The organism is Nocardioides sp. 616 (genome assembly GCF_002930065.1).
Lineage (GTDB): Bacteria > Actinomycetota > Actinomycetes > Propionibacteriales > Nocardioidaceae > Nocardioides > Nocardioides houyundeii.
The window spans coordinates 25464-138784 of record NZ_POAG01000022.1 but is presented as its reverse complement, the minus strand read 5'-3'; the positions used below and the strand labels follow the sequence as shown (position 1 = coordinate 138784).

Genomic DNA, 113321 nt, shown 5'->3' with positions numbered 1-113321 from the left:
CAGCGCCGCTCCCATGCCGAGCACTGCTCCCGGGCCCACGCTCAGGCCCTCCCGAACGCTGGAGGACATGCCGAGGTACGCCATCGGTCCCACGAGCACCCCACCCCCCAGCCGCACCCCGGCACACAGGGTGGCGAACTCGGCCACGACGTCGTCGTGGGTCAGCGTCACGTGCGGCATCACGACCACGTGGGCCCCCAGCCGGACGTCGGCGGTCATCACCACGCCGCCCAGCACCACGCTGCCGGCGCCGACCTGGCAGCCCTCGGGCACCAGGACCTGGGGATGGATGCAGGTCGCGTAGCGCTCCTGGCCCACCCCGTGCTCGGCGAGGCGCTCCACCAGCGCGTGCCGCACCTGGCCCCGGCCGGCACAGACCAGCACGTCGTGGTCGGCGTACTCGGCGACCAGGTCGAGACCGCCCACCACCGGGTGGCCGCCCAGCTTCGTGCCCCACAGCGCGGGGTCGTCGTCCAGGACCGCGATCCGTCGGTAGCGCCGCAGCTGGCGCTCCACCGCGAGCACCTCGCGGGCCAGCCCGCTGGCCGCGACCACGAGCAGGCCGGTCATCGGCGTCGTCCCGCCGCGCTCAGGGCCTCCACGACCCGGGAGTGCTCGGACTCCGACAGCTGGTGGTGGAGCGGCAGGATGAGGGTGTTGTCGGTGAGCCGCTCGGTCGCCGGCAACGGCACGTCCCCGGTGTCGCGTCCGACGTACGCCGGCTGCCGGTGCGCGGCCATGATGCCGCGCCGGGCCGAGATGTCGGCCTCGGCGAGGTGCGCCATCAGCTCCTCGCGGCTCAGCGGGAACTCCCCGGACACCTCGAGCCAGCAGGACTGGAAGTTCGTGGTGCCGCCGGGCGGGTCGGCGACCAGCCGCAGCCCCTCGATCTCGGTGATCGCCTTGGCGTAGCCGGCCGCGAGCTCACGGCGCCGCGACACCATCGCGTCCAGCTTGCCCAGCTGCACCAGCCCGACTGCGGCCTGCAGGTCCGTCATCCGGTAGTTGAAGCCCACCTCGGCGTACTCCTCCTGCGGGGCCAGCACGCTGGCGTGCCGGTCCGCGGCCGAGACGCTCATCGCGTGCTCGCGCAACCGGCGGGCGTGCTCGGCCCAGTCGGCCCGCGACGTGGTGACCATGCCGCCCTCGCCGGTGGTCAGCAGCTTGCGCGGGTGGAAGGACCAGACCGCGATCTCGGCCCCGGCGCCGACCGGCGCACCGGCGTACGTCGACCCCGCGCCGCACGCGGCGTCCTCGACGACCACGACGCCCAGCGGGTCGCACAGCGCCCGGATCGGTGCCAGGTCCACCGGCACCCCACCCTGGTCCACCACGACCACGGCGGTGGTGGCCGGGGTCAGGGCCGCGGCGACCGTCTCGGCCGTCACGTTGCCGGTCTCCGGGTCCACGTCGCAGAAGACCGGCCGCGCCCCGAGGTAGGTGGCGGCGTTCGCGGTGGCGATGAAGGAGAAGGACGGCACCACCACGTCGTCGCCCGCCTTGACCCCGCAGACCACGAGGGCCAGGTGGAGCCCGGTGGTGCAGCTGGAGACCGCCACCGCGTGCGCGGCCTGCTGCTGCTCGGCGAACGCGGCCTCGAACTCCGCGACCCGGGGGCCCTGGGCCACCCAGCCGGAGGCGATGACGGCGGCCAGCGCCTCGGCCTCGTCCTGCCCCAGCCAGGGCTGCATCACGTTGATCCGGCTCATGAGGACACCACCGTGCGACCCGCGGCGATCTCGGTGCGCAGCGGCCGCCACCACCGGACCAGCTCGGCCAGGCCCTGCTCGACGCCGGTGGAGGCGAGGAACCCGAGGTCGGTCCGGGCGGCGGAGACGTCGGCGAGGCGGCGCACCACGCCGTTGACGGCCCGCTCGGGACCGTGCTCCACCGCGAGGTCCGAGCCCATCACCCGCAGCAGCGCCTCGGCCAGCTCCAGCAGGCTCGTCTCGGTCCCCGAGGCGATGTTGTAGACCCCTTCGCGCACGTCGCTGGCCGCGGCCAGCACGTTGGCCCGGGCGATGTCGACGGTATAGGCGAAGTCCATGGTCTGGCGCCCGTCCCCGAAGATCAGCGGGGGCCGGCCGTCGGCGATCCGCTCCATCCACCGCACCAGCACCTCGGTGTAGAGCCCGTGCACGTCCATCCGCGGTCCGTAGACGTTGAAGTAGCGCAGCAGCACGTAGTCCAGGCCGTGCATGGCCCGGAAGCTGCGGATCATCCCCTCGTTGAAGGACTTCGCGGCGCCGTAGAAGGTGTCGTTGTTGTGGTGGTGGTGCCGCTCGGTGGTGGGGAACTCCTCGGCCATGCCGTAGACGGAGGCGGACGAGGCCGCGACGAGCTTGTCGACCCCGGCTGCCACCGCGGCCTCGACCACGTTGAACGTGCCGTCGACCATCACCTCCAGGGCCAGCCGCGGCTCCTCGGCGCACTGGGTGATCCGGATGGCGGCCTGGTGGAAGACCAGGTCCTGGCCCCGGGTCACGTCGTGGACCAGGTCCCGGTCCCGGATGTCACCCTCCACGAGCCCCACCCGGCCACTGGCCAGGGCCGCCTCCAGGTTGCCCCGCCGGCCCCGGACGAAGTTGTCCAGCACGTCGACGTGGTCGACGCCCGCGGCCAGGAGCTCGTCCACGAGGGTGGAGCCGATGGTGCCGGCGCCACCGGTGACCAGGACCCGGGCGCCCGCCAGCGCGGTCATCGCGCCACCTCCAGCAGCGGCTGGCTCGCGTCTGCGGTGACCAGGGCGCCGCCTGAGGCGAGGCTCCGCGCGGCCGCCTCCAGGACGCGGAGCACGCGCAGCCCGGCCTCGCCGTCGGTGTGCGAGGGTCGCTGCTCCCGGATGCTGGCGGCGAACTCGGCGACCATCGACCCCAGCGCCTCGCGCTCCGGCAGGGCGGGTGCCCAGGTGTCCCCCAGCCGGTAGGAGATCGTCGAGGCGGTCCGGTCGGCTGCGGTGGCGGAGTTGTGCGCCAGATCGACCCCCCGGTCGTAGACGCTGAGCCGCTGCTGCGGGTTGAGGTCGTCCCAGACCAGGGTGCGGCGGGTCCCGCTGATCACCATCTGCCGGATCTTGGTGGGGCTCAGCCAGTTCACGTGGACGTGCGCCATCGCGCCACCGACCAGCGGGAGGCTGAGGTAGCCGACGCAGCTCTTGCCGGCGCCGAGCGGGTCGGCGCCCTGCGCCGCCACCCCGGTGGGCTCGAGTCCGCCGGGGATGACGAAGTCCAGGATGGAGAGGTCGTGGGGTGCGAGGTCCCAGAACACGTCCACGTCGGGCTGCACCAGCCCGAGGTTGATGCGCACCGAGTCGATGAAGAGGATGTCCCCGAGCTCGCCGGCCTCGACCAGCTCGCGGATCTTCAGCACCGCCGGCGTGTAGCAGTAGGTGTGGTCCGCCATCAGCACGAGGCCCTGCTTGCGCGCCAGCTCGACCATGGCGGTGCCGTTCGCCACGCTGTCGGCCAGCGGCTTCTCGACCAGCACGTGCTTTCCCGCGCGCAGGGCCGCCAGCGCGATGCCCTGGTGGGTACGCGCCGGGGTCGCGATCGCGATCGCGTCGACGTCGTCACGCGCCAGCACCTCCTCCAGGGACGCGGTCACCGCGACCCCGCTCCTGGCGCCGAGGACGCTGTGCGCGCGTGCCACGTCGAGGTCGCACACGGCGACCAGGTCCCAGTCCGTGCTGCTCCGGAAGTTCCGGATCAGGTTCGGGCCCCAGTAGCCCGCACCGACGACCGCCACGCCCAAGGGCCTGGTGTGGCCCGGCGCAGCTTCCCCCGTCACCGTCATCTCGTCCTCTTTTCTCTCCTGCCCTCACGGGCGGGTGACTTCTCAGGTCGACGATCGGAAGACCACGTCGACGAAGTAGTTGGCGGCGTTCCACGTGCTCTGCGGGAAGCCCCCGCCGGTGCCGTAGCGGTAGACGCCGTTGGGGTTCGCCGGGGCGGTCAGCGGGCCGACGACGTGGTTGCCGGAGAAGAACTGCTGGGTCACGGAGTAGCGACCCACCGGCGCGTAGTACGAGACCACGTAGATCTGGCCCGCGGTGATCGGTACCGGCGTGCTCAGCACCGCTTCCTGCCAGCCCGAGGCCGTCTCGTTGCGGAACGTGACGGTGCCGAGCCGGGTGCCGGTGGAGGACCAGATCGAACCGGTGTGGGTGCCTGTGTTGCCCGGCCCCTTGTAGAACCGGATCGCGGTCACGGCGCCGTTCACCGAGGAGCGGAACCTGGCGCCCAGCTCGACCGCAGCCTTCTCCGTGTCGGCGGCGACCGCCGGCTGCCGACCGGCGAACAGCGACGTCGTGATCGGCGTCGGTGTCGGCGTCGGTGTCGGCGTCGGCGTGGGCGTGGGCGTCGGCGTGGGCGTCGGCGTGGGCGTCGGCGTGGGCGTCGGCGTGGGCGTCGGCGTGGGCGTGGGCGTCGGGGTCGGGGTCGGTGTCGGGGTCGGCGTCGGCGTCGGCGTGGCGCTCCCCTGGTAGACGACGTCGACGAAGTAGTTCGTCGCCTCGTAGGTGTTGGCCGGGAAGCCCCCGCCGTAGACGAAGCGTCCGTTGTTCGCCGCCGGAGCGGTCAGGTCGCCGCGGGTCCACGCGGTGGTGAAGAACTCACGCGTCCTCGCGTAGCGGCCCTGCGGCGCCAGGTAGGAGACGACGTACATGGTGCCCGCCGTCACCGCGAGAGGCTGGACCAGCGGGGCGGTCTGCCACCCCGACGCGGTCTCGTTGGCGAACGTCACCGTGGCCAGGCGGGAGCCGCTCGCGGACCACACCGAGCCGGTGTGCGTCCCGGTGCTGCCGAGCCCCTTGTAGAAGCGGACAGCCTTGATGAACCCGCTGCGGCTCGGGGTGAAGGCGGTGCCGAGCTCCACGACGGAGGTGTCGTCGGTGGTGGCGTCGACGGGGACCTGGTCCCCGAACAGGGACTGCTCGGCGGTGGTCTCCGCGGTCCTCGTGCGGAAGCTCCAGGTCTGGGTCGCCAGGGCGACCCCGTCGGTGGAGGCGGCGCCGGACAGCGTGACCGTGACGTCCGCTTCCGCTGGGAGCGGCTGACCCGGCGTCCAGGTCAGGGTGGTCCCTGCGGCGTCCAGCGCGGCGGCGCCGGCCAGCGGCGTCGTGCCCTGCTTGACCTCCAGCGACCAGCCGGGCGCCAGCGGGCTGGAGAACCCGACGCGGACCGAGCTCTCGCGCGCCACGTCGCCGGCCTCGGGAGCCGGTTGCCGCGACGTCAGCGTCATGCTCGGGGTGGTCCGGTCGAACACGACGTCGACCAGGTAGCTGGTCGGGGCGCTGATCGCGGGGAAGCCGGTGCCGTAGGTGTAGGCGCCCGCGGTGGAGCCCACCCGCAAGGGGGGCCGGGAGAGGTCGGCGTTGGCGAAGGCGTTCGGGGAGGCGGAGTACCGGCCCTGCGGGGCCCGGTAGGAGACCACGTAGGCGGTGTCCTTGGCGATCGGCACCGGCGTGGCGAAGGTCAGCTGCTGCCAGCCGCTGGCGGTCTCACCCGTGAACGTGCCGGTGGCCAGCTGTGCGCCCGCGGCGCTCCACAGCGTCCCGGTGTGGGTGCCGGTGTTGTTCGGGCCCTTGTAGAACCGGACCCCGGTCACCACCCCGCTGACGTCGGAGCTGAACCGGGTGCCGAGGGTGACGGCCTGCTTGTCGGGGTCCTCGAGCACCGTCGGCATGGTGTCGGGGGTGAACAGCGAGCAGGGGCAGATCCCGGGCGGGCTGGTGGGACTGGCGGTGCGGAAGGTCCAGATCGCATCGGTGCTGACCGTCGCGCCCTGGGTGTCGGTGCCGCGCACCGTGGCCGTGTGCTCGACGGAGCTGGCCAACGGTGCGGCCGGGGTGAAGGTGACCCGCCGGTCGGTCGCGTCGTAGGTGGTGTCGCCGGGCACGGTGGCTCCGTCGGCAGTGCGCAGCGTGAGGCCGGCAGTACCGGCCGCGAGCGGCTTGGAGAACCGGGCGCTCACCGTCGTGGAGACCGGCACGCCGGTGGCCCCCGGCGTCGGCGACTGGTCCACGACGGCCAGGGGCGAGTCGTTGGTGGCGGAGAACGCGACGTCGACGAAGTAGTTGCTGTTGCGGTAGGACTCGGTCGGCAGCGTGCCGGAGGGGCCGAAGACCCCGGGCGGCTGGCTGCCGAACCCGCCGGCCACGCTGAGCACCCCTGCGTCGTACCCCCGGGCGCTGAAGGCGTCGGCCTCGGTGGCGTAGCGCCCGCTGGGCGCGGTGTAGGAGGCGGTGTAGGTCTGGCCGGCGGTGACCGGTACGGCGTTGGCGAAGCTGGCGCTCTGCCATCCGGTCGTCGTCTCGCCGGTGAACGTCACCTGGCCGAGGCGCTGGCCCGCGGGACTCCACAGCGACCCCACGTGGGTGCCGCCGTTGCCGGCTCCCTTGTAGAACCGCACGCCGGTGACGTATCCGTCCACCTTGGGGGTGAAGCGGATCCCGAGCTCGACGGCCGCGGCGTCGTCGGTGGCCGGGAGGTCGGGCGCCGTCTGCCCCCACAGGCTGCAGGGACAGGTGACCTCGAAGGAGCGGCTGGTGGCGGCCCCGATGTTGGCGCTGTCGTCGACCGCCCGCACCTGGACCGGGGCGCTCCCCCGCCCGTGCTGGATGAAGGAGTAGGTCCACGACCCGGTGCCCGCAGCGGGGTGCCAGGAGACCCCGTTGTCGGTCGAGACCTCGACGCCCGCGACCTGTCCTCCCGAGTCGGTCGCGGTGCCGGTGAGGGTGATCCGGTCGCCGTTCCGCTGCGCCGCACCGGCGGCCGGGGCGGTGATCGCCACGGTCGGCTTCGCGGTGTCGGTGCTGCTGCTCGCCGCGACCAGGGTGCTCATCAGCGTGGTCGGCTGGACCCCCATGTCGGCGAAGAGGTTGACCTGCGCCTGCTGCATCCGCTTGTCGGCGGGCTCGGCGGCGTAGCTGGAATCGTGGTCCTCGTCGAGCCCCCACGTCCACTGGATGCTGCCGGCGCTGAACACCAGGGCGCCGCTGGGCGCCCGGTAGAGCGTCAGGTGATGGGTGGTCGAGCCCGGGGCGACCTGGTTGCCGAAGTCCTGGAGGTACTCCGAGACCGCACCGGTGGTGGTGGAGAGGCGGATCAGCCCCTGCGGGCGGAAGCCGTTGTCGAGGTCCTCGTTGGACTCGTAGCCGACCGTGTGCGGAGCCAGCCGCGTGGACCCGGACGTCATCGTGGTCAGGCTGGTGTTGCGCCACAGCCGCAGCTTGCCCTCGGGCGCGCTCACGCTCAGGGCCAGGTCGTCGTGGTTGACCATGTAGGCGGTGCCCGTCAGCTCGTTCTCGGGCCGACCGGCACCCTTCGCGGGAGCCGCGAAGCGCGGGTCGCGCCAGGTCCCCGTCCACTGGTCGCTGGGATCGATCTTGGCATTGCCCCAGGTCTCCTTGTAGGAGACCAGGGTCCGGTACGCCGTCCGGCTGGCGTCGGCCGACGGCTCGTAGCGCGTCTTCCAGTAGGCCTCGTTGCCGCTGAGGAACTGCAGGTGCACCCCGGCGTCCCGGGCCGCCTCCACGTTGGCCCGCTGGGCGCCGCTCCAGTACTCGTCGTGGCCCACCGAGAGGAACACCTTGTGGTTGGTCAGCAGCTGACCACGACGGTCGGTGTCGACGCCGGCGATGTAGCTGGTGTCGTAGCCGTTGCGCTCGAGGAAGCGGACCAGCGGGTACTCGTTGGCGAAGAAGAAGTCGCGGCCGCCGTTGTCCTTGCGGGTCATGACGGGGCGGTTGTAGCTGAGCTTGTAGGCGCGGCCGTTGCCGCCGCCCTGGTAGAAGTCCGAGCCCCCGTAGGTGTTGTAGGCCTGCCAGGTGGTGTCGGAGGTCTGGAAGACGACGTCGGAGCGGCTGGCGTCGTCACGCACCACGAAGGTGATGTGGCTGGCACCGCCGGTGTCGGTGCGGGTCAGCTTGGCGAGGTAGACGCCCGAGACCGCTGTCGAGGGCACGTTCCACGAGGCCGAGACGGCCCAGTTGCCGCAGTCGTAGAGCTCGGTGGTGGAGTCGGTGATGCACTGGGGTTGGCGTTGCGGCAGCGCCGCGCTCGGGTTGACCGAGGCGATCTTGCGCGCCCCGAGACCCTGGTAGTAGCCCACGCGGTAGATGTCGACCCGGTAGGCCCGCGCGTCGGTGTCGACCTTGAAGTCGATGCGCTCACCGACGTTGACCGACACCTCGGTGGAGAAGCCCTGGATGCTGGTGTCCCCCGCACCCCAGATGTCCCAGTCCGAGGATCCGGGCTGCGTGTTCTCGCAGGCGATCTTGTTGCCTGCCGCGCCGCAGGGGTCCGCGGCGTTGGCCGGGGGGGCCAGGACGGGCGGCACCAGCAGCGCCACGGCCACGCCCCAGGCCGCGACCAGCGCTGGCAGGTGGCGGACGACGCGCGAGGTGTCACCGGACATGGGAGATCTCTTCCAGCTCATCCCGAGTGTTGGTGTTGCCTGGATGGCGCCGCAGACGGATCGTCGTGCGGCGCCGGGGAGTCATCTCGACGACTCGTCAGCGACCGGCCGGCGGGTGCTGCGCGCGGTGGCGCTCGCGGACACCCTCACCACGCACCCTTGGGTCGGACCACGGCGTCGACGGTCTTGAGACCGATGACCACGTCGTCGACGAGGCGGTAGTTGTCGGCATAGTCGATGTCCAGCCGGACCGACTCGTCCCGACCCAACGTGGACCGGCCGTTGATCTGCCAGGCACCGGTCATCCCGGGCCGCACCACCAGACGCCGACGTTCGATGGCGGTGTAGCGGGCGACCTCGCTCGGCAGCGCCGGCCGCGGCCCCACGAGCGACATGTCTCCCTTGACCACGTTGATCAGTTGGGGCAGCTCGTCGAGGGAGTACTTGCGCAGCACCCGACCCAGTGGCGTGACCCGGGGGTCGGCACGCTTCTTGAACAGCAGGCCGTTGCCCTCGTCGGAGTCCAGGAGGAACGCCTTGACCGCCTCGGCGTCCTCGGTCATGGTGCGCAGCTTGTACATCGTGAAGCGCCGGCCGTCGCGCCCTACTCGCACCTGTTGGAAGATCCCGGAACCTGCCGAGGTGGCACGCACCGCGACGACGAGCGCGAGGATGAGCGGGGAGGCCAGGACCAGGAGGACCGAGCCCACGACCCGGTCGACCAGCGCCTTGAGGGCCAGCAGGACGGGCGCGGGCCTGCTGGAGCGCAGGTGCACCACGGGCGACCCCGCGAAGAGGGTGTGCTCGATACGGTGCGGCCCGATCCCCTCGAGCTGGGACTGGAGGGCCAGTGCGATCCCCGTGCCCTCCAGGGCCCAGCCGATCCGGCGCAGCCGGTCGGCGTCGAGGCCGCCCCCGGGGGTCACCAGCACCAGGTCCGGGGCGAAGCGCAGCAGTGCGGCGCGCGGATCGTCGGCCTCCTGGACTACGGAGATCCCCACCTCCTCGGCGCCGCGCTGGCGCGGCAGCACCGGCTGCTGAGCGCCCAGCACCAGGCTGCCGACAACATTGATCCGTCGGTCGCCTGCCCACCGGGTGGCCGCCTCGGCCACGTCCACGGCTGAGCCGACGACCACCACCCGCTGCTGCACCGGCAGCAGGTGGCGCAGAAGAGCGCCGCCCGCGGTGACGGCACCGGCGGCCACGCTCAGGCACAGGGCGCTGCGCAGGTCGTCGGTCGAGATGAGGCCCACGGCACTGGCGGCCCCGGCCGCACCGAAGGGAACCGCCAGGTCCCGCAGGACCTTGCCCGGGCGGGGCAGCCCGGGGCGGACGGCCTGGGCGCCGAAGACGTAGCTGGCCAGGAGCACCAGCACGGCGTAGCCGGCAGAGCCGAGAACCGGAGCGTCGAGGGCCGCGACCACAGCGGTCATGGTGAGCACCACGGCCACCAGCTCGATGGGCAGCATCAGCCAGGCCCACGGCACCCGATGGCGGACGCGGGCGGAGCCACGGGTCGCTGCTCGGTGGGAGACCCGGGCCCGGCGTGAGGACTGCGCGAGGTCGGTCATCCCGGAACTCCCCAGCTGTGCGTCGGTCCGTACTGGACCCGGCGACCGCACCGCGTGCGGTCGCCGCGCGCCGGACCGGGCGATGCCGGCCCGCTACGCGGCTGCTGTGGCGTCCCCCCGGACGCACGGAACCAAAGACTCACGATTGCTCCCCCGAGCTCGTCCGCCGCCAATGATGGACGAGCCGTTGCTTGTGCTTGACCGAGACGCTACGAGCCGCGGGGCCCTACCGCATGCCCGATATTGGGTGACTAGGCCGTCCGGGTCACTCCGGGCGACCGATCGGAGGATGGCTCAGCGGTTGAACTTCTGCTGTGCCTTCTCCAGGCCGGAGGTGATCAGGCACTCCACGGCGTCCGCGGCCTCGATGATCTGGAAGGGGAGCTCCTTGCGCTCCACGGTGTTGTAGTTGGACAGCACGAAGTCGGCCACGTCCTGGCGACCGGGGGGCCGCCCGATGCCGGCCCGGACCCGGTAGAAGTCGCCGGTGCCCAGCGAGGCACGCATCGAGCGCAGGCCGTTGTGGCCGTTGTCGCCGCCACCGAGCTTGAGTCGCAGCGCCCCGAACGGGATGTCCAGCTCGTCGTGCACGGCGATGATCCGCGAGGCCGGCACGTCGTAGAACTTGGCCACCGCCGACACCGGCCCGCCGGTCTCGTTCATGTAGGACCTGGGCCGCACCAGGACCACCCGGGGACCCGCCTCCCCCGGGACGCCGAGCCGCCCCTCCACCACCTCGGCACGACCGGTCTTGTGCGCGCGGAACTTCGACGCCATGCGGTCGGCGAGCTCGTCGGTCACCAGGTAGCCGATGTTGTGCCGGTGGCCGGCGTACGTCGGTCCCGGGTTGCCGAGGCCGACGACCAGCCACACGTCCGCAGTCATGGCTCCAGTATCCCTGGAACGCAGACAGCGCCGTGGGGAGCCCCCACGGCGCTGTCGGTGCGTCGAGGTGATCGCATGGCGAACCCTCGGCGCGAGTCACTCGGAGGCGGTGTCCCCGGACTCCTCGGCAGCAGCCGCCTCTTCCTTCTCCTCGTCGGAGGGCTCGCGCTCGATGCCGGCCTCGGCCTCGGCCTCCTCCAGCTCGGCCTCCAGCTCCTCGGCGGTGATCTGACCGGTGATGTTGACGATCAGCAGGTCCGCGTCGGCGACCAGCGTGGTGCCCTTGGGCAGCTTCAGGTCCGAGGCGTGGATCTGGGTGCCGACCCGCTTGCCCGCGATGTCGATCTCGATGAGCTCGGGGATGTGGGTGGCCTCGGCCTCGACCTGGATGGTGTTGTTCTCGAGCACCACGAACGAGTCGGGGACCGCGTTGCCGACGGTCGCCAGCGGGACGTCGACGGTGACCTTCTCGCCACTGCGGACGGCCACGAAGTCGATGTGCTCGATGACGCGGCGGATCGGGTCGACCTGGACCTCGCGAGCCAGGGCCAGCTGCAGGTTCCCGTCGACGTCGAGCTCGAGCACGGAGTTCGTGCCGCCGTGCTTGAGGGCCATCATCGTGGAGTGACCCGGGAGGGTCAGGTGGACGGGCTCGTTGCCGTGTCCGTACAGCACGGCCGGGATCTTGTTGTCCCGGCGGATGCGGCGCGCCGCTCCCTTGCCGAACTCTGCGCGGACCTCGGCGGTGATCTTCTCGCTGGACATGCTCAACTCCGTTGCTGGGTGACTCGTGCTGGGGTGGATCAGGACTCTGGATGCCCGCGAGACGACGAACGCCGCGCTCCCGGCAGGGGGCGCGGCGCAGTGTGGCTGGCCAGCCCTGTCGATCACGGAGCTCCTGGTGTTCGCAGGACTCCCTCGCCGAGGCAACCCGGGCACCTTACTCCGTGATGCCCGGGCTGCACCAATCCAGCGCTCAGGGGCGAGGGCTCAGGCCTGGCCGTCGAACATGGACGTGACGGACCCGTCCTCGAAGACCTCGCGGATCGCCCGGGCGAGCAGCGGTGCGATAGAGAGGGTGGTCAGCTTGTCGAACTGCTTGTCGTCGGGGATCGGCAGCGTGTTGGTGACCACGATCTCGCTGGCCACGCAGTTCTTGAGCCGGTCGATGGCCGGGTCGGAGAGGATCGCGTGGGTCGCGGCGATGATGACCCCGGCCGCGCCGGCGTCCATGCACGCCTCAGCCGCCTTCACGATGGTGCCACCGGTGTCGATCATGTCGTCGGTCAGCACGCAGATGCGGCCCGCCACCTCGCCGACGACCCGGTTGGCGACCGTCTCGTTGGGCCGGTCGGTACGCCGGGTCTTGTGGATGAACGCCAGCGGCACCCCGCCCAGGCGGGCCGACCAGCGCTCGGCGACCTTGATCCGGCCCGCGTCCGGGGAGACCACGGCGAGCTGCTGGGTGCCGTACTTCTCCTTGACGTAGTCGGTCAGGATGGTGAGGGCCATGAGGTGGTCGACCGGGCCGTCGAAGAACCCCTGGATCTGGTCGGAGTGCAGGTCGACGGTGATCAGGCGGTCCGCACCCGCGGTCTTGAACAGGTCGGCCATCAGCCGGGCCGAGATCGGCTCACGGCCGCGGTGCTTCTTGTCCTGGCGGGCGTAGCCGTAGAAGGGCATGACCACGGTGATCCGCTTGGCGGAGGCGCGCTTGAGCGCGTCCACCATGATCAGGTGCTCCATGATCCACTCGTTGATCGGCGAGGTGTGGCTCTGGATCACGAAGGCGTCGCAACCGCGCACGGACTCCTCGTAGCGCACGTAGAGCTCGCCGTTCGCGAACGCGTAGACCGACTGCGGCACCAGTCCGCTGCCGAGCAGGTCGGAGACCTCGCTGGCGAGGTCAGGGTGTGCCCGGCCACTGAAGACCATCAGGTTCTTCTCAGTGGTCCGCTTCATTCCACTCACGGTGGCGCTCCTCGTGGGGGGGTGCGAGGTGACGGCCCCCGGATGAACAGGGCCTACTCAGGATTGTGAACCACGGGAGGGCTCTGCCCCAACCCCGGGGTCCACCTGTCCCGCCACCTGATCGGCCTCCTGGGCGGCCTCGGCCTGCTGGCTCCCGGGGCGCCGGGCGAAGACCCAGCCCTCGATGTTGCGTTGCTCACCTGCGGAGACCGCGAGGGCCCCGGCCGGTACGTCGTCGCGCACCACGGTTCCACCACCGGTGGCCGCTCCGTCGCCGATCGTGACGGGCGCCACGAACGTGTTGTTGGACCCGGTCCGGGCGTGCTTGCCGACGGTGGTGTGGTGCTTGGCGACGCCGTCGTAGTTGGCGAAGATGGTGCCGGCACCGATGTTGGTGCCCTCCCCGATGTCGGCGTCGCCGACGTAGGACAGGTGCGGGACCTTGGCCCCCTCGCCGATGACCGCGTTCTTGGTCTCGACGAAGCCGCCGATCTTGCCTCCCGCCCCGAGCCGGGTGCCGGGGCGCAGGTAGGAGAAGGGGCCGACGTTCGCGCGCTCCCCGATCACGGCCAGCTCGGCGTGGGTGCGCACCACCCGGGCGCCCTCGCCGACCTCGCAGTCCTTCAGCGTGGAGTCGGGGCCGATCACGGCGTCCTCGCCCACCACCGTGGCGCCGAGCAGCTGTACGCCGGGCAGGATGGTGACGTCGGGCGCGAGGACCACGTCGGAGTCGATCCAGGTCGTACGGGGGTCCATCACGGTGACGCCCTCGCGCATCCACCTGGTCACGATGCGGCGGTTCAGCTCCGCGCCGAGCTCGGCGAGCTGGGCGCGGTCGTTGGCGCCCTCGGTCTGCTTGACGTCGCTGATGGCGAACGCCCCCACGCTGAGCCCCTGGGCACGTGCGAGGGCGATCGCGTCGGTGAGGTAGTACTCGCCCTTGGCGTTGTCGTTGTCGATGAGCTCGAGCGCCGAGCGCAGGAAGTCGGCCTGGAAGGCGAGGATCCCGGAGTTGATCTCCCGGATCTGCCGCTCCTCCTCCGAGGCCTCCTTCTCCTCGACGATCCGCTCGACCTCACCGGACTCGTTGCGCACGATCCGGCCATAGCCGAAGGGCCGGTCCACGACTCCTGACAGGATGCTGACCGAGTGGCCCGTCTGCTCGTGCTCGGCGACGAACCGGCGCAGGCTCTCCCCCTCCAGCAGCGGGGTGTCCCCGGCCGCCACCACCACGGTCCCGGTGGTCGGGCCCGCGACGTCCATCGCCACCCGGACCGCGTGCGCGGTGCCCTCCTGGGTCTCCTGCACGGCGAGCACCGCGTCCGGCACCAGCTCGGTGATGTGCTCGGCGACCTGCTCGCGCTGGTGGCCGACGACGGCGACGATCCGCGAGGGCTCCATCGCCTGCACGGCGCGGAGCACGTGCCCGATCATGGACCGGCCCCCCACCGGGTGCAGGACCTTCATGGTCTTGGACTTCATCCGGGTGCCGCCTCCGGCGGCGAGGACGATGACGGTGAGGTTGTCCATCGGTTGCTCCCTGCGCTAGATCTGCGAGCGGGTGGGTCGGCGATCAGTCACGCGGCTTGGCCCGCGGTCGACGAGACTCGACCATGATGGGCGAGAGGTCGACCGTCACGACCTTTCCAGGCTTTGTCGAAGACTTCTTGCCGAGCGAGGTGAACTCCTTCTTGGCCCATTTCGGCGCCGGGACCGTGCGTGTCTTCCCTGAGCGGGTCCAGTAGATGTGGCGCTTGAGCCGACCCTGACGGAACGTGCAGGTGGTCACGCCGCCCTTCACGTTGCACCCGACCGGACGCATCCCGGTGAGCCAGTCCTCAACCTCACGGAATGCCTTGCCAGCGCGAGTCAAGCGGCCCTTGCCGTTGTTGAGGGACGTGTTGACGGTCTCGTGCCTCTCCCAGCGCCACCAGTAGACCCGGTCGGCACCCGAGACGGCCTGGAGCGCATACGTACGGACGACGTAGGCGGCCTGACGCTTCATCGAGATGGGGGCAAGCGTGGTGGCCAGGCCGCTGGCACCGTAGTTGATCTCGGTGGCCCACAACTGCCCGTCGAACCCGTGCCTGTCGAGGGAGCGGCGTGCCCACCTCGTCAGCGCAAGGGCGTCCTCCGGATCCTCGTCCGGCATGGGGTAGGCACTGATGGCGGCCGCGTCGACGAAGTCGGCGGTGGTCTTCCGTCCGATCTTCTGGGACCAGTACGTTCGCCACCAGTGGCGCGTCGGAGTGTTCGCACCACGAAGTGGGAACGACGCCGCCACCACGTAGGCCGTGGGCGCGAGATCCCGCTTGGCCTGCCACAGGATCTTCGTCATCTTGCCCATGCGGGCGGGGCTACCGGTGTAGAACAGCGTAACGCTCGCCTCGCTCCACACCTGGTAGCTGGCACGGCCCCCATAACGTCCAACGAGCGCCTGGACGTAGTTCCGGTATGCGTTCAGACGGGGAGGAGATGCAGACGTTGGTGCCCCCTTGCCGACAGCATGAAACTCAGGCGTTCCTTCAATGATGATGAGCGGCTCGACTCCGTGCTCCTCGGCGGTGGCCACCTGGGCGTCCAACTCGGACCAGTCGTACACCCCCGAGGAACGCTCAATCGAAGACCAGTACTGCACAAGCCGAACCGTGCCCACGCCTAGAGCGGGCCAGGATGTCTGACCCTCGGGACCGAGCCAGATGCCGAGGCCGAAGAACTCGGGCCTGATCTTGTCGCGCACTGCCGCCTGGGAAGGTGCCGCGAGCAACGAGGGCACGAGCAGGGCCGCGAGCAAGAACGGCAGCAGCCGGCGAAGACGACGTCCGGGGAAGATCACGTGAGTTCCTCTCGGCGCAGGCACGGCCGCGTCGGCTGTCTGGATTCGATGCCACAACAAATACTTCGCGCACTCTACGGGCGGATCGCGAGGAGCGTGACTCCTCGGAACGAATTCGGTGCTCACGCACGTGGGCTCGACGGAATCGTCCACGCTGCAATGTCTAGCTCCCCGGGTAGGAGTCGAACCTACGTCGCTAGTCCTGATTCAAAGTCAGGCGGGCCCTGCCGGCAGACCAACCGGGGATCGTGATCAGCCCCGAACTCTAGTGGACCACCTGCGCGGTCACCCGCGTCGGCCGCGACCGGGCAGCCGGTCGAGCAGGCTCCTGCGCTCCGGGTGCGCGGCCCGCTGCTCGGCCTCGCGGAGCTGGCGACGCAGGTCCTGCATGGTGGCCCGCTGCACGTCGCGGGCCTTGCGGGCGGCCAGCACCGCCTCGGCCTTGCTGTGGTCGTAGGTGAGGGCGACGGCCTCGGCGTAGCGGGCGGCGTAGTCGGCCTGGATCTGGTCCAGGCGCTTGGTCGCGACCGTGGAGGTGGGCTCCTCGACCAGCTGGCCGAGCAGGTCCCAGACCTCCTGCGCGGTGTCGCGCAGGTGTGCGGGGAGGTGCAGGTCGTCCCAGGTCAGCTGCGACTTGCGCATCGACGGCTCGATGAACTCGTCCACCGGGTGGGGCGCCGGGTCCGCGAGGTCGGCGTCGTAGGTCAGGTCGAGCTGCTGCCCGACGCGGGCCAGCGCGGTGCGCCAGTCGGCGAGCAGGTCGCCGTACCGGATGAAGGAGCGGGCGGTGCCGCGACCGGCGCGCTCGGTGAGCAGCGCGGCGTTGACCCAGCCGGCGACGTTGGAGGTCTCCTTGACCAGCCGGAGCTCCTCGCTCTGGCTCTGCAGGTAGGCGATGTCGCGCGACCCCACGACCTCGGCCGGGTGACGCAGGGCGGTCAGCCACTTCAGGTCCACGCCCAGATCGGCGCAGACCGTGCCCCACACCTCGGCGAACCAGAACGCGTGCGGGTCCTTGACGACCAGGCGGGGGTGGTCGAGCTGACCCGAGAGCCACTCCTTGAGCCGCCGCTGCGGCTCCCCGGTGGCCGCCAGCTCCGCGACCAGGGCGGGCGCGTCGGGGCGGGAGTCGATGTTGTGCATCGCGAGCTGCTTGAGGTAGCCCTTGTGGAAGTCGATGACCCACTTGGGCTCGTAGAAGCCGCGCGGGTTGGTCTCCGAGGCCTCCACCTCGGGCTGCGGCACGTGCAGGCCCAGCCGCTTGAGGCTGCCGGCCAGGGAGCTGGTGCCGCTGCGGCCGGAACCGGAGACCAGGACCAGGGAGACGCCCGAGGAGTCGGGCGCCGGGTCGGCGGGGCTGGTCGGGCTCGTCATCGACATGGATCCTTCTCGTCAGGGCGGGGCAGCTCCGGGCCACACTATCGCCGGCCGTGTCCCGGTTCAGGCGCGCCGGGCGGTACTAGGGTCTGTGGTGTGCACCTGCCCGTCATGCCACCGGTCCAGCCGATGCTCGCCGCCAGCGCCGCCGCGGTCCCCACCAAGGGCGGCATGAGCTTCGAGCCGAAGTGGGACGGGTTCCGCTGCCTGGTCTTCCGCGACGGCGACGAGGTCGAGCTCGCCAGCCGCAACACCAAGCCGCTGACCCGCTACTTCCCCGAGATCGTCGCCGCGGTGCTGGCCCAGCTGCCCGAGCGGATCGTGCTGGACGGCGAGATCTTCGTGGCCCGCTCCGCGCCGGACGGGAGCACCCGGCTGGAGTTCGAGGTGCTGCAGGAACGGATCCACCCCGCCAAGTCCCGGGTCGCCATGCTCGCCGAGACCACGCCGGCGGGCTTCGTGGCCTTCGACCTGCTCGCCCTGGGCGAGGAGTCCTTCCTGGACCGCCCGTTCGCGGAGCGGCGAGCCGCCCTGGAGCAGGCCCTGGCCGGGCTGGACGGCCCCTGTTTCCTGACCCGCACGACCACCGATCCGGAGCTGGCGCAGGAATGGTTCACCGACTTCGAGGGGGCCGGCCTGGACGGGGTGGTCGCCAAGCCGCTGGACGCGCCGTACACCCCGAACAAGCGGACCATGGTCAAGGTCAAGCACGAGCGCACCGCGGACGTGGTGGTGGCGGGGATGCGCGAGCACAAGACCTCGACACCGCAGCGGCCACTGCTCGGCAGCCTGCTGCTCGGCCTGTACGACGGGGAGCAGCTGCAGCACGTCGGCGTCAGCGCCAGCTTCACCGCCAAGCGTCGCGCCGAGCTGTGGGACGAGCTGCAGCCGCTGGCCTGCGACATCGCCGAGCACCCCTGGGGCGCCTGGGCGGAGCAGCCGGGGAGCGACGGCGGGATCATCGCCAACCCGGACCGGGTGCCCGGGACCCAGAGCCGCTGGAGCGCGGGCAAGGACCTGAGCTTCGTGCCGCTGCACCCGGAGCGGGTGCTGGAGGTGAAGTACGACCACATGGAGGGGCGGCGCTTCCGGCACACCGCCCAGTTCAAGAGGTGGCGCCCCGACCGTGACCCCACCTCGTGCGACTACGGGCAACTGGACGAGGCGACCGGCTACGACCTCGCTAGGATCCTGGCCATCGACCACAAGGAGCCGCCACGATGACGCCCCCGACCGAGAACCCGGACAACCTGACCGAGAACGACCCCATCGACGACGGCATCGGCACCTACGACGTGGTCATCCTGGCCGAGCACGAGGTCAGCGCGACCGACGCGCAGCAGATCCACAGCCTGCACGAGGACATCAAGGACCAGGTCGTCTACCACGTGCTGATCCCCCTGGACGACGCCTCGGCCCGGATCGAGGCGTCCATGGGCGCGCTCGGCGCCGGGGAGATGCTGGCGGCTCCCACCATCCTCTCCGACGCCGACGTCGAGGCGGTGCGCCGGGACTGCCAGGAGCGTGCCGCGGAGGAGCTCTCGGTGAGCCTGGCCTCGTTGGCCGCCACCGGGGCGCAGACCACGGGCACCGTGGTGGACGAGTCCCCGCTGGACGACCTGGAGACCAAGGTCGCCGCGGTCGACGCACGCGAGGCGATCATCCTCACCCGTCCGCACGTGGTGGCGGAGTTCTTCCACGTCGACTGGACCTCCCGGGCCCGCCGCAAGATCGGCGTACCGGTGCTGCACCTGCTCGAGCACGAGCGGTTCGACGAGCAGGCCGGCGGCGGCGAGGGCGTGACCGGGGTCTAGGCGCGGCGGGGACGGGACGAGGACGCCAGGAGTGGCACTGGGCGGTCGGCTGCGCACGGCAGCCGCGGCACTGCGCTCCCGCGACGGCGCACGGCTGCGCATCGGGTTCGTGCTCTACAACGCCGACGGGATGGGCGGCACGGCACGCTCGGCGATCACCCAGGCCAACGCCCTGGCGGCGCTGCCTACCGGACACCAGATCTCGCTGATCAGCGTCACCCGCAGCGGCGAGCACCCGCACTACCGCCTGCACGACGAGGTGGGCGTGGAGTACCTGGTCGACGTCCGCGACCCGAATGCCCCCCGAGCGGTGCAGCCGGGGGTGGTCACCCCCGAGGTCGCGGAGGAGCTGGGACGGCGCGAGTCGGTGCTGGTGCCGCGGCGCTGGGACGCCTCCTTCTCCGCCCTGACCGACGCGGCGCTGCGCGCGCACCTGCCGGGCCTCGAGCTGGACGTCGTCGTGACCACCACCCCCGAGCTGCTCGCGGTGGTCTCCCAGCTCGCCCCGCCCGAGGTGGCACTGGTGCACCAGGAGCACCGGGCCTCCTCGCGGCGGGTCAACGACCTGGAGGCGCTGCTGTCGTTCGCCCCGCGTGCCGACGTGGTGGCGTCGCTGACGGGGTCGATGAACGACTGGCTGGCAGCCGAGCTGCGCGGAGCCGCGCCGGAGATGGTGGTGATGCCCAACCCGCTGCCCACCACCACGCAGCCCCGCTCACCCCTCGACGCGCCGGTGATCGTCTCTGCCGGGCGCCTGGTGCCGGAGAAGCAGTTCGAGCACGTCATCGACGCGTTCGCGCAGGTGTGCGACCAGCTGCCCGGCTGGACGCTGCGCATCTGGGGGGACGGGCCGCGGCGCGCCGCGCTGCAGGGCCTGGTCCGCAAGCGCGGTCTGGAGGGTCGGGTCGAGCTGCCCGGCGCGACCGAGGAGATGGCCGAGGAGTGGGCCAGGTCGAGCGTCGTGGTGCTGGCGTCCCGTTCCGAGGGCTTCCCGCTGGTGGTGCAGGAGGCGATGTCGGCCGGGGTGCCGGTGGTCAGCTACGACTGTCCCTCCGGCCCCCGCGAGATCATCACCCACGACCGGGACGGCCTGCTGGTGCCGCCCGGCTCGAAGGCGGGGCTGGCCGCCGCGATGCTCCGGCTCGCCTCCGACGCCGGCCTGCGCGCTCGTCTGGGCGCGGCCGCCCTGGAGTCCTCCACCGCGTACGAGGCTGGGGCACTGGCTGCGCGCTGGGTGGAGATCTACCACCGCGCGGTCGCTCGGCGCCGCGACCCGGTGGCTCCCCGCCGGGTGCTCCACGGTCGCCGGCCCGGGCCGGTGGGCACCCCGCCCGAGGGGGCACCGGCCACCGGTGTCGTCCCGGCCGCGGCACGTTCCGCCGCCCTGCGCACCGCGGTGGACGCCGCCCGGCCCGCAGGCCCGGGCTGGTTCGTGATCCCCGCCCACGCGCTCGACCCCGGACCGGTGCTGGTGGTGCCGATGGCGCGTCGTACCGCCTTCCTGGAGTCGCTCGCAGCCGAGCCGGGACCGGCCTACCTCAGCCTCCGGGACCCCGCGGAGCGTGGTTGGCCGGAACGCCGCGGCACCGCGTCGGCGATGGCCGAGGCCCTGCTGCGCACCCGGGGGGCACGGATCCACCTGGAACCGTGGCCCGGTCGCGGTGGCCACCACGGGCTGCTCGCCGAGGGCGCCGGCGTCACCGTGGAGTTCTGGGACGCCCAGCCCAGCGGCGACCTGGTCGCCCCCGACCCCACCCGGTACGGCGACCGGCTCCCCGCGGGCGCCACGATGACCGTCGCCGAGGTCGAGGGCGTGGAGGTCGCCACGCTGCCCGAGATGCTGCTGCCGACCACCGACGAGTGCCGCTTCGACATCGACGTGGTCTACACCTGGGTCGACGGCGACGACCCGGACTGGAACGAGCAGCGGATCCGCCGCCAGGAGCAGGTGACCGGAGTGGCGGCCACCCGCGAGGCGAGCGGCGACGCCCGCTACCGCAGTCGCGACGAGCTGCGCTACTCGATGCGCAGCGTTCACCTGTTCGCACCCTGGGTACGGCGGATCCACCTGGTCACCGCCGGTCAGGTGCCCGAGTGGCTGGACGTCTCGGACCCCCGGATCTCGGTGGTCGACCACCGGGACGTTTTCCCGGCCGACGCGCTCCCGACCTTCAGCTCCCACGCCATCGAGACCCGCCTGCACCACGTGCCGGGGCTGGCCGAGCGGTTCGTCTACCTCAACGACGACGTGTTCCTGGGCCGGCCGCGACGACCCGAGCACTTCTTCTCCCCCGCCGGCGCGTTCGCCGCGTTCGTCGCCGAGCGCCCCGTGGGGCTCCCCGGGTCCGCGGACCGGCCCTACCTGGCGGCCGCGGAGAACAACCGGGCGGTGCTGCGCGAGGCGTTCGGCGTCTACCTGACCCACACGATGGTGCACAGTCCCCATCCCCAGGTGCGCTCGGTGCTGAGCGAGATCGAGCAGCGCTTCCCCGCGGAGGTGGAAGGCACCACGCGTGCGCCGTTCCGCTCCGCGACCGACCTCTCGCTGCTCTCCTCGTTCGCCCAGCACTACGGCCTGCTCACCGGACAGGCCTACCCGGGCCAGGCGCACCACGCCTACGTCGACCTGGGACACCAGCAGCTGGAGAAGCAGCTGACCGGCCTGCTGCGCCGGGACCGGGACTTCTTCTGCGTGGCTGACCACCACGACTCCGCTCTCGGCGAGGACCAGGTGCAGGCGCTGCTGACCGGGGTGCTGGAGCAGTACTTCCCGGTCGCCGCCCCCTGGGAGAAGTAGGAGCCTCAGCGACTGGTCACTCGGCCCCCAGCTCGGCGACGATGTCGAGGTGGCCCGCGTGCCGGGCGTACTCGCTGAGCACGTGGAAGCAGATCCACTCCAGGGTGGGCGGGTGGTCCGCGAACCGACCTCCGACCGCTGCCTGCTCGGAGAGGGAGTGCTCCCGCAGGATCCGGTGGGTCCGCTCGGCCACCGCCTCCAGGCGCTCGGCGATCCGCTCCACCGTGACGTCGTCGGGGACGCTCCAGCGCGGGCCCTCCCGGACGTCGTCGACCTCTCGGGAGGCCCACGGGTCGCCGGTATTCCAGTCGCCCCACGGGTCGCGGACCTGCTCACCGAGGAAGCCCCAGATGAACCAGCGCTGCTCCATGTGCATGAGGTGGGACAGCAGCTCGATGGGCGTCCATCCCGATGGCAGGCGCGTCTTGCGGGACTCGCTGGAGTGCATCCCGGTCACCCTCGTGACGATGTCGGTCCGCAGCCAGTCCAGGTAGTCGCTCCAGCGCTCCGCGCCGGCGGCTCCGCGCTTGCCGGGCTCGCGGGGGAAGCGGTCGATTCGCTGGTCCTCGGGCATGTCTACCTCTGTACCACTCCGCGGGCCGACGCAACAGCGTCGTAGCGACCCAACATCGTGCTTACCCGGGCTCGTGCGGGTGACTGCTCAGGTGTCGACACGGTTGCCGTCGGTGTCCCAGTGCTCGGCCACCTTCTTGCTGGGCTGCACCCGAGGCGGCTCGCCGGGCATCTTGGGGTAGTCCGGCGGGTAGTTGAGCTCGACCGGGTGCTGCTCCCACAGGTCCAGGAGGGGGGTGAGGTCGTGCGCCACGTCGTCGATCTCAGCCCACGGGTCCGGCTGCTCGGCCAGACGCTGCGGCACGGTGACGAGGTTGAATCCCCGGGGGTCGTCGAGCTCGGCCAGCTCCTCCCAGGTCACCGGGGTGGAGACCGGCGCACCGGGCAGGGGGCGCAACGAGTACGCCGAGGCCATGGTGCGGTCGCGGCAGTTCTGGTTGTAGTCGACGAAGATCCTGCTCCCCCGTTCCTCCTTCCACCACGCGGTGGTCACGCCGTGGTCACGCTTCTCCAGCTCGCGGCCGAAGGCGATGGCGGCGTGCCGGACGTCGACGAACTCCCAGTCGGGCCGGATCCGGACGAAGACGTGCACGCCGCGGTTGCCGCTGGTCTTGGCGAATCCCCGGATGCCGAGCTCGGCCAGCAGCTCGCGAGCGGCCCCGGCGACGCGCACCGCGTCGGCGAACGACGTACCGGGCTGCGGGTCCAAGTCGATGCGCAGCTCGTCGGGGCGGTCCACGTCTGCCCGGCGGGTCGGCCACGGGTGGAAGGTGAGCGTGCCCATGTGGGCGCACCAGACCGGGACCGCGATCTCGGTTGGGCAGATCTCCGAGGCCTTGCGGCCGGACGGAAAGGTGATCTCCACCGCCTCCACGAAGTCGGGGGCGCCCTTGGCGATCCGCTTCTGGTAGAACGCCTCGGCGTCCTTGTCCTGCGGGCCGGTGGCCAGCTTGAAGCCCTCCCGCACCCCCGAGGGCCACCGCTCCAGGGCGGTGGGCCGGTCGCGCAGGGCCCGCATCAGCGGGTCGCCGACGTCGGCGAAGTACTGCGCCACCATCAGCTTGGTGACCTCCGGGGTGTGCTCGGTGGCCTCGTAGATGACGCGGTCCGGAGAGGAGACGCGAACCTCCCGGTCCCCGGCCTGGACGAAGGCTGCTGGTGTGGCCATGGGGTCACGCTAGCGAGGATCCCGGCACTCCGGCCGCTGGCGCTCCTCTCGACACGCGGACTCCCCTCCGGCAGGCCGCTCCTATCGTCTGCGGTGGAAGCGGTGCTCCCCGGAGGTGTGCTCACGTAGGTCCCAGCCCGGGTCATGGGCTCTGCGGTGGTGATGCCCGCACAACGGCAACCCGTTGCCCAGATCCGTGCCCCCGCCCCGGGACCAGGCCAACCGGTGGTGGTGGACCTCGCACCAGGAGAACGGCCGCTCGCACCCCGCCACCGCACACGAGTCATGGACCAGGGACAACGCCCGACGCTGCCCCACCGAGTGCAACCGGCGTTCCCGGCCCAGGTCCAGCGGCTCCGAGCGACCGCCCAGCACCACCGGGATCAAGCCCGCCTCGCACGCCAACCGACGAGCATCCCCCGCGCTCACCCGCACTCCGGTCTCCAACCGAGCCGCACCCACCCCGTCCAACAACGCCGCCAGGTCCGACGTGACCAGCACCGCCGCAGCCGCTCCGCCATGCCCACTGGTAGGCAGGTGCTCGATCAGCTCACACAACGCCGCACCCTGGACCTCGGGGAACGACACACTCTCCCCCACCCCCGCAGCGGTCTCATCGACCACCGGAGCCCCGGTCCTGTCCCGGCCCACCCGCCGCGGGCTGGTCAACCGGCCCAGCACCGTGTCCAACAGGTTCCCGTGCAGCTCCGGGATCCGGAACCGCCCCGACCACGTCCCGTCCCCGTTGTCGTGCAACGACAGGTACGTCTCCCGGTCAGCACCATGCTTCTCCCGGGTCAACATCGCGTGCTCGTGCTCATCAGCCAGCCCTCGATCCACCGGATCGAACATCCGCCGCGCCGCCTGCCGCAACCGCTTCGCGTTCATCGCACGCCCCGACCGCGTCCCGTCCCCGGTCGCCTTGCCCACCAACAGCTCCTCCGCGGTCGCGAGCTGCTCGGGCGTGGCCCGGGCCGGAGCCTGCTCCGCGGCGTTCACGATCACCCGGACCTGGTCCACCCTGATCCGGCCCGCCGCGAACGCCTCCCGCGTCGCGGCGTACTTGGAGGACAACAGCTCCCCCAACCTCAACCCCGCTGCCTGTGACTCCCGCGTCGCACCCAGCAACCCGGCCAACCACGCATCCGTCCCGGACGCCGCACCACCATGGACCGGATCCTCGGCCACCCGCCGCACCTGCGCCTCGGCGGAGAGCGCCAACCGCAACGCCGTCGCCGCCGACTCCAACCCCGCCAGCTCACCGATCGCCGCCGCCAGCTCCCCCACCTCCAACGACCCCGGCGACACCATCGCCGCGGCACGCAGCCCCAACCGAGCCTCCGCCACCGAGTCCACCAGCACGGATCCTGACGACCCCGAGCCCGACGTGTGCGGCGCGGCAACAGCCACCCCCACCGGGTCCCGCAACTGGCTCGTCGACATGGGACAAGCCAACCGGCAGGCACCGACATTCCAGCTCAGCGATCCCAACAACTGAGACAGTTTTCGAAAGAACATTCGAAAACCCAGGACTACCTCCCGCGGGCGGTCTTGGGAGGCACGATTACGGTGAGCCTCATGGGTTACGACGTGGAGAAGACCGACGAGCAGTGGCGAGCAGAGCTGTCCCCGGAGGAGTACGCCATCCTCCGCCAGGCCGGCACCGAGCGCGCCTTCACCGGTGAGTACAACGACACCGAGACCACCGGGGTCTACTCCTGCAAGGCCTGCGGCTCGGAGCTCTTCGAGTCCGACACCAAGTTCCACTCCGGGTGCGGCTGGCCGAGCTTCTACCAGCCGATGACCGACACGATCGAGTACATCGAGGACACCAGCCACGGCATGAAGCGCGTCGAGGTGCGCTGCGCGACGTGCGGCTCCCACCTGGGTCACGTCTTCCCCGACGGCTACGGCACGCCGACCGGCGACCGCTACTGCATCAACTCGCTGAGCCTCACCTTGCAGCCAAAGCAGGACACCTCTTCTTCTGACTGAGCACGATCCGCCTCAGAAGTGAGAGGGGGATTCCTCGAGAGCCTGGCCGATATGGACTGAAGGCGGGCACGCACGAGCCGCTGCAGTAGCGCTGGGTACAGATGTAGGGGCAGTGCGAGGGCCAGCAGCCAGACAGCGCCTCGCCAGGCCCCTGTCCACAGCACGCCGGAAGCCACGGCCGCAGCAACGAAAAGGCAGATGCTGTGGCCGACCTCGGAGCGACGTGTGTGCTGATCGAGCTCTTTCAGGCCCTCCCGGGTGCCGTTGAACCCACGTTCTCTTGCTATGACCGCGTTCCACCCGACGACGTCGAGCAGCTTCCCGAACAGTCGGACCCCCAGTGCCGGGTAGAGCCGCGCCTCCCAGTGCCTGACCCGGAGCCAACCGTGACTCGGAATGTGTACCCGCGGACCAACGATCGAAGAAACCCACGCCATGAGGATGAAATGAGTGACCCAGGCGAAGGCGAACCCAGTCCGGCCGATGAAAACCCACGCCGCTGCAATACCTCCGGCGGCGAGTGCTGTCGTCAACGACGCGACCAGCATGACGCGTGCTGACGTGAGAGATAACGGCACACGCCAACGCTATAGAGGCTGACCTGCTGCACGGACAGGTGTCCCCTCTCTCGCAGGGCACCGGTTGTTGCGGGCCTGAGCAGGAGGGGGTCTGCTCAACCCTCCTCGGGGGTGAGGGTGGAACGAACCTCCACCCGACCCTCGCCGTAGGTCTGGTCTGCCCAGTCCTGGAGCGAGCCGTCGTCGTGGACGACCACCAGACGCACCACGTCGAGCCAGGCCCAGCTGGTCAGCACTCCGGGCATCCTCTGGAGAGTGTTGCTCAGCTCGGTGAGCTCGGCTGCCGAGTACGCCGCCTGGGCGACGCACAGCGCGCCGCCCCAGGTCTCGCGCAGGGTGACCTCCGCACCGGCCACGTCCTGGACGACCCGCACGTTGACGATGCCCAGATCGGTCTCCGCGGCCGGTGCCGGGTCCAGCCAGGAGTCGGCGTACCCGGGGAGCTGTCCGGCCACCCGCAGGGTCTCGTCCAGCGCGGCGCTGCTCACCTTCGCGGCATCGACGACCTCCCAGCCGTCCGCGGGCTCCGGGCACGGCGTGTCCAGATCGCTCTCCTCGACCGGCAGCTCGTCGTACAGCGCAGCGGGGACCGCCTCGGTGACGGTGAAGGTGGACCCGTCGAAGGTCCCGGTCAGCGCGAAGTCGCCCCAGCGCACCCCGGCACGCCGTTGGTGCTCGGCGTGCTCGGACCAGCTCCAGCCAGCCAGCGCGACGCCCTCGCACTGCGGAGGGAGCGATCGGGCGACCGGCCCCAGGCACAGCCTCGGGCCGCCCTCGGCTTGCCCCTCGTCCAGCACGGTGACCAGCCCGTCGGTGGTGACGGGGCCATCGGCGGCCGGCACCGTCTCCGGCATCGCCTTCGAGCCGCTCAGCGGCTGCTCGCGGGCCTGGTCGCTGGTGCCGCAGGCCGCCAGCCCCAGGACCAGGCCGGCCAGGGCCAGCGCCGCGGTGCTTCGCAGCTGCGATCGCGTCATGGACCCGATCATGGCGCACCATCGCCGGTCAGCAGGGGCAGGAGCACCACGACACCCCGACCCCAGCGCTGATCGACCCACTCCTGGAGCGAGCCGTCGTCGTAGACCACGTCGACCAGCACCTGTCCCTCGACCACGGCCGCCCCGCGCTGGCCGGGCAGCAGCGCCGACTCCTCGGCGACCGCCGCGAGCTCGTCCGGGGACAACGAGGGCCGCACCGTCGTGCCGGGGGTCGAGGTGGCGGTCGGCTCCGCGTCAGGTACGTCGTACCGGGCGGCGGGGATCGCCTCCTGGACGGTGAACCTCTCCCCGTCCCAGGTCCCGGTGACCGCGAAGCTGCCCCACCGGATGCCGTCCTGCTCCTCGTGCTCGGGATGCTCCGACCACCGCCAGCCCGCCAGCGGCAGGCCCCGGCACTGGGGTGGCCAGGACTGCGCCACCGGCCCCAGGCAGAGCTCGGGCCGACCGGTGTCCATGACCAGCCCCAGCTGCGGCGTGCTGACGCGGCCGGTGGCGGCCGGCACGTCCGGCTGCACGGGGCTCGACGGCGCAGCCGTGGCGGGACCCGGATCGCTCGCGGCGCCGTCCCCGTCCCCGGTGCCGCAGGCCAGCAGCAGTGCGGGGCTCAGCAGGGCCGCGACGAGCCTCAGGGTCCTCATGCCCTGTTCGACGCGTGCCACCGGGCGGTGGTTCCCGCTTCAGCCAGGGTTCAGGGCAGGCGGTCGAGCAGCTCGGCGACGCTGGCCCGGGAGCCGGTGTAAAACGGGACCTCCTCGCGCACGTGGCGGCGCGCCTCGGAGCCGCGCAAGTGCCGCATCAGGTCCACGATCCGGTAGAGCTCGTCGGCCTCGAAGGCGAGCATCCACTCGTAGTCGCCGAGCGCGAAGCTGGCCACGGTGTTGGCGCGCACGTCGACGAAGTCGCGCGCCATCTTGCCGTGGTCGGCCAGCATGGTGCGGCGCTCGGAGTCCTCCAGCAGGTACCACTCGTAGGACCGCACGAACGGGTAGACGCACACGTGCGCCCGGGGGGTCTCGTCGGCCAGGAACGCCGGGATGTGGGACTTGTTGAACTCCGCGGGCCGGTGCAGGGCCATCTGCGACCAGACCGGCTCCAGGCGTCGACCGAACGCCGTACGGCGGAACGCGTTGTAGGCCGCCTGCAGCTGCTGGCTGTCCTCGGCGTGCCACCAGACCATCACGTCGGCGTCGGCGCGCAGCCCGCTGACGTCGTAGGTGCCGCGGATCACCACGTCGTCGGCGGCGAGCTTGGCGAAGAGCTCCTCGACCTCGGCCGCCTCCGCGGCGCGGTCGGCGTCGCCGATCAGGTCGCGCAGCTTGAACACCGACCACATCGTGTAGCGGATCGAGTCGTTGAGGTCCTTGATCCGGGAGGCGTTCGTGGGGGTGGTCTCGGTCGGCGCGTCGCTCATGGCCCCCATTGTGCCCCTGTGACGGAGCGCACCCGCACCCGACTAGCCCCGCGGTGCCGCAAGCGCGTCGACGGCCCGGAGCGCGGACCCGATGACCGCCGGGATGCCCACCCCGTCGTACGCCGCACCGGCCACCGCGATGCCCGGCGGCAGCGCCGCGCGGAGCCGCGCCACCCGCTCCAGGTGTCCTGGGGCGTACTGCGGCAGTCCCCCGCCCCAGCGCTGCACGTGCACGTCGACCGGGACCGCGGTGCAGCCGGTGGCCTCGGCGAGGTCGGCGAGCGACCACGCCACCAGCTCCTCGTCGCTGGCCTGCAGCGCCGTCTCCTCGCCGTGGCGGCCCAGGGAGGTCCGCAGGTGCACCACGTCCTGCTCGGCGCCGGCGGCGCGCACCCAGCCCCACTTGGCGAAGGAGAAGGTGGAGGCCTTGATCCGGCGGCCGTCGACCGGCGGCACCAGGAACCCCGAGGACCCGCTGGCCTCGAGCTCGGCGACGTCGGCCAGCCGGAAGGCGAAGGTGACCACGGCCATCGAGGCGTACTCGAGGGGCGCCAGCTCGATCGAGGCCCCGGGGGCGACCTCGGCGAGCAGCCGCGAGGTGGCGGCCGCCGGGGTGGCCAGCAGCACCGCGGTGGCCACGACCCGCTCCGGGGCGGTGGTGGGCCCCACGGTGAGCGCGAACCCGTCGGGGTGCCGGTGCAGCTCCCGCACGGTGGCGCCGGTGCGCACGTCCAGGTTGCGGGCCAGGACCTCGGGCAGCTGGCCCATGCCGCCGGGGATGCCGGCGAATACGGGGAGGTCCTGGGTGGAGGGGACGGCAGGGGCCCGCTCCAGCACCGACCCGCGCTGGGCGAGCGCGACCAGCTGCGGCACCGCCGCGCGGGCCGAGATGCGACGGGCGTTGCCGGCGTACACCCCGCCGAGCAGGGGCTCCACCAACCGGTCCACGACCTCGTCGCCGAAGCGCTCGGCGACCAGGTCGCCGACGGAGATGTCGTCGGCGAGGAGCTGGAGCGGGGGCACCTCGGGCTCCTGCCGGGCCCGGAGCAGGCCGGCGGGCGAGAGCACCCCGGACGCCTCGAGCGCCGCGAGGTCCAGCGGCACCCCCATCAGCGAGCGGGGCAGGGGACGCAGGGCGCCCCGGGTCCAGATCCGGGACGAGGCGGTGGTGGGGTGCTCGATCGGCAGCCCGACCAGCCGGGCCAGGTCCACCCCTTCGGGTCGCCGGTTGAGCATCGCCTCCGCGCCGACGTCGACCCGGACACCGGCGACCGATGCCCGGCGCACCTTGCCCCCCACCTCCGGCGCGCCCTCCAGGACCAGGACCCGGCGCCCGGTGGCCGCGAGCCGATGCGCGGCGGCCAGGCCGGCCACCCCGGCTCCGACCACCACCACGTCGAGCGGCTCCGCTGTCTCCATGGTCCCAATCTGTCAGACCGCGACCGCCTCAAGCCCTGGGGGGAGGTCGCCGTCCTCGTCGGGCCGCACCGGCTCGCCGTTGATCCGGCCGTCCAGGCTGCTGGGGTCGAGGTCGTCGCGGTGCAGCCGCTTGAACCCGCTGCGGTGGAAGACCAGGGGCGCCCGCTCGGGCTCGGCCCGCACCTCGTGCACCGCCAGCAGCACGATGGTGTGGTCCCCGGCCTCGATCTCGGCGTGCAGCGAGCAGGTCAGCGTGGCCACCGCCTCCTCCAGCAGCACCGCGCCGCTGGCGCTGGTGCGCAGCGCCAGGTCGTCGAAGCGCTGGTCCGCCGGACCGGCGAGCTGGCGGCAGAGCACGTCGTGGTGGTCGGCCAGCACGCTGATGCCCAGCTGCCCGGCCTTCCGCAGCGCGGGCCAGGTGTTGCTGGTCCGCGCCACGGAGAAGGAGACCAGCGGCGGGTCGAGGCTGACCGAGGTGAACGAGCTGGCCGCCAGCCCGATCAGCTGGCCGCCCACGCGGCCGGCGACCGCGACCACCCCGGACGGGAAGGCCCCGAAGACGTCCCGCAGCGCACGGGGGTCAAGGCCGAGCGACGCGCCGGTCTTAGCAGTGGTCTCGGCAGTGGTTTCGGCAGTGGTCTCGGCAGGGTCACTCATGAGGCCGCCGCCCCGAAGGGCACCGAGGCCCGGCCGACGACCGGGGCCGGGTGCTGCCACAGGCCGCGACGAGCCAGCTCGGGCAGCACGCCCTCACCGAACCAGTAGGCGCCCTCCAGGTGGGGGTACGCCGAGAGCACGAACTCCTCGATGCCCACGGCGGCGTACTCCTCGACCAGGTCGGCGACCTCACAGTGGCTGCCCACCAGGGCGGTGCCGGCGCCGCCGCGGACCAGGCCGACCCCGGCCCACAGCCCGGGGTGGATCTCCAGGCCGTCCTTGCTGCCCTTGTTGAGCTCCAGCATCCGGCGCTGCCCCTCGGAGCCACTGCGGGCCAGGCCGGCCTGCACCTTGGCGATCTGCTCCTCGCTGATGCCGTCCAGCAGGCGGTCGGCCTCGGCCCAGGCCTCCTCGCGGGTGTCGCGGGTGATGGTGTGCAGGCGGACGCCGAAGCGGACCTCGCGGCCCTCCTTCTCGGCCAGCTCGCGGATCCAGGCGATCTTCTTCGCCACTGCGGCCGGCGGCTCGCCCCAGGTCAGGTAGACGTCGCAGTACTTGGCCGCGACCACGCCGGCCGCCGGCGAGGAGCCACCGAAGTAGATCTCGGGGATGGGGTCGGGGATCTGGGCGAGCACCGCGTCCTCCACGGAGTGGTGACGGCCGTGGAAGGTGACCTTCTCGCCGCTCCACAGGGCCCTCACGATGTGCAGGAACTCCCCGGCGGACTCGTAGCGCTCCTCCTTGGTGGAGAAGTCGCCGAACATCCGCTGCTCGTGGTCCTCGCCGCCGACGACGACGTTGAGCGCCAGCCGTCCCCCGGAGAGGTTCTGGAAGGTCCCGGCCATCTGGGCGCCCAGGAACGGGGCCACCAGGCCGGGGCGGAAGGCGACCAGGAACTTCAGCCGCTCCGAGAGGGTGCTGAGCATCGCGGTGGAGACCCAGGCGTCCTCGCACCACGCGCCGGTCGGGGTGAGCGCCGCCTCGAAGCCGAGCTGTTCCGCGCTCCGGGCGATCTGGCCCAGGTAGGGCACCGAGGCGGGGCGCTGGGAGCCCTGGGCGTCGACGCCGTGACCCCCGCCGACGACCTGCCGACCGTCGCCGCCGTTGGTGGGCAGGAACCAGTGGAACTTCAACGACATGAGCTTCCTCGTCTTCTTCTAGGGCTGAGCGTGGTCAAGGCGGACGCCCCTGGGGACGAGCAGCCCGAGCCGCGGAGCTACTCGAACAAGTAAGTCTATTGGTTTGATGTACATTAACTCACCATCCGCCCTGCCGCCAAGCGCCAACCCGCCCGCCCGCCGACGGTTCTGCCAAGCGGGTCCCTGCTCCCCCGCTTCAGCGTGGTGGGCGACCCGCCCGGCTGAGGCCGGCGGAACCAACCCGGGACGGCCGGCGTCGTAGGGCCATGACCCGACGAATCCGCACCGCCGCCGCAGCTGCGCTCCTGGCCACCCTCGCCGCGCTCGGCGGGTGCTCGTCCAGCGACCAGGACGCCGCCCACTCGACCGCCGACTCGGCTGCCCAGGAAGGCGATGCCGGCGCGGGCACCTCTCAGGCGGACGCCGGCCCCGGCGCCCGCGCCGCCGCCACCGCCCGTCCGGCGGTCGCCGAGCGCGCCGTGATCGCCACCGCCACCGTCGCCCTGCACAGCGACGACGTGCGCGCCGCGCGCAACGACGTCCAGCAGGTCGCGGACGCGCTGCGCGGCGAGGTGGCCGACGAGGAGGCCGACTCCAGCGACGGCGAGCTGGTCTGGACCCGGCTGGTGCTCCGCGTGCCGACCGCCAGGTTCGGCGACGCGATCACCCGGCTCGAGGAGATCGGCGAGCTCGACTCCACCGAGCGGGACACCGAGGACGTGACCACCCAGGTCATCGACAACGAGGTCCGGATCCGGGCCCAGGAACGGAGCCTGCGGCGGATCGAGGTGCTCCTGGACCGCGCCGACCGGATCGCCGACATCGTCTCGATCGAGTCCGAGCTGACCCGGCGCCAGTCCGACCTCGACTCGCTCAAGCAGCAGCGGGTCTGGCTGGCGGACCAGACGTCGATGTCCACCATCACCGTGCACGTGGAGCGGACGGCGGCAGGCGCCACCCCCGAGACCGAGGAGTCGGGCTTCCTCAGCGGCCTGGCGTCCGGCTGGGACGGCCTGAGCGGGGCGGCGGTGGCGCTGGCCACCGTGGCCGGGCTGCTGCTGCCCTGGGCCGTCGTCGCGCTGGCGCTCGGACTGCCGCTGTGGTGGGTGGCGCGCCGCGGCCCGCGCAGCGGACGAAACGCGGCCGAGCCGCCGGCGCAGCCGCTCAGCTGAGCGGGTAGCCCTGGACGAACTCGGTCAGGCGCGCCAGCTGGTCGGGGTCGGTCGAGGGGATGACTCCGTGGCCCAGGTTGAAGATGTGACCCTTGGCCGCCCGGCCCGCCTCGATGACCTGCGCGGCGCGGGCCGTCATCACCTCGGTCGGGGCGAAGACCAGTGTCGGGTCCAGGTTGCCCTGCACCGCGTGGTCCCCGACGAGCTCGATGCCCCGCTCCAGCGGGGTGCGCCAGTCGATGCCCACCACGTCGGCACCGGCCTCCCCCATCAGTCCCAGCAGGTTGGTGGTGCCCACGCCGAAGTGGATGCGGGGCACGCCGAGCGCCCCGGCGTCGGCGAGCACGCGCGCGGAGTGCGGCATCACGTGCTCGGCGTAGTCGGCCGGGGTCAGGGCGCCCGCCCAGGAGTCGAACAGCTGCACCGCGGAGGCGCCCGCCTGCACCTGCACCTGCAGGTAGGCACTGGCGATGCCGGCGATCTTGCGCATCAGCGCGTCCCAGACCTCGGGGGCGCCGAACATCATGGCCTTGGTCTTGGCGTGCTCCTTCGACGGCCCGCCCTCGACCAGGTACGACGCGACGGTGAACGGGGCGCCCGCGAAGCCGATCAGCGGGGTGGCGCCGAGCTCGCCGACCAGGCCCCGCACCGCCTCGGTGATGAAGCCGACGTGGTCGGGGGTGAGGTCGGGGATGGCCGCCACGTCCTGCAGGGTGCGGACCGGCGAGGCGACCACGGGGCCGACGCCCGGGACGATGTCGAGGTCGACACCGACGGCCTTGAGCGGCAGCACGATGTCGGAGAAGAAGATGGCGGCGTCCACGCCGTACCGGCGGACGGGCTGCATGGTGATCTCGACGACCAGGTCGGGGTCCATGCACGACTCCAGCATGCCCACGCCCTCGCGCACCTTGAGGTACTCGGGCAGGGAACGACCGGCCTGACGCATGAACCAGACGGGGGTGTGCGGGACGGGCTCTCCGCGGGCGGCCTTGAGGAAGGCGCTGTCCGCGGCTGCTGGCGAAGGACTCACCCGGCGATCATCGCAGGTCAGGCGGCGTGTTGGCACATCGCGGATTGCGCCTTCCGACGTAGGCTGCGTCCATGGTCGTCCACTCTGAGACGTATCCCGAACGGGGTGCGGAGGAAGTGCCCGCGGAGTTCCGCGAGGCCGTTCGGGCGATGGCCGCAGCCGTCCTGCGTCCGGAGATCTTCTGCGAGGAGATGCCGGCGCCGCAGCGCATCGCCCCGCACTCCAGCGCCCTGACCGCCGACGTCACCGTCGACGACCTCGAGCTCGGCACCGGACGGATCATCCTGCTCCACGACCCCGCCGGCAACGACGCCTGGGACGGCACCTTCCGCTGCGTGGCCTACGCCCGCGCGGAGATCGACCCCGAGCTGATCACCGACCCGCTGCTCGGCGAGGTCGGCTGGAGCTGGCTGACCGAGGCGCTGGGCGCCCACGGGGCCGCCTTCACCGCTGCCTCCGGCACCGTCACCCGGGTCGCCTCGGAGAGCTTCGGCCAGATGTCGGACGACGAGGGCACCGCCCAGATCGAGATCCGCGCCTCGTGGACCCCGGTGGCCGCGGACGGCGACGGCGCGCTGGACATCACCCCGCACGTCGAGGCCTGGGGCGAGCTGCTCTGCACCGCAGCCGGACTGCCACCACTGCCGCCCGGCGTGACCGCGATCCCCAGCCGACGAGGGCAGCGAGGCGTCGGCGTCTGATGACCTCAACCCCCGACGACGAGGTCCTGACCACCGACGCCTCAACGGAGGGTGACGCCGAGCCGGCGCCCCCCGTCCCCCTGCTCACCCTCAGTGGCGGCATCCCCGACATCGTGGACACCCCCGCAGCACTGGCCAAGGCCTGCGCGGCGCTCGCCGCGGCGACCGGGCCGGTGGCGATCGACGCCGAGCGGGCCTCGGGGTACCGCTACTCCAGCCGGGCGTACCTGATCCAGCTGCGCCGCGGCGACTCCGGGACCTGGCTCATCGACCCCATCCCCTTCGGCTCCGACCTGCCGGAGCTCGCCGAGGCCCTGGGCACCGAGGAGTGGATCCTGCACGCGGCCACCCAGGACCTGCCCTGCCTGCGCGAGGTCGGCCTGACGCCCACGGCGATCTTCGACACCGAGCTGGCGGGTCGACTTCTCGGCTACCGCCGGGTCGGGCTGGCGACGCTGGTCGAGGAGATCGTGGGCCTGCGGATGCGCAAGGAGCACTCCGCCGCCGACTGGTCCACCCGCCCGCTCCCCCGCCCCTGGCTGGAGTACGCCGCCCTGGACGTCGAGGTGCTCGTCGACCTGCGCGACCACATGGCCGCCGAGCTCGTCGAGCAGGGCAAGGACGAGTGGGCGCGCCAGGAGTTCACCCACCTGCTGGACTTCCAGCCCGCGGTCCGGGTGGAGCCGTGGCGCCGTACCTCCGGGATGCAGCGGCTGCGCGGCCGCCGCCAGCTGGCCGCGGTCCGCGCCCTGTGGGAGGCCCGGGACGACCTGGCGCGCCAGCGGGACGTGACGCCGGGCCGGATCATCCCCGACTCCGCGATCATCGCCGCCGCCACCGCGATGCCGACCGACCGCGGCGCCCTGCTGGCGACCCGGGGCTTCCACGGGCGCGGCGCCGAGCGGTACGCCTCCCGCTGGACCGCCGCCCTGGCCGAGGCGGCCCAGCTGCCCGAGGACCAGCTGCCGCAGCGCTCACCGCGCGGCGACGGACCGCCCCACCCGCGCACCTGGGCCGAGCGGGAGCCCGCCGCGGACCGGCGCTTCAAGGCGGCCCGCGCGGCCACCCTGGCGCTCGCCGAGGCCAACCACCTGCCGGTGGAGAACCTGATCACCCCCGACTACGTGCGGCGCGCCATGTGGGCCCCGCCCGCGACCCGGGACGAGCAGGAGCTGGCCGAGCAGCTGGCCGAGCAGCTGCGCTCCTACGGCGCCCGCCCGTGGCAGGTCGAGCTGGTCACGCCGCCGCTGGTGGACGCCGTGCTGGTGGGCGACCAGCCGGTCGAGGAGGAGCCCGACGACCTCGGCCTGCTCGGAGACCCGGCCGACGCCGACGCGGAGTAGGCCCCGCGCCGTCACTGCTCCGTGGGGGCCTCGGTCTCCTCGGCGTCCTCGCGCTCCAGCACCGTGCGGGACGCCTCGTCGATCTGCTCCGTCACCGCGTCCAGGTCGAGCTCGCCGGGCGCGGTCAGCAGCTCCTGGAGCTGCGGCGCGACCGCGTCCTCGAGCTCGTCCCAGGACTCGACCAGCGGCGGGATCACCATGCCGCGCACCGCGATGTTGAAGATGCGGGAGTGGATCGGCTGACGACCGCGCTGCAGGAAGGCGTCGGAGCCGGCCACCGAGAGGTTCGCCGGCACCATCGACCCGGCGGCGGTGACCTGCTCCACCGGGCCGTCGCCGACCAGGTAGGCGATCAGGTCCGCGGCCGCCGCGGCGTCCTCGGTCTTGGCCGACATGCACAGGCCGGTGACGTCACCGGAGGTGCTGCTGGTCTCCAGGGTCGGCATCGAGACCACGTCGAACCAGAGCCCACGCACCGCGCGCAGCTCGGGCACCAGGTCGCGATAGCCGGCGATCATGCCGAGCTTGCCGCGCTTGAACCACTCCAACGGCGTGTGCCGGGCCAGCTGCTCCTCGGTCAGGGTCAGGCTGGCGTCCCGCAGCACCGCCAGGGACTGCTCCAGCGCGGCGCGGGAGGCGTCGTCGGAGAAGCTCAGGGAGGTGGGCTCGGACGAGTCGTTCCACACCGACCCGCCGCCGGAGGTGATGAACGGCGCGAGGCCCTCGATGGTGGCGTCGATGTGGAAGCCCGCGGTGCCGCGCCGGGGCCGGGCCGCGAAGTCCGCCGCGGTGGCGAACTGCGCCAGGGACCAGCGGTCCCAGCGGGCGGGGACGTCCAGGCCGCGGCGCTCCATCTTGGCGAAGTCCACCAGCTTGGAGTTCACGTAGAGCACCATCGGGGAGACCGAGTAGGCCATGCACTGCAGCTCGTCGTCCACGCCGTAGGACTGCACGGCGTCCCGGGAGAACCGGTCACCGAAGTCCACGCCGCGCTCGTCGAGCAGCTCGCTGACTGGCCGGGTGACGTCGTCCTGGAGGAGGTGGTCGAGGTCCTCGCGGGAGGACATGAAGACGTCGGGCACCTCGCCGCGGCGTACCGCGCGGGAGGCAGTGTCCTTGTCCGTCCACACCTTCAGGGTGACCTCGCCGGTGTCGGAGGACTCGTTGAACTCCGCCACCACGTTCTTCCAGGCCTCGGCCTCCTCGGGGGACCCGTAGACCCCGAGCGTGAGGTCGGTGGGCGAAGGGGTCGCCGTCGGGCTGGCGGCCGCGGTGGTGGGATCCGGCTTGGGCGCCGTCCCGTCCTCAGGATCGCTGCACCCGGTCGCCACCAGGGCGAAGGTCAGGGCAGCAGCAAGTGCCAGGGCCGGACGGCGGGTCGGCATGGGGGAAGCTCACTCTCGTCGCACGGTGCAGGGCCCCCTCACCCTACCGAGCCCTCGGTCGCGCCCCGCCAGGAGCGCCGTACCTGTTTCTCGCTCGTGGTCACGAACTACAATGGTCAACGGTGGTGCGTCGGGCTGCGGCAGCCCCGGGTCCCAAAAATAGCCGCCACGAGCGGCCACGTGCCGAGAGGCGCTCCCGGTCCGGCGCATCACCACTGACGGCACGTTGGGTAGCGTGCTCGAGATGAGCCTCCTGCGCCGCACCCTCGAACTGCTCTCCTCGCGACGAGCTGGCCCGCAGCCGAGACAGGGCGCGGTGCCGCGCGTCGAGTACGCCGCCGAGAGGGACGGGCAGCCCGACCCGGGCGAGGTCGTGTGGGGCTGGGTGCCCTACGAGGACGACCCGCGGCAGGGCAAGGACCGCCCGGTGCTGCTGCTGGGCCGGGACGGCGGCCAGTGGCTGGGCCTGATGCTGAGCAGCCAGGACCACGACCTGGACGCCGCCGACGAGGCCCGGCACGGACGGCACTGGATGGACGTGGGCAGCGGCGCCTGGGACCGCCAGGGGCGCCCCAGCGAGGTCCGGCTGGACCGGCTGCTGCGCCTGGACGAGAGCGTCATCCGGCGCGAGGGCGCAGCGCTGGACGAGCCGATGTTCCACAGCGTGGTCACCGCGGCCCGGCGCTTCCATGACCTGGGCTGACCTGGGCTGACCTGGGCTGAGGCAGCTCAGCTCAGCTCAGCTCGCCGAGCATCTCCTGCCGGGCCGCGGACTCCAGCTGCTCGGCCAGGCCCAGCATCCTGACGGTGTCCTCGTGGCTGGCCCCGCGGACCCGGCCGTCCTCGTCGTGCCGCGTGGCCCGGCCGACCGCCACCACGTGGGCGAAGGCGGCGGCGCGGTGCAGCACGTCGGCGAAGTCGGCCTGCACGATGCCGCGCAGGACCGCATCGACCATGGCGCGCAGCTGCTCCGGTCCGGGCGGGTCCGCCACCCCGGCCACCACCCGGGCCACCGGCGCGGCACGCCGGCCGGCCTCGAACTCCACCGCCGCACGCTCGGGGTCGGCGTACACCCAGGAGCGGAGCAGGTAGAGCCGCCACAGCGCCCCGGCGAGGGAGTCCGCGGGCGAGCCGGACCACAGCTCGGCCAGCACCTCCAGCCCCTCGGTCTCGGCGAGGTGCACCACCCGCTCGGCGATCGCGTCGTCACCGCTGGCGCGGGCACCACGGACCATCAGCACCGCGGCCCGGTCCGCGGCCTCCCGGAGCAGGGCCGGGTCGCCGCCGGTCTCGATCTCGTCGAAGAACTTGTCCCCCGGCGCCATCGGCCGGTGGTGTGCCCGCTCGCCCATCGCCACAGAGTACGTCCGTGCCGCGCGTCTCAGCCCAGGGCCTTGCGGATCCGCTGGTCCGAGACCGACTGCGCGGTCCCCAGCTGCTGGGCCCACAGGGAGACCCGGTACTCCTCCAGCATCCACCGCACCCGCCACAGCGAGCGGCTCGGCGGGCAGCCCTCGGGCAGCGCCTGGACCCGGTGCAGGTAGGCGGCCTGGAGGTCGGCCACCTGGTCCATCAGCTGCCGGTCCTTGGCCACCTGGCCGGCGAGCTTCTCCCGGCGGTGCTCGATCGCAGCCAGGTAGCGCGGCACCTGGCGCAGCTGTGCCATCCCGGCCTCGCCGATGAACCCTCGGTGCACCAGGCGCTCCAGCTGGGACTTCATGTCGCTCAGCGCCGGCAGCGTCTGCAGGTCCGCGCGGCCCGAGAGCGCCTTCTCGCACGCCCGCCACGCCGAGAGCACGCGCAGCACGTCGGCGATCGCGGCGGGCATTGCCGGCGCCAGGTCCCGCTCCGCCTCGGCGAGCAGCTTGTCGTAGGCCTCCCGGTCCCGCACCGGGGGCCGGGCGTCGACCAGGTCGCCCAGCACCGCGGCGCGGACGTCCTCCAGCAGCTCCGCCGTCGTCGGGTACGGCGACCCGGCGAGGCCGAGCTTCTCCGCGTTCGAGAGCCCCTTCACCACCCCGGACGCGTCCGGGGTGGCCAGCAGCAGCAGCCGTCGTACGCCGAGCCGGTGCCGCGCCTCGGCTTCCTCGGCGGAGCCGAACACTCCCAGCCCGACGCTGGTCTGCTCATCGACCAGGGCCGGGTGGCCGCGCACCTCGTGCCCGGCGCGGCGCTGGGTGAAGGACTCCTCGATGGTGCCGAAGGTCCAGCTGCGCTGACCGGTCTTGGTGACCCCGGTGTCGCTGGCGACCTCGGCCATCGCCGCGGCGAAGGTGGGTCGCAGCGGCGCCTTGAGGGCCTCCAGGTCCTTGCCGCGGGCAGCCTCCTGGCCGGACTCCCCCACCACCCGGAAGGTGGGCCGCAGGTGCTCGGGCAGCTTGTCCAGCTCCCACGCCTCTCGCGGCACGTGCACCCCCGTGACCGAGCGCAGGTAGCGCTCCAGGGCGTCCAGCAGCGGCTCCTGGCCCGCCGGGACCGCCGCCAGGAAGGCCCGGGCGGTGTTCGGGGCGGGCACGAAGTTGACCCGCAGACTCTTGGGCAGGGTGCGGATCAGGTTGACCACCAGCTCCTCGCGCAGCCCCGGCACCAGCCACGAGAAGTCGTCAGCCTGGACCTGGTTGAGCGTCGCCACCGGGACATCGATGGTGAGCCCGTCGTCGGCCGCCCCGGGCTCGAAGTGGTAGCTGATGCCGAAGGTGAGGTGGTCCCCGTGCCACTGGGTGGGGAAGTCGGCGGCCGCGACCTCCTCGGCGCTGTCGTGGACCAGCATCTCGGGGTCGAAGGTGAGCAGGTCGGGGTGCTGGTGCCGCTCCTGCTTCCACCACTGGTCGAAGTGGGCGCCGCTGACCACGTCCGCGGGGATCCGCGCGTCGTAGAAGTCGAAGAGGGTGTGCTCGTCGACCACCAGGTCGCGGCGCCGGGCCCGGTGCTCCAGCTCCTCGGCCTCGGCGAGCAGCGCCAGGTTGCGGGCGTAGAAGCGGTGCCTGGTCTCCCACTCGCCGTAGACCAGCGCGTGCCGGATGAACAGCTCGCGCGAGAGCGCCGGGTCTATTCGGCCGTAATTGACGCGGCGGTCGGCCACCAGCGGTACGCCGTACAGGGTGACCTTCTCCAGCGCGGTGACCGCGGCGCGCTTCTTGGACCAGACCGGTTCGCTGTAGCTGCGCTTGACCAGGTGAGCGCCGAGGCGCTCGGCCCACTCGGGCTTGATCGCGGCGTTCTGCCGGGCCCACAGCCGCCCGGTCTCCACCAGCTCCCCAGCCATCACGTACGCCGGGTTGACGCCCTTGAGCGTGCTGCCCGGGAAGATCGCGAACCGGGAGCCGCGGGCACCGAGGTACTCCCGCATCCCGCGCCGCTCACCCTGCTTGGCCCGCTCCCGCTCCTCCAGCACGCCGATGTGGGAGAGCAGCCCCGAGAGCAGCGCCTGGTGGATGCCGTCGGCGTCGGGTACGTCGGCCGGGTGCCCCAGGTCGACCTTCATCTCCTTGCACACCTGCCGCAGCTGGGACTCGAAGTCCTGCCACTCCCGGACCCGGAGGTAGTTGAGGAACTCGCGCTTGCACATCCGGCGGAAGGCGCTGGAGGACAGCTCACGCTGCTGCTCCTTGACGTAGCGCCACAGGTTGAGCCAGGTGAGGAAGTCCGAGGACTTGTCCTTGAACCGGGCGTGGGCCTGGTCGGCCTGGGCCTGCTTCTCCGCCGGGCGCTCGCGGGGGTCCTGCAGGCTCAGCGCGGCGGCGATCACGATCACCTCGCGCACGCAGCCCAGCCGCTCGGCCTCCAGGATCATCCGGCCCAGCCGCGGGTCGATCGGCAGCCGCGCGAGCCGGCGCCCCAGGGCGGTGAGCCGGGGGCCCCGCTCCTGCTCCTTCTCTGCGGACCCGAGCGCGCCGAGCTCCTCGAGCAGCTGGATCCCGGCGGTGATGTTGCGCTTGTCGGGCGGGTCGACGAAGGGGAAGCGGGCCAGGTCGCCCAGGCCCAGCGAGGTCATCTGCAGGATGACCGAGGCCAGGTTGGTCCGCAGGATCTCGGGGTCGGTGAACTCCGGGCGGGACTCGAAGTCCTCCTCGGAGTAGAGCCGGATCGCGATTCCCTCGGCCACCCGGCCGCAGCGGCCGGAGCGCTGGTTGGCCGAGGCCTGGCTGATCGGCTCGATGGGCAGCCGCTGCACCTTGGTCCGCGCGGAGTAGCGGGAGATCCGCGCGACCCCGGTGTCCACGACGTACCGGATGCCGGGCACGGTCAGCGAGGTCTCCGCGACGTTGGTGGCCAGCACCACCCGGCGCACCGTGGTCGGGTGGGAGGAGAAGACGCGGTGCTGCTCGGCGGCGGAGAGCCGCGAGTAGAGCGGCACCACCTCCAGCCGGGCCGCGCCCCGACCCGTTCCGGTGTCCAGGGCCTCCAGCGCCTCCAGCGCCTCGGCAGTGTCGCGGATCTCGCGCTCGCCGGGCAGGAAGACCAGGACGTCGCCGGGGCCGGCGACGGAGAGCTCGCGCACCGCGTCGAGGATCGCCTCGGTCTGGTCCCGCTGCACCGGCTCGCCCTCCTCGTCGGCCTCGGGCAGCTCGATCAGCGGGCGGTACCTCAGCTCCACCGGCCAGGTGCGCCCGGAGACCTCGATCACCGGGGCGTCGTCGAAGTGCGCGGAGAACCGGTCCACGTCGATGGTGGCGGAGGTGATGATCAGCTTGAGGTCCGGGCGCTTGGGCAGCAGCCGCTTGAGGTAGCCGAGCAGGAAGTCGATGTTGAGGCTGCGCTCGTGCGCCTCGTCGATGATGATCGTGTCGTACTTCTTCAGCTGACGGTCGCGCTGCAGCTCGGCCAGCAGGATGCCGTCGGTCATCACCTTGACCCTGCTGGCGTGAGAGGTCCGGTCGGTGAACCGCACCTGGTAGCCGACCAGGTCCCCCAGCTCGGTGCCGAGCTCGGAGGCGATCCGCTCCGCCACGGAGCGGGCAGCGATCCGTCGGGGCTGGGTGTGCCCGATCAGGCTGCCGCGGCGACCGTCCTTGCCGGCCCGGCCGCGGCCCAGCTCCAGGCAGATCTTGGGCAGCTGGGTCGTCTTGCCGGAGCCGGTCTCGCCCGCGACGATGACCACCTGGTGGTCCCGGATGGCCTCGGCGATGTCGTCATGGCGCTGCGAGACCGGCAGCTCAGGCGGGTAGCTGATCCTCAGCGCGGGAGCGGACGTCGACATGGTGGTCCCCATTGTGCCGGGCCGTGCGCAGGGCGGGTCTCAGGCGGGGTCCTCGTGCCAGCGGTACTCCATCTGGTGGGCGGTGGCCAGCGCGAGCTCGCGGCCGGCCAGCACCTCGACCAGGTGCAGGCTCAGGTCGATGCCGGCCGAGATCCCACCGGAGGTGAAGACGTCCCCGTCCCGCACCCAGCGGCGACCGCTCTCCACCCGGAGTGCGGGCCAGCGCTCCTGGAGCGCCTCCTGGTCCTCCCAGTGAGTGGTGACCCGCTGGTCGGTCAGCACGCCGGCCTGGGCGAGCAGGAAGGCCCCGGTGCAGACCGAGGCGGTGAGCCGGGTGGGCGTGCGCGCGATCCACCCGGTGACTCCCGTGTCCTGCTCGACGACGTCCGTGACGCCGCCGGCGACCACCAGCACGTCCACCTCGGGGTCCACGTCCAGCGTGGCGTGGGCCCGCAACACCAGACCGCCGCGGGCCACCACCTCCTGGGTGGCGGCGAGCAGGGAGACCTCGAACAGGGCGGAGCCGGCGTTCCGGGCGTGCACCCGGTTGGCGACGGAGAAGACCTCGAACGGGCCGCAGCAGTCAAGGACCTCGACCTCGTCGAAGACGAGGATGCCGACGCGGACGGGGCCGGTGGGTGCGATCACCCGCCGATTGTGGCGCACCGCGTGGCCGGGGGCGGGGTCCGCCTCAGCGCCGCGGCACCACGGGGTGCGGCCAGTGCTCGCCACCGACCCGACGCCCGGTGATCTCGGCCACCACCAGTCGCAGCCACAGCGGCCGGCGCCCGCCGGCCCAGGGCCGGGGATCCTCGCCGGGCTCCTCGAAGGCGGCGGCCGCGTCGTCCTGCACCCGCTCGCAGTCGCCGTGCACGACCACGCTCCAGCCTCGGCCCTGCTCCCGGTCGAGGTGGTCGATCTCGAAGGCGACCTGGCTCCCCGGGGCGTAGGTGGCCAGCTCGGAGTACGGCGTGGTGCGCAGCTCCAGGCCGGCCTCGCGCACGACGTAGTTGACCGGGACGATCCGCGGCCCCTGCGGGGTGACGAAGGCGACGCGGCCCACGACGTCGGCACGCAGCAGCTCTCGGCACTCCCGGTCGGTCAGCTCCACGATGTCGTCCACCCGGGCATCGTGGCACGCGACGCGGCCGCGCGTCAGCACCTGGGACCGGCGCGCGCAAGTCGCCCACCTGAGGCCGAGGCGACAGGTGGGCGACCCTCACGGACGAGCCTCGCGCTAGCGGCGCGAGACCTTCGGGGCCGAGAAGCGCTTGACCTTCCCGTCCTCACCGACGACGGTGGCCGCCTTCAGCACGGGCGTCCCGGCGTTGCGGGCGCGCACCTGGACCGGGATGTCGGCCAGCTTGAGGTCACCCGAGGCGGCCGGCGAGCTGCCCAGCTTGGTGTGGACGACGACCAGCGTCGAGCCCTCGACCCAGGCCTTGGTCAGGCCCGAGGTCCCGGCCGTCACCTTCTTCGCCTGCGGCCGCAGCAGCCTGGTGTCGAACTTCAGCCGCAGCGTGTAGGTGTAAGCGTTGCGCACGCTGTCGCCGAACACCCGGAGTCGGGCCGTGGACCCGGCCTTGGCCCGGCGCGGCATCGCCAGCTCGAACGTCGTCGCGCCGGAGACCTTCTTGGCGGACTTGGTCCTCACCAGGTCCGGGTAGCGCGAGGGCGCCCGGCGGTGCTTGGTCGCCTGCTCGAACGCGTAGCCGAGCTTGATCAGCTTGGCGTCACGGTTCTTGCCGCCGAGGAACGACACGGTCGTGGGCAGATCCACCCCGTTGGCCGGCAGCACGCCGCCCTCGACGTAGTCCGACTGCTTGCTCCATCCCGAGGGGACCGAGACCGAGGGGTGCTGGCTCAGCGACGCCAGGGCGGCATTGTTGTAGCCGGTGCCCCCGGGGACGCCGAAGCGAGGCACCGTCGGGTAGACGATCGCGTCGAGGTCGTTGGCGCGCAGCACCTCGTCGATGATCGCGCCGTTCTGCTTGATCTCCAGGGCGTGCGTCTTGATGTAGGCGTCGAAGTCGGGGATCCGGTTGATCCGGTCCAGGACGGTGGCGGTGATCGAGCTGAGGCCCGGCTGCGCCGTCAGCAGCGCCTTGAGCTCCGCTGCACTGCTGGGGTACGGCGAGTCCGCCGGGACGTAGGTCCGCAGGTACTCGTCGATGTCGTGCCCGAACTCGCGGGTGCTTCCCGACGCCGTCGAGACGAGCCGGACCTGCCCGACGTCGACCAGCGTCGCGCCCTGCTTCTTCATCACGGCCTTGGCCTCGTCGAAGATCCGTGCGACCGCCGGGTTGGTCCCCAGGTGGCCGTCCTCGCCGGTGGTGGAGACGTAGCCGATCCGCGCCCCCTTCAGTCCCTCGGCATCCAGGTACGAGGCGTAGCTGGCCTTCCGCTGGGCGTCGGCGTTCGCCGTGGTGGCGTCCTCGGGGTCGGTGCCGGCGTAGAGGTCGAGCATCATCACCGAGTCCTCCAGCGTCCGGGTCAGCGGCCCGCCGCGGTCCTGGTCGCCGGCCAGCGGGGCGATCCCCTCCCGGCTCACCAGGCCGAAGGACTGGTAGACGTCGGCCAGCCCCTGGTAGGCGCCGGGGACCTGGATGGAGCCCAGGGTGTCGCTGCCCAGGCCGATCATCCCCAGGTTGGCGGCGATGGCGGCGGCGGTGCCGGCGCTCGAACCGCCGGACTCCCCACCGGGCACGTAGGGGTTCGAGCTCTGCTTGAACGAGCTGAGGCCGGTGTACCCGGAGGCGAACTCCGTCAGGTTGGCCTTGGCCAGGATGATGGCTCCGGCGTCGCGGAGGCGCTCGACCATCTCGGCGTCCTTGCCGGGGGTGAACCCCTCCAGGCACTTGCAGCCGACCGTGGTGGGCACGTCGGTCGTGTTGAAGTTGTCCTTCACGATCACCGGGATGCCGTGGAGCATCCCCCGGGGCCCGGACTTCTTGCGCTCCGCGTCAAGCTTGGCCGCGATCTCCAGCGCCTTGGGGTTCACCGCGATGATCGAGTTGAGCTTGGTCGCCTCGACACCTCCGGCGGCGGCCTCGTCGTAGGCCGCGATGCGGTCCAGGTAGAGCTGCGTCAGCTCGACGGCGGTCAGGGACTTGGCCTCCATCGCTGCCTGAGCGTCGACGACGGTCGCCTCGAGGACGCGGAAGTCGCCGTCGTCGTAGATCATCTGCCGCGACAGCGCCGCCACGTCCGCGACGGTGATCGACTTGTTGCCGTCGAGGTCGGCCTTCGCCACGCGCCGCCAGGCCTTGCCGTCGCCCTTGCGCACGCCCAGAGCCGCGCTGACCCGCGAGAGGTCCTTCTGGTCCACCCGCTTGTCACCGGTGACGTCGCCCGAGGAGTAGCGCGGGCTGAGGTAGGTGAGGTCGCGGGACTTGCCGTCCCGGGTGGGCTGGCCCTTGCCGGGCTGCCCCGGTGCCGCGACTGCGGTGGCTGCCGCCAGGCCCGAGGTGGCGAGCACCGCGGCGACCGCGAGGGGCAGGAGCCGCCGGGTACGCCGTCCTGATTGCTTCAAGAGTCTGCTTCCTTTCGGAGGCGAATTCGCGCCAGACGAGTTCGCGGGGATCCGCTGGTCGCCACCGGGCGGCCAAGGGGGGAGGTACTACGGACGCTAGGCGTCCGATATTTCGGGCGCGGGTCCTCGTGTTTCCGCGAGGTTGCCGGGGTGGGCGCCCCGCCGCACCGTCGGCGCTGCTGGCTGACCTCGTTGCCAGTCTCTGGCACAGTGCGAGCCATGAAGACTCTGGATGCCAAGGTCGTGGTCATCACCGGCGCCGCCTCGGGGATCGGGCGGGCCCTCGCCCTGGACGCGGCGGGCCGTGGCGCGCTGCTCGCGATCTCCGACGTCGACGAGGCCGGGCTGGCCGAGACGGGCACGCTCGCGGAGCAGGCCGGGGCGCGGGAGGTCCGCGTCGACCGGCTCGACGTCGCCGACCGCGCCGCGGTGACGGCGTACGCCGACGCGGTCGCGGAGCACTTCGGCCGGGTCAACGTGGTGGTCAACAACGCCGGCGTCGCCCTGGCCGGCGACTTCACCGAGCTGGACCCCAGCGACATGGAGTGGATCATGAGCATCAACTTCTGGGGCGTGGTCCACGGGTGCAAGGCGTTCCTGCCGCACCTCATCGCCTCCGGAGACGGGCACGTGGTCAACCTGTCCTCGCTCTTCGGGCTGGTCTCGATGCCGGGGCAGAGCATGTACTGCGCCGCGAAGTACGCCGTGCGCGGGATGTCGGAGGCGCTGCGCGAGGAGATGCTGGTTGCCCGGCACCCGGTGGGCGTCACGGTCGTGCACCCCGGTGGCATCAAGACCGCGATCGCCCGCAACGCCCGGGTCGCCGAGGGCGAGGACAAGCAGGCGACGGCCGACTTCTTCGACCGCAAGCTCGCCAAGATGTCCCCCGAACAGGCCGCCGACGTCATCTGGTCCGGCGTGCTGGGCGGCAAGGCGCGGGTGCTGGTCGGGTCCGACGCCCATGCCCTGCACACCCTCGCCAAGCTGACCGGCTCCCGCTACCAGGACCTCGTGGCGCGGGTCAGCCGCCGGGTGATGCCCGCCAGGACCAAGGTGGTCTGAGGTGCCCGAGCGCGCCCCGCTGGCTCCCGGGGACGTCGTGCACTGCGAGATGACCAAGTGGGGCCAGCACCCGCACTGGGTCTACGACGCGCTGTGGCTGGGCTCCGACGAACACGGCGACTGGGTCGGCGTACCGACCGGCACCCGCTTCGCCCGGCCGGGCAGGGAGCTGACCGCCGGCAGTGACCAGGTGGTGCTCGTGCCGGCTCCGTCGGACGGCGTGCGCCCCGGATGGCTGGCCACCTTCCACCAGGCCGGCGGGGCAGTGTGGGCCGGAGAGCCCTCGTTGCCAGGGCCCACCTCGGCCGGCCCGCGGGTGGCGACGTACGTCGACATGACCACGCCCGCGCAGTGGCACGGCGCCACGCTGCGCGCCGTGGACCTCGACCTCGACGTGGTGCAGGACGTGGCGGGGACGGTGGTCGTCGACGACGAGGACGAGTTCGCCGCGCACCAGGTCGAGCTCGGCTACCCGGCTCACGTGGTGACCTCGGCGCTCCAGAGCTGCGCCTGGGTGCACGTGGCCGTGGTTGCCGGTCGAGCACCTTTCGACGGGACCCACCAGGTGTGGCTCGCCCTGCTCCGAGGCTGAGCTCCGGGACTGAGCTCCGAGGCTGAGGGGGCAGGCGGAGCGGTCAGCGCTTGGAGCGGGCCCGGAACACCCCGACCAGGCGGGGGCCGGACAGCCGCTGCTCGAGGCGCCGCGCCTCGCGCTTGACCGGCTGGGCGACGTACTCGCCGAGGATGACGCCGGAGGCGAGCGCGATCGCCACCGAGGCGGCGGTGACCATCGCCAGCAATCCCGCCGAGGTAGAGGCACCGTTGTCGGCCGCCATCAGCGACAGACCCCGATAGATGGAGAGCCCGGGCAGCAGCGGCACGATCGCCGGGACCACCACCACCAGGGGCGGCACCCGCACCCGTCCCGCGACGGCGTAGGCGACCAGCCCGATGGCGAACGCCGCGAAGGCGGCCGCCCAGGTCCGCCCCAGGTCGGCCTCGTCGACCAACCGGAAGATCGCCGCCGCCCCCGCCGCCACCAGGGCGATCGGGACGAGCGCCCGCTTCGGCGAGTAGCAGGAGAACGCGAACGCCGCCGCGCACAACGCGGAGCCCACCATGAGCAGGCTCAGGTCCTGCCAGCCGGAGCGGCCGGGCTCCAGCTGGCCCACGTCCACCCCCATCAGGGTCCCCAGGGAGAGCCCACCGCTCACGCCGGCGATGATCCCGGAGGTGGCCAGCAGCGCCTCGATGATCCGGGCTCCGGCGGTGACGTAGAAGCCGGACAGGGCGTCCTGCAGGGCGCCCATGAAGCCGATGCCGGCCAGCAGCATGATGATGTTGGCCGTCACCACCAGGGACGGATCGACGTCGAGGCCGCTGGCCGCGGCGCCCACCGCGAAGAGCGTGGCCACCACCCCGCCCGCGACCTGCAGGTAGAAGTTGGGCAGCCGGCGCCGGCTCATCCGCAGCTGCACCCGGTCGATGCAGGCCGCGGCCAGGAACGCGATGGCGATCACCGCCAGGTCGCCGCCGAGGAAGAGCGCCACCGCCGCGCACATCACACCGGTGGCGATCGTCACCGCCCACCGAGGCACCGGGTGGCCGACCGAGACGATGCTGGCCATCCGGGTGCGCGCCAGGTAGAGGTCGAGCTTGCCGTGCAGCAGGTCCCGCACGAGATGGTCGACCTGGGTCAGGTCCTCGTAGTCGATGTCGCGCTGCTTGACCTGGCGGATCATCAGCAGCGTCGGCGCCGCCGGGTCGTACTGGTAGCCCATGGAGACCTGGGTGAAGGTGACGTCGATGTCGGTGGTGCGCAGCCCCAGATGGTGCGCGACCGCACCCATGGTGGCCGTCACGTCGGCGGCGCCGGCACCGTTGGCCAGCAGCATCTCGCCGATGCGCAGGCACAGGTCGAGGGTGAGGTTGAGTTCTTTCACGTCGGGCTCTGCGGACACTCGCGCCATGGTGCCACCCGTGGGTCGGGTCCGTCCGCTCCGGGCGCCGCCTAGCATGGTCTGCGTGCGCATCGACTTCCACTCCTCCCCCGAACCCACGCTGGGTGTCGAGTGGGAGCTCGCCCTGGTCGACCGCACCAGCCGCGACCTGGTCAGCTCCGCCGCCGAGCTCTTCGCCGCGGCACGGCCCCGCCTGGCCGCCCCGGAGCGGCTGCACAAGGAGCTGCTGCGCAACACCGTCGAGGTGGTCACCGGGATCTGCCACTCCGTCGAGGAGGCGATGAGCCAGGTCCGCGAGACCGTCACCGGAGTCGTGGCGGCCGCCGACGAGATCGGCATCGACCTCTTCGGCGCGGGCGCCCACCCGTTCGCGAGCTGGTCGGCCCAGCACATCACCGAGGGCCACCGCTACGAGGAGCTCATCAACCGCACCCAGTGGTGGGGGCGGCAGATGCTGATCTGGGGCGTGCACGTGCACGTGGGACTGCCCGAGCAGTCCCGGGTGATGCCGGTGCTCAACGGCCTGCTCACCTCCTACCCGCACCTGCTGGCCCTCTCCGCCTCCTCACCGGTCTGGGCGGGCCAGGACACCGGCTACGCCTCCAACCGGGCACTGATGTTCCAGCAGCTGCCCACCGCCGGTCTGCCGTTCCAGTTCGAGCGGTGGGAGGAGTTCGAGTCCTTCGTCTCCGACCAACAGGTCACCGGCGTGATCGACGGGCTCTCCGAGGTGCGGTGGGACATCCGCCCCTCCCCCCAGCTGGGCACCCTGGAGAACCGCGTCTGCGACGGCGTCTCCAACATCGACGAGCTGGCCGCGCTGACCGCGCTGATGCACTGCCTGGTGGTGGACCTCGACGCGCGGGTGGCGGCCGGCGAGACGCTGACCACCATGCCTCCCTGGCACGTGCAGGAGAACAAGTGGCGGGCGGCCCGCTACGGGCTCGAGGCCATCATCATCCTCGACGACAAGTCCCGGGAGCGGCCCGTCACCGACGACCTGGCGGACCTGCTGGAGCGCCTGGAACCGGTCTCCAAGCGGCTGGGCTGCCAGGCCGAGCTGCGCTCGGTGGCCGACATCGTGAACCGCGGTGCGTCCTACCAGCGCCAGCGCGCGGTGGCGAAGGAGTCCGGCGGCGACCTGGTCGCGGTCGTCGACGCCGTCGTGGAGGAGCTGCGGGCCTCCCTCTGACGGCCCGCCCTATCGCTCCTCCAGGCCCCCGCCGACCTGCTCGGCGACCGCGCGGAGCCGGACCCGGGTGATGTCGGCGACGCACGCCAGCCCGGCCCGTGCCGCGTTGGAGTCCGGGCGGGTGGGCTCTGCGGAGTTGATCGACAGGCAGCTCCGGGTGCCCCCGTCCTCGAGGTTGGCCAGCGCGACCGCGTGACCGGTGGTCCCGCTGCCGGCGAACGGGTCCAGCACCCGGGCGTCCATCGGCATGGTGCGCAGGATCCTGCGGACCAGCCCGGTCGGCTTGGGCGACTCGAAGACGTGGCCCACCAGTCGCTTGAGCTCCGCGACCGCGGTGTCGGTGGACCCGACCTCCTCGGCGAGCCAGATCGTCGGCAGCTTCTTGCGGCGCCCGCCGGGCGGCTGCAGCCAGTCCCGCTGGAAGATGTCGACCCGCCAGCCCGCCAGGCCCTTGATCCGGCGGCACACCAGGTCGTCGGGGCGCGCCTCGATGCGCGGCCGGGACCAGCGCCAGACCGCCGAGCGGCCGTCCCCGAAGACCGGGAGCACCTCGGTCGCGCCGTCGAACGGGGTGGTCGCCACCCGGCCGCCGTCGGGGTCGCCGTACACCGGGAAGTGCAGGGTGGGCGAGCTCAGCGGGTTGAACTTCTTGTTGGTGTTGCGCAGCGGCAGGTGCCGGAACCGCCGGCCGTCCTCGGCGACCTCGGGGAAGTCGTCGGCGTCGACGGTGTCGGTGGTGCTGGCGTCCAGCACGCACGACCGGGCGTCGCGGGCGTAGACGAGCAGGTACTCGTGGCTGGTCGCGAAGCCGCCGCCGAGCTGGCGGCCCTTGGGGTTGAGGTTGACCACCACCTGGGCCAGGAAGTTGTCCTCGCCGAAGATCTCGTCCATCAGGATCCGCAGCCGGGCCGCCTCGTTGTCGTCGATGCTGAGGTAGATCGCGCCGGTGAGGGCCAGCGCGTCGCGCATCGCCTCCAGGCGCGGCCGCATCATGGCCGCCCAGGCGTGGTGCCGGCCGGCGCGCAGTCCGTCTGGCTGGCGGAAGGTGTCGGCGTAGGCGAAGTCGTTGCCGGTGTTGTACGGCGGGTCGGTGCAGATCAGGTCGACCGAGCCCGGCTCCAGATCGCGCAGCACATCGAGGTTGTCCCCCTCGACGAACGTGTTCGTGGCGCCCACGTCCCGCAGGTTAGCCTCCTTTGGTCCTACTCTGGAGCGCATGCCTTCCTCCACGCGACTCACCTCGTCCGCCAGGAAGACCGTCACCGGGACCATCGTCGCGGTGCTGTCCGCCGGCGTCGCTCTCGCCTCGACGGCGCCGCCCACCGCTTCGGCGACGCCGCCGTCGCCCGATCCCACGCCCGCGGTCGAGCCGACCGCGGAGCCGATCGCGCCCCACCGGGCACCGGGCACCGGCACCGCGGACGCGCCCCGCCACGCCAGCGACGGGGTGGCCGGCTGGGTGGCGCGCGAGCAGCCCTCGGCACGCGTGGCCTCGATGCGGCGCAAGGAGATCGGCTGGAACATGGCCCCCGGCATCGACTACCGCTCGTGGGACCAGGTCGACGGCATCCGCAAGCCCGTCCGGGCGCACCTGGTCACCGTGGACATCGTCAACCCGGCCAACAGCTTCGACCTGATCTCCACGGCCAAGGTCGCGGCCACCACCAAGATGTCCTGGATGACCGCGCAGACCGACGCGGTGGCGGCCGTCAACGGCGACTTCTTCGACATCTCCGACACCGGGGCGCCCCTGGGCGTGGGCCGGACCCGCGAGGACGGCCTGCGCCACGCCCCCGCCTCGGGCTGGAACAGCGCGTTCTGGGTCGACAAGGCCGGTCGCCCGCACGTGGGCGAGCTCCCATGGATCGGCTCCTTCGTGAAGAAGCACCCGAAGATCAAGTTCACCAACTTCAACTCCCCCACGGTCGAGAAGCACGGCGTCGGCGTCTACACCCCAGCCTGGGGCAAGACCAAGGGCAAGTCGGTGGTCGACGGGCAGAAGAAGGTCCGCTCGGTGGTCATCAAGGGCGGCCGGGTGGTCTCCAACAAGTACGGCGTCACCTCGGGCAAGAAGGTCCAGGGCAAGCTGCTCATCGGCCGCGGCCGCAGCGCCAAGCTGCTCAAGGGCCTGAAGAAGGGCGAGCGGCTCAAGCTCACCTGGCGCGTCAAGGGTGCGCCCAAGATGGCCATCGGCGGCGACCGGCCCCTGGTGCTCAACGGCCAGCGCGTGGTCATCAACGACCAGCTGATGCACCCGCGTACCGCGGTCGGCATCGACGAGGACGGCAACAAGGTCTTCCTGCTGACCATCGACGGCCGCCAGGCGCACAGCCGTGGCTACACCATGGTCGAGCTGGCCAACATGATGATCGCCCTGGGCGCCGAGAACGCGCTGAACCTCGACGGCGGCGGCTCCACCACGCTGGTGGGCCACACCGACGCCGGTCAGCTCTCGGTGCTGAACCTGCCCTCGGACGGCGGGGAGCGCTACGTGCCCAACGGCCTGGGCGTCTTCTCCGACCCGATCAGCTAGGCCCCAGGTGCCGCGCTTCACCAGGGCCGAGCTGGAGAGCTTCCGCGACGCCCACGTCCCCGACCTCCTCTCCGACGACGTCCGGCTCCTCTTCGTGGGCATCAACCCGGGGTTGTGGACCACGGCCACCCAGACGCACTTCGCCCACCCGGCGAACCGCTTCTACCCCGCCCTGCTGCAGGCCGGGATCATCGAGCGGGCCGTGGACCCGGCGGCCGGCATGACGCCCGAGGACCGGGACCACCTGCGGGCGCGCGGGATCGGCATCACCAACCTGTCGCCCCGGGCCACCGCGCGGGCCGACGAGCTCAGCACCGCCGAGCTGGTCAGCGGCGGTGCCGCACTGCGCTCGCTGGTGGCCCGGGTGCGCCCGCGGGTGGTGGCGGTGGCCGGCATCACGGCGTACCGCCAGGCCTTCGGGAACCGCAAGGCGGTCCTGGGCCGCCAGGACACGGACCTCGCCGAGGCCGAGCTCTGGGTGGTGCCCAACCCGTCCGGGCTCAACGCGCACCACACGGTGACGACGCTCGCCCAGGCGTACGCCGCTCCGGCACGCGCCGCCGGCATCCTCTGACCGCTGGCGCCGCATCGGGCCGGGTCGTGCGCGCACGCCCTGTGGACGACCGGACCCGGCAAGGACCGCTGTGGAGAGGCGACCGGGACGCTGGGTCGGCTGCCGCCACGCTCGGGGCATGACACCTCACACCCTCACCTCGCGGGCCGCCGTCGAGCGCGCCTGGCGCAACATGACCCACGGCAGCGGCTTCACGCGGCACTCGATCTGGCTGATGGTGATCGACGACGAGGACCGGGTGGTGCAGCCGGTGATCGAGATCGAGGACGCGGTCAGCCCGCCCGACTCCCGCGCCCTCACCCCGTTCACGGAGTTCCTGGCGGAGCTGACCCGGGTCGCCGACGGCCCGCCGTGCCGGATCGCGGTGCTGCGCTCCCGGCCCGGCGGCGGAGGTCCGGACGAGGACGACCGGGGCTGGGCCGCGGCGATAGCGGCCTCCGCCCGCGCGGCGGGGGTCTGCTGCGGCCCGGTCCACTTCGCCAGCGACGACACCCTGGTGGCGTTGCCGGCCGACCTGAGCGGGCTGGTCAGCGGTCGGGGGTGACGATCGTGGTGACCACCGCCGTCACGGACGGCGCGGCGGGGGCCGAGCTGAAGCCGAACCGGCATGGCGGGTCCACCGGGGCCAGGGACCCCAGCCGGGCGCCGTCGAAGCGTCCCGAGGCGGAGGTCACGGTGCGCACGTCGGTGGCGCCGTAGAACTCCCGGCGTCCCCCGCCGGCGCTGCCGCGGGTCCGCACCCCCCGCAGCAGCGTCCGGGCGACCGGATCGGTCACCGCCGACCAGGCCGGCGCCGTGGCCACCGCAGGGGGCACCAGCCGCAGCAGGGCACCCAGCCGGGTGCGCCGACCGATGGCGATCCACAGCTCCAGGGACGGCGTCTGGACGTGCCACTGCGGACCCAGCACGGGGTCGACCTCGTCGCGCACCTGGACCGGCTCCACGCGGACCTCGTCGAAGACGTAGGTCGAGGCCACGAACGCGGAGGTGGACTCGTCGGGCGCGAGCAGCACCCGGCGCCCCTGCGCCGTCTCGACCATCACGTCGGCGAACGTGCCCAGTGGGGATGCGCGCCAGCGCCCCACCACCGCGCGCAGGCCGCTGGTGGTGCCGACGCCGGCGATGTGCCCCTCGAACCGTGCTCGTGCCATCCCCCGACGCTAGACCGCAGCCGGTCGCGCGGGGCCGTCCCGGTCCATTCCCGGGGATTCCGCGCCGTTTTCCTGCCCCGGCCCACACGCCGTCCGTGGACAGGGCAGGCTGTTCCCATGTCCTCGCAGTCCCACCCCCAGCAGCCGCGTCCCGTCCCGGCGCCGGCGACCCCCAGCGACGCCCCCGTGCGGGCAGCGGTGCGCAGCTATGCCGCCCTCCAGCCCAGCCTTCACGGTCCCACCGCGCTTTTCCAGCAGCTGGTGACGGACCTGCTCGACGAGGCGGGCATCAACTACCTGAGCGTCGACGGGCGTACCAAGAGCGTCGCGTCCTTCGCGGCCAAGGCCGCGCGCACGGTCGAGGACCGTCCCCTCTACGCCGACCCGATGCGCGAGATCACCGACCAGATCGGGGTCCGGGTGATCACCTACGTGCACAGCGACGTGGCTGCGGTGGCCGAGGTCTTCGAGGACCAGCTGGCCGTGCTCGACGACCGTGACATGGGGCTGGAGACGGCCAGCGAGGGTCGCTTCGGTTACGCCTCCCGGCACCTGCTGGTGGCCGTGGAGGAGCCGGCGCCGCCGTCGTACGAGGAGCTCGTCGGCATGCGCGCCTCCATCCAGGTCCGCACCGTCCTCCAGCACGCCTGGGCGGAGTTCGAGCACGACGTGCGCTACAAGGGCACCGTCCCGGAGGAGCACGCGCCCGACCTGGACCGCCGGTTCACCCTCGCCGCGGGGCTGCTGGAGCTCGCCGACCAGGAGTTCTCCGCGATCCGCGCGCGGCTGCAGGCCGCGGCTCCGCAGAGCCAGCCGGAGAGCGACCCCAGCGACCCTCGCATCAGCGGACAGGAGCTCGCCACGTTCCTCGCCGCGCAGTACGCCGACGCCGGCTGGTCGCACACCGACCACTACGGCTGGATCGCGGGCCTGCTGCTCGAGCTCGGTGTCACCTCGCTCGACGAGCTGGCCGCCCTGCTCACCTCGGTCGACCCCGAGGCGGTCATCCGGCGCATGGGCTACAAGTACCCCGCCGGCGCGGTGCGCCGGCTCGACGACGCCCTGCTGGCCATCTTCGGCCAGCAGTACGTCGAGCTGACCGGCAACGCCCACCGGGTGCCGCTGCTCCAGGCACGCCTGGAGAAGCTGCTCTCCGACGACGACAGCTGACGCCGGACCCGGCCCGGCGGCGGTTCGGCGTCGGCTCGGTCGAGGGGCTACTTGTCGGTGGCGGCCGCCCGTCCCAGCATCTCCGCCTCCTTGCGCACCGCCTTGGCGGTCGACGACTGCACCAGTGGCTCGGTGTCGGGCTGCACCATGTCGTTGGGCAATCCCGTGGCCGGGTTGACGACCTCGTCGGCCGCCGGCATCCCGGAAGGGGTGTGCGTCGTACCGGAGGCCGCCGCCTTCTGTGCCGGGGCCTTCTTGGCGGGGGCCTTCTTGGCGGGGGCCTTCTTGGCGGGGGCCTTCTTGGCGGGCGCCTTCTTGGCCGCCTTCGGTGCCGGAGCCTTCTTGGCGGCGGCCTTCTTCGAGGGGAGCTTGGCACCGGGTGCGTCAACCCCGGAGACGGTCGCGTCGGTCGTTTGCGTCGCCGGCGCGGGGGTGGAGACCTTCTCGGACTCAGGCTTGCTCTCCACCACCTTGGCCACGTCTAGCGGGGTGGCCTCGACCACCGGGGCCGGCCCACCGGCGGCCTTCTTGGCGGGCGCAGTCTTCTTGGCAGCGGCCTTCGTGGCGGGCGCCGACTTCGTGGCAGGCGCGGCCTTCGTGGCGGGCGCGGCCTTCGTGGCGGGCGCCGGCTTCTTGGCAGGCGCCGGCTTCTTGGCAGGCGCGGCCTTCTTGATCGGCTCCGCGGTCCGGGGCGGCCGCGCCGCAGGCGTCACCGGGTCGCCGTGCACCTTGCGCTCGTCCTCGGCGGGCTCCGCCGGGGGCAGGTCGGGCACCGCGCGGGGCACGTCCACGGGCCAGCTGACCCGTTCGGTGGTGGGGCTGGGGCTGATCAGGGAGGCTGCCTTGGCCACCACCTCGATGACCTGACCGGCGGCTCCGACACCGAGCCCGATGGTGTCTCCGACCAGCTCGCGGGCCGTGGTCCGAGGGTGGGTCACCATGCCCACCGTGCGACGGGTGACGTGGGAGATCGCTCGACGAGGGTCCATGTCCCTGCCGGTACCCCCGGTGACGCGGATCATGCCGAGGCGTGAGTCACATCCCACGGGTCAGACGGTGGCGGGGTAGCTCAGCTCCTGGTAGTCGCCCACGACGTACTTGCCGTCCGTGCGCAGCCGGACCAGCTGGAGCCCGACCGGGCGCCCGGTGTCGTCGTAGGTGATGAGCGTGACCTCGGCATCGCGCCGGGGCTTGCTCCCGACCGCGATCGCGTACGCCGCTCCCCCGGTGGTGCCGTTGGTCCACGAGTAGCCCACGTCGCCCTCGGGACCCTCGTAGCGGGTGGGACCGACCTGCACGTGCAGGTGGCCACCGACCACCAGGTCGGTGCAGCCGCGCTCCAGGGCCTCCCTTCCGAGCTTGGCGTCGTGCACCAGGATCGTGTCGATCCGCTCGTCGGAGCCGCAGGCCGTGTCCGCGATCCTGCTCTCCACCTCCGCGAAGGAGAGCCCGGTCTCGTCGCGCCAGTTGCCGAGCCCGCTGCTGCGGGGGTCGTCGACGCCGAGGATGAGGCCGCCCGCCGGGCCCTCGGCGACCTCGCCGACCAGCCGGGTCCAGCCGAGCTCCCCGAGGTAGTCCCCCACGAAGGGCCCGTTGTCGTGGTTGCCGGCCACCGCCCAGCGGTCCAGGTCGGAGAAGGAGTCGTCGAGGGAGTCCAGCGAGAACGCCTCCCAGGGCTTGCCGGTCGAGGTGTCGTCACCGGCGTCGAAGACCCCGGTGGCCCCGGCCCGGTCCGCGATCGCGCGGGCCACCCGGTCCATCCCCACGTTGTCGTGCCGGTCGGAGACCATGAGCACCACGGTCTCGTCCTCCGCGGGCTCGCGCAGCTCGATCTCGGCGGCCGCCTCGGCGGCGGCGGCGTACCACTCACGGCTGATGGCGTAGGTGTCCACGGCACTGGCGATGAGCCTCTTGGTGCTCGAGCTGGTGATGTCGACCCGCACCTCGAGCCCCTGCGCCTCCTCGGGCACCGGTACGCCGGAGCCCAGGAACTCCGCCAGCGGCATCCAGTCCCGGGTCCGGTCCACCTCGCTCTCGTCGCCGAACCAGGGCTGCCACAGGGCCAGCACGACCGCGACCGCCAGCCCCGCCCCCAGCAACGGCCGGGCGTGCAGGCCGCGGACGCCCTCGACCAGGTCCCGGCGCCGGGAGGCGCCCAGGAGCAGGAAGCCCAGCACCGGGATCGCGGCGACCGCGGCGCCGCGCAGCGCCGAGGCCAGGGCCATCTCCACCACCAGCCCACGCACCTTGGTGATCTGGGCCTCGGAGTTGGCGGCGATCAGCGCGTAGCGCTCGAAGAGCTCCTCCGAGGACGTGGCATCGGTCTTGCCCAGCACCACGCGCACCCCGACCTGGCCGGGCAGGTCGAGGCGTACGTCGGGCAGCACCGGCCCGGTGGCCAGCACCACGTGCCCGTCCAGGGTCGGCTGCACCACCGCGTCGTGCCCGGCGAGCACGGTGGTGCGGCTGCTGTTGAGGAACAGGGTGGTGCCGACCGCCAGCGCCGCCACCAGCCAGATGAGGAGCAGCAGCGCGCGGCGCAGCAGCACCGGGGTGGGGATCCGGGGCACGGTCAGGCCAGCAACCTCAGGCCCTGGCCTGCGAGATCGCGTAGAGGGTCACCGAGGCGGCCACCCCGGCGTTCAGCGACTCCAGCTGGTTGGCCATCGGGATGGAGACGAGCTGGTCGCAGGTCTCGGCCACCAGGCGGGAGAGCCCCTTGCCCTCCGAGCCCACCACGACCACCAGCGGCCCGTCGGCGAGCCCTTCCGGGCCCGTCAGCTCGGGCAGGGTGACGTCCCCGTCGGCGCTGAGGCCGATCACCATGCAGCCCGCGCTCTGGTAGGCCTTGAGCTGGCGCACCAGGTTGACCGTCTGGGCCACCGGCGTGCGGGCCGCGGCTCCGGCGGAGGTCTTCCACGCCGAGGCGGTCATGCCGGCCGCGCGGCGCTCGGGGATCAGCACGCCGTGCGCGCCGAACCCCGACGCCGAGCGCACCACGGCGCCCAGGTTGCGGGGGTCGGTGACCGAGTCGAGCGCCACGATCAGCGGCTGCTCGCTGGCCTCGGTGGCGCGCTCCAGCAGGTCGTCCGGGTGGGCGTACTCGTAGGCCGGGATGCGGGCGGCCAGTCCCTGGTGGACGGCGCCGGCGGTCATCCGGTCCATCTCGTTGCGAGTGACCTCGAGCATGGAGAGACCGAGCTCGGCGGCGAGCTTGAAGGCCTCGCGCAGGCGGCCGTCGCGCTCGGTGCCCTCGGCGATGTAGACGCCGGTCACCGGGATGCCGGCGCGCAGCACCTCCAGGACGCTGTTGCGCCCCGCGACCCACTCCGCCTCGGTGCTCTTGGGGCCCTGGCTCCTGGAGCTCTGGCGCTTGGGACGCGCCGCCTGCTTGCGCTCCTCCTTCGCCCGCTCCTTGTAGACCTTGTGGTTGGGGCGCTCCTCGGCGCGGGGCGTCGGCCCGCGGCCCTCGAGGGCGCGCTTGGGCTTGCCGCCGGAGCCGACGGTGGCGCCCTTCTTGGAGGTGCGGATGGCGCCCTTGCGCTGTGAGTTGCCTGGCATGTCAGTTGCTTCCCTCTGCTGATGTCTGACCCAGCGACCACGACGGGCCGGAGGGAGTGTCCTCGATCTCGATGCCGGCGGCCTTGATCCGGTCCCGGATGGCGTCGGCGGTGACGAAGTCCTTGGCCGCGCGCGCCTCGGCGCGCTGCTCCAGCAGCCCGGCCACCAGCACGTCGACGGCGGTCGTGAGCTGCTCGGTGACCGCGCCCTCGCCGGTGCCCCAGGCGGGCTCTGCCGGATGCAGGCCCAGCACGTCGAGCATCGCCAGCACCGCGGCGCGGCGCTGGCCGGCGCCCTCGAGCTCGCCGGAGTCGAGCAGCTTGTTGCCCTCGCGGGCGGTGTCGTGGATGACCGCGACGGCCGCGGGGGTGCCGAGGTCGTCGTTCATCGCCGCGACGAACGCCTCGGGCAGCTGCTCGGGCGCAGGTCGTACCTCGTCCTGGGCGCCAGGCTGTGCCCCCGCCGGCGCGGCGGCCGTCGCGCGGTCCAGGAAGTTCTCGATGCGGCGGAAGCCGACCGCGGCCTCGTCCAGGGCCTCGAAGGAGAACTCGACGTGGCTGCGGTAGTGCGCCGCCACCAGGTAGTAGCGCAGCTCGATGCCGCGGTAGCGACCGAGCACCGCCGGGATGGTGAGGCTGTTGCCCAGCGACTTGCTCATCTTCTCGCCGGCGGTGGTGATCCACGCGTTGTGCATCCAGTAGCCGGCGAACGGGTGCCCGGCCGCGCGGGACTGGGCCTGCTCGTTCTCGTGGTGGGGGAAGCGCAGGTCGACGCCGCCGCCGTGGATGTCGAAGGCGGTGCCGAGGTACTTGCCCGCCATCGCCGAGCACTCGATGTGCCAGCCGGGTCGGCCCCGGCCCCAGGGCGAGGGCCACGACGCGGTCACCGGCTCGACCTCGGACTTCCAGCCCTTCCACAGGGCGAAATCGCGGGGGTCCCGCTTGCCGCGGGGGTCGGCGTCCGCGGCGGCCTCCATGTCGTCGATGCGCTGCCGGGTCAGCTCGCCGTACGTCGGCCAGGAGCGGACGTCGAAGTAGACGTCGCCGGACCCGTCCTGCGCCGCGTAGGCGTGGCCCCGCTCGATCAGCGCGGTGATCATCTCGATCATCTCCGGCACGTGCCCGGTCGCGTTCGGCTCGTAGGTCGGCGGCGCCACGTTGAGGGCCGTGTAGGCACGGTCCAGCTCGCGGTGCATGTCGTAGGCGAGGTTGTACCAGGGCCGGCCCTGCTCGGCGGCCTTGATGAGGATCTTGTCGTCGATGTCGGTGGTGTTGCGGATGAAGGTGACCTCGTAGCCGAGCACCCTGAGCCAGCGCTGCAGCACGTCGAAGTTGACCCCGGAGCGCACGTGGCCGACGTGCGGCTCGCTCTGCACGGTCAGGCCACACACGTAGACGCTCGCCCGGCCCTCCTCGAGGGGGACGAACTCGCGCACGTCGCGCGTCGCGGTGTCGTAGAGGTGGAGAGTCACGGTTCCCAGTCTATGGGCGCGGGATGCCCGGGTTCGCATCCGTGGTTTCGGGTGACTCCTGGGGCTGGTGTGACCTATCTTCGTGACTGTGCCTCCCCTTCCCCGCCGCTCCCGCCACGTCCCGCTCCTGGCCGCCGCGGTCGCGGTGACGCTCTGCGCGGCGCTGCCGGTGCCCGCCGGGGCGGACGAGCCGGCTCCGAGCGCCCGCCGCAACCTGACCTTCGTGGCCCACACCTCCTTCGACACCGCGGTCCAGCTACGCTCCGGCACCCGGTCGGCGACCAAGGTGGCCAAGGGGTCGGTGCGGCTGAAGTCGCCCAAGAACACCCGCGCCTTCAGCGGTCGCCGGTACCACGTCGGCACCTGGACCTCCCCCTGGGTCACCGAGTCCTCCGACCTCTCCGAGCTGATCCCGTCGTGGCAGGCCAGCACGCCGGGCGACAGCTGGATCGAGGTCCGGGCCCGGGTCCGCTCCGCCGCCCAGACGGTCGGCTCGTGGGACACCATGGCCCGCTGGAGCTCGACCGACCGCTGGATCAAGCGCAGCAGCCTGTCGGGCCAGGACGACGACCTGGCCCGGGTCAACGCCGACACCCTGCAGGTCCCCGCCGGCGCGACCGGCTGGCAGCTCCGGGTGAAGCTGATGCGCCGCACCGGGTCCAAGGCCCAGCCCTCGCTGGACCGCGTCGGCGCGATGGCCAGCCGCGTGCTGCCCCGGACCGCGGGCACGCCCGCCTCCAAGGCCGGCGTCGCGGCCGGCACCGTGCTCGACGTGCCGGCGTACTCCCAGATGACCCACCGCGGGCACTACCCGCAGTGGGGCAACGGGGGCGAGGCCTGGTGCTCGCCCACCTCGACCGCCATGGTCCTGCAGTACTACGGGGTCAACCCGGCCGCGGGCCAGGCCTTCACGCCGGCCGGCCACGCCGACGGGATCGTGGACTGGACCGCGCAGCAGGTCTACGACCACGGCTACCGCGGCACCGGCAACTGGGCCTTCAACACCGCCTACGCCGGCACCCTGCTGCGCAGCAGCCACGTGACCCGGCTGCCCGACCTCGCCGCCGCGGAGCCGCACATCCTGGCCGGCACGCCGCTGATCGTCTCGGTCGCGTTCGGCCGCGGGCAGCTCACCGGCGCTCCGATCAGCGCCACCGCGGGCCACCTGATGGTGCTGGTGGGCTTCACGCCGGAGGGCGACGTGGTGGTCAACGACCCGGCTGCGCCCACGAACGCCTCGGTGCGTCGCACCTATGACCGCGCCCAGTTCGAGAACGCCTGGCTGGGCGGCTCCGGCGGCATCACCTACGTCCTGGAGGACTGAGCCGTGGGGGCGGCGCGGGCGTGAGCACCGCTGGTTCGCGCCGTAGCGCCCGCCCCCTGCTCGCCGCTGCCGCGACGGCGCTGGTCTCGACCGTGCTGCTGGCCCTCGCGGTGCGGCACGGCTGGCTGGGCCCGGACGTGGGCCGCGGCGACGAGTTCTGCGAGGCCGCCCGCGACGGCCGGGTGCGGCAGCCGGCCAACGCCGCCTCGAACGCCGGCTTCGTGCTGGCCGGGCTGCTGATCGCCGCCCGAGCGGGGCACCCCGACCGGCTGGGCGACGTGCTGCCCCGGCACCGCGGCCTGGCCACCGCGATGGCCTGCCTGGTGGTGCTGCTGGGTCCCGCGAGCGCGGCCATGCACGCCACCCAGTCGGCGGCCGGCGGCTGGCTGGACCTGACCTCGATGTACCTGGTGGCCGCGTTCGCCGCCTCCTACGCGCTGCTGCGCTGGCGGCAGTGGCCCACCACCGCCTTCTGGGCGACGTTCGCGTCCCTGGTGGTGGCCTGCGAGCTGATCGGCTTGCTCGGCGACGGCGTCCCGGTCGTCCGGCACCCGGGCAACGTGGCGTTCGCGCTGCTCCTGGTGCTCGCCGTCGTGCTCGAGGTCCGGCTGTGGTCCCGCGGGCCCGCCCGCACCCGGCTGCGCCTGGGCGCGCTCGCGCTGGCCACGATGCTGGTCGCGTTCGGCATCTGGAACCTCGGCCAGCACGGCTGGTGCGACCCCGGCTCCTGGGTCCAGGGCCACGCGGTGTGGCACCTGCTGGGCGCCGTCGCAGCGTACCTGCTGTTCCGGCTCTACGCCAGCGAGCGGGTCACGCCTCCTCGGCGGTGAAGTCCACCTCGTGCCAGCCGGTGGCGCCGTCGGGCACCACGTCGGTGCGCACCCCGGTCTGCACCTGGCCGTCCTCGCCGGTGGCGCGCACCCGGATCAGGTGGTCGCCCGGCGCGACGTCGAGCGTGGCCGCCCACTGCACCCAGGTGTCCTTGCTGCCCTGCCGAGCCAGGTCTGCGCCGATCCACGGACCGCCGTCCAGGGCGACCTCGACGGCGGCGATGCCCACCTGCTGGTGCCAGGCGGTGCCGCCCACCCGGAGCCGCCCCGCCGGGACCGACTCCCCCGAGCGCGGTACGTCGACCCGCGAGGAGAGCTTGACCGGTCCCCGCTCCGCCCAGCCCCGCTCGGTCCAGAACGCCGTGACGTCGGCGAAGCGGGTGACCTCCAGGTCGACGACCCACTTGCAGGCCGACACGTAGCCGTACAGGCCGGGCACCACGGTCCGCACCGGGAAGCCGTGCTCGATGGGCAGCGGCTCGCCGTTCATCGCCACCGCCAGCATCGCCCCTCGGCCGTCGGTCATCGCCTCCAGCGGGGTGCTGCACGTCCAGCCGTCGTCCGAGGTCTGCAGCACGGCGTCGGCCCGGGGGCTGACGCCGACCTCCTCGAGCAGGTCGGCGGTCAGGATCCCGCTCCACCACGCGTTGCCGATCAGCGGTCCGCCCACCGGGTTGGAGACGCAGTTGAGCGTGACCCAGGCCTCGGACAGGCCGCGGTCCAGCAGGTCCTGGTAGGTGAGCACCAGCTCGCGGTCCACCATGCCGTGGATCCGCAGCCGCCACTCGGAGGGATTGATGGCGGGCACCGCCATGGTGGTGTCGATCAGGTAGAAGTCCTGGTTGCTGGTGCGCCAGGGCTGCACCCCCCGCACCCCGATGCGGTTGCGGCTCCCCGGGTCGGGGTCGGTGACGCCCGGGATCCGCAGCAGTCGCCGGCTCTCCTGCACGGCGCGCTTGCGGTTGCCCACCATGCGGCCGAGGCTGCCCAGGGCGACGCCGACCAGCGTCACCGTCCCCGCGGCCAGCAGGAACGCTCGGCGGCCCGGAGCCTCCTCCGAGGCCGTCTGCGCCTGGTCCCGCCTGAGCAGCGCCGCGAGCCCCAGCATCAGGACCAGCCACAGCGCCAGCCCCACGCCGATCGGGATGGTGTCGGTGACGTCGGCACCGCGCTGGCCGAGCACGGCGAGCAAGCCGACCAGGGCCAGTGCGACCCACAGCAGCACCGACTGCCACCAGGCTCGCGACCACAGCCATCCGGCCAGGGCGAAGAGGCCCAGCAGCACCACGACCACGGCGCTGAGCAGGAACGGCTTGTCCCTGCTGCCCAGGATGTCGATGGCACGCTCGGCCACCGGTCCTGGCGTCAGCCGCACCACCAGCTCGGCCACGGCCACCACCGGGGACTCGCGGATGGTGAGCAGGCCGGCGCACAGGTAGCTCGCCGCCAGGCCGCCGATACCGGCGACCACACCGGCCAGGGCCCACGGGCGAGACGACGTCATGGCGCAGATTGTCTCTCAGGCATGATCGGGTGCGTGACCCCCCTTCCAAGAGTTGGCCTCGGCACCGACGTCCACCGGCTCGTCGAGGGGGTCCCCATGCACCTCGCCGGCCTGCACTGGCCCGAGGAGACCCACGGCCTCGAGGGACACTCCGACGCCGACGTCGCCGCCCACGCGGCCTGCGACGCCCTGCTCTCCGCGGCCGGGTTGGGCGACCTGGGGAGCAACTTCGGCACCTCCGAGCCGCAGTGGGCCGGCGCCTCCGGTGCGGCGCTGCTGGCCGAGACCGCGTCCCGGCTTCGGGCGGCCGGGTTCGAGATCGGCAACGTCGTGGTCCAGGTGGTCGGCAACCGTCCGCGGATCGGGAGCCGGAGGGCCGAGGCCGAGGAGGCGATGAGCCGGGCCCTGGGGGCGCCGGTGAGCATCTCCGCGACCACCACCGACGGTCTGGGGCTGACCGGCCGGGGCGAGGGTGTCGCAGCTGTCGCCACCGCGCTCATCACGACATGATCGCCACCTCAGAGACCACCAGGTGAGGAAGCCATGAAGACCTTCGACGGACTGCAGCTCCACGTCCGGGTGCACGGGCCCGACCCGACCGCGGGCCAGGCTCCCCCGGTCACCGTGGTGCTGGCCCACTGCTGGACCGCGGACTCCGAGGACTGGCACTACCAGGTCACCGACCTGCTCTCCCGCTACGGCCACGACATCCGGATCCTCACCTGGGACCACCGCGGCCACGGCCGCTCCGGGCCGGCTCCCGAGCCCTCCTGCACGGTGGCCAACCTGGCCCGGGACATGGGCGACCTGATCGACCTGCACGCCCCGCGTGGGTCGCTGGTGCTGGCCGGCCACTCCATCGGCGGGATGACGCTGATGGCCCTGGCCGAGCAGCGACCGGACATCGTCGCCCGGACCGCCGGCGCGGTGTTCGTCTCCACCTCCTCCGGCGACCTCGGCACCGTCACGCTGGGACTGCCCGAGCTCGGCCCACGGGTCAAGGCCAAGCTCCCCGAGGTGCTCGCGCTGCGCGCCAAGGCGCTGAGCCGCCGTACCCGCCGACGTACGCCGAGCATCGAGCGGTTGGTGGTCAACCGGTTCCTCTTCGGCGAGCCGCTGCGACCCCGCGACGCCGGGCTGGTGGTGGACCAGCTGATCAACTGCCCGCCGGCCACCATGCGGGGCTTCTACAACGACATGCAGCTGCACTCCCGGATCCCGGCCCTGGCGGCGTACGACCGGGTGCCCACCCGGGTGCTGGTGGGCGACCGGGACCTGCTCACCCCGCTCCCCCACGCCCGGACCCTGGCCGCGAACCTGCGCCGCTCGCGCCTGGTGGTGGCTCCCGGAGCCGGGCACATGCTCACCCTGGAGCGCCACGAGCTGGTCACCGAGCACCTGGTCGACCTGGTCGAGGGGGCCCTGGCCGAGCAGGGTCGGGACGCTCAGTCCCCGGAGACCACCGAGAGCCGGTAGCCCCGCTTCACCACCGTCTGCACCACCCGCGCCCCGACGGCTTGACGGAGCCGGGCGACCGCCATCTCCACCGCGTGCTCGGACCCGGCGGTGCCCGAGGGCAGCGCGGCCAGCAGGTCGGCCCGGCCGACGACCCGGCCGGGCTGCTCGGCCAGGGCCCGGAGCACCGCCAGCGGGGCCGGGGTCAGCCGCACCTCGCGGGAGTCCAGCAGCACCTTGTCGCCGAGCAGCCGCAGCTGGTGCCCGTCGGCCACGTCCAGGCTGGTGCCCCGGCGGCGGGCCGGCAGCTCGTGCTCCAGCAGCGTGACCAGCGCGGCCAGCCGGGAGCGCTCGGGCCAGACCGTGGGCACCGACCACTGCGCCAGCGCCGCGGCGGTGACCGGTCCCACGCTGGCGGCCAGCACCCCTGTGCGGAACGACTCGAGCATGGCGGCCCGGCGCCCCGTGACCTCCGCCGCCTCGAGCAGCGCCTTGACCGCCGGCGCCGCGGTGAAGGTGACCGCGTCCAGCTCGCCGTCGGCGATCAGGTCGACCATCCGGAACGTCGGCGCCGGGTCCGCGGCGGCCTCCACCCGGTAGACCGTCACCACCTGCACCACCGCGCCCTGCCGGCGCAGCGCGTGCGCCACCATCGACAGCGACTGCCCGTGCTCCTGCACCACGATCCGCTTGCCGGTCAGGTCCCGCCCGCGCAGGTGCGCCAGGACGTCGTCGAAGCACTCCGAGCTCGGCGACCAGAGCTCGCGCAGCCCTTCCGAGCGCAGCGCCCCGACCGTCTTGGGCCCGCGGGCGATGATCTCGGCGTCCGCGAGGTGCGCCAGCAGCGCCGCACGGGTGCCCCACCGCTCGGTCGCTCCCAGCCAGGCCTTCATCCCGACGCCGGTGGTGGCCACCAGCATGTCGACCGGCTCGTCCATCACCCGGGCGGTGGCCGCCCGCAGCGCCTCGTCCTCCACCCCGGCCAGGCCGGAGCGCAGCACCGGCGCCCAGTCCACCAGCGCCCCGCGCCGTCGCAGCAGGGTGATCTGCTCCTCGGCCTTGCGGGAGGCGGTCACCCCCACCCGCAGCCCCTCCAGCGGACCGCCGGCGGGCCGGTCAGCCGGCGACACGGCGTTCCTGGCGGGGGCCGATCAGCACCACCCCGTCCTCGACGCGGACGTCGAAGGACGACACCGACACGTGCTCGTCGTCCAGGCACCGGCCGGTGCGCAGGTCGAAGGCGTGCTTGTGCATCGGGGAGGCCACGAAGTCGACCTCGCCGCGGCTGCCCACGATGCCGCGCGCCAGGACCGAGGCCCGGGAGAACGGGTCGTGGTTGCCCAGGGCGAACACGTCGTCGCGGTGGGTGCGGAAGATCGCCACCGCCTGGCCGTGCACCAGGGCCGCGACGCCGCGCTCGACCTCCAGGTCGCCGAACTTGCAGACCGGCTCCCACTCCTGCCCGATCACTGGCCCACCCGGATCGTGCTGCCCAGCAGCACCGGCTCGGGCGGGTCGCCCATCACCGGCTGGATCTGCCCGCGTTCCTGGGTGAAGCTGATCGTGGGATCGGGGGTGCCGGGGGCGTTGACGAAGGAGACGAACCGGGACAGCTTCGCCGGGTCCTCCAGGGTGGCGCGCCACTCGTCCTCGTAGCCCGTGACGTGCCGGGCCATGGCGGCCTCCAGCTCGGCGCCCAGGCCGAGCGCGTCGTCGACGACCACGGCCCTGACCCGGTCCAGGCCGCCGTCCAGGGACTCCACCCAGACCGAGGTGCGCTGCAGCCGGTCCGCGGTGCGGATGTAGTACATGAGGTAGCGGTCCAGGTAGCGCACCAGCGTCTCGGTGTCGAGGTCGCCGACCAGCAGCTGGGCGTGCGCCGGGATGGCGCCGCCGTTGCCGCCGACGTAGAGGTTCCACCCCTTCTCGGTGGCGATCACCCCGAAGTCCTTGCCCCGGGCCTCCGCGCACTCGCGGGCACACCCGCTCACCCCGCCCTTGAGCTTGTGCGGCGAGCGCAGCCCGCGGTAGCGCAGCTCCAGGGCGATCGCCAGGCCGACGGAGTCCTGCACCCCGAACCGGCACCAGGTCGAGCCCACGCACGACTTCACCGTGCGCAGCGACTTGCCGTAGGCGTGCCCGCTCTCGAAGCCGGCGTCGACCAGGCGCTTCCAGATGGCCGGCAGCTGCTCCATCCGGGCGCCGAACAGGTCGATCCGCTGGCCGCCGGTGATCTTGGTGTAGAGCTCGAAGTCGCGTGCCACCTCCCCGATCACGATGAGCTTGTCCGGGGTGATCTCGCCGCCGGGGATCCGCGGGACCACCGAGTAGGTGCCGTTGCGCTGGATGTTGGCCAGGTAGGCGTCGTTGGTGTCCTGCAGCCCGGCGGTCTCGCGCTCCAGGATGTGGGTGCTGGTCTGGCTGGCCAGGACGCTGGCGACCACCGGCTTGCAGACCTCGCAGCCGCGGCCGCGGCCGTGCCCCTCCACGATCTCGTCGAAGCGGCGGTAGCCGTGCACCGAGACCAGGTCGAAGAGCTCCTGGCGGGTCAGCGCGAAGTGCTCGCACAGCCCCTTGTCGACGACGCGACCCATCGCGGAGAAGTGCTCCTCGATGATGTTCTTGACCACCGGGACACAGGACCCGCAGGTGCTCCCGGCCTTGGTGCAGGACTTCACGCAGGACAGGTCGGCGCAGGCGTGCGCGTCCTCATCCTCCGACCTCACCGCGGCGCCGATCTGGGCCTTGGTGACGTTGTTGCACGAGCAGACCACCGCCTCCTCGGGGAGTCCGAGCTGGATCGCGTCGCCGGAGCGGGCCGGCAGGATGAGCTCCTCGGGGTTGGCCGGCAGCGCCATCCGGGAGGAGACCATCGGCCGCAGCACGCCGTACGCCGAGGCGTCGCCGACCAGGATGCCGCCGAGCAGGCGGTAGGAGCCGTCCTCGGCCTCGGAGACCACCAGCTTCTTGTAGACCCCGGCGACCGCGTCGGCGAAGACCAGCTCCAGGGCTCCCTCGGCCGTCGCGAAGGCGTCGCCGAAGCTGGCCACGTCGACGCCGAGCAGCTTGAGCTTGGTGGACATGTCGGCGCCCAGGAACGTGCCGGTGCCCTCCAGCAGGGCGTCCACGACCACCTCGGCCATCGAGTAGCCGGGGGCGACCAGGCCGTACATGGTGCCGCCGGGGGCGGCGCACTCCCCGATCGCGAAGACGTGCGGGTCGCTGCTGCGGCACTGCTCGTCGACCAGCACCCCGCCGCGCGGGGCGGTCTCCAGACCGGCGTCGCGAGCCAGCTGGTCGCGCGGGCGGATGCCGGCGGAGAAGACCACCACCTGCGCCTCGATCACCTCGCCGCCGGCCAGGGACAGCCCCGTCACCGAGGACTCGCCGATGATCGCCTCCGTGGCGACCCCGGCGTGCACGGTGACGGCCAGCTTCTCGATGTGGCGCACCAGGGTCTGCCCGGCGGCCTGGTCGAGCTGCACCGGCATCAGCCGCGGAGCCATCTCCACCACGTGGGTCTCCAGGCCGAGCTGCACCAGCGCGTTCGCCGCCTCCAGGCCCAGCAGCCCGCCGCCGATCACCACGCCGGCGGTCGCGGTGCGCGAGGCCTCCCGGATCGCGTCGAGGTCCTCGATGGTGCGGTAGACGAAGCAGCCGTCCAGCTCCCGGCCCGGGACCGGGGGCACGAAGGGAGCCGCGCCGGTGGCCAGCACCAGCGCGTCGTAGGCCAGGGTCCGGCCGTCGGAGAGGGCCAGGACCCGGGTCTCGGGGTCGAACCCGGTGACCTGGGTGTCGAGGCACAGGCGCACCCGCGGGTCGTCGTACGACCCGGTGGGGAGGAGGGACAGCGCGTCCGCGCTCTCGGCCGCGAAGTACGAGGTGAGGGCCACCCGGTCGTACGCCGGGCGGGGCTCCTCGCCGATCACCCAGATGTCGTGGGTCTCGGTGAGCCCCCGCTCGACCGCGGCCTGCACGAACCGATGGCCAACCATGCCGTGACCGGCGACCACGAGAGTCTTCCGCTGGTGCGTCATGGACACTCCTTCCGTTGTGTCCAAAACCTAGGTAGCCGATGTTGTCCCCGGGGTTACCTCATGTTTCGGGGAGGAAAACCCTGGCTCACGGTCTCCCAAACGCGCTTCACCCCGCCGTAACCCGCCCCACCGCTTGTCACGCGGCAAGTCAGGCCGGCACCGCCTCCGCCAGCAGCCCTCGCACCACGCCCTCGCACCCGCCGCAGCCGGTGGTGGCCCGGGTGGCCGCCCGGACCTCGCCCAGGCCGGCGCACGCCCGGATCGTCCCGGCGCTGACCCCGGCACAGGCGCAGACCTCGACGTCGTCGGGCAGCGTCACCGGTACCGACGCAGCCTGAGGCAGCAGCAGCGCCCCGGGCTCCGCCGGTCCTAGCACGGTACGTCGGTCGAAGAGCTGGGTGACCAGCCCGACGCACGACAGGTCCCCCACCAGGGTGGCCGCCTCGATCACCCCGCCGCGCACCACGAGCTTGCGGTAGGTCCCCTGGACCGGGTTGGTCATCTCCACCACGTCGCCCTCGGTGTGCTCCGGGTCCCCCAGCACCGCGACCTCCAGCCCGGTGGCGCGCAGCCGCGCCACGGTCCGCGACCCGTCGTACGCAGCGGCCGCGCCGCACAGGTGCTCGGCCAGCACCCCTGCCTGCTCCCACGCGGGCGCCACGAATCCGGTCAGCCGCCCGCGGTGCTCGGCGCAGTCGCCCAGCGCGTGCACGCGGTCGTCGGTGACCGATTCCAGGTGCCGGCCCACCACGACCCCGCGGCGCACCATCAGCCCGGCCCGTCGGGCCAGCGCGGTCGAGGGCCTGCCCCCGGCGGTGAGCACCACCAGGTCGGCGGGGAGGTCGACGCCGTTGTCGAGCCGGAGCCCGGCGGCAGTGAGCCGCACCGCGCGGACCCCGGTGTAGACGTCGGTGCCGAGACGGCGCAGGTCGCGAGCCAGCACCTGCCCGGCGGCACCTCCGACCTGTCCCGAGAGCAGGTGGGTGGTGCCCTCCACGACCTCGGTCGCCACCCCGCGCACCGCGAGCGCCCGGGCCACCTGCAGGCCGAGCAGCCCACCGCCGACCACCACCGCCCGACCGGGCAGGGAGCCGGACAGGGCCGCCAGCAGCCGGTCGCAGTCGGCCATCGAGCGGAAGGCGTGCACCGACTCGTGCAGCTGGCCGTCCACCCGGACCAGGCCGCGGATCGGCGGCAGCGTCGGGATGGACCCGGTGGCCAGCACCAGCCGGTCCCAGGGCAGCCGGCTGCCGTCGACCAGCACCACCTCGGACGCGTCCCGGTCGAGCTCGGCGACTCGGGTGCCGAGCCGCAGGTCCACCCCGTGCTCGGTGAACCAGTCGGGGTCGCGCAGCGTCAGGGTGTCCGGGCGGTGGCTGCCCTCCAGCACCGCGGAGAGCAGGATCCGGTTGTACGGCGGGTGCTCCTCGTCGCCGAGCACGGTGACGTGGCCGTCGTACCCGCCGGCGACGAGGCCCTCCACCAGCCGGGTCGCGGCCATCCCGGCGCCCACCACCACCAGCCGTTCGCTCATGCCGGCACCTCCACCGGTTCCACCCCGCTGGGGAGGACGGCGGGAGCCACCCGCGCCGCGCAGGCCTTGAACTCCGGCATCCGCGATGCCGGGTCCAGGGCGTCGTTGGTGAGCCGGTTGACCCCGGCCCAGTGGAAGGGCACGAAGACGGTGTCGGGGCGGATCGCCTCGCTGACCCGTGCGGGCGCGACCATCGTCCCGCGCCTGGTGGTGACCTCGACGGGCTCTCCGTCGCAGGTCCCGAGCCGCATGGCGAGCAGCGGGTGCAGCTCGACGAAGGGCCCGGTGTCGGGGAGGTCCCGGATCCGCCGGGTCTGGGCGCCGGACTGGTACTGCGCGAGCACCCGGCCGGTGGTCAGGTGCACCGGGTAGTCGGCGTCGGGCACCTCGGCCGGTCCGCGGTGCTCGACCACGTGGAAACGAGCCAGACCGTCGGGGTGGCCGAACCGCTCGAGGAACATCCGCGGCGTCCCGGGATGCGGCGTCGGGCCCTCCGGGCAGGGCCAGAACACCCCCTGCTCGTCGCGGATCCGCTGCCAGGTGATGCCGGAGTAGTCCGCGGGCCCGCCCGCCGACGCTGCCCGGAGCTCGGTGAAGACCTCCTCGGGGTCGGTCGCGAGCTCGACCGGGCTGCCGAGGCGGGCCGCGAGACCGGCCAGCACCTCCAGGTCGGTGCGGACCCCGCCCGGTGGGGTGACCGCCCGCTGGCGCAGGATCACCCGGCCCTCCAGGTTGGTCATGGTGCCGCTCTCCTCGGCCCACTGGGTCACCGGGAGCACCACGTCGGCCAGGGCCGCGGTCTCCGAGAGCACGATGTCGGCCACCACCAGCAGGTCCAGGGCGGCCAGGCGCTCGGCCACCACGGCCGCGTTGGGCGCGGAGAGCACGATGTTGGAGCCGTGCACCAGCATCGCCTTCGGCCCGTCCTCGGTGCCGAGCGCCATCAGCAGCTCGTAGGCGGAGCGGCCCTTGCCGGGCAGGGACTCCGGGTCCACGCCCCAGACGCCGGCCACGTGCGCCCGGGCGGCGGGGTCGGTGATCGAGCGGTAGCCGGGCAGCTGGTCCGCCTTCTGCCCGTGCTCGCGGCCCCCCTGCCCGTTGCCCTGGCCGGTGAGGCAGCCGTAGCCGGCGTACTCCCGGCCGCACTGGCCCAGGGCCAGCGCCACGTTGATCCAGGCCAGTACCGTGTCGGAGCCGGTGCTGTGCTGCTCGGCCCCGCGCGCCGTCAGCACCATCACCCGGGCCCGCTCGCCCGGGTCGCCGGGACCGCCGGCGCGCACCCGGGAGGCGAGCAGCGCGGCCAGCTCGCGCACCTGGGCGGCCGCCACCCCGGTGACCCGCTCGACCCGCTCCGGCCACCAGGCGGCCACCGAGTCCCGGACGCGTGCGAAGCCGGTGGTCCGGGAGGCGACGTAGTCGGCGTCGACCGCGCCCGAGGCGACCAGCACGTGCAGCACGCCGAGCGCCAGGGCCAGGTCGGTGCCCGGCACGGGCTGCACGAAGAGGTCGGCGCGCTCCGCGGTCGGCGTACGACGGGGGTCGATGACCACGACCCGGCCGCCGCGCTCGCGCAGCCGGTCCAGGTGCCGGGCCGCGGGCGGCATGGTCTCGGCGAGGTTGGACCCCACCAGCACCAGCACGTCGGTGCGCTCCACGTCGGCCAGCGGGAACGGCAGCCCGCGGTCCAGGCCCAGCGCCCGGGTGCCGGCCGAGGCAGCCGACGACATGCACCACCGGCCGTTGTAGTCGATCTGGCTGGTGCGCAGCACCGCGCGGGCGAACTTGCCCAGCTGGTAGGCCTTCTCGTTGGTGAGCCCGCCGCCGCCGAACACGGCCACCGCGTCGGTGCCGTGGACGGCCTGCAGCGCACCGATCCGGGCCGCCACCAGGTCCAGCGCCTCGTCCCACCCCACAGCCCGGAACTCCCCGGTCTCCCGGTCCCGCAGCAGCGGGGTGGTGAGCCGCTCCCGGCTCCCGTGCAGGCCGGCGGCGCTCCAGCCCTTGCGGCACATCTTGCCCTCGTTGACCTCGAACTCCTCCCAGGCCGAGACCTCCAGGCTGCGACGCCCCGCCAGCCGCATGCCGCACTGCAGCGAGCAGTAGGGGCAGTGCGTGGTCACCGACGTCATCACTCAGACGCTCGCGCTGGCCAGGCTCGTCGCGCCCGAGCGGCGCCGCAGGAACACGCCGTAGGTGACGGCGGCGCAGGCGAGGTAGAAGCCGGTGAAGACCACGAAGGCGCCCTTGGTCGCCGACATCGGGTCCTCGACCCACGGGGCCGAGAAGGCCAGCGGGATCAGGAAGCCGCCGATGGCCCCCACCGCGCCGATCACCCCGATGGCGGCCGAGGACTGCTTGGTGGCGTCGTGCAGGGCGGCGGTCCGCTCCGCGGTGTGCGGGGTGGTCGCCTGCTCCGCGGCGATCCGGAAGATCGACGGGATCATCTTGTACGTCGACCCGTTGCCGATGCCGGTGCAGGCGAAGATGCACAGGAAGAAGCCGAGGAACCAGCCGAACCAGGACTTGTTGTCCAGGGCGATGGCGGGGTCCGCGGTCGGGTTGGGGGTGAGCTGGGTCAGGGTCAGGAGCACCGCCAGGGTGAACACCACGAGCCCGGCGAACGCCGCGAGCGTGACCTTGGCACCGCCGAGCCGGTCGGCGAGCCAACCGCCGAAGGGGCGGGTGATCGAGCCGACTCCCGCGCCCAGGAAGGCGTAGTAGGCGAAGAAGATGCCGGTGCCCAGCGGCGCCGGCTCCGGCACCCAGAAGTTGATCTTGATGAGCAGCGGCATCGCCGCGGAGTAGCCGATGAACGACCCGAAGGTGCCGACGTAGAGGAACGACATCACCCAGGTCTGGTGGTTCTTCACCACCTGCAGCTGCTCGCGCGGCTTGGAGACCGCGGAGCTCAGGTTGTCCATCCACAGGAACGCGGCGAGCGCGGCGACCACGGCCAGCGCGGCGTACACGTAGGCGGCACGCTGCAGGTTGACGCCGTCCTGGCTGGCCTTGACCAGTCCGAAGATCCCGGCGCCGCCCACGATCACCGGCAGCAGCAGCTGGATCAGGGCCACCCCGAGGTTGCCGCCGGCCGCGTTGAGGCCCAGCGCCGCGCCCTTCTTGGCCGAGGGGTAGAAGAAGTTGATGTTCGCCATCGAGGAGGCGAAGTTGCCGCCGCCGAAGCCGGCGGTCGCCGCGATCGCGCAGAACACCCAGTACGGCGTCTCGGGCCGCTGCACGAAGTGGGCGAAGAGCAGCGTGGGCACCAGCAGCAGCAGCGCGCTGACGATGGTCCAGTTGCGGCCGCCGAAGCGCGGCACGGCGAAGGTGTAGGGCAGCCGCAGCAGGGAGCCGACCAGATTGGGCAGCGCCACCAGCAGGAACAGCTGCTGGGCGGTGAACTCGAACCCCTGGGCGAGCAGGAACGCCGAGGAGACGCTCCAGATCAGCCAGACCGAGAACCCCAGGTGCTCGGCGAAGATCGACCAGATCAGGTTGCGTCGGGCGACCTGACGGCCGCCGTTCTCCCAGAACTCGGGGTCCTCGGGGTGCCAGTCGTCGATCCAGCGGGCGCTGCGGTGGGTCGTTGCGTGGGTCGTCGCCATCGTGTCCTCCGGGTGGCTCAGCCGTGATTGCTGAGCCAGCGTGCAACGCCGATGTTTCGCCCTGCCCCCTGCGTGTTTCACGCGTGGGTCAACAGGTGCTCACGACCTCACACGGGCCTCACCCGGGCCCCTGGGGCTGCGGGGGTCAGGTGCAGGAGCGCACCGCTGCGTTCAGCTCCGCGGTCAGCGCGGCATCGGTGCTGAGCGCCTCCACCAGGGCGGCGGCCTGGGACTCGGTGATGGTGGCGAACTCCGGCAGCGACCGGTGCGCGTCGGCCAGGGCCCCCGGGTCGTCGTAGACGGTGTCCTGGGCGCGGCAGAGGTGACGGCTCAGGGTCGCGACGAACTCGGCCCGCACCTGGCCGGTGGGCACTGGGGACGACGTCGAGGTGGCCCCGGGCGACGACTCCTCGACCGCACGGTCGGCGCTCGGCTCGGTGCCCGACTCGGGGGCGGCGCTGCACCCGGTCGCCACCAGCACCAGCAGGGCGACCTCAGCCAGGCGACGTACGACGCGGGTCACGGCAGGACCTGGACCCGCAACGAGCCGGTCCACCGGCCCGTGCTGCCCCAGGTGAGCGTGACGGGCACCGTGAACAGGCCGGGCCTGGCTGCCGCCAGCCGCACGCCGGAGGAGTCGGTGGACGTCACGGCGAGGTCGGCGTCCTCGGCCAGGCCGCTGGAGGCCCCGTCACCGGGGTAGACCACCGACAGCCCCGCGGGCGGCGCCAGGGTGACCCGCACGTCGCTCATCCCCGGCGTGTTGCCCCGCCAGGAGAGGTCGACCCACGTGGGCCTGCCCGCCCGCACGGTGACCTGCGGCGTCAGGGCGACCACCGGCGGTCCCAGGGTGTCCAGCAGCGGTACGTCGATGGTGAAGGTCCGGCTGCCGGTGACGCCCGAGCAGTCGGCACCTCGGACGTCCTTGCGCACCAGGTCGTCGAACTTGCGCAGGGTCAGCGAGCTGGCCAGCCGGGTGTAGCGCACCTCGACGGCGACCTTCATCGGGCCCGAGCTGGGGGCCTTGACCCGGAAGGCGGTGAAGTCCAGGTTGCCCTCGGCCAGCGCGTCGTTGACGTAGAAGGAGGAGTAGGACGCGGTGTTCTCGGGGTAGCCGACCTCGCCGGAGCTGGTCCGCGCGGTCGCCCGCACCTCGCAGACGTCGGTCTCGGTGCTCCACAGCAGGGAGACCCAGCCGGCCTGTCCGCGCACCATGGGCGGCAGCACCGGGCTCAGCAGGGCGACGTCGCCGGTGGCGTTGTTGCGGGTGTCGTCCCCGGGGTCCCAGTCGGTGGCCGCGGCGAGCGCCGGACCGGCCGGGGCGGAGGTCACGGTGAGCGCGCCCAGCACCAGGGCGGCGACGGGCACGACGAGACAGACGCGGGTCAGGCGCACGCGGGTCCTCCGGGGTTCAGCACGAAATCGAGCCTAGGGCTGCCCGCTCTCCCCCGTGGCCGGATTCGCACAATGGGTCGCTCGGTGCACCCGACCCGCAGCCGGCAGGGTGGCGGCCCGGCTGCGTATCCTCTCGGCGTGACCACCTCCGCAGTCGTGATCCTCGGCGCCGGCTCGGGGTCCCGGGTCGGCGCGACCGTGGACGGCGTCCCGGTCAACAAGGTGCTGCTGCACCTGGCCGGCATGCCGGTCCTGGCCCGCTCGGTGCGCACGGCGCTCACCGTCCCCGACGTACGCCGGGTGGTCGTCGTCGCCCGGCCCGGCGAGGAGCAGCTGGTGGCCGAGGCCCTCGCTCCGCACCTGCCGGTCGCCGGCGAGGTGGAGGTCGTGCTGGTCACCGGCGGTGCGACCCGGCATGCCTCGGAGTCGGCGGCGCTGCGCGCGGTGGCCCCCCTGGTCGAGGCGGGCGAGGTCGAGGTGGTCGCGATCCACGACGGCGCCCGGCCGCTAGCGCCCGGCGAGCTGTTCACCCGCACCATCGCCGCCGCCGCCGAGCACGGGGGCGCCCTGCCGGTGGTGCCCGCCGTGGGCCTGGTCGGCGCGGACGGCTCCGCGGTCGCGGCCGGGCTCGCCGGGGTGCAGACGCCCCAGGCCTTCCGCGCCGCGCCGCTGCTGGCGGCGTACGCACAGGCCGACGCGGACGGGTTCGAGGGCACGGACACGGCGAGCTCGCTGGAGCGCTACCAGCCCGGGGTCCGGGTGGTCGCGGTCCTGTCCTCCCCGCTGAACCTCAAGGTGACCCATCCCGAGGACGTCGCCCTGGCCGAGGCGCTGCTGCCGAGGGCCTGAGGGCGCCGTCAGCGTATCCGCGGCCGCTCGGCGGTGAGCGCCTCCAGCACCGCCACGTCGTCGGCCGAGGCGACCCGGCGCGCCTCGGGCGGGGCCTCGAGGAAGGTCACCTCGTGGTCCACGGCCAGGCTGGAGACGGCGCGGGCGAAGTCGGGGTCCGGCGGGCCGGGCAGGCTGGCGACGACCTCCGCGGGCAGCACGATCGGCGAGCAGACGACGCGCAGGGCCTCGCGATCCACGGTGGCTCCCACCACCGAGTCCTCGACGTGCTTGACGGTGTCGGTGACGGGCCGCGCCCCCACCACCACGGCGCCGGTGGCGAGCGCCTGGGAGACACAGGTGGCGATGAACGAGGCCGGCGTCATCGGGCAGAGCGGGTCGTGCAGCACCAGCGGCGCCTCGTTGAGCTGGATCGACTCCCAGTCCAGGTCGGCGTCGACGAGCCGGACGTCGGCGTCGCCGAGGGCCCAGGCTGCGCACGCCACCAGCGCCTCGCCGTGGATGAGGGCGAAGGGCAGCGACCCGCGGCCCTGGTCGAGGACCAGTCCCAGGGCCTGGGGGTCGTCGTAGGGGTCACGCACGTCGTAGGGATCTTGGGTCATGGTGCTCCCACCGTATGCGGCACTCGCGGACCGCCCGGTGGGGGTCCAGACGCAACGAGCCCCGACGACGCGTAGTCATCGGGGCTCGTCGCAGCAGGAGGGTGCAGCCTCTAGGAGGCCAGCACCTCGTCGAGGATGGCCTCGGCCTTGTCCTCGTTGGTGTGCTCGGCCAGGGCCAGCTCGGAGACCAGGATCTGGCGAGCCTTCGCCAGCATCCGCTTCTCGCCGGCCGACAGGCCACGGTCACGCTCACGGCGCCACAGGTCGCGGACGACCTCCGACACCTTCATCACGTCGCCGCTGTGCAGCTTCTCCAGGTTGGCCTTGTAGCGGCGCGACCAGTTGGTCGGCTCCTCGACGTGCGCGGCACGAAGCACGTCGAACACGCGGTCCAGCCCAGCCTTGTCCACCACGTCGCGGACACCGACCAGGTCCAGGTTGCAGGCAGGAACCCGCACGACGAGGTCCTGCTGTGCCACAATCCGCAGGACCAGGTACTCGCGGGCCTCGCCCTTGATCGTCCGCATCTCGATGTCCTCGATGATGGCGGCCCCATGGTTCGGGTAGACGACCGTTTCGCCAACGGTGAAAGTCATTCAGTTCCCCTTTCCGGGTCGCCAGTCTAACACGTTTCTTAGACGCTTCCGACGACGTTTGCGCAGGTCAGAGGCCATATCCAGGCTTGACAGAACGTGTGTTCGTGTGGTCGCACGCCTAGTCGGGATCCGTCAAACCGGGCCGCGCGCAAGCCTGAGGGGCCCCGGCGCTAGGCTGTCGGCCATGCAGATGCCCCACCGTCGCGGGACCGCGCTCGTTTCGCTGGCCCTCATTCTCGCCCCCGTGCTGAGCTCCTGTGGCTTCGATCACGCCACCGACCGTGACTACACCCCCGGTGTGGGCGCCAACCACCGCAGCGGCGAGGTCGACGTCCTCGGCGGAGTGATCGTGACCGCCGAGGGCGGTGAGGGCGTGCTGATCGCCGGACTGTCCAACAACTCCACCAAGGACGAGGTCACCCTCGACGAGGTCCTCGGTGACGAGCCCGGCTTCACGGTCGAGGGCCTCGAGCCGGTCGTGCTGCCGCCCAAGGGGTTCGCCAACCTCGCCAAGTCCGAGACCCCGATCATGATCTCGGGCGACTTCGCACCCGGCGACTTCGTGGAGGTGACCTTCTCCTTCTCCAACGGCGAGCAGGCCACGGTCAACATCCCCTCCCGTCTCAACTGCGGCGACTACGCCGACGTGCCGGGCGTGCCCGCCGGCGACCCGACCTGCTCGGTCGAGACCCCCGAGTCCCACTGATCCGCGCCCGGGGCGGCGACGCCCCCTGCACTGAGCGAGGCTGACGAATGACCTACACCCTGGTCCTGCTGCGTCACGGCGAGAGCGACTGGAACGCCAAGAACCTGTTCACCGGCTGGGTCGACGTGGCTCTGACGGACAAGGGCCGCGCCGAGGCCGTCCGGGGCGGCGAGCTGCTCGTCGAGTCCGGCGTACTGCCCGACGTGGTGCACACCTCGCTGCAGCGCCGCGCCATCAACACCGCCTGCCTGGCTCTCGACGCCGCGGATCGTCACTGGATCCCGGTCAAGCGCTCCTGGCGGCTCAATGAGCGGCACTACGGCGCACTGCAGGGCAAGGACAAGAAGCAGACGCTCGAGGAGTACGGCGAGGAGCAGTTCATGCTCTGGCGCCGCAGCTTCGACACCCCGCCGCCGCCGCTGGACGACGCCGACCGCTACTCCCAGTCCGGCGACCCGCGGTACGCCGACCTCGGGGAGGAACTCCCCCGCACCGAGTGCCTCAAGGACGTCATCGCCCGGTTCCTGCCCTACTGGGACGGCGAGATCGTGCCGGACCTGAAGGCCGGACGCACCGTCCTGGTGGCCGCGCACGGCAACAGCCTGCGCGCCCTGATCAAGCACCTGGACCAGATCAGCGACGAGGACATCGCCGGGCTCAACGTGCCCACCGGCATGCCGCTGGTCTACGAGCTGGACGAGGACCTGCGCCCGATCACCCCCGGCGGCCGCTACCTCGACCCGCAGGCCGCCGCGGCCGCCGCGGCCGCGGTCGCCAACCAGGGTCGCTGACCCCGTCCCTTCGGACGGCTCAGCCGAGCACCGGCTGGCCGGTCACCACGAACACCACGCGGGTCCCCACCGACACCGCGTGGTCGGCGATGCGCTCGTAGTAGCGCCCCAGCAGTGCCAGGTCCACCGCGGCCTCGACACCGTAGGCCCAGTCGTCGGAGAGCAGCATGGCGAAGCTGGTACGGCGCAGCAGGTCCATCTCCTCGTCGTCGCGGGCCAGCGCGTGGGCCGCCTCGACGTCCCGCTCGGCGATGATCTGCACGACCTGCCCGACCATGTCCGCGGCCACCTCGGCCATCCGGTTGACCGTGGTCCGCACCTGCTCCGGGACGGCGATCTGGGGCGCCCGCAACCGCGCGATCTTGGCCACGTGCACCGACAGGTCGCCCATCCGCTCCAGCTCGGTGACCATCCGCAGCGCCGCCACCACCAGGCGCAGGTCGCCGGCCACCGGCGCCTGCAGGGAGAGCAGCGCGAAGGCCTTGTCCTCCACCCGCTCCCGTCCCAGGTCGATCTCCCGGTCTGCGGCGATCACCCGCTCCGCAAGCACCGCGTCGCCTCCGAGCAGGCTGGCCGTGGCGTCCTGGACGGCCACCTGCACCTTGCTGCTGAGGTCGACGAGGTCGTCGAAAACTGAATCGAGCTCGTCATGGAAGGCTTCCCGCATGCCCCGAGGCTAGGCAGCGCAGGTGAGGGCGGAGACGACGCGGCGTGAACGCCGGGTGAACAGTGGGGATCGGCGCCGCCGGGCCGGGTCCGCAGGTCCGGGAGTGGTCGTACGATCGCGGTGTGGACCCGACGACCCAGGCCGCGCTGGCCGCAGTGCTGGGCTGCGCCGTCGGCATCGTGGGCGTCCTGGCCTGGCACCTGAGCGAGCGCCAGCGACGCCAGGAGTCGACCCCGGTCGAGCCGCTGCTGCCCGCCGGCGTCGCGGCGGTCCTGTCGGTGCTGCGCAGCAGCGCGGTCGTGCTGGACGAGCACGACAAGGTCCTCAAGGCCTCCGCCCCGGCGTACGCCGTGGGGCTGGTCCGGGGCCAGGAGCTGCTGGTCGACGAGCTGGCCACCCTGGTCCGGCTGGTACGCCGGGACGGGCAGATCCGCGAGACCGAGCTGACCCTGACCCGCGAGCTGACGGCCCCGCGGATGCTGACCGCCCGGGTCGCCCCGCTGGGCCCCCGTCTGGTGCTGGCCCTGGTCGAGGACCGCACCCGGGAGCGCCGGGTCGAGGCGGTGCGCCGGGACTTCGTGGCCAACGTCAGTCACGAGCTCAAGACCCCCGTGGGCGCCATCCGGTTGCTGGCCGAGGCCGTGGACGAGGCCTCCGACGACCCCGAGGCGGTACGGCGCTTCGCCCGCCGGATGAGCGTGGAGAGCGACCGGCTCACCCAGCTGGTCCAGCAGGTCATCGAGCTGTCCCGGCTGCAGTCGGCCGACCCCGTGGACGAGGACGTGCAGGTCGACGTGGACGAGGTGGTCGCCGTCGCCGTGGACACCAGCATCACCGACGCCACCGCCCGCGAGATCAGCCTGGTGACCCGCGGCGAGACCGGCCTGGCGGTGCACGGCGACCACGGCCAGATCACCGCCGCGGTCACCAACCTGGTCGCCAACGCGGTGGCCTACTCCAGCGCGGGCTCCTCGGTGGTGCTCACCGTGGCCGGCGACGAGCGCACCGTGGAGATCTCCGTGATCGACCACGGCATCGGCATCCCGCCCGCCGAGCTGGACCGCATCTTCGAGCGCTTCTACCGGGTGGACCCCGCCCGGCACCGCTCCACCGGCGGCACCGGCCTGGGGCTCTCCATCGTCAAGCACGTCGCCGCCACCCACGGGGGCGACGTCAAGGTCTGGTCCGTCGAGGGCCAGGGCTCCACGTTCACCCTCACCCTGCCCCGGGCCCTGCCCGCGGAGCCGCACCCCCTCCCGTCCGACGACGGGTTCGACCAGGAAGGCATCCGATGACCCGCGTGCTCGTCGTCGAGGACGAAGAGAGCTACTCCGACGCTCTGGCCTACATGCTGCGCAAGGAGGGCTACGAGGTCGAGATCGCCGCCACTGGGACCGAGGCGCTCACCGCCTTCGCGCGTCGCGGCGCCGACATCGTGCTGCTCGACCTGATGCTGCCCGGCGTCCCGGGCACCGAGGTGTGCCGCCAGATCCGCGCCACCTCCACCGTGCCGGTGATCATGGTCTCGGCCAAGGACGACGAGATCGACAAGGTGGTGGGCCTGGAGCTGGGTGCCGACGACTACGTCACCAAGCCCTACTCCCCGCGCGAGCTGGTGGCGCGGATCCGCGCCGTGCTCCGCCGCGGCCACGACGTGGACGCCTCGCCGGACACCCTGGAGGCCGGGCCGGTGCGGATGGACGTGGAGCGTCACGTGGTCACCGTCGACGGGACCGAGCAGCGGCTTCCCCTCAAGGAGTTCGAGCTGCTCGAGATGTTCCTGCGCAACTCCGGCCGGGTGCTCACCCGGGGCCAGCTGATCGACCGGGTCTGGGGCTCGGACTACGTGGGCGACACCAAGACCCTCGACGTGCACGTCAAGCGACTGCGGGCCAAGCTGGAGCCCGATCCCTCGGAGCCCAAGTACCTGGTGACCGTGCGGGGACTGGGCTACAAGCTCGACCTGTGAGAGCTGTCGGTCCGAACGCCTAGGGTTCGACCATGACCCCCCAGGCACAGGCAGGTACGACGGCCCGCACGGCCGCAGGGGCGGGCGCGCACCGCTGGCTCCCGCTGGCCGCGGTCGCGTTCACCCTGGTCTCCTGGGCCTCGGCCTTCGTCGCCATCCGGCACCTGGGTGGCACCGTCCCTCCGGGCGCCCTCAGTCTCGGTCGGCTGGTGGTCGCGGTGGCGGTGCTGGCGGTGCTGGTGCGCGCCCAGGACCGGTTCCGCGGGCGGTTCCGGGTGCCCGGCCGGCGCGAGTGGCCGCTGGTGGTGCTGGGCGGGGTCTCCTGGATCACGGTCTACAACCTCGCCTTGAACGAGGCCGAGCGACGCATCGACGCGGGCACGGCCGCGCTGCTGGTCCAGCTCGGCCCGATCCTGGTCGCGCTGCTCGCCGTCGTGGTGTTCCGGGACCGCCTCACCCCGTGGCTGGTGGTCGGTCTGGCGGTGGGCTTCGGCGGGGTGGTGCTCATCGGACGGGCCACCTCCGAGGGCGGGGACGGCGACCTGGTCGGCGTACTGCTCGGGGTGGTGGCGGCCGTGGGCTTCGCGGTCGGAGTGGTGACCCAGAAGAGGCTGCTCGGCGGCGGGATGACGGCCCTGGACATGACGTTCTGGTACTACGTGGTGGGGATGGTCGGCTGCCTGCCCTGGTCCTGGCAGCTGGTGGACGTCGTGGGTCGGGCCAGCGCCGCGGACCTGTGGTGGATCACCTACCTGGGGGTCGTGCCCAGCGCCATCGCGTTCACCACGTGGGCCTACGCGCTCTCCCGGGCCGACGCGGGGAAGTTCGCCATGACCACGTTCCTGGTGCCGTTCCTCACCGCCCTGATGGCGTGGCTGCTGCTCTCGGAGGTGCCGCCGCCGCTGGCCTTCGTCGGTGGCGTGCTGTGCATCGGCGGAGTGCTGCTCAGTCGGCGGGCGGGGCCGCTGCGGCCGGCGCGGCGGACTCCTTCTCCCCCGCCTCCAGCCAGCCCCTGAAGGCCTCGAGGTTGGCGGTGGACTCGCCCCGCGAGCGGCGCCACTCCCACTCCTTGCGGATGGAGGAGGCGAAGCCGAGCTCGAGGATCGCGTTGAACGACTCGTCGGCGTTGGCCAGCACCGAGCCCAGCAGCCGGTCGAGCTCGTCGGCGGTCACCGAGGACAACGGCAGCCGGGCGTCGAGGTAGATGTCGCCGGAGGTGTCCACCGCGAACGAGACGGCGTACATCCGCAGGTTGCGCTCCAGCAGCCAGCGGTAGACCCGGGCGTGGTTCTCGTCCGGGTTGCGGCACACGAAGGCGTGCACGCCGAGCGCGTGCGCACCCACGTCGAGGCGGACCGGGGTCTGGAGCTTCTTCTCCCCCGGCAGGTTGAACGAGAAGACGCCGGGCGCCACCTCGTCGACGTCGATCTCGATGGCGGCCAGGTGGTCGCGGATCACCTGTGCCGCGGTGCTGCCGTCGACATTCCCGCTCACGTTCCCGCTCACACTGCCACGTCCATCCTCATCAGCGACCGGGCCCGGTCGTAGGTCTCCAGGGTCAGCTGGGCGGTGCGCTCCCAGGCGAACATCCGGGCCTGCGCGGACGCACCGGCCGAGAGCCGGGCCCGCAGGCCCGGGTCGCAGATCACCCGGCGCAGCGCCGCCGCCCAGTCCCGGGCGTCGTGCCCGTTGACCAGCAGCCCGCTGACGCCGTCGTCCACCGCCGTGGTCAGGCCGCCGACGGCGGCCGCCACCACCGGCGTACCGGCGGCCTGCGCCTCCACCGCGACCAGGCCGAACGACTCGTTGTGCGACGGTACGGCGACCAGCGTGGAGGCGGCATACCAGGTGGCGAGCCGGCGCTGGTCCACCGGCGGCACGAAGCGCACCACGTCGTCGAGGCCGAGGTCGCTGGCGAGCTGGGCCAGGGACTCGGGGTGCTCCAGGCCGGAGCCGGAGGGCCCGCCGACGATCGGGACCACCAGGCGGCTGCGCAGGTCGGGGTCGTCCTCCAGGAGCACCGCCACCGCGCGCAGCAGCACGTCGGGCGCCTTGAGCGGCTGGATGCGTCCGGCGAAGAGGAGCACGTGGGCATCCGGGGGCAGACCCAACTCGCGGCGCGCGGCCGCCGGCTGGTTCCGGCCGAACACCGACAGGTCCACGCCGGGGTGGATGACCTCGACGCGGCCGGACTCGGCCCCGTACAGGTCGACCAGCTGCCTGGCCTCGAGCTCGGTGTTGGCGACCAGCATGTCGGCGGCAGCGACGACCTGCTCCTCGCCGATCAGCCGTCCCGCCGGCTCGGGGGCGTCGCCCGCGGCCAGCGCGGCGTTCTTCACCTTCGCCATGGTGTGCATGGAGTGCACCAGCGGCACCCCCCAGCGGTCCCGGGCCAGGGCACCCACCTGGCCGGAGAGCCAGTAGTGGGAGTGCACGACGTCGTAGTGCCCGATCGGGTGCAGCGTCTCGGTGCGCAGCACCTCGCGGGCGAAGGTGCACAGCTGGGCGGGCAGCTCGCCCTTGGTCAGTCCCTCGAAGGGGCCGGAGGCGACGTGCCGCACCAGCACGCCGTCGGCGGCCTCGACCACCGCCGGGATGGTGGAGGAGGTGGCCCGGGTGAAGATGTCCACGGCCGCGCCCTGGCGCGCCAGGCGCTTGGCGACCTCGAGCACGTAGACGTTCATGCCGCCCGCGTCACCGGTCCCGGGCTGGTCCAACGGGGAGGTGTGCAGGCTGATCATCGCCACACGGTCCACAGCCAGCCCTCTCGTCACGGAAAAACTACCGGGGGCACAACCGGGTGCCGACATGGAAGATTCCCCGCCCGAGGATCAGGCAGGGAATCTCGGGTCGCGCAGCGTCAGGCGTTGACCTGCGAGCGGTCGTCCACGCGGGGCTTGCCCTTGACCACCAGGACGGCGCCGACCAGCACCCAGGCGATGCCGAGCACCCCGTGGAAGAGCACGGCCTCGCCGAGCTCGGCGCGGACGACTTCGTAGATGGCCCAGAACAGGGCGGGGCAGGCGAACCCGACGACCACGTCGAGCCACAGCGCCTGGCCCTTGACCAGGGTCAGCCCCACGCAGACCAGGCCCAGGAGCACCAGGCCCAACCCGGCGTAGCGCATGATGTCTGCCGATCCGGCCTCAGGGTCCAGGAGCCACCGTGCGATCCACACGATCCCGCCGAGCACTCCCAGGGCGCCACCCAGTTGACGTACGGTCATCGAATTTCCATTCCGTAGTAGCAAACCGAACAGGGGTGCCACAGGCACAGGTCCTGCGGTCTGGGCCACCACATTAGCGGGGTTCGGGCGTTCCGTGGTGAAACCGCTGAACCCAGCCGGAACTGGTGCGCAACCACCAAGAGCTCCTGATCGCGGAGCCTCTGGCGCTGCTGCTGCGCCACACCAGCAGCAGCAGGTCCGGGGCAACCTCCTCCACCGACACCACGTCCAGGGAGGTCTCGGGCAGGGGACCGATCTCGGCGAGCACCTCCTCGCGGGACCAGATCCGACCCGACTGCCCCACCTCCTGCCACTGGGGGTGCAGGAGTGCGGCGACGGCGGCCGGGTCGCTGCGCACCTCGTCGGTGAGCAGGGAGCGCTCCAGGGCGACGACCTCCTCCACAGGGGTGAGCACGTGGTCCGGCTCGAACACCGAGAACAGGTCCGGCTCGACGTCGACCTGCCCGGGCACCGCCGCCGGGTGGGCGGTGGAGGCGTCGGCATAACCGGGGCCCGGCGCAGGCGGCGTACCGCCCTTCCACGCCAGGGAGGCCGCGTTGGCCAACCGGTCCGCGTGCTCGTTGAGCACGTGCCCGGCGTGCCCCTTGACCCACTCGAAGGTCACCTTGCGTCCGGCCATGGCCTCGTCGAGCGCCTTCATCAGCTCGATGTTCATCACCGGCTTGCCGTCGCCCTTCTTCCACCCTCGGCGCTTCCAGCCCGGCATCCACTTGGTGATGGAGTTGATGACGTAGGTGCTGTCGCAGATGACGTGCAGCTCCTCGTCGAGGTGCGCGGTCTGCTGGAGCAGGTCGAGCACCGCCATCAGCTCGCCCATGTTGTTGGTGCCGACGGGCCAGCCCCCGCACGCCCAGTGCGCCTCGTCGACGTACCAGCCCCAGCCCGCAGGTCCGGGGTTCCCGAGGGCCGAGCCGTCTGCGGCAGCGATGATCGTCACGCACCGGATCCTGCCAGAATGACCCTCATGACAATTCAGCGCACGGCAGTGGTCACCGGGGCCAGCAGCGGGATCGGCGCCGCCACCGCGCGGGCGCTGGCCGCCCAGGGCTTCCACGTCGTCTGCGCGGCGCGCAGGTTCGAGCAGCTCACCGCCCTGGCCAACGAGATCGGTGGCACCGCGGTGGCCTGCGACGTCACCTCCGCGGAGTCGGTGGCCGGGCTGGCGAAGGCCGTCGGACCGCAGCTGGAGGTCCTGGTCAACAACGCCGGCGGCGCGTTCGGGCTGGACCCGGTCGACGCGGCGGACCCCGACCAGTGGCAGCGGATGTACGACGTCAACGTGCTCGGCGTGCTGCGCGTGACCCAGGCCCTTCTGCCCGCGCTGCGCGCCTCCGGAGACGCGGTCATCGTCAACGTCGGCTCGACCGCGGGCCGCGTCGCCTACGAGGGCGGCGCCGGCTACACCGCCGCCAAGCACGGGCTGAAGGTGCTCACCGAGACGCTGCGCCTGGAGCTCAACGGCGAGCCCATCCGGATCAGCGAGGTGGCACCGGGCATGGTCGCCACCGAGGAGTTCTCCCTGGTCCGCTTCGGCGGTGACGCCTCCCGCGCCGCGGCGGTGTACGACGGCGTACCCGACCCCCTGGTCGCCGACGACGTCGCCGACGCCATCGCCTGGATCGCGACCCGCCCCTCGCACGTCAACATCGACGAGCTGGTGATCAAGCCGCGGGCGCAGGCGGCTCAGCACAAGGTGCACCGGGTGTGACTCGGTTTCACCGGGCAGCCGGTGAACCTGCAAGACTGAGCCCCGTGAAGACCATCGGACTCATCGGCGGCATGAGCTGGGAATCCAGCGCGGTGTACTACCAGCAGCTCAACGAGGGAGTGGAGTCGCGCCTCGGCGGGCTCTCCTCGGCGCGCACGGTCCTGACCTCGGTGGACTTCGCCGAGGTCACCGCCCTGCAGCAGCAGGAGCGCTGGGACGAGGTCGCGCAGATCCTGGCGACGGCCGCGCAGGGCGTGGAGCGTGCGGGGGCGGACTTCCTGCTGCTCTGCACCACTGCCTTCCACCGGGTCGCGGAGCAGGTGGAGCAGGCGATCGACATCCCGCTGCTGCACCTGGCCGACGTGGTCGCCGACGCGTGCCAGGAGCACCGGCTGGAGTCGGTGGGCCTGCTCGGCACCTCGTTCACCATGTCGCGCTCGTTCTTCACCGACCGGATCGCGACCCACGGCCTGCAGGTGCACGTGCCGGCGGATGAGCACCACGAGACGATCAACCGGATCATCTACGACGAGCTGGTGCACGGGAAGGTCAGCGACACCTCGCGCCGCGAGGTCGTGGAGATCATCGAGCAGCTGTGGGACGCCGGCGCCGGGGGCGTCATCCTCGGTTGCACCGAGCTCGAGCTGCTGGTGCGGCAGGCCGACGTGGAGATCCCGGTGCTGGGCTGCACCACCCTGCACGTCAAGGCCGCCCTGGACCGGGCCCTCAGCGACGCACCCCTCGAGGTCGCGCCGAACTAGCTCGTCCCGCCCGACCGGTCCGGCGCGCCGCCGCCCTCGGAGAGCACCAGCGCGGCCAGCCTGCCCTGCTCGGGCGTGAGCTGGGGCTCGGGCACGGTGATCGCGGCGCGTCCGGGCAGCTCGAAGACGTAGACGAACATGTCCGGTGCGGGCGGCTGATCGGCGACCTGCGCGGGCTCCAGTGCGGGCAGCAGGCTCCGAGCCTCCGCGATCCTGGAGTCGCCCCCCTCCTGGTCCGCGTCCAGGTCGAGCTCCGCGACGGTGGTCAGCCCGGCGAAGCCGCCGGTGCGGCGTACCCGCAGCAGCCCGGAGGGTGCCGGCGCCGCCTCGGGGACCGCGACAGCAACCGGGGCGCCGGCCCGGCCCGGGGTGACCCCCACCTGGGCCCAGGCCTCGGCCACCACCTGGGCGTCCGCGGCCGACAGCACGCGCTCCGCGGCATCGACGCAGACCCGGGCGAAGGAGGCGAAGCCGCTGTCCGGCTCGAGCCCGCCACCGGTGAGGGCGGCGTACCAGACCAGGCCGGCGCGCTCCCACACCCGCCCGCCCAGGCCGGTGGCCGCCAGGTGGAAGGCGCGGTTGGGGATGCCGGAGTTGATGTGCACTCCCCCGTTGTCGTCCTGGGTCTCCACGTAGTCGGCCAGGTGAGCCACCTGCGGGTCGCGACCCAGCAGCGGGTCGTCGTACGCCGTGCCGGGCGCGGCCAGGTCGCGCAGCGCCCGAGCCGCGATGCCGGGCCGGAACAGCCCCTGCCCGATCAGCCATGTCCCCTGCTCCACGTCCTGGCCGGCGAGCCACTGCAGCAGACAGGTGCCGAAGACGTCGGAGACCGACTCGTTGAGCGCACCGCTGGGACCCTGGTAGTCCAGCCGGGCGCTGCGCTCGGTGACGGCGTGCCCGAACTCGTGGCCCAGCACGTCCACCGCCTTGGTGAACCGCTCGAAGACGCGGCCGTCGCCGTCGCCGAAGACCAGCTGGCGCCCGTCCCAGAAGGCGTTGTCGTAGTTCTCGCGGTAGTGCACGGTGAGGGTGACCTCCGAGCCCTCGTCGTCGTAGGACCTGCGCCCGAAGGCCTCGGCGAAGAGCCGCAGGGTGGCCTCGATCCCGCTCGCCGCCTCGTCGACGGCCGCGTCGCCGGTGGCGGGCTCGCCGGCCGCCCGCACCGGGGTGCCCGGCAGCCGGGTGCCCGACTCGGCGTCGTGCACCGTCCAGGCCGGGGGCGCCGGCTCGCCGGGCGCGGCGCCGAGGACGGTGCTGTGCACCCGGAGCCCCTCCGCCTCGTCCGCCGTACGGCGGCTGGCGCGGAACCTCTCGTCGACCCGCATCGTCTCGGCGCAGCTCGTCGCCGCCGGATCCCGGCTCTGGCTGATCCGCGCCAAGAGGTACGGCGGCACGAAGCTGCAGGTCTGCATCACGGGGCCCCGATCTTCTCCTAGCCCCCGGCCCGGGCCCGGCGGCGCTGTCGCCAGCCTCGCACCAGCACGAGCAGCCACACCAGTGCTGCGAGCAGCCCGAACAGGGCGAAGATCACCAGGACCGGCCAGAAGACGGCCACCAGCGACAGGCCCACCGAGGCGCCGTCCTCCGCCGCGGAGACCACCGGGGTCGCGGTCCCCAAGGAGCCGGCGTCGATGGCGGGACGCACGGTGGCCTTGGCGCCGTGCACGACGCCGGAGAGCAGCACCCCGAGCACGACCGCGATCCACGGGTTCTCCGCCAGCAGACCTGAGCTCTGCTCGAGGTCGTCCGCGGCGGCCGTCGCCGCGAAGATCAGCCCACCCGTGGCGGGCCGGACGAAGGTCTGGATCGCGTCGTTGACGGTGTCGACCAGGGCGACCTTGTCCAGCACCACCTCTACCAGGAGCAGCAGCGCGCCTATCCCGATCGCCCAGCCGGACTCGATCCACGCGTAGGCCGCGGGCAGGGTGATGACGTCGGTGAAGCGGGCGACCAGGGCGACCACCAGGAACGGGATGTAGGCGTTCAGCCCGGCTGCCGCCGACAGCCCCATGCCGGTCAGGGCCGCGAGCACGAAGCTTCCCTCGCCCGGGTCCCGGCGGCGATCGCGGCGATCGCGGCGAAGGAGCGGGCCAGCGGCTGCCAGGTGGCCGCCAGCTCGTCGCGCGCTGCGGCGATCTCCGCCAGCGCCTCGCCCGAGTCGATGCCCCGCGCCAGGTGGTCGGCACGGTCGCCGTCGGCCCAACGGCCCACCACGTGCTCGTCGGCCTCGGGATGCAGCTGGAGGCCCCAGGCCCGCTCCGCGTAGCGGACCACCTGGGGCGCGCCGTCCTCGGTCCGGGCCAGCACCTTGGCGCCCGGGGGCAGCTCGGTGACGACGTCGCTGTTCCAGTGCACCCCGCGGGCGGTCGCGCCCAGGGAGCCGGCCAGCGCGTCCCGGGAGGCCGCCTCCTGCCAGCCGACCGTCTGCAGCCCGATGGTCTGACCGGCGGGGTTGCGCGCCACCCGGCCGCCGAGGGCCACCGCCATCAGCTGGTGACCCAGGCAGATCCCCAGGGTCGGCACGCCCGCCTCCCCGGCCGCCCGCACCAGCTCCTTGACCGGTGTGAGCCACCAGTGCCGGTCGTCGTCGTTGGCGCCCATCTCCCCACCCAGCACCAGCAGGCCGTCGTACGCCGTGACCTCGGGCAAGGCGTCTCCAGCCCAGGGCCGGCAGAGCTCCAGCTCGCATCCGGCCTCGGCCAGCCACTCGCCGAGCAGGGCGGGCGGGCACTCGGCGTGGTGCTCGACCACGAGCACGCGGGGGTTCCTCATCAGTCGGCCAGTCCTTTCCAGGGGTCGGCACGCTCCCACAGCGTGGGCAGGTGCAGCGAGACGGCGTCGCGCGCCGCGAGGCGGCGCAGCCGGGCGATGGAGACGTCGAGGTCGTCCCCGGCGTACGGCAGGCCGCGCAGCGGCGCGGTCAGCGGGGAGAAGAAGTCGTCCCAGTGCACGAGCACCACCGACCGGGCGCCGACGCGGCCCACGGTCTCGTCCCAGTAGCGCTCGGTGTAGTCGGCGTCCATCAGCCCGAGCTGTCCGATGCCGAGGTAGGCGACCTCGGCGGCGTGCCCCGCCAGGGCCCCGGGCACACAGCCGGCGCTGCCCTGGACCAGCAGCCGCCGTCCGCTCGGGAGGTGGTGGACCAGGGTGGACCACGCCTCCCCGCACTTGTACGCCGACGCACGGGCGTCGCGGAGCACCGGCCCGGTGATGGCGCCCGGGAAGCGGTCCGGAGGACAGTGCTCGCCGGCGACCAGGGTGACCTCGAAGGAACCGAGGACGTACGGCGTCCCGGCCTCCGCGGTGACGATCCGCGAGGACGGCAGGCCGTGCCCGCGGGCGATGTGCGCGGCGGAGGTGCCGCCGACCACCACCGCCCCGGTGCGCAGCGCCACCGTGGCCGAGTCCAGGACGTGGTCGTAGTGGGTGTGCACGGGCAGCACCGCGTCGAGCCGGTCGATGCCGGCGCGGGCCAGCGCCTCGTCGATGCGGGCCACGTCGGGCCGCAGCCGGCCCAGCCCCACCTTGACCAGACCGGGCCGGGAGAAGAAGCCGTCGGTCAGCAGGGAGGACTCCCCGTCCGTGACCAGCACGGTGCTGACGCCGAGCCAGGAGACGCTGAGTGGTGCCTGGGGGGCAGCCGCCGGTACGTCGACCAGCTCGGCGTACCTGCTCAGGTCGGGTCGCCCCGGTCGTAGCCGCATGGAGCCAGCCTAGGACCCGCGCCGGGCGCGCACGCTCGCCCGCGCCGGGACGGACCAGGACGGACCGTCCCTCCCGCGGCGCCGTCGATGGTTCGGCGTGAGACTTGACCGGCCCCTAGAATGGCGGGTGGTCCGATCGGGCCCACGACTCCACCCGAAAGTGACGCCGTACCCTTTATGTCTTCCACCCGCAGGAACGACCTGCGCAATGTTGCCATCGTCGCCCACGTCGACCACGGCAAGACCACCCTCGTCGACGCCATGCTGCGCCAGGCCGGCGCCTTCTCGGTGCACCAGGCCGAGAGCGTCGCAGAGCGCGTCATGGACTCGGGTGACCTCGAGCGCGAGAAGGGCATCACCATCCTCGCGAAGAACACGGCCGTGCACTACACCGGCCCGTCGTTCCCCGAGGGCATGACCATCAACATCATCGACACCCCCGGCCACGCCGACTTCGGTGGCGAGGTCGAGCGCGGCCTGTCCATGGTCGACGGCATCGTGCTGCTGGTCGACGCGTCCGAGGGCCCGCTCCCCCAGACCCGCTTCGTGCTGCGCAAGGCGCTCAACGCCGACATGCCCGTCGTGCTGGTCGTCAACAAGGTCGACCGTGGCGACGCCCGGATCGACGAGGTCGTGGACGAGACCTACGAGCTCTTCATGGACCTGCTCGACGAGAGCCACAGCCAGGACGCGCTGGACTTCCCCGTCGTCTACGCCTCCGGCAAGGCCGGCATCGCCTCGCTGACCAAGCCCGAGAACGGCACCCTGCCCGACGGCGACAGCCTCGAGCCGCTCTTCAAGACGATCCTGGACACCATCCCGGCTCCGACCTACACCGAGGGCAAGCCGCTGCAGGCGCACGTCACCAACCTCGACTCCTCGCCGTTCCTCGGCCGGCTGGCGCTGCTGCGCATCCACGAGGGCGAGATCAACAAGGGCCAGACCGTCGCCTGGATGAAGGCCGACGGCACCGTCAAGAACGTCAAGATCTCCGAGCTGCTGATCACCGAGGGCCTGGACCGGGTGCCCGGCACCCACGCCGGCCCCGGCGACATCGTGGCCATCGCGGGCATCCCCGACATCATGATCGGCGAGACCCTGGCCGACGCCGAGAACCCGGTGGCGCTGCCGCTGATCACCGTCGACGAGCCCGCCATCTCGATGACCATCGGCACCAACACCTCCCCGCTGGTCGGCCGTCTCAAGGGCTCCAAGGTCACCGCGCGCCTGGTCAAGGACCGCCTCGACGCCGAGCTCGTCGGCAACGTCTCGCTCCGGGTGCTGCCCACCGAGCGTCCCGACGCCTGGGAGGTCCAGGGCCGTGGCGAGCTGGCGCTGGCCATCCTGGTCGAGCAGATGCGCCGCGAGGGCTTCGAGCTCACCGTCGGCAAGCCGCAGGTGGTCACCAAGGAGATCAACGGCAAGCTGCACGAGCCCGTCGAGCGCCTGACCATCGACGCCCCCGAGGAGTACCTCGGCGCCATCACCGAGCTGCTCGCCACCCGCAAGGGCCGCATGGAGCAGATGACCAACCACGGCACCGGCTGGGTGCGGATGGAGTTCCTGGTGCCGGCACGAGGCCTGATCGGCTTCCGCACCGAGTTCCTCACCGAGACCCGCGGCACCGGCATGGCCGCCCACGTCTTCGAGCGGTACGAGCCGTGGGCCGGCGAGATCCGCTCGCGCGCCTCGGGCTCGCTCGTGGCCGACCGGGCCGGCGCCGCCACCGCGTACGCCATGACGTCGCTGCAGGAGCGCGGCACCATGTTCGTGGAGCCCGCCACCGAGGTCTACGAAGGCATGATCGTCGGGGAGAACTCCCGCGCCGACGACATGGACGTCAACATCACCAAGGAGAAGCAGCAGACCAACATCCGGTCCGCCACCTCCGACAACTTCGAGAAGCTGATCCCGCCGCGCCTGCTCTCCCTCGAGCAGTGCCTGGAGTTCTGCCGCGAGGACGAGTGCGTCGAGGTCACCCCGGAGGCCGCGCGCATCCGCAAGCTGGTGCTCAACGCGAACGACCGCGCCAAGACCGCTTCGCGGGCCCGCAAGGCCGCCAAGAGCTGAGCCGCGCTCGAGGAGGCCCGTCACGCTGCTGCGTGGCGGGCCTTCGTGCGTCCGGGGAGCGATCGACCAGCCCCACGACGCCTCGGCGGCCCGCTAGGGTCTCGGTCACGTGCGCGGGTCCCGCCTCACACAGGTGACCGCTGACCGGGCCGCCCCTCACTCGGCCCCGGCAGTCAGGGCGTGCACCACCAGGGACGCCAGCTCGGCGTACGCCTCGGCGTCGGTCAGCCCGGCGCGCGCCGACATCTCACCGCCCTGGATCGCCGCCATGGTGGCCGCGACCATCTCGGCCACGAACGCGGCGTTGACCGAGCGGAAGGCCCCGGCCTCGATGCCCTCGCCGACCAGCTCCCGGATCCGCGCCGCCGCGGCGGCGGTGTTGCGCTGGTAGAGCTCGGCGGTGGCCCGGGTCGCGAGCAGGTCCTCCAGGAACTCCCGCGAGACCGGCCGCAGGTAGTCCGCGACGGCGAGCAGGTAGGCGGTGACCCGCTCCGCCGGGTCCTCGGTGGCCGCCACCCGGGCCTCCACCGCGGGCACCGCCTCGCGGAAGTACTCCCGCACCACCTCGACCTCGAGCTCGGCCTTGGAGGCGGCCAGGGCGTAGAGGGTCGTCTTGGAGCACCGCAGCCGCGCGGCCAGGTCGTCGAGGGTGAACTCGGCGAACCCCTCGGCGGTCATCAGCTCCACCAGCCGGGCCAGCAGGTCCTGCTGACGAGCCGTACGCCGCCGGCGCGACGCGACCGGGGTCACGAGCCGGACCGGACCTGCTCGGCGCGCGCCTGGCGCAGGTGGAAGCGCTGGATCTTGCCCGAGGGGGTCTTGGGGAGCTCCTCGACGAAGTGGACCGCCCGCGGGAAGAGGTGGGCGGCGAGCTTGGTCTTCACCCGCTGCTGCAGCTCACGTCCCAGCTCCTCGGTCGCCTCCACCCCGCCGGCCAGCACCACGAAGGCCTCGACCACCTCTCCGCGCAGCTCATCGGGCACCCCGATGACCGCGGCCTCCGCGACCCGGTCGTCGGCGACCAGCACGCTCTCGATCTCGAACGGGCCGATCCGGTAGCCCGCCATGATGATCACGTCGTCGTCGCGCGAGGCGAAGAAGAAGTCCCCGTCCTCGTCGGCCCGGCCGGCGTCCCCGGTGTGGTACCAGCGGCCGTCGGGGCTGAACCGCTCCGCGGTCTTGTCCGGGGCGTCGACGTAGCCGGTGAACCACATCAGGGGGCTGCCGGCCAGGTCGATGGCAACCCGCCCCTGCTCGCCGGGGGCGGCGGCCTCGTCGGAGTCGCTGCCCAGCACCGCCGCGGACCAGCCCGGCATGGGGCGTCCCATCGACCCCGGCTTGACGGGCCGGCGCACGTCGTCGTGCCAGCCGTTGACGATGGACATGCCCAGCTCGGTCTGGCCGTAGGTGTCGTGGATCTCGCAGCCCAGCACCTGCGCCCCCCAGCTGACCATGTCGGGGTTCAGCGGCTCCCCCGCCGAGGTGGCCCGGCGCAGCCGGAGCCCTTCGGGGGCGGGCACGTCGGCGCTGCGCAGGGTGCGGAACACGGTCGGCGCGGCCGCCAGGTTGGTGACCCCCAGCCGCCGGATGACCTCCCAGGTGGTCTCCGGGGAGAACCCCGCCTGCAGCAGGATGTTGCGCCGGCCCGAGGCCAGCGGCGCGGCGATGCCGTAGTAGAGCCCGAAGGCCCACCCGGGGTCCGCGGCGTTCCAGTAGACGTCGTCGTCACTGACGTCGAGGCCGTAGTCGAGGTAGGCGACGAAGGCGGCCAGGGCGCGGACCGGGATGGGCACCCCCTTGGGCGTGCCGGTGGTGCCGCTGGTGAAGAGCCGGACGAGCTCGGCGGAGCCGTCCACCGGGACCACTGGAGCCCGGCCGGGGTCGGTCTCGGCGAGCAGCCGGTCCAGGCGCAGGTCGCCGTCCTCGCCGGCGCCCCCGGCCACCACCACGCGCCAGTCGACGACGGCGGGAAGGTCGTCGCCGGGCAGCAGCTTGGCGCGCTGCCCCGCGTCGGCCACGACGAGCTTGGCCTGCGCACCGGCCAGCCGCAGCGCGATCGCCGGGGTGGCGAAGGCGGTGAAGAGCGGCACGTGCACGGCACCGGCACGCCAGATGCCCAGCACCGTGGTCACGAAGTCGGCCGACTTGCCCATCAGCGTCGCGACCCGGTCACCGGGCTCGATCCCCTGGGCGACCAGGGCTGCCGCGAACCGGCGCGAGCTCTCGGCGAGCTCGCCGTAGGTCAGGTCGCGCGGGCTGAGGTCGGGCTGCACGACGGTGAAGGCGACCTGGTCGACCGGGTGCCGGTCGCAGAGCAGGTCGGCGACCACGAGGCCGGGGGCGTCGAAGGTGGCCAGCAGATCGGTCACGCGCTCGTCGGGCGTCATGGCAGCTCCTAGAGATTGGTACCAGAAATGATACGGAAGGCTGCGCTACAGTATCGCTTCCGTTCCATCACCGCCACGCTGTCCAGGAGAAGCCATGACCGCCACGCGTCGACTGCCCACCGAGGAGGCCGCCGAGCTGCTCAAGCTCGTGCGCCGACTGGCCGCCGAGGAGCTCGCGCCCCGCAGCGCCGAGGCCGAGGCGACCGAGACCTTCCCCCGCGAGGTCTTCCGGCTGCTGGGCGAGGTCGGCGTGCTCGGCCTGCCGTACGCCGAGGAGCACGGCGGCGGCGGTCAGCCCTACGAGGTCTACCTCCAGGTGCTGGAGGAGATCGCCGCGGTCTGGTCCTCGGTCGGGGTCGGCGTCTCGGTGCACGCCCTGTCCTGCTTCGGCCTGGTGAGCTTCGGCACCGAGGAGCAGAAGCGGCAGTGGCTGCCCGACATGCTCGGTGGCGGCCTGCTCGGCGCGTACTGCCTCTCCGAGGCGCACGCCGGCTCCGACCCGGCCGCGATGCGCACCACGGCCCGGCGCGACGGCGACGACTACGTGCTCAACGGCGCCAAGGCGTGGACCACCCACGGCGGGCAGGCCGACTTCTACAAGGTGATGGCGCGCACCGCTGGGGAGCCGGGGGACCGCCACGGCATCTCCTGCTTCCTGGTCCCCGCCGACACCCCGGGCCTGAGCGCCGACGCCCCGGAGCGGAAGATGGGCTTGACCGGCTCCCACACCGCCACCATGCGCTTCGAGGACGTGCGGATCCCCGTCGAGCGCCGACTCGGGGCCGAGGGCGAGGGCCTGCGCATCGCGCTGGGCGGGCTCGACTCGGGCCGTCTCGGCATCGCCGCGGTGGCGACCGGGCTCGCGCAGGGCGCGCTGGACCAGGCGGTCGCCTACGCCCGCGAGCGGGAGACCTTCGGCAAGCCGATCATCGAGCACCAGGGGCTGGCCTTCGTGCTGGCCGACATGGAGGCCGCGGTGCAGTCCGCGCGCGCCACGGTGCTGCACGCGGCCCGCCTCAAGGACGCCGGGCTGCCGTTCTCCCGCGAGGCGTCCATTGCCAAGATGGTGGCCACGGACAACGCCATGAAGGTGACCACCGATGCCGTGCAGGTGCTCGGAGGCTACGGCTACACCCGTGACTTCCCGGTGGAGCGCTACATGCGCGAGGCGAAGGTGATGCAGATCTTCGAGGGCACCAACCAGATCCAGCGGATGGTCATCTCCCGCTCACTGGCCAAGGACGACCGCGGCACCATCACCCACGCCTGACCCACCACCCCTCCCCCACCACCACAGGAGAACACCCACCGTGCAGCTCAACGACACCGCCGCGATCGTCACCGGCGGCGCCTCCGGCCTCGGCGCCGCCACCGCCGCCGCGCTCGCCGCCAAGGGCGCGCAGGTCTTCGCCTTCGACCTGCCCCAGGCCATCGAGGACGCCCCCGAGGTCGCCGGCGTGACCTACGTCGGCGTCGACGTGACCGACCCCGACCAGGTCGCCGCCGCGGTCGCGACCGCCTCCGCCTCCGGCGTACCGCTGCGCACGGTGGTCAACTGCGCCGGCATCGGGCCCTCGATGCGGATCCTGGGCCGCAAGGGCCCCCACGACCTCGCCTTCTACGCGAAGGTCGTGCAGGTCAACCTGATCGGCACGTTCAACGTGATGACGCTGGCCGCGGAGCAGATCGCGCAGACCGAGCCGCTGGCGGACGGGGCGCGGGGCGTGGTCATCAACACCGCCTCGATCGCCGCGTACGACGGCCAGGTCGGCCAGGCGGCGTACGCCTCCTCCAAGGGCGGCGTGGTCGGGCTGACCCTGCCGGCCGCGCGCGACCTCGCCCAGTTCGGGATCCGGGTGCTCACCATCGCCCCGGGCATCATCGAGACCCCGATGCTGGCGACCGTCTCGGAGGAGTTCCGCGCCGGTCTCGCCTCGGGCGTGCCGTTCCCGCAGCGGCTGGGCCGACCGGACGAGTACGCCCAGCTCGCGCTGGCCATGGTCGAGCACGACTACCTCAACGGCGAGGTCGTCCGGATGGACGGCGCGCTGCGGATGGCGCCGCGCTGACCCACCCCGGCAGGCGCGGGGGCTCTCAGCAGCAGCGAGCCCCCGCGGCGTGCTCCCGCTCGTGGTCGCGGGCCCGCTCGAACTCCCGCCGCGAGACCGGCACCACGTCCGCGCGGCCGCACTGGGCGACGTACTCGTCCCACTTGGCCTCGCCGGTGAGCTGGCGGACGTACCAGCGCAGCCGGGACAGCGCCGTCATGTCCGCTCCCCCGTCCCCGCGAGCTGGCGCCGCTCCTCCCACTCCCGCACGGCCTGCTTCTCCTGCGCCGTCGCCAGGAAGTCGGAGGGGGCCACGATCTGCGACTCCTGCTTCGGCACCTCGGTGGTCGGCAGCCCGCCGGCCCGCACCCCCTTGACCCAGATCACCACCGCGTTGGCCACCACCACCAGCACCAGGATCGCGAAGATCGCCTGCAGGGTGCCGTTGAGGGTGGAGTTGAAGATGATCTGGTCCATCTCGTCGGCGCTGGTGGCGGGAGCCAGCAGCTCTCCGGCGTCCCGGGCGTCGGCGTAGCGGGAGCGCTGGCTGAAGTAGCCCAGCGCCGGGTTGTCGGAGAAGACCTTCTGCCAGCTGGCGGTCATGGTGACGATGAGGTCCCAGGCCAGGCCGATCCCCGGCACCCAGGTCCACTTGGCCTTGCCGTGCTTGATCAGCAGGGTGACGCACAGGGTGAGTGCGATGGCGGCGAGGAGCTGGTTGGCGATGCCGAAGAGCGGGAAGAGCTGGTTGATGCCGCCGAGCGGGTCAGTGACCCCGACGTAGAGCATGTAGCCCCACAGCCCGACCACCACCGCGCTGGCCGACCACGACGCGGGCTTCCAGGAGAGGTCGGCGTACCGGGGCCACAGGTTGCCCACGGTGTCCTGCAGCATGAACCGCCCGACCCGGGTGCCGGCGTCGACCGCAGTGAGGATGAACAGCGCCTCGAACATGATCGCGAAGTGGTACCAGAAGGCCGCCAGCCCGCCGCCGAACGCGTCGGTGAACACCTGCGACATGCCGAAGGCCAGCGTCGGGGCGCCCCCGGTGCGGGAGATGAGCGTCTGCTCCTCCACCGCCGCGGCGGCCGCCCGGAGGTCGTCGGCGGTGATGGTGAACCCCAGGCTGCCCACGAACTCCGCCGCCGTGGCGGGGTCGGCCCCGGTCGCCCCGGCGGGTGAGTTGATGGCGAAGTAGAGGCCGGGGTCGATGACGCAGGCCGCGATCAGGGCGCTGATCGCCACGAAGGACTCCATCAGCATCCCGCCGTAGCCGATCATCCGGACCTGGCTCTCCTTGGCGACCATCTTGGGCGTGGTCCCCGAGGAGATGAGCGCGTGGAAGCCCGACAGCGCGCCACAGGCGATGGTGATGAAGACGAACGGGAACAGCTTGCCCGCGAAGACCGGCCCGTTGCCCTCGCGCGCGAACTCGGTCACGGCCTCCTGCTGCAGCGACGGGGCCGCCAGCACCAGCCCGACCGCGAGCAGCACGATCACCCCGACCTTCATGAACGTCGACAGGTAGTCGCGCGGGGTCAGCAGCATCCACACCGGCAGGATGGAGGCGACGAACCCGTAGACCACCAGCGCGAGCGTGAGCTGCTCCTTGGACAGGGTGAGCGCCCCCTCGAGCCCCAGCTGGTCGACGTACCCCCCGCCGACGATGGCCGCGAGCAGCAGCACCACCCCGATCAGGGTGACCTCGGAGACCCGGCCCGGCCGCAGGTGGCGCAGGTAGAACCCCATGAACAGGGCGATGGGGATGGTCAGGCCGATCGAGAAGACCCCCCAGGGAGACTCGGCCAGCGCGTTGACCACCACCAGCGCCAGCACCGCCAGGATGATGATCATGATCGCGAAGACGGCGATCAGGGCGGCGATCCCGCCGACCACGCCGATCTCCTCGCGCACCATCTGGCCCAGGCTCTTGCCGTCGCGGCGCATCGAGAAGAACAGCACCACCATGTCCTGCACGGCCCCGGCCAGGATCACCCCGACGATGATCCAGATGGTGCCGGGCAGGTAGCCCATCTGCGCCGCCAGCACCGGGCCGACCAACGGGCCGGCACCGGCGATGGCGGCGAAGTGGTGGCCGAAGAGCACGTGCCGGTCGGTGACGTCGAAGTCGCGCCCGTTCTGGTAGCGCTCCGCCGGCGTGGCCCGGGTGTCGTCCACGCCGAGCACCTTGTAGGCGATGAAACGGGCGTAGAACCGGTAGGCGATGGCGTAGGAGCACAGTGCCGCGAAGAGCACCCACAGGGCGGAGACCTCCTCCCCGCGCGAGACGGCCAGCACCACCCAGCAGACCGCGCCGACCACCGCGACGGCACCCCAGACGAGCATCGACCGGGGCGTCATCCGGGACGGGGGGCCCGAAGGCTGCACCGGGACCTGGGTGTTCGTCGTCATGCGTCCTCCCGAGGATGAGGGGGCCGCGAGGACCCACCCCGATCTTCACGCCACGGGCCCGCCCCGGCAAGGGGTCCGGGTCGGGACTTCGCTCAGCCGCGGCCCTGCTGGTTGGCCGCCACCGCGACCCCGGCGAAGCCGGCGACCATGAGGACCGAGCCCAGTCCGCGCCACCCTTCGGGCAGCACCGCCTGACCGAGCGGTCCGCACACCACGTGCAGCACGAACGCCCACGGGACCCACACCGGCGTGGTGCGCGCGCGCAGCAGGGCGAGGGCGAGCAGCAGCTCGCCGAGGTAGAACACCGCGAACCCGCCGAGCACCATCGACTGCTGGAGGCCGTCGTTGGCCACCGCCTCGATCGCCTCCGGGGTGACGGCGTCGTTGACCGTGAGACTGCGGAAGACGACGAGCACCTGGGCGAAGGCCGCGAGCAGCACCGCGCCGACGGAGAGCAGCACCGCCGCACACAGGCCGGTGTGGAACCCCCGTCGCTGGAAGAGGGTGAACAGGGAGGGCATGCCGATGACCAGGCCGATCGCGGCCACCGTGAGCAGCACCGCCAGGATCCCGGACCGGTCGGTGTGCTCGCCGGCCAGGCGCAGCAGCTCACCGTCCCCGTCGGGTCGGGGGGTCAGCTGCGCGCCGACGAACAACGCGGTGGCCCCGGTGACCAGGGCGGCCGCGGAGACAGGAACCCAGTCCGTCCGCACAGGTGAACGCTAGCGCTGTCGCGACCCGGTGGCGCGGCATTGCGCACAGTGGCGCCCGGGGGCGCCCGGTGGCGCACCGCCGCCCGGTGGCGTCGCGCAGCACCTCGTGCAGCAGCTCGCTCAGGCCGAGAGCCGGGCGCCGGAGGCGGGGTCGAAGACGTGCAGCGCGTCCGGGTCCACCGCGAGCTGGACGTGGTCGCCCTTGGCCAGCGGCTGACGCCCCTCCAGCCGTACGACGACCGGTGCGGGCAGCTCCTCGGCGGCCGCGTCGTCGCGCAGCGCGTAGAGGAAGGCGTCCGAGCCGAGCTCCTCGATCACGGTGACCGTCGCGCCGACGCCGGGCTCCTCGGGCCCCACCACCCGCCAGGCGTGCGGCCGCACGCCCAGGGTGACCTGATCTCCCGCACGGGCAGCGACGTCGCGCTTCAGGGGCACGGCGTACCCGCCGATCCAGGCCAGCGAGTCGGCGACCTTGGCGGGCAGCAGGTTCATCGCCGGCGACCCGATGAAGCCGGCGACGAACAGGTTGACGGGACGGTCGTAGAGGGCGAGGGGGGTGTCGACCTGCTGCAGCCGCCCGTCCTTGAGCACCGCGACCCGGTCCCCCATCGTCATCGCCTCGGTCTGGTCGTGGGTGACGTAGACGGTGGTGGTGCCCAGGCGCTGCTGCAGCGCCGCGACCTGGGTGCGGGTGGAGACGCGCAGCTTGGCGTCGAGGTTGCTCAGCGGCTCGTCCATGCAGAACACCTGGGGCTGGCGGACGATGGCCCGCCCCATCGCGACCCGCTGCCGCTGTCCGCCGGAGAGCGCCTTGGGCTTGCGGTCGAGCTGGTCGACGAGGTCGAGGAGCTGCGCGGCCTCCCGGACCCGGCGTACCCGTTCCTCGCGGGGCACCCGGGCCACCTTGAGGGCGAAGGCCATGTTGTCGGCCACGCTCATGTGCGGGTAGAGCGCGTAGTTCTGGAAGACCATCGCGATGTCGCGGTCCTTGGGCACCTCCGTGGTCACGTCGCGCCCGCCGATCAGGATCCGCCCCGAGGTGCACTCCTCCAGCCCCGCGAGCATCCGCAGCGAGGTGGACTTGCCGCACCCCGAGGGGCCGACCAGCACCATGAACTCCCCGTCCTCGACCTCGAGGTCCAGGGCCTGGACCGCCGGCCGGTCGGCACCGGGATAGCGATGCTCCGCCTGCTCGAACCGCACCTGTGCCATGTCGCCTGGTTCCCTTCGCCGAGGTCTCCGACGCGCTGCCGGAGGGCTCCCCCAGCCACGGTACGACGCGCAGGACGAGGCGTCTAGTGGAAGCGCTCTCACATTTCTACAAGCACATCTACGCGAGCATTGACATCCAGATGTGACGCCTGTCATGGTGCCTGGAAGAAGAGAGTGGAAGCGCTTCCATGAATCTCATCCGGCGAGCGCCACCACCACGACGTCAGGAGACCACGGTGCAGACATCGAAGAGGCGACGGACCCGCGTCGCCACGGGCGCCCTGGTGGCGCTCATGCTCACGGCCACGGCCGCGTGCGGCGGGGACGACGGTGATGAGACGAGCGACGGCAAGATCAAGCTCACCGTGGCCACCTTCAACGAGTTCGGCTACGAGGGACTCATCGAGGAGTACAACTCGATGCAGGACAAGGTGGTGGTCGAGCAGAAGAAGGCCGGCCAGGCCAACGAGCACCAGGACAACCTCTACACCAAGCTTGCCGCCGGGTCGGGCCTCTCCGACATCGAGGCGATCGAGGTCGACTGGCTGGCCGCCCTGAAGCAGGAGTCCGACGCCTTCGTCGACCTCACCGACCCCGAGGTCGAGGGCCGCTGGCTGGACTGGAAGACCGAGGCCGCCACCGCCGACGACGGCAAGCTCATCGGCTACGGCACCGACGTCGGCCCCCAGGCCCTCTGCTACCGCGCCGACCTCTTCAAGAAGGCCGGGCTGCCCACCGACCGCGAGCAGGTGGCCAAGCTCTTCACCACCTGGGAGGACTACTTCGACGTTGGCAGCGACTTCGTGAAGAAGGTCCCGGGCGCCGCCTGGTACGACTCCTCCGGCGGCACCGCGCAGGCGATGGTCAACCAGACGCAGTACACGTTCGAGGACGAGGACGACAACGTCATCGCAGCGGACAACCCGGACGTGAAGCGCATCTTCGACACCGTCACCTCCTACTCCGAGGCGGGCCTGTCCACCCGTCTCCCCCAGTGGGAGGAGGACTGGGTGTCGGCGTTCCAGAAGGACGCCTTCGCCACCATGGCCTGCCCCGGCTGGATGCTCGGGGTGATCGAGGGCAACTCCGAGGGCGTCCAGGGCTGGGACGTCGCCGGTGTCTTCCCCGGCGGCCCCGGGGTGTGGGGCGGCTCATACCTGACCGTTCCCGTGCAGGGCAAGCACCAGGAGGAGGCGATCGCGCTGGCCAAGTGGCTCACCGCTCCCGAGCAGCAGGCCAAGGCCTACACCGCCAAGGCCACGTTCCCCAGCCAGGTCGCAGCGCTGGAGGACCCGGTCGTGGTGGACAGCGAGCGCGAGTTCTTCAACAACGCGCCCGTCGGCCAGATCCTGGTGCAGCAGGCCAAGGCGATCGAGTTCGTCCCCTACAAGGGCCCGAAGTTCGCCGACATCAACACCGCCTTCCAGCAGGCCATCCAGCGGGTTGACGAGGACCAGGAGTCACCCGACGAGGCATGGGACTCGTTCCTGGCCGACGTCGAGCGGCTGGGCTGACCCGATCCCATGACGCTGGAGTCCAGCAGTCGCCCGGACCGGGCGACCGGAACCCCGGCCGGGGAGGGTGTGACCCCCTCCCCGGCCGGTGGCCCGGACGACCCGCGCCCGGGCACCGGGAGAGACGCCGGGAAGGACACCGGGCAGCACACCGGGGAGCAGGGCGCCCGTACGCCGGTCGCCGCGGCCCGACGTCCGAGCTCGAGGCGCAGCAGGTTCTTCCGGCTCGAGGCGCGCACCGCGCCCTACCTCTACATCTCGCCGTTCTTCCTGCTCTTCGCCGTGGTCGGGCTCTTCCCGCTGCTCTACACCGCCTTCGTCTCGGTCCACCAGTGGAGCCTGCTCAGCGGGCAGGGTGAGTTCGCCGGGCTGGAGAACTACCGCCGGGTGCTCGCGGACCGCTACTTCTGGAACGCTCTGCGCAACACGATGAGCATCTTCGTGCTCTCCTCGGTGCCGCAGGTGCTGATCGCGCTCTGCCTGGCCGGGCTGCTGGACACCCAGCTGCGTGGCCGGACCCTGTGGCGGATGAGCGTGATGCTCCCGTTCGTGGTGGCCCCGGCGGCGGTCGCGCTGATCTTCGGCAACATCTTCGGCGACCGCTACGGCCTGGTCAACTCGGCGCTCGAGACGCTCGGCGTCGGCGCGATCGGGTGGCACACCAACACCCTGGCCAGCCACCTCGCGATCGCCTCGATGGTCAACTGGCGCTGGACCGGCTACAACGCGCTGATCTTCCTGGCCGCGATGCAGGCGGTGCCCCGCGACCTCTACGAGTCGGCGTCCCTGGACGGGGCCGGCAAGGTGCGGCAGTTCGTCTCGATCACGCTGCCGATGATCCGTCCCACGCTGCTCTTCGTGATCATCACCTCCACCATCGGCGGGCTGCAGATCTTCACCGAGCCGCGGCTCTTCGACACCCGCGGCCTCGGCGGCTCGGACCGGCAGTACCAGACGCTGACCATGTACCTGTGGGAGCTCGGCTGGCGGGTCCGCGACCTGGGCATGGCCTCGGCCGTGGCCTGGCTGCTGTTCCTGATCATCGTCGTCTTCGCCCTGCTCAACCTGCTGCTCAGCCAGCGCGCGGGCTCGCTCGCCGGCAGACCGCACGGCCGGGCCCGGCGGGGCAGGGGCACACCATGACGCGCCGACCCGGATTCCTCGTCTACGGTCTGCTGACGGCCTTCGTGCTGGGCGCCTGCGCCCCGCTCTACTGGTCGTTCCTGGTCGGCTCGCACCGCCGCGAGGACCTCATGGGCCGAGTGCCGCCGCTGATCCCGGGCGGCCACTTCCTGGAGAACGCCCAGCGCGCCATCGACGCGGTGCCGTTCTGGAAGGCCCTGGGCAACAGCCTGCTCGTCTCCGGCACGGTCGCCACCTCGGTGGTCCTCTTCTCCACCCTGGCCGGCTTCGCCTTCGCCAAGCTGGCCTTCCGGGGCCGCAACGCGCTGATGGTCTTCGTGGTCGCCACCTTGGCCGTGCCCACCCAGCTCGGGGTGATCCCGCTGTTCATCGTGATGGCCAAGCTGGGCTGGGTGGGCTCCCTGTGGGCGCTGATCGTGCCCGGCATGGTGACCGCCTTCGGGGTCTTCTTCATGCGCCAGTACCTGCTCGACGCGGTGCCGGACGAGCTGATCGAGGCCGCCCGGATGGACGGCTGCTCGATGGCCCGGACGTTCTGGACCGTCGCGGTCCCCGCGGCGCGCCCGGCCGCGGCAATCCTGTGGCTGTTCACCTTCATGGCCACCTGGACCGACTTCTTCTGGCCGCTGATCGTGCTCCCGGCGAGCAACCCGACCGTGCAGATCGCCCTCCAGCAGCTGCAGAGCGGCTACTACGTCGACTACAGCCTGGTGCTGGCCGGCACCACGCTCGCCTCCCTCCCGCTGCTCGCCCTGTTCGTCCTCACCGGTCGCCAGCTGGTCGCCGGCATCATGCAAGGAGCCGTCAAGGGATGACCCTTCACGCCGAACGCCCCGGACCCCGCACCAGCGCGCACCAGAGCGCACGCTTCCCCGCCGACTTCGTCTGGGGCGCCGCCACCGCGTCGTACCAGATCGAGGGCGCCGTGGCGGAGGACGGCCGCACGCCCTCGATCTGGGACACCTTCTCCCACACCCCGGGAGCGGTGCTCAACGACGACAACGGCGACGTCGCCTGCGACCACTACCACCGGATGCCGGCCGACGTGGCGATGATGTCGGAGCTGGGGCTGGGCTCCTACCGCTTCTCCGTCGCCTGGCCCCGGGTGCGCCCGGACGGCGGTCCGGTCAACCCCGCCGGCCTCGCGTTCTACGACCGGCTGGTCGACGAGCTGCTGGGCCACGGGATCGCGCCCTGGCTGACGCTCTACCACTGGGACCTGCCCCAGGCGCTGGAGGACGCCGGCGGCTGGACCAACCGCGACACCGCCCACCGGTTCGCCGACTACGCCCTCTCGGTGCACGACGTGCTGGGCGACCGGGTGCCCACCTGGACCACCCTCAACGAGCCGTTCTGCGTCGCCCTGCTGGGGTACGCCGCGGGGCACCACGCGCCGGGTCGCCAGGACGGGGTCGCGGGCCTGGTCGCCGCCCACCACCTGCTGCTGGGCCACGGACTGGTGGTCGACGCGCTGCGCGGCCGGGGCGGGGACGAACGGCTCGGGGTCAGCCTCAACTTCACCGTCGCGGACCCGCACGACCCAGCGGACCCGGTCGACGTGGACGCCGCCCGCCGGGTCGACGCGCTGCACAACCGGCTCTTCCTGGACCCGATCACCCGCGGGCACTACCCCGAGGACCTGCTCGGCGACACCGGGCACCTGCGCTGGCAGGGCCGGCCGTGGACCGACGTGGTGCACGACGGCGACCTCGCCCTGGTCAGCACTCCCCTGGACCTGCTGGGCGTGAACTTCTACCACGGCAACGCCGTCTCCGGGCACCAGCACAGCGACGTGATGGCGCGCGACGCCGACAAGCCCGCCCGGGTCGCGCTCTCACCGTTCGTGGGCTCGGAGTTCGTCACCTTCCCCAGTCGGGACCTGCCGGTGACCGACATGGGCTGGGAGGTGCAGCCCGACGGGCTGCACCGGCTGCTGGTCCGGCTGCACACCGAGCACCCGGAGCTGCCGCTCTACCTCACCGAGACCGGCGCGGCCTACCCCGACGTCGCCGGTCCCGACGGCCGGGTGCACGACGTGGACCGGATCGCCTTCCTGCACGCCTACCTGAGCGGGGTGCAGCGGGCGCTCGCCGACGGCGTCGACGTGCGCGGCTTCTTCCACTGGTCGCTGATGGACAACTTCGAGTGGGCCTTCGGCTACGCCAAGCGGTTCGGCCTGGTGCACGTCGACTACGCCGACCAGCGTCGTACGCCGAAGTCGAGCGCCCACTGGTACGCCGAGGTGGCCCGTACCGGGAGCCTGCCCGCGGCGGACGACCCACAGTGGCTACCGTGAGGCCCGTGAACGGGTCGAACGGGTCGCCCACCCTGGACGAGGTGGCGCAGGTGGCGGGGGTGTCCCGGGCCACGGCGTCGCGCGCGATCAACGGCGGCCAGCGGGTCAGCGCCAGGGCGCAGGCGTCGGTGGACGCGGCGGTGCGCACCCTCGGCTACCTGCCCAACCCGGCGGCTCGCAGCCTGGTCACCCGGCGTACCGACTCGGTCGCCGTGGTGGTCCCGGAGCCGGACGAGCGGGTCTTCTCCGACCCGTTCTTCGCCGGCACCCTGCGTGGGGTGACCCGGGTGCTGGGCGAGCGGGACCTGCAGCTGGTGCTGCTGCTGTCCCGGCCGGGGGCCTCGACCACCCGGACCCTGCGCTACCTGCGCAACCGGCACGTCGACGGCGCCCTGGTGGTCTCCCACCACCGCGACGACGGCCTCGCCGAGCAGCTGGCCGAACTGGACCTGCCGTGCGTCTTCGGCGGCCGGCCGTGGGCGGGCGGCGACCGCGTGGCCTACGTCGACGTGGACAACACCACCGGCGCCCGGGAGGCCACCCAGGTGCTGGTGGACCGGGGCTGCCGCCGGATCGGCACCGTCGCCGGTCCGCGCGACATGACCGCCGGCCAGGACCGGCTCACCGGGTGGCGGCAGGCGATGGCCGAGGCCGGCCTGACCGACGACGCGGTCGAGCACGGCGACTTCACCGCCGAGAGCGGTGAGCGGGCCACCGAGGCACTGCTCGCCGCACACCCGGACCTGGACGGGCTGGTGGTGGCCTCGGACCTGATGGCCGCGGGCGCGCTCCGGGTGCTGAGCGCCTCGGGACGGCGCGTCCCCGACGACGTCGCGGTGGTCGGCTACGACGACCTGGGCGTCGCCGAGCGCACCACCCCGCCGCTGACCACGATGCGGCAGCCCGTGGAGGAGATGGCCGAGCGGGCCACCCGCCTGCTGCTGGAGCAGATCGACGCCTCCGGGAGCGCCCGGCCGATGAAGGTGATCATCCCGCCCACGCTGGTACGGCGCGCGAGCGCCTGAGCCCGCTCAGACCGAGGCGGGGCCGAGCCTCGGCACCAGGTCGCGCAGGGTGCGGGCGGTGTCGTCGGAGCGCGCACGGACCAGGGCCAGGTCGTCGAGGGTGTCCAGGTCGCGGCGCAGCCCGTCGGGCGCGTCGGCCCAGGGCCGGTAGCCCAGCCGGAGGTGGAGCTCGGCGGAGCGCCCCCCGAAGCCGATGCCGGGCCAGTCCCGCGGTCCCTGCACCAGCAGCGTGGTGCCGACGTCGTGGTGGTCCGAGACCCGCATCGGCTCCCCGTGGCTGCGGAACTCCGCGACCGCGAGGTCGAGGTCCGCCGAGCGGAGCAGCGGCAGGTCGGCGACCAGGATCCCTACGGGCGCGTGCGGACGGGCGTCGAGGGCGGCGCGGCGGCCGAGGTCAGCGGCGGCGTTGAGCCCCGAGACGCCCACCTCCGGCACCACCTCGGCGCCGAGCTCGCGCACCAGGGCGGCCACCTGCTCGTCCCGGGTCACCACCCACACCGTGCCCACGGCGCTCGCGTCCAGGGCGGCCTGGGTGGTGGCCAGGGCGACCCGTCGCGCCACCAGGGGCCTGACCGCCGGGTCCAGCGCCAGGCGGGACTTGGCCCGCCAGGTCTCCTTGACCGGGATGACCAGGGAGAGCGGCTCGCCCGTCCTCCGGTCAGACATCGGTGATGCGGACCCCTGCGTGCGCCTTGTAGCGGCGGTTGATCGCGATCAGGTTGGCGGTCAGCGCCTCGACCTGGTGGGCGTTGCGCCGGCGACCGGCGTACACCCCGCGCATGCCGGGCACCGCGTCGGCCAGGGCCTGGACCAGGTCGGTGGCCTCGCGCTCGTCACCGAGCACCAGCACGTCGGTGTCGACCGAGGAGACCTCGGGGTCCTCCAGCAGCACGGCGCTGACGTTGTGGAAGGCACCCACCACGGTGGACTCGGTCAGGATCGCGGCCGCCTGCTGGGTGGCGGACCCCTCCTCGACGGGCAGCGCGTAGGCCCCCTGCTTGTCGAACCCCAGCGGGTTGACGCAGTCCACCACGATCTTGCCGTCCAGGTGCGGCTTCAGCTCGCGCAGCAGCTCGGCGTGACCGTCCCACGGCACCACGACCAGCACCAGGTCGCCCGCCGCGGCGGCGTCGGCGTTGGCCGCCCCGGAGACGGCCCCACCGGTGGCCTCAGCCAGCTCGGCCGCGGCCTGCTCGGCCTTCTCCGCGGCCCGGCTGCCGAGGACCACGGTCAGGCCGGCGGTGGCGAAGCGTCGCGCCAGGCCCCGCCCCTGGGGTCCGGTGCCGCCGAGGATGGCGATCGTCTGCGTGCTCAGTTCCGTCATGCCGCTGTCTCCTGCTCGTAGAAAGGCGCGCGTATCTATGCGCATGATATCACTCAATAGGTGACCGGCGCCACATCCAGCTCGGGGCATCCGCCTCTCGGACGAGGTCCGCCGGGAGCACTCATCGCCGGCGGCTGACGAAGGCGTCCACCGCGGCGCGGTGCTCGTCGGTGTGGTGGGCCAGCGCCTGGTAGGCCGCGCTGAGCTCCAGCACCCCGGCCAGGTCACGCTGCTGGGACTCGCGCAGCAGCTTCTTGGCCATCCGCAGGGCGTGCGCGGGGTTCTTGGCCACCCGCGCGGCGAGCGCCCGGGCCTGGTCCATCAGGTCCTCGGGGGCGGTGACCCGGGAGACCAGGCCCCACTCCAGCGCGGTCGCGGCGTCGACCCGGTCTCCGGTCAGCGCCATCTCGGCCGCCCGGGCGGGCCCGATCGCGCGGCTGAGCAGCCACGCGCCCCCGTCGCCCGGGATCAGCCCGAGCTGGGCGAAGGACTCGGCGAAGAAGGCCTTCTCCGAGGCGATCCGCAGGTCGCACATCAGGGCCAGGTCGCACCCCGCACCCACCGCCGGCCCGTTGATGGCCGCGATCATCGGGACCTCGCACGCCTGCATCGCCAGCGGGATCCGCTGGATCCCCTGGCGGTAGCCGTTGCGCTGCTCGAACGGCGACCCGCCGAACATCCCCTGGCCCTCGGCCATCGCCTGCACGTCGCCACCGGCGGAGAACGCCGAGCCGGAGCCGGTGAGGATGACGCAGCGGACGTCCAGGTCGAGCTCGACCCGGCCCGTGTTGGCCACGAACGCCTCGACCACGTCGGCGCCCGAGATGGGGTTGCGCTTCTCGGGCATGTTGAGGGTCCAGGTCTCCACGTGGCCCTCACGCTCGACGGTCAGGACTTCGGACACGGGTGCTCCTCGGGGTGAGATCGGTGAAGGGTGGGCTCGGCGGCTGGCTCAGCGTGCCACGAAGCGCGCGATCAGCTCGGTGGCCTCGGGACCGGAGACGCTGGCACTGATGGTGCGGGCCTCCTCCGCACCGGTGGCGGCCCGGTCCAGCTCCCAGCCGGCCCGGAGCAGCCGCCGGGCCTGGCCCAGCGCGACCGCCGGACCCGCGGCGAGGCCGGCGACGACCTCGGTGGCCCGGGCCGCGGCGTCGGCCGCGACCTCGGTGACCAGGCCCCAGTCGAGGGCCACCTCGGCGGTGATCGGCCGCCCGCTGAGCGCGAAGCCCAGCGCCCGCTGCTGACCGACGGCCCGCGGCAGCAGGTAGGAGACCCCGCAGTCGGGGGTGAGCCCGATGCCGGGGTAGGCGAAGACGAACTTCGTGCCCTCGGCCGCGACGATCACGTCACAGCTGAGCATCAGGGCCAGCCCGGCGCCGGCGACCGCGCCCTGCACGGCCGCGACCACGGGCTTGGGCAGCGCCGCCAGCGCCTGCAGGGCGACGTCGAGCTCCAGCGCGAGCTCGTGCAGGTACGCCGCCCGGTCGTCGGCCGCGACGAACGAGGCCACGTCGCCGCCGGCGCAGAACCGGGGACCGGCGCCGGTGACCAGCACCGCGCGCACGTCCTGGTCCGCCCCGGCGCGCCGGACGGCCTCGGCGAAGGCCTGCGCGGTCGGCAGGTCGAAGGTGTTGGCCACCCCGGGACGGTTCAGCCCGAGGTGCGCGACTCCGCCGTCGACCGCATAGGTCACCAGGCCGCCCTCGGTCATCAGACCCTCCGGAACAGCGCGGCCAGCGCCTGGCCGCCACCGATGCACATGGTGACGATGCCGAGCTCGAGGTCGCGGCGGACCATGTCCTTCGCGACCCGCAGCGTCAGGTTGGCGCCCGTGGCGCCCACCGGGTGGCCCAGGGCGATGGCGCCGCCGTAGGGGTTGACCTGGTCGGGGTCGAGCTTGCTGTCGCGCATCACCGCGACCGCCTGGGAGGCGAACGCCTCGTTGAGCTCGATGATGCCGATGTCGGACGGCGTCGTCCCGGTCTTCTCGAAGAGCGCGGCCAGCGCCAGCGTCGGGGCGTAGCCCATCAGCTCAGGCTCCATCGCCGCGGTGGTGACCGCCTCGATCGAGACCAGCCCGGTGAGCCCGCGCTCGGCGGCGGCACCCTCGCGGGCCAGCACCAGCGCGGCGGCACCGTCGTTGATCCCCGAGGCGTTGCCGGCGGTGACCGAGCCGCCCTTGGCGAACGCCGGACGCAGCGCGGCCAGCGTCTCCAGGGTGGTGCCGGGCTTGGGGTGCTCGTCGACCTCGGCGGTGAACGGCTTGCGACCCCCCACCTCGACGGCGACGATCTCCTCGGCGAAGGCAGCCTTCGCCTCGGGGGTGGCGGCGCGGCGCTGGGACTCCACGGCGAACTCGTCCTGCTCCTCGCGCGAGACGCCGTACTTGGTGGCCACGTTCTCGGCGGTGACGCCCATGTGGATGCCGCCGAACGGGTCGGTCAGCATCATCACGGTGCCGTCGACCAGCTCGCGGTTGCCGAGCTTGTAGCCGTTGCGGGCCCCGAAGTCGTAGAACGGCATCCGGGTCATCGACTCGTCGCCGCCGGCGAGGGTGAAGTCGAGGTCGTTCCAGCGCATCTCCATCGCCGCCGACCAGACCGCCTGCAGGCCGGAGCCGCAGAGCCGGTTGACCGTGTAGGCCGGCACGTTCTTCGGCAGCCCTGCGGCCATCGCGACCCGGCGGGCGTTGTAGGCGTCCGGCCCGACCTGGCCGATGCACCCCATGACCACTTCCTCGATCTGCTCCGGGGCGATCCCCGAGCGCTTCAGCGCCTCCCGGGCGGCGGTCGCGCCGAGCTCGTGGCCGGGCACGTCCTTGAATACGCCACCGAAGCTACCGATGGGGGTGCGGGCACCGTCGAGGACGACGATCCTGTCGTTGTTCATGATGAATCCTTCTGTCAGGGGTCTGTCAGGTTCGCCGGTCAGGAATCGACTCGGTGGACGACGGTGTCCAGCGCGGCGCGGGGGTGTGGAAGGCAGTTACCGAGTCGTCCTCGCCGGCATGGCCGAAGAAGACCGCGCAGACGACCAGCCGGTCCTCGCGCAGGTCGAGCCAGGAGCGGACGAAGTCGGAGTATATGGCGAGCGCGGGACGACCCCTGGCCGCGACAGCGCCCAATCACTAGGTTCGGATGACATGAGTGGGCGACCGGGAGCGCATCCCGAAGAACATTCGTCGTGCTGGCTGGTCTACCTCGGCAACGGGACGCCCGGACCGGACGAGGGAGACGACTTGACGCTGGCTG

The 113321-nt window shown here is 72.4% G+C and carries 101 protein-coding genes and 1 tRNA gene (1 of these 102 only partly in view); 35 read left to right on the top strand and 67 right to left on the bottom strand.

The window, feature by feature from the left end; translation table 11 throughout:
* From C5H89_RS15535 to C5H89_RS15475, 13 genes are all read right to left on the bottom strand, one after another.
* Positions 1 to 570: the 5' portion of an acetyltransferase gene (locus C5H89_RS15535; RefSeq protein ID WP_104107886.1), read on the bottom strand. Its footprint begins 81 nt before the window's first position; 570 of the gene's 651 nt are visible here — the first part of the coding sequence; it begins with the start codon at positions 568 to 570; its stop codon lies beyond the left edge, outside the window.
* Positions 567 to 1709, bottom strand: a complete 1143-nt coding sequence (locus C5H89_RS15530) for a DegT/DnrJ/EryC1/StrS family aminotransferase (RefSeq protein WP_104107885.1) — start codon at positions 1707 to 1709, stop codon at positions 567 to 569. Before C5H89_RS15530 ends, C5H89_RS15535 begins: the two co-directional genes overlap by 4 nt.
* Positions 1706 to 2701 (bottom strand): NAD-dependent epimerase/dehydratase family protein, encoded by a 996-nt coding sequence (locus C5H89_RS15525; RefSeq protein ID WP_104107884.1) that lies wholly within the window; start codon positions 2699 to 2701, stop codon positions 1706 to 1708. The genes C5H89_RS15530 and C5H89_RS15525 overlap by 4 nt, the downstream gene beginning before the upstream one ends.
* Positions 2698 to 3786, bottom strand: coding sequence for a Gfo/Idh/MocA family oxidoreductase (locus C5H89_RS15520; protein WP_240181897.1), 1089 nt, complete (start codon positions 3784 to 3786; stop codon positions 2698 to 2700). The genes C5H89_RS15525 and C5H89_RS15520 overlap by 4 nt, the downstream gene beginning before the upstream one ends.
* A gap of 48 nt (positions 3787 to 3834) precedes the next feature.
* Positions 3835 to 8415 (bottom strand): DUF4082 domain-containing protein, encoded by a 4581-nt coding sequence (locus C5H89_RS15515; protein ID WP_104107882.1) that lies wholly within the window; start codon positions 8413 to 8415, stop codon positions 3835 to 3837.
* Positions 8416 to 8561: 146 nt separating this feature from the next.
* Positions 8562 to 9986, bottom strand: a complete 1425-nt coding sequence (locus C5H89_RS15510; protein ID WP_104107881.1) for a sugar transferase — start codon at positions 9984 to 9986, stop codon at positions 8562 to 8564.
* Positions 9987 to 10280: 294 nt separating this feature from the next.
* Complete coding sequence (gene pth / locus C5H89_RS15505; protein WP_104107880.1) at positions 10281 to 10871, bottom strand: aminoacyl-tRNA hydrolase; 591 nt, start codon at positions 10869 to 10871, stop codon at positions 10281 to 10283.
* 96 nt (positions 10872 to 10967) lie between these two features.
* Positions 10968 to 11636, bottom strand: a complete 669-nt coding sequence (locus tag C5H89_RS15500; protein WP_104107879.1) for a 50S ribosomal protein L25/general stress protein Ctc — start codon at positions 11634 to 11636, stop codon at positions 10968 to 10970.
* A 225-nt stretch (positions 11637 to 11861) separates the two neighbouring features.
* Positions 11862 to 12833 (bottom strand): ribose-phosphate diphosphokinase, encoded by a 972-nt coding sequence (locus C5H89_RS15495; RefSeq protein WP_101523650.1) that lies wholly within the window; start codon positions 12831 to 12833, stop codon positions 11862 to 11864.
* Between the two features lie 66 nt (positions 12834 to 12899).
* On the bottom strand, positions 12900 to 14372 hold the full coding sequence (gene glmU, locus C5H89_RS15490; RefSeq protein WP_104107878.1) for a bifunctional UDP-N-acetylglucosamine diphosphorylase/glucosamine-1-phosphate N-acetyltransferase GlmU: 1473 nt from the start codon (positions 14370 to 14372) through the stop codon (positions 12900 to 12902).
* 43 nt (positions 14373 to 14415) lie between these two features.
* Complete coding sequence (locus C5H89_RS15485) at positions 14416 to 15678, bottom strand: hypothetical protein (protein WP_104107877.1); 1263 nt, start codon at positions 15676 to 15678, stop codon at positions 14416 to 14418.
* A 167-nt stretch (positions 15679 to 15845) separates the two neighbouring features.
* Positions 15846 to 15924: transfer RNA gene (locus C5H89_RS15480), tRNA-Gln, on the bottom strand.
* Between the two features lie 39 nt (positions 15925 to 15963).
* Complete coding sequence (locus tag C5H89_RS15475) at positions 15964 to 17052, bottom strand: sulfotransferase family protein (RefSeq protein ID WP_162799410.1); 1089 nt, start codon at positions 17050 to 17052, stop codon at positions 15964 to 15966.
* A 99-nt stretch (positions 17053 to 17151) separates the two neighbouring features.
* Here C5H89_RS15475 and C5H89_RS15470 point away from each other — a divergent pair, with 99 nt between their 5' ends.
* Genes C5H89_RS15470 through C5H89_RS15460 form a run of 3 tightly spaced genes read left to right on the top strand, consistent with a single transcriptional unit; the run spans position 17152 to position 21666 of the window.
* Entirely contained in the window at positions 17152 to 18279 is a 1128-nt protein-coding gene (locus tag C5H89_RS15470) for an ATP-dependent DNA ligase (protein WP_104107875.1), read from the top strand.
* The gene (locus tag C5H89_RS15465) at positions 18276 to 18869 is read left to right on the top strand and encodes a hypothetical protein (RefSeq protein WP_240181896.1); all 594 of its coding nucleotides are present in this window, start codon (positions 18276 to 18278) and stop codon (positions 18867 to 18869) included. The genes C5H89_RS15470 and C5H89_RS15465 overlap by 4 nt, the downstream gene beginning before the upstream one ends.
* Positions 18870 to 18900: 31 nt before the next feature.
* Positions 18901 to 21666, top strand: coding sequence for a stealth conserved region 3 domain-containing protein (locus tag C5H89_RS15460; RefSeq protein WP_104107874.1), 2766 nt, complete (start codon positions 18901 to 18903; stop codon positions 21664 to 21666).
* A 16-nt stretch (positions 21667 to 21682) separates the two neighbouring features.
* Here the strand turns inward: C5H89_RS15460 and C5H89_RS15455 are convergent, their stop codons facing one another.
* The 3 genes from C5H89_RS15455 to C5H89_RS15445 all read right to left on the bottom strand — a co-directional run bounded on the left by C5H89_RS15455 (position 21683) and on the right by C5H89_RS15445 (position 24718).
* Complete coding sequence (locus C5H89_RS15455) at positions 21683 to 22240, bottom strand: DUF664 domain-containing protein (protein WP_104107873.1); 558 nt, start codon at positions 22238 to 22240, stop codon at positions 21683 to 21685.
* Positions 22241 to 22327: 87 nt separating this feature from the next.
* Positions 22328 to 23407 (bottom strand): DNA polymerase domain-containing protein, encoded by a 1080-nt coding sequence (locus tag C5H89_RS15450; RefSeq protein ID WP_104107872.1) that lies wholly within the window; start codon positions 23405 to 23407, stop codon positions 22328 to 22330.
* Positions 23408 to 23488: 81 nt separating this feature from the next.
* A complete protein-coding gene (locus C5H89_RS15445; RefSeq protein ID WP_240181912.1) occupies positions 23489 to 24718 on the bottom strand; it encodes an HNH endonuclease signature motif containing protein in 1230 nt (409 codons plus the stop codon).
* A 267-nt stretch (positions 24719 to 24985) separates the two neighbouring features.
* Between C5H89_RS15445 and msrB the strand changes: the two genes are divergently transcribed.
* The gene (gene msrB / locus C5H89_RS15440) at positions 24986 to 25402 is read left to right on the top strand and encodes a peptide-methionine (R)-S-oxide reductase MsrB (RefSeq protein ID WP_104107870.1); all 417 of its coding nucleotides are present in this window, start codon (positions 24986 to 24988) and stop codon (positions 25400 to 25402) included.
* A gap of 673 nt (positions 25403 to 26075) precedes the next feature.
* Here the strand turns inward: msrB and C5H89_RS15435 are convergent.
* Genes C5H89_RS15435 through C5H89_RS15410 form a run of 6 tightly spaced genes read right to left on the bottom strand, consistent with a single transcriptional unit; the run spans position 26076 to position 31601 of the window.
* Positions 26076 to 26954, bottom strand: a complete 879-nt coding sequence (locus C5H89_RS15435; RefSeq protein ID WP_104107869.1) for a hypothetical protein — start codon at positions 26952 to 26954, stop codon at positions 26076 to 26078.
* 8 nt (positions 26955 to 26962) lie between these two features.
* Positions 26963 to 27613 (bottom strand): hypothetical protein, encoded by a 651-nt coding sequence (locus C5H89_RS15430; RefSeq protein WP_104107868.1) that lies wholly within the window; start codon positions 27611 to 27613, stop codon positions 26963 to 26965.
* Between the two features lie 50 nt (positions 27614 to 27663).
* On the bottom strand, positions 27664 to 28386 hold the full coding sequence (gene hemQ / locus C5H89_RS15425; protein ID WP_104107867.1) for a hydrogen peroxide-dependent heme synthase: 723 nt from the start codon (positions 28384 to 28386) through the stop codon (positions 27664 to 27666).
* Between the two features lie 42 nt (positions 28387 to 28428).
* Positions 28429 to 29805 carry a protoporphyrinogen oxidase gene (gene hemG, locus C5H89_RS15420; RefSeq protein WP_104107866.1) on the bottom strand — a complete coding sequence of 459 codons (1377 nt, stop codon included), beginning with the start codon at positions 29803 to 29805 and terminating at the stop codon, positions 28429 to 28431.
* Between the two features lie 12 nt (positions 29806 to 29817).
* Complete coding sequence (locus C5H89_RS15415; RefSeq protein WP_104107993.1) at positions 29818 to 30462, bottom strand: flavin reductase family protein; 645 nt, start codon at positions 30460 to 30462, stop codon at positions 29818 to 29820.
* Positions 30459 to 31601 carry an LLM class flavin-dependent oxidoreductase gene (locus C5H89_RS15410; RefSeq protein WP_104107865.1) on the bottom strand — a complete coding sequence of 381 codons (1143 nt, stop codon included), beginning with the start codon at positions 31599 to 31601 and terminating at the stop codon, positions 30459 to 30461. Before C5H89_RS15410 ends, C5H89_RS15415 begins: the two co-directional genes overlap by 4 nt.
* A gap of 266 nt (positions 31602 to 31867) precedes the next feature.
* On the opposite strand from C5H89_RS15410, the gene C5H89_RS15405 reads away from it, so the two are divergent.
* Positions 31868 to 32773, top strand: a complete 906-nt coding sequence (locus tag C5H89_RS15405; RefSeq protein WP_104107864.1) for a DUF4349 domain-containing protein — start codon at positions 31868 to 31870, stop codon at positions 32771 to 32773.
* Here C5H89_RS15405 and hemE read toward each other — a convergent pair.
* On the bottom strand, positions 32766 to 33806 hold the full coding sequence (gene hemE, locus C5H89_RS15400; RefSeq protein ID WP_104107863.1) for a uroporphyrinogen decarboxylase: 1041 nt from the start codon (positions 33804 to 33806) through the stop codon (positions 32766 to 32768). The genes C5H89_RS15405 and hemE overlap by 8 nt on opposite strands.
* A 71-nt stretch (positions 33807 to 33877) precedes the next feature.
* On the opposite strand from hemE, the gene C5H89_RS15395 reads away from it, so the two are divergent.
* Positions 33878 to 34507 carry a DUF3000 domain-containing protein gene (locus C5H89_RS15395; RefSeq protein WP_104107862.1) on the top strand — a complete coding sequence of 210 codons (630 nt, stop codon included), beginning with the start codon at positions 33878 to 33880 and terminating at the stop codon, positions 34505 to 34507.
* A complete protein-coding gene (locus C5H89_RS15390; RefSeq protein WP_104107861.1) occupies positions 34507 to 35850 on the top strand; it encodes a ribonuclease D in 1344 nt (447 codons plus the stop codon). Before C5H89_RS15395 ends, C5H89_RS15390 begins: the two co-directional genes overlap by 1 nt.
* 11 nt (positions 35851 to 35861) lie before the next feature.
* Here C5H89_RS15390 and C5H89_RS15385 read toward each other — a convergent pair whose 3' ends face one another.
* Positions 35862 to 37235: an extracellular solute-binding protein gene (locus C5H89_RS15385; protein ID WP_104107860.1), complete on the bottom strand. Its 1374-nt coding sequence runs from the start codon at positions 37233 to 37235 to the stop codon at positions 35862 to 35864.
* Between the two features lie 244 nt (positions 37236 to 37479).
* Here C5H89_RS15385 and C5H89_RS15380 point away from each other — a divergent pair, with 244 nt between their 5' ends.
* Positions 37480 to 37938, top strand: coding sequence for a type II toxin-antitoxin system PemK/MazF family toxin (locus C5H89_RS15380; protein ID WP_240181895.1), 459 nt, complete (start codon positions 37480 to 37482; stop codon positions 37936 to 37938).
* Positions 37939 to 37969: 31 nt separating this feature from the next.
* Here C5H89_RS15380 and C5H89_RS15375 read toward each other — a convergent pair whose 3' ends face one another.
* From C5H89_RS15375 to C5H89_RS15355, 5 genes are all read right to left on the bottom strand, one after another.
* Positions 37970 to 38587, bottom strand: a complete 618-nt coding sequence (locus C5H89_RS15375; protein ID WP_104107859.1) for a hypothetical protein — start codon at positions 38585 to 38587, stop codon at positions 37970 to 37972.
* Between the two features lie 29 nt (positions 38588 to 38616).
* Complete coding sequence (gene hrpA / locus C5H89_RS15370) at positions 38617 to 42435, bottom strand: ATP-dependent RNA helicase HrpA (protein ID WP_240181894.1); 3819 nt, start codon at positions 42433 to 42435, stop codon at positions 38617 to 38619.
* A gap of 39 nt (positions 42436 to 42474) precedes the next feature.
* Positions 42475 to 43083 (bottom strand): DJ-1/PfpI family protein, encoded by a 609-nt coding sequence (locus C5H89_RS15365; protein ID WP_104107991.1) that lies wholly within the window; start codon positions 43081 to 43083, stop codon positions 42475 to 42477.
* Between the two features lie 43 nt (positions 43084 to 43126).
* Positions 43127 to 43558 carry a pyridoxamine 5'-phosphate oxidase family protein gene (locus tag C5H89_RS15360; RefSeq protein ID WP_162799408.1) on the bottom strand — a complete coding sequence of 144 codons (432 nt, stop codon included), beginning with the start codon at positions 43556 to 43558 and terminating at the stop codon, positions 43127 to 43129.
* A gap of 114 nt (positions 43559 to 43672) precedes the next feature.
* Entirely contained in the window at positions 43673 to 45967 is a 2295-nt protein-coding gene (locus C5H89_RS15355; RefSeq protein WP_104107856.1) for an amidase family protein, read from the bottom strand.
* A gap of 219 nt (positions 45968 to 46186) precedes the next feature.
* Between C5H89_RS15355 and C5H89_RS15350 the strand changes: the two genes are divergently transcribed.
* Both C5H89_RS15350 and C5H89_RS15345 read left to right on the top strand, forming a co-directional pair.
* Positions 46187 to 47029 (top strand): SDR family NAD(P)-dependent oxidoreductase, encoded by an 843-nt coding sequence (locus tag C5H89_RS15350; protein ID WP_104107855.1) that lies wholly within the window; start codon positions 46187 to 46189, stop codon positions 47027 to 47029.
* Position 47030: 1 nt separating this feature from the next.
* On the top strand, positions 47031 to 47621 hold the full coding sequence (locus C5H89_RS15345) for a DUF402 domain-containing protein (RefSeq protein WP_104107854.1): 591 nt from the start codon (positions 47031 to 47033) through the stop codon (positions 47619 to 47621).
* Between the two features lie 43 nt (positions 47622 to 47664).
* On the opposite strand, the gene C5H89_RS15340 is transcribed toward C5H89_RS15345, so the two are convergent.
* Entirely contained in the window at positions 47665 to 48990 is a 1326-nt protein-coding gene (locus tag C5H89_RS15340; RefSeq protein WP_240181893.1) for a threonine/serine exporter family protein, read from the bottom strand.
* A gap of 55 nt (positions 48991 to 49045) precedes the next feature.
* Here C5H89_RS15340 and C5H89_RS15335 point away from each other — a divergent pair, with 55 nt between their 5' ends.
* A complete protein-coding gene (locus tag C5H89_RS15335; protein ID WP_240181911.1) occupies positions 49046 to 50182 on the top strand; it encodes a glutamate--cysteine ligase in 1137 nt (378 codons plus the stop codon).
* A 9-nt stretch (positions 50183 to 50191) separates the two neighbouring features.
* Here the strand turns inward: C5H89_RS15335 and C5H89_RS15330 are convergent, their stop codons facing one another.
* The gene (locus tag C5H89_RS15330) at positions 50192 to 51358 is read right to left on the bottom strand and encodes a site-specific DNA-methyltransferase (protein WP_240181892.1); all 1167 of its coding nucleotides are present in this window, start codon (positions 51356 to 51358) and stop codon (positions 50192 to 50194) included.
* Positions 51359 to 51398: 40 nt separating this feature from the next.
* Between C5H89_RS15330 and C5H89_RS15325 the strand changes: the two genes are divergently transcribed.
* The 3 genes from C5H89_RS15325 to C5H89_RS15315 all read left to right on the top strand — a co-directional run bounded on the left by C5H89_RS15325 (position 51399) and on the right by C5H89_RS15315 (position 53833).
* Positions 51399 to 52715 carry a phosphodiester glycosidase family protein gene (locus C5H89_RS15325; protein ID WP_162799407.1) on the top strand — a complete coding sequence of 439 codons (1317 nt, stop codon included), beginning with the start codon at positions 51399 to 51401 and terminating at the stop codon, positions 52713 to 52715.
* A gap of 7 nt (positions 52716 to 52722) precedes the next feature.
* The gene (locus C5H89_RS15320; RefSeq protein ID WP_104107851.1) at positions 52723 to 53289 is read left to right on the top strand and encodes a mismatch-specific DNA-glycosylase; all 567 of its coding nucleotides are present in this window, start codon (positions 52723 to 52725) and stop codon (positions 53287 to 53289) included.
* Positions 53290 to 53407: 118 nt separating this feature from the next.
* Positions 53408 to 53833, top strand: coding sequence for a hypothetical protein (locus C5H89_RS15315; RefSeq protein WP_104107850.1), 426 nt, complete (start codon positions 53408 to 53410; stop codon positions 53831 to 53833).
* On the opposite strand, the gene C5H89_RS15310 is transcribed toward C5H89_RS15315, so the two are convergent.
* A complete protein-coding gene (locus tag C5H89_RS15310) occupies positions 53817 to 54440 on the bottom strand; it encodes a hypothetical protein (RefSeq protein WP_104107849.1) in 624 nt (207 codons plus the stop codon). The two genes, C5H89_RS15315 and C5H89_RS15310, sit on opposite strands and share 17 nt — an antisense overlap.
* A gap of 117 nt (positions 54441 to 54557) precedes the next feature.
* On the opposite strand from C5H89_RS15310, the gene C5H89_RS15305 reads away from it, so the two are divergent.
* Positions 54558 to 55610 carry a GTP pyrophosphokinase gene (locus C5H89_RS15305; RefSeq protein WP_104107848.1) on the top strand — a complete coding sequence of 351 codons (1053 nt, stop codon included), beginning with the start codon at positions 54558 to 54560 and terminating at the stop codon, positions 55608 to 55610.
* A gap of 47 nt (positions 55611 to 55657) precedes the next feature.
* Here C5H89_RS15305 and C5H89_RS19160 read toward each other — a convergent pair whose 3' ends face one another.
* From C5H89_RS19160 to cysS, 4 genes are read right to left on the bottom strand one after another with little or no spacing between them, the layout of a single operon-like run.
* Positions 55658 to 56599, bottom strand: coding sequence for a hypothetical protein (locus C5H89_RS19160; protein WP_205305064.1), 942 nt, complete (start codon positions 56597 to 56599; stop codon positions 55658 to 55660).
* A gap of 60 nt (positions 56600 to 56659) precedes the next feature.
* A complete protein-coding gene (locus tag C5H89_RS15295; protein ID WP_240181891.1) occupies positions 56660 to 58180 on the bottom strand; it encodes a metallophosphoesterase in 1521 nt (506 codons plus the stop codon).
* A gap of 16 nt (positions 58181 to 58196) precedes the next feature.
* The gene (rlmB, locus tag C5H89_RS15290) at positions 58197 to 59171 is read right to left on the bottom strand and encodes a 23S rRNA (guanosine(2251)-2'-O)-methyltransferase RlmB (RefSeq protein WP_104107847.1); all 975 of its coding nucleotides are present in this window, start codon (positions 59169 to 59171) and stop codon (positions 58197 to 58199) included.
* Between the two features lies 1 nt (position 59172).
* On the bottom strand, positions 59173 to 60642 hold the full coding sequence (gene cysS / locus C5H89_RS15285) for a cysteine--tRNA ligase (RefSeq protein WP_104107846.1): 1470 nt from the start codon (positions 60640 to 60642) through the stop codon (positions 59173 to 59175).
* A gap of 88 nt (positions 60643 to 60730) precedes the next feature.
* Here cysS and C5H89_RS15280 point away from each other — a divergent pair, with 88 nt between their 5' ends.
* Together C5H89_RS15280 and C5H89_RS15275 are read left to right on the top strand one after the other, a co-directional pair.
* A complete protein-coding gene (locus C5H89_RS15280; RefSeq protein WP_104107845.1) occupies positions 60731 to 61966 on the top strand; it encodes a peptidase C39 family protein in 1236 nt (411 codons plus the stop codon).
* Positions 61967 to 61986: 20 nt separating this feature from the next.
* Positions 61987 to 62796, top strand: a complete 810-nt coding sequence (locus C5H89_RS15275; protein ID WP_104107844.1) for a ceramidase domain-containing protein — start codon at positions 61987 to 61989, stop codon at positions 62794 to 62796.
* On the opposite strand, the gene C5H89_RS15270 is transcribed toward C5H89_RS15275, so the two are convergent.
* Positions 62777 to 64300 carry a molybdopterin-dependent oxidoreductase gene (locus tag C5H89_RS15270; protein WP_104107843.1) on the bottom strand — a complete coding sequence of 508 codons (1524 nt, stop codon included), beginning with the start codon at positions 64298 to 64300 and terminating at the stop codon, positions 62777 to 62779. The two genes, C5H89_RS15275 and C5H89_RS15270, sit on opposite strands and share 20 nt — an antisense overlap.
* A gap of 21 nt (positions 64301 to 64321) precedes the next feature.
* Between C5H89_RS15270 and ispF the strand changes: the two genes are divergently transcribed.
* Both ispF and C5H89_RS15260 read left to right on the top strand, forming a co-directional pair.
* Entirely contained in the window at positions 64322 to 64810 is a 489-nt protein-coding gene (gene ispF / locus C5H89_RS15265; RefSeq protein ID WP_104107842.1) for a 2-C-methyl-D-erythritol 2,4-cyclodiphosphate synthase, read from the top strand.
* A gap of 33 nt (positions 64811 to 64843) precedes the next feature.
* Positions 64844 to 65776 carry an alpha/beta hydrolase gene (locus C5H89_RS15260; RefSeq protein WP_104107841.1) on the top strand — a complete coding sequence of 311 codons (933 nt, stop codon included), beginning with the start codon at positions 64844 to 64846 and terminating at the stop codon, positions 65774 to 65776.
* On the opposite strand, the gene C5H89_RS15255 is transcribed toward C5H89_RS15260, so the two are convergent.
* From C5H89_RS15255 to C5H89_RS15220, 8 genes are all read right to left on the bottom strand, one after another.
* Positions 65746 to 66885, bottom strand: coding sequence for a uroporphyrinogen-III synthase (locus tag C5H89_RS15255; protein WP_205305062.1), 1140 nt, complete (start codon positions 66883 to 66885; stop codon positions 65746 to 65748). The two genes, C5H89_RS15260 and C5H89_RS15255, sit on opposite strands and share 31 nt — an antisense overlap.
* Positions 66872 to 67225 carry a nitrite reductase small subunit NirD gene (gene nirD, locus C5H89_RS15250; RefSeq protein WP_104107840.1) on the bottom strand — a complete coding sequence of 118 codons (354 nt, stop codon included), beginning with the start codon at positions 67223 to 67225 and terminating at the stop codon, positions 66872 to 66874. The genes C5H89_RS15255 and nirD overlap by 14 nt, the downstream gene beginning before the upstream one ends.
* On the bottom strand, positions 67222 to 69792 hold the full coding sequence (gene nirB / locus C5H89_RS15245; RefSeq protein ID WP_104107839.1) for a nitrite reductase large subunit NirB: 2571 nt from the start codon (positions 69790 to 69792) through the stop codon (positions 67222 to 67224). Before nirB ends, nirD begins: the two co-directional genes overlap by 4 nt.
* Positions 69793 to 69940: 148 nt before the next feature.
* Positions 69941 to 71326 (bottom strand): FAD-dependent oxidoreductase, encoded by a 1386-nt coding sequence (locus tag C5H89_RS15240; protein ID WP_104107838.1) that lies wholly within the window; start codon positions 71324 to 71326, stop codon positions 69941 to 69943.
* Entirely contained in the window at positions 71323 to 73455 is a 2133-nt protein-coding gene (locus tag C5H89_RS15235) for a molybdopterin oxidoreductase family protein (RefSeq protein ID WP_104107986.1), read from the bottom strand. The genes C5H89_RS15240 and C5H89_RS15235 overlap by 4 nt, the downstream gene beginning before the upstream one ends.
* A gap of 3 nt (positions 73456 to 73458) precedes the next feature.
* Positions 73459 to 74931 carry a nitrate/nitrite transporter gene (locus tag C5H89_RS15230; protein ID WP_104107837.1) on the bottom strand — a complete coding sequence of 491 codons (1473 nt, stop codon included), beginning with the start codon at positions 74929 to 74931 and terminating at the stop codon, positions 73459 to 73461.
* 145 nt (positions 74932 to 75076) lie between these two features.
* Positions 75077 to 75454 carry a hypothetical protein gene (locus C5H89_RS15225; RefSeq protein WP_104107836.1) on the bottom strand — a complete coding sequence of 126 codons (378 nt, stop codon included), beginning with the start codon at positions 75452 to 75454 and terminating at the stop codon, positions 75077 to 75079.
* Entirely contained in the window at positions 75451 to 76326 is an 876-nt protein-coding gene (locus C5H89_RS15220) for a hypothetical protein (protein WP_104107835.1), read from the bottom strand. The genes C5H89_RS15225 and C5H89_RS15220 overlap by 4 nt, the downstream gene beginning before the upstream one ends.
* Positions 76327 to 76464: 138 nt before the next feature.
* Between C5H89_RS15220 and C5H89_RS15215 the strand changes: the two genes are divergently transcribed.
* Positions 76465 to 77175: a 2-C-methyl-D-erythritol 4-phosphate cytidylyltransferase gene (locus C5H89_RS15215; RefSeq protein WP_240181890.1), complete on the top strand. Its 711-nt coding sequence runs from the start codon at positions 76465 to 76467 to the stop codon at positions 77173 to 77175.
* Between the two features lie 8 nt (positions 77176 to 77183).
* On the opposite strand, the gene C5H89_RS15210 is transcribed toward C5H89_RS15215, so the two are convergent.
* A complete protein-coding gene (locus C5H89_RS15210) occupies positions 77184 to 77777 on the bottom strand; it encodes a 2-C-methyl-D-erythritol 4-phosphate cytidylyltransferase (protein WP_104107833.1) in 594 nt (197 codons plus the stop codon).
* A 110-nt stretch (positions 77778 to 77887) separates the two neighbouring features.
* A complete protein-coding gene (locus tag C5H89_RS15205; protein ID WP_101523597.1) occupies positions 77888 to 78373 on the bottom strand; it encodes a CarD family transcriptional regulator in 486 nt (161 codons plus the stop codon).
* Between the two features lie 184 nt (positions 78374 to 78557).
* Between C5H89_RS15205 and C5H89_RS15200 the strand changes: the two genes are divergently transcribed.
* Positions 78558 to 79079, top strand: a complete 522-nt coding sequence (locus C5H89_RS15200) for a hypothetical protein (protein WP_104107832.1) — start codon at positions 78558 to 78560, stop codon at positions 79077 to 79079.
* Between the two features lie 47 nt (positions 79080 to 79126).
* Positions 79127 to 79870, top strand: coding sequence for a phosphoglyceromutase (locus C5H89_RS15195; protein ID WP_104107831.1), 744 nt, complete (start codon positions 79127 to 79129; stop codon positions 79868 to 79870).
* A gap of 19 nt (positions 79871 to 79889) precedes the next feature.
* Here C5H89_RS15195 and phoU read toward each other — a convergent pair whose 3' ends face one another.
* Complete coding sequence (gene phoU, locus C5H89_RS15190) at positions 79890 to 80537, bottom strand: phosphate signaling complex protein PhoU (RefSeq protein WP_104107830.1); 648 nt, start codon at positions 80535 to 80537, stop codon at positions 79890 to 79892.
* 122 nt (positions 80538 to 80659) lie between these two features.
* Here phoU and C5H89_RS15185 point away from each other — a divergent pair, with 122 nt between their 5' ends.
* Genes C5H89_RS15185 through C5H89_RS15175 form a run of 3 tightly spaced genes read left to right on the top strand, consistent with a single transcriptional unit; the run spans position 80660 to position 83522 of the window.
* Positions 80660 to 81832 carry an ATP-binding protein gene (locus C5H89_RS15185; protein WP_104107985.1) on the top strand — a complete coding sequence of 391 codons (1173 nt, stop codon included), beginning with the start codon at positions 80660 to 80662 and terminating at the stop codon, positions 81830 to 81832.
* Complete coding sequence (locus C5H89_RS15180; RefSeq protein WP_101523592.1) at positions 81829 to 82506, top strand: response regulator transcription factor; 678 nt, start codon at positions 81829 to 81831, stop codon at positions 82504 to 82506. The genes C5H89_RS15185 and C5H89_RS15180 overlap by 4 nt, the downstream gene beginning before the upstream one ends.
* 32 nt (positions 82507 to 82538) lie before the next feature.
* Positions 82539 to 83522 (top strand): DMT family transporter, encoded by a 984-nt coding sequence (locus tag C5H89_RS15175; protein ID WP_104107829.1) that lies wholly within the window; start codon positions 82539 to 82541, stop codon positions 83520 to 83522.
* Here the strand turns inward: C5H89_RS15175 and C5H89_RS15170 are convergent.
* From C5H89_RS15170 to C5H89_RS15155, 4 genes are all read right to left on the bottom strand, one after another.
* Positions 83452 to 84000: a YbjN domain-containing protein gene (locus tag C5H89_RS15170; RefSeq protein ID WP_104107984.1), complete on the bottom strand. Its 549-nt coding sequence runs from the start codon at positions 83998 to 84000 to the stop codon at positions 83452 to 83454. The two genes, C5H89_RS15175 and C5H89_RS15170, sit on opposite strands and share 71 nt — an antisense overlap.
* Before the next feature lie 8 nt (positions 84001 to 84008).
* Positions 84009 to 85247 (bottom strand): D-inositol-3-phosphate glycosyltransferase, encoded by a 1239-nt coding sequence (gene mshA / locus C5H89_RS15165; protein ID WP_240181889.1) that lies wholly within the window; start codon positions 85245 to 85247, stop codon positions 84009 to 84011.
* Positions 85248 to 85366: 119 nt separating this feature from the next.
* Positions 85367 to 85732 (bottom strand): hypothetical protein, encoded by a 366-nt coding sequence (locus C5H89_RS15160; protein WP_162799406.1) that lies wholly within the window; start codon positions 85730 to 85732, stop codon positions 85367 to 85369.
* Positions 85733 to 85805: 73 nt separating this feature from the next.
* Positions 85806 to 86690, bottom strand: coding sequence for a ribonuclease HI family protein (locus C5H89_RS15155; protein ID WP_104107826.1), 885 nt, complete (start codon positions 86688 to 86690; stop codon positions 85806 to 85808).
* Between the two features lie 33 nt (positions 86691 to 86723).
* Between C5H89_RS15155 and C5H89_RS15150 the strand changes: the two genes are divergently transcribed.
* Both C5H89_RS15150 and C5H89_RS15145 read left to right on the top strand, forming a co-directional pair.
* Positions 86724 to 87461, top strand: coding sequence for an SDR family NAD(P)-dependent oxidoreductase (locus C5H89_RS15150; RefSeq protein ID WP_104107983.1), 738 nt, complete (start codon positions 86724 to 86726; stop codon positions 87459 to 87461).
* A gap of 44 nt (positions 87462 to 87505) precedes the next feature.
* Positions 87506 to 88222, top strand: a complete 717-nt coding sequence (locus C5H89_RS15145) for an aspartate/glutamate racemase family protein (protein ID WP_104107825.1) — start codon at positions 87506 to 87508, stop codon at positions 88220 to 88222.
* Here the strand turns inward: C5H89_RS15145 and C5H89_RS15140 are convergent.
* Genes C5H89_RS15140 through C5H89_RS15125 form a run of 4 tightly spaced genes read right to left on the bottom strand, consistent with a single transcriptional unit; the run spans position 88219 to position 91926 of the window.
* Positions 88219 to 89634: a protealysin inhibitor emfourin gene (locus tag C5H89_RS15140; protein ID WP_104107824.1), complete on the bottom strand. Its 1416-nt coding sequence runs from the start codon at positions 89632 to 89634 to the stop codon at positions 88219 to 88221. The two genes, C5H89_RS15145 and C5H89_RS15140, sit on opposite strands and share 4 nt — an antisense overlap.
* A 20-nt stretch (positions 89635 to 89654) precedes the next feature.
* Positions 89655 to 90254 (bottom strand): DUF4126 domain-containing protein, encoded by a 600-nt coding sequence (locus C5H89_RS15135; protein ID WP_104107823.1) that lies wholly within the window; start codon positions 90252 to 90254, stop codon positions 89655 to 89657.
* The gene (locus C5H89_RS15130; RefSeq protein ID WP_104107822.1) at positions 90239 to 90994 is read right to left on the bottom strand and encodes a type 1 glutamine amidotransferase; all 756 of its coding nucleotides are present in this window, start codon (positions 90992 to 90994) and stop codon (positions 90239 to 90241) included. The genes C5H89_RS15135 and C5H89_RS15130 overlap by 16 nt, the downstream gene beginning before the upstream one ends.
* Positions 90994 to 91926 (bottom strand): MBL fold metallo-hydrolase, encoded by a 933-nt coding sequence (locus C5H89_RS15125; RefSeq protein WP_104107821.1) that lies wholly within the window; start codon positions 91924 to 91926, stop codon positions 90994 to 90996. Before C5H89_RS15125 ends, C5H89_RS15130 begins: the two co-directional genes overlap by 1 nt.
* A gap of 177 nt (positions 91927 to 92103) precedes the next feature.
* Between C5H89_RS15125 and typA the strand changes: the two genes are divergently transcribed.
* A complete protein-coding gene (typA, locus tag C5H89_RS15120; RefSeq protein WP_104107820.1) occupies positions 92104 to 93996 on the top strand; it encodes a translational GTPase TypA in 1893 nt (630 codons plus the stop codon).
* A gap of 156 nt (positions 93997 to 94152) precedes the next feature.
* Here the strand turns inward: typA and C5H89_RS15115 are convergent, their stop codons facing one another.
* Positions 94153 to 94746, bottom strand: a complete 594-nt coding sequence (locus C5H89_RS15115; RefSeq protein WP_240181888.1) for a TetR family transcriptional regulator — start codon at positions 94744 to 94746, stop codon at positions 94153 to 94155.
* Positions 94743 to 96383, bottom strand: coding sequence for an AMP-binding protein (locus tag C5H89_RS15110; protein ID WP_104107819.1), 1641 nt, complete (start codon positions 96381 to 96383; stop codon positions 94743 to 94745). The genes C5H89_RS15115 and C5H89_RS15110 overlap by 4 nt, the downstream gene beginning before the upstream one ends.
* Before the next feature lie 94 nt (positions 96384 to 96477).
* Here C5H89_RS15110 and C5H89_RS15105 point away from each other — a divergent pair, with 94 nt between their 5' ends.
* Positions 96478 to 97653 (top strand): acyl-CoA dehydrogenase family protein, encoded by a 1176-nt coding sequence (locus C5H89_RS15105; RefSeq protein ID WP_104107818.1) that lies wholly within the window; start codon positions 96478 to 96480, stop codon positions 97651 to 97653.
* Between the two features lie 40 nt (positions 97654 to 97693).
* Positions 97694 to 98452 carry an SDR family NAD(P)-dependent oxidoreductase gene (locus tag C5H89_RS15100; protein ID WP_104107817.1) on the top strand — a complete coding sequence of 253 codons (759 nt, stop codon included), beginning with the start codon at positions 97694 to 97696 and terminating at the stop codon, positions 98450 to 98452.
* A gap of 25 nt (positions 98453 to 98477) precedes the next feature.
* Here C5H89_RS15100 and C5H89_RS15095 read toward each other — a convergent pair whose 3' ends face one another.
* The 4 genes from C5H89_RS15095 to ugpC all read right to left on the bottom strand — a co-directional run bounded on the left by C5H89_RS15095 (position 98478) and on the right by ugpC (position 102768).
* The gene (locus C5H89_RS15095) at positions 98478 to 98651 is read right to left on the bottom strand and encodes a YbdD/YjiX family protein (protein ID WP_104107816.1); all 174 of its coding nucleotides are present in this window, start codon (positions 98649 to 98651) and stop codon (positions 98478 to 98480) included.
* Positions 98648 to 100843, bottom strand: coding sequence for a carbon starvation CstA family protein (locus C5H89_RS15090; RefSeq protein WP_205305061.1), 2196 nt, complete (start codon positions 100841 to 100843; stop codon positions 98648 to 98650). The genes C5H89_RS15095 and C5H89_RS15090 overlap by 4 nt, the downstream gene beginning before the upstream one ends.
* A gap of 92 nt (positions 100844 to 100935) precedes the next feature.
* Positions 100936 to 101556 carry a hypothetical protein gene (locus C5H89_RS15085; protein WP_104107814.1) on the bottom strand — a complete coding sequence of 207 codons (621 nt, stop codon included), beginning with the start codon at positions 101554 to 101556 and terminating at the stop codon, positions 100936 to 100938.
* 120 nt (positions 101557 to 101676) lie between these two features.
* Entirely contained in the window at positions 101677 to 102768 is a 1092-nt protein-coding gene (gene ugpC, locus C5H89_RS15080; RefSeq protein ID WP_104107813.1) for a sn-glycerol-3-phosphate ABC transporter ATP-binding protein UgpC, read from the bottom strand.
* Between the two features lie 236 nt (positions 102769 to 103004).
* Between ugpC and C5H89_RS15075 the strand changes: the two genes are divergently transcribed.
* From C5H89_RS15075 to C5H89_RS15055, 5 genes are read left to right on the top strand one after another with little or no spacing between them, the layout of a single operon-like run.
* Positions 103005 to 104282 carry an extracellular solute-binding protein gene (locus C5H89_RS15075; protein WP_205305060.1) on the top strand — a complete coding sequence of 426 codons (1278 nt, stop codon included), beginning with the start codon at positions 103005 to 103007 and terminating at the stop codon, positions 104280 to 104282.
* A gap of 9 nt (positions 104283 to 104291) precedes the next feature.
* Positions 104292 to 105425 (top strand): sugar ABC transporter permease, encoded by a 1134-nt coding sequence (locus tag C5H89_RS15070; RefSeq protein ID WP_104107811.1) that lies wholly within the window; start codon positions 104292 to 104294, stop codon positions 105423 to 105425.
* Positions 105422 to 106240: a carbohydrate ABC transporter permease gene (locus C5H89_RS15065; RefSeq protein WP_104107810.1), complete on the top strand. Its 819-nt coding sequence runs from the start codon at positions 105422 to 105424 to the stop codon at positions 106238 to 106240. The genes C5H89_RS15070 and C5H89_RS15065 overlap by 4 nt, the downstream gene beginning before the upstream one ends.
* The gene (locus C5H89_RS15060; protein WP_104107809.1) at positions 106237 to 107721 is read left to right on the top strand and encodes a GH1 family beta-glucosidase; all 1485 of its coding nucleotides are present in this window, start codon (positions 106237 to 106239) and stop codon (positions 107719 to 107721) included. Before C5H89_RS15065 ends, C5H89_RS15060 begins: the two co-directional genes overlap by 4 nt.
* A gap of 5 nt (positions 107722 to 107726) precedes the next feature.
* The gene (locus tag C5H89_RS15055) at positions 107727 to 108746 is read left to right on the top strand and encodes a LacI family DNA-binding transcriptional regulator (protein ID WP_104107808.1); all 1020 of its coding nucleotides are present in this window, start codon (positions 107727 to 107729) and stop codon (positions 108744 to 108746) included.
* A 6-nt stretch (positions 108747 to 108752) separates the two neighbouring features.
* Here the strand turns inward: C5H89_RS15055 and C5H89_RS15050 are convergent, their stop codons facing one another.
* The 5 genes from C5H89_RS15050 to C5H89_RS15030 form a co-directional block, all read right to left on the bottom strand.
* Complete coding sequence (locus C5H89_RS15050) at positions 108753 to 109412, bottom strand: NTP transferase domain-containing protein (protein ID WP_104107807.1); 660 nt, start codon at positions 109410 to 109412, stop codon at positions 108753 to 108755.
* Positions 109405 to 110070, bottom strand: coding sequence for an NADPH-dependent F420 reductase (npdG, locus tag C5H89_RS15045; RefSeq protein ID WP_104107806.1), 666 nt, complete (start codon positions 110068 to 110070; stop codon positions 109405 to 109407). The genes C5H89_RS15050 and npdG overlap by 8 nt, the downstream gene beginning before the upstream one ends.
* 121 nt (positions 110071 to 110191) lie before the next feature.
* Positions 110192 to 110974 carry a crotonase/enoyl-CoA hydratase family protein gene (locus C5H89_RS15040; RefSeq protein WP_104107805.1) on the bottom strand — a complete coding sequence of 261 codons (783 nt, stop codon included), beginning with the start codon at positions 110972 to 110974 and terminating at the stop codon, positions 110192 to 110194.
* A gap of 48 nt (positions 110975 to 111022) precedes the next feature.
* On the bottom strand, positions 111023 to 111781 hold the full coding sequence (locus C5H89_RS15035; RefSeq protein ID WP_104107804.1) for an enoyl-CoA hydratase/isomerase family protein: 759 nt from the start codon (positions 111779 to 111781) through the stop codon (positions 111023 to 111025).
* Positions 111781 to 112959: a thiolase family protein gene (locus C5H89_RS15030; protein WP_104107803.1), complete on the bottom strand. Its 1179-nt coding sequence runs from the start codon at positions 112957 to 112959 to the stop codon at positions 111781 to 111783. Before C5H89_RS15030 ends, C5H89_RS15035 begins: the two co-directional genes overlap by 1 nt.
* Positions 112960 to 113321 lie beyond the last annotated feature (362 nt).

Coding starts and splice junctions, on each gene's coding strand:
- C5H89_RS15530 (WP_104107885.1), bottom strand. CDS start 1,709: ATGAGCCGGATCAACGTGATGCAGCCCTGGCTGGGGCAGGACGAGGCC.
- C5H89_RS15525 (WP_104107884.1), bottom strand. CDS start 2,701: ATGACCGCGCTGGCGGGCGCCCGGGTCCTGGTCACCGGTGGCGCCGGC.
- C5H89_RS15515 (WP_104107882.1), bottom strand. CDS start 8,415: ATGTCCGGTGACACCTCGCGCGTCGTCCGCCACCTGCCAGCGCTGGTC.
- C5H89_RS15510 (WP_104107881.1), bottom strand. CDS start 9,986: ATGACCGACCTCGCGCAGTCCTCACGCCGGGCCCGGGTCTCCCACCGA.
- pth (WP_104107880.1), bottom strand. CDS start 10,871: ATGACTGCGGACGTGTGGCTGGTCGTCGGCCTCGGCAACCCGGGACCG.
- C5H89_RS15500 (WP_104107879.1), bottom strand. CDS start 11,636: ATGTCCAGCGAGAAGATCACCGCCGAGGTCCGCGCAGAGTTCGGCAAG.
- C5H89_RS15495 (WP_101523650.1), bottom strand. CDS start 12,833: ATGAAGCGGACCACTGAGAAGAACCTGATGGTCTTCAGTGGCCGGGCA.
- glmU (WP_104107878.1), bottom strand. CDS start 14,372: ATGGACAACCTCACCGTCATCGTCCTCGCCGCCGGAGGCGGCACCCGG.
- C5H89_RS15475 (WP_162799410.1), bottom strand. CDS start 17,052: ATGACGAGCCCGACCAGCCCCGCCGACCCGGCGCCCGACTCCTCGGGC.
- C5H89_RS15465 (WP_240181896.1), top strand. CDS start 18,276: ATGACGCCCCCGACCGAGAACCCGGACAACCTGACCGAGAACGACCCC.
- C5H89_RS15455 (WP_104107873.1), bottom strand. CDS start 22,240: ATGCCCGAGGACCAGCGAATCGACCGCTTCCCCCGCGAGCCCGGCAAG.
- C5H89_RS15450 (WP_104107872.1), bottom strand. CDS start 23,407: ATGGCCACACCAGCAGCCTTCGTCCAGGCCGGGGACCGGGAGGTTCGC.
- C5H89_RS15445 (WP_240181912.1), bottom strand. CDS start 24,718: ATGGTGTCGCCGGGGTCGTTGGAGGTGGGGGAGCTGGCGGCGGCGATC.
- msrB (WP_104107870.1), top strand. CDS start 24,986: ATGGGTTACGACGTGGAGAAGACCGACGAGCAGTGGCGAGCAGAGCTG.
- C5H89_RS15435 (WP_104107869.1), bottom strand. CDS start 26,954: ATGACGCGATCGCAGCTGCGAAGCACCGCGGCGCTGGCCCTGGCCGGC.
- C5H89_RS15430 (WP_104107868.1), bottom strand. CDS start 27,613: ATGAGGACCCTGAGGCTCGTCGCGGCCCTGCTGAGCCCCGCACTGCTG.
- hemQ (WP_104107867.1), bottom strand. CDS start 28,386: ATGAGCGACGCGCCGACCGAGACCACCCCCACGAACGCCTCCCGGATC.
- hemG (WP_104107866.1), bottom strand. CDS start 29,805: ATGGAGACAGCGGAGCCGCTCGACGTGGTGGTGGTCGGAGCCGGGGTG.
- C5H89_RS15415 (WP_104107993.1), bottom strand. CDS start 30,462: ATGAGTGACCCTGCCGAGACCACTGCCGAAACCACTGCCGAGACCACT.
- C5H89_RS15410 (WP_104107865.1), bottom strand. CDS start 31,601: ATGTCGTTGAAGTTCCACTGGTTCCTGCCCACCAACGGCGGCGACGGT.
- C5H89_RS15405 (WP_104107864.1), top strand. CDS start 31,868: ATGACCCGACGAATCCGCACCGCCGCCGCAGCTGCGCTCCTGGCCACC.
- C5H89_RS15395 (WP_104107862.1), top strand. CDS start 33,878: ATGGTCGTCCACTCTGAGACGTATCCCGAACGGGGTGCGGAGGAAGTG.
- C5H89_RS15390 (WP_104107861.1), top strand. CDS start 34,507: ATGACCTCAACCCCCGACGACGAGGTCCTGACCACCGACGCCTCAACG.
- C5H89_RS15385 (WP_104107860.1), bottom strand. CDS start 37,235: ATGCCGACCCGCCGTCCGGCCCTGGCACTTGCTGCTGCCCTGACCTTC.
- C5H89_RS15380 (WP_240181895.1), top strand. CDS start 37,480: ATGAGCCTCCTGCGCCGCACCCTCGAACTGCTCTCCTCGCGACGAGCT.
- C5H89_RS15375 (WP_104107859.1), bottom strand. CDS start 38,587: ATGGGCGAGCGGGCACACCACCGGCCGATGGCGCCGGGGGACAAGTTC.
- hrpA (WP_240181894.1), bottom strand. CDS start 42,435: ATGTCGACGTCCGCTCCCGCGCTGAGGATCAGCTACCCGCCTGAGCTG.
- C5H89_RS15350 (WP_104107855.1), top strand. CDS start 46,187: ATGAAGACTCTGGATGCCAAGGTCGTGGTCATCACCGGCGCCGCCTCG.
- C5H89_RS15335 (WP_240181911.1), top strand. CDS start 49,046: ATGGTCTGCGTGCGCATCGACTTCCACTCCTCCCCCGAACCCACGCTG.
- C5H89_RS15325 (WP_162799407.1), top strand. CDS start 51,399: ATGCCTTCCTCCACGCGACTCACCTCGTCCGCCAGGAAGACCGTCACC.
- C5H89_RS15315 (WP_104107850.1), top strand. CDS start 53,408: ATGACACCTCACACCCTCACCTCGCGGGCCGCCGTCGAGCGCGCCTGG.
- C5H89_RS15310 (WP_104107849.1), bottom strand. CDS start 54,440: ATGGCACGAGCACGGTTCGAGGGGCACATCGCCGGCGTCGGCACCACC.
- C5H89_RS15305 (WP_104107848.1), top strand. CDS start 54,558: ATGTCCTCGCAGTCCCACCCCCAGCAGCCGCGTCCCGTCCCGGCGCCG.
- C5H89_RS19160 (WP_205305064.1), bottom strand. CDS start 56,599: ATGGACCCTCGTCGAGCGATCTCCCACGTCACCCGTCGCACGGTGGGC.
- rlmB (WP_104107847.1), bottom strand. CDS start 59,171: ATGCCAGGCAACTCACAGCGCAAGGGCGCCATCCGCACCTCCAAGAAG.
- C5H89_RS15270 (WP_104107843.1), bottom strand. CDS start 64,300: ATGACGTCGTCTCGCCCGTGGGCCCTGGCCGGTGTGGTCGCCGGTATC.
- ispF (WP_104107842.1), top strand. CDS start 64,322: ATGATCGGGTGCGTGACCCCCCTTCCAAGAGTTGGCCTCGGCACCGAC.
- C5H89_RS15260 (WP_104107841.1), top strand. CDS start 64,844: ATGAAGACCTTCGACGGACTGCAGCTCCACGTCCGGGTGCACGGGCCC.
- nirB (WP_104107839.1), bottom strand. CDS start 69,792: ATGACGCACCAGCGGAAGACTCTCGTGGTCGCCGGTCACGGCATGGTT.
- C5H89_RS15240 (WP_104107838.1), bottom strand. CDS start 71,326: ATGAGCGAACGGCTGGTGGTGGTGGGCGCCGGGATGGCCGCGACCCGG.
- C5H89_RS15235 (WP_104107986.1), bottom strand. CDS start 73,455: ATGACGTCGGTGACCACGCACTGCCCCTACTGCTCGCTGCAGTGCGGC.
- C5H89_RS15230 (WP_104107837.1), bottom strand. CDS start 74,931: ATGGCGACGACCCACGCAACGACCCACCGCAGCGCCCGCTGGATCGAC.
- C5H89_RS15210 (WP_104107833.1), bottom strand. CDS start 77,777: ATGACCCAAGATCCCTACGACGTGCGTGACCCCTACGACGACCCCCAG.
- C5H89_RS15205 (WP_101523597.1), bottom strand. CDS start 78,373: ATGACTTTCACCGTTGGCGAAACGGTCGTCTACCCGAACCATGGGGCC.
- C5H89_RS15200 (WP_104107832.1), top strand. CDS start 78,558: ATGCAGATGCCCCACCGTCGCGGGACCGCGCTCGTTTCGCTGGCCCTC.
- C5H89_RS15195 (WP_104107831.1), top strand. CDS start 79,127: ATGACCTACACCCTGGTCCTGCTGCGTCACGGCGAGAGCGACTGGAAC.
- phoU (WP_104107830.1), bottom strand. CDS start 80,537: ATGCGGGAAGCCTTCCATGACGAGCTCGATTCAGTTTTCGACGACCTC.
- C5H89_RS15180 (WP_101523592.1), top strand. CDS start 81,829: ATGACCCGCGTGCTCGTCGTCGAGGACGAAGAGAGCTACTCCGACGCT.
- C5H89_RS15175 (WP_104107829.1), top strand. CDS start 82,539: ATGACCCCCCAGGCACAGGCAGGTACGACGGCCCGCACGGCCGCAGGG.
- mshA (WP_240181889.1), bottom strand. CDS start 85,247: ATGATCAGCCTGCACACCTCCCCGTTGGACCAGCCCGGGACCGGTGAC.
- C5H89_RS15160 (WP_162799406.1), bottom strand. CDS start 85,732: ATGACCGTACGTCAACTGGGTGGCGCCCTGGGAGTGCTCGGCGGGATC.
- C5H89_RS15140 (WP_104107824.1), bottom strand. CDS start 89,634: ATGCAGACCTGCAGCTTCGTGCCGCCGTACCTCTTGGCGCGGATCAGC.
- C5H89_RS15130 (WP_104107822.1), bottom strand. CDS start 90,994: ATGAGGAACCCCCGCGTGCTCGTGGTCGAGCACCACGCCGAGTGCCCG.
- C5H89_RS15125 (WP_104107821.1), bottom strand. CDS start 91,926: ATGCGGCTACGACCGGGGCGACCCGACCTGAGCAGGTACGCCGAGCTG.
- typA (WP_104107820.1), top strand. CDS start 92,104: ATGTCTTCCACCCGCAGGAACGACCTGCGCAATGTTGCCATCGTCGCC.
- C5H89_RS15110 (WP_104107819.1), bottom strand. CDS start 96,383: ATGACGCCCGACGAGCGCGTGACCGATCTGCTGGCCACCTTCGACGCC.
- C5H89_RS15105 (WP_104107818.1), top strand. CDS start 96,478: ATGACCGCCACGCGTCGACTGCCCACCGAGGAGGCCGCCGAGCTGCTC.
- C5H89_RS15095 (WP_104107816.1), bottom strand. CDS start 98,651: ATGACGGCGCTGTCCCGGCTGCGCTGGTACGTCCGCCAGCTCACCGGC.
- C5H89_RS15090 (WP_205305061.1), bottom strand. CDS start 100,843: ATGACGACGAACACCCAGGTCCCGGTGCAGCCTTCGGGCCCCCCGTCC.
- ugpC (WP_104107813.1), bottom strand. CDS start 102,768: ATGGCACAGGTGCGGTTCGAGCAGGCGGAGCATCGCTATCCCGGTGCC.
- C5H89_RS15070 (WP_104107811.1), top strand. CDS start 104,292: ATGACGCTGGAGTCCAGCAGTCGCCCGGACCGGGCGACCGGAACCCCG.
- C5H89_RS15065 (WP_104107810.1), top strand. CDS start 105,422: ATGACGCGCCGACCCGGATTCCTCGTCTACGGTCTGCTGACGGCCTTC.
- C5H89_RS15060 (WP_104107809.1), top strand. CDS start 106,237: ATGACCCTTCACGCCGAACGCCCCGGACCCCGCACCAGCGCGCACCAG.
- C5H89_RS15050 (WP_104107807.1), bottom strand. CDS start 109,412: ATGTCTGACCGGAGGACGGGCGAGCCGCTCTCCCTGGTCATCCCGGTC.
- npdG (WP_104107806.1), bottom strand. CDS start 110,070: ATGACGGAACTGAGCACGCAGACGATCGCCATCCTCGGCGGCACCGGA.
- C5H89_RS15035 (WP_104107804.1), bottom strand. CDS start 111,781: ATGACCGAGGGCGGCCTGGTGACCTATGCGGTCGACGGCGGAGTCGCG.
- C5H89_RS15030 (WP_104107803.1), bottom strand. CDS start 112,959: ATGAACAACGACAGGATCGTCGTCCTCGACGGTGCCCGCACCCCCATC.